This window comes from Streptomyces sp. NPDC102283, assembly GCF_044766265.1.
Classification (GTDB): Bacteria; Actinomycetota; Actinomycetes; order Streptomycetales; family Streptomycetaceae; genus Streptomyces.
Genome location: NZ_JBIWLQ010000011.1, coordinates 1 through 115343 on the forward strand (window position 1 = coordinate 1; position 115343 = coordinate 115343).

Here is a 115343-nt window from a genome sequence, read left to right on the forward strand (position 1 = left end):
CTCGGTGTCGTCACCGCACTGATGGCCCCGGTCCGGGCGGGAGCCGGCCCCCGCCCCCCCCCCCCCCCCCCCCCCCCCCCCCCCGCCCCCCCCCCGCCCCCCCGCCCCCCCCCCCCGGCCCCCCCCCCCCCCCCCCCCCCCCCCACGGCCATGCCACCGCCCGGCACAGCCGTACAGCCACCCGGCCGCCCCTACCGCCGCCCGCCCTTCCAGTTGGAGCCCCGCCGTGCCCGAGGGACACACCATCCGCCGCCTCGCCGACGACCACGCCGAACGGTTCGCGGGCGCGCCGGTACGGGTGAGCAGCCCGCAGGGCAAGTTCTCCGACAGCGCGGCCCTCCTCGACGGGCGGACCCTCACCGCCACCGACGCCCACGGCAAGCACCTCTTCCTCGGCTTCGGCGGCACCGGCTGGGTCCACATCCACCTCGGCCTCTTCGGCAAGCTCGGCTTCGGCGCCTCCCCACCCCCGCCGCCCACCGACACGGTCCGGCTCCGGCTGGTCAACGCCGGCCACCACGCGGATCTGCGCGGCCCCACCACCTGCGCCCTGATCACCGAGCCCGAGAAGCGCGCGATACACGAGCGCCTGGGCCCGGACCCGCTGCGCGGCGACGAGGACGGCGAGCGCGCCTGGCAGCGGATCTCCCGCAGCCGGACCACCGTCGCCGCCCTGCTGATGGACCAGAAGGTCATCGCGGGCGTCGGCAACGTCTACCGAGCCGAGGTCCTCTTCCGCCACGGCATCGACCCGTACCGCATGGGCAGGGACCTCGCCCGCGCCGAGTGGGACACGATCTGGGCGGACCTGGGGGAGCTGATGCGCGAGGGCGTGCGGAACAACAGGATCGACACCGTCCGCCCCGAACACCTCCCCGAGGCCATGGGCCGCCCGCCCCGCAAGGACGACCACGGGGGCGAGGTCTACGTCTACCGCCGCGCGAACCTCCCCTGCCACATCTGCCGTACGGAGATCCGCACCGCGGACCTGGTCTCCCGCAACCTCTTCTGGTGCCCCCGGTGCCAGCCCCCGGGACCCTCCGGCGACTGACGTCTTGGCCCCGCGAATCCGTGTCATCTGCCACGCGGCATCGGCTCCCGCCGTGCGGACGACCCCATTTCGAGCACATTGTCACCGGGGTCCCCCTGCACCGGAGGCGTTCGGGTGGATAAAGTCCCGGCAATGGCCCGTAGCGGAGGAGTAGACGACTTCTGGGCCCGGTGGCGCAGAAACCTGCACCGGGCCCGCATCGGCCTGCGCAAATCCGGGGTCGACTACTTCCGCGGCGACGGCTCCGACTGGATCGCCCTGGCCGGTCTGCTGCTGACGATCCCGGCCATCACCTGCGCCACCGTCGCGAGCCCGGTCTGGTTCGACCCGGCCGCCCTCGCCCTGCCCATCGTGGCGGGCGGCCTCCTGCTGCGCCCCGCCAGCCTGTTGGGCCTCTACGCGACGGCCGCCGGCGCCCTGATCATCGAGGCGCTCACCCTCGGCCCCTACCTGGACGGTCCCGCCAGGGTCACCCCTGGCACCGTGCTCGTCGTCGCCGCCTGCGGATTCTTCGGGCTGATCCTGGCCCAGTTCCGGGCCCGGGTCGGCGTGCCCTGGCGGCGCGGCGGCACGATGCTCTTCGACCTGCGCGAACGCATCCGGGTCCAGAGCTCCCTGCCCCGGCTGCCCCAGGGCTGGCACCGGGAGATGGCCCTGCGCCCGGCCGGCGGCCAGTCGTTCTCCGGGGACTTCGTCGTCGCGGCCCGCACCCACGGGGGCCGCACCCTGGAGGCCGTCCTCACCGACGTCTCCGGCAAGGGCATGGACGCGGGCTCCCGGGCCCTTCTGCTGTCCGGCGCCTTCGGCGGGCTGCTCGGCTCGCTGCCCCCGCACGCCTTCCTGCCCGCCGCCAACGGCTATCTGCTGCGGCAGGACTGGGACGAGGGCTTCGCCACCTCGATCCACCTGGTGCTGGACCTGGAATCGGGCGACTACGAGGTCTACTCCGCCGGCCATCCGCCCGCCCTCCAACTGCACGCGGGCAGTGGCCAGTGGGAGGAGAAGTCGGGGGAGGGCCCGCTGCTCGGCGTCTACGACGGGGCCGAGTTCGACGCGGTGAAGGGGTCGCTGGCGCCCGGCGACGTGCTGATGCTGTTCACCGACGGTCTCGTGGAGGCCTCCGACCGGGACATGTCCGAGGGCATCGACCGGCTGACGGGCGAGGCCGACCGCTATGTCTCCACCGGCTTCGAGGGCGCGGCCTGGCATCTGATCGAGGCCTGTGCCAAGGACGTCAACGACGACCGGGCCCTGCTGCTGCTCTCCCGCCGGGCCTGAGCGTCCTTCTGCCGGGACATGGGCACCGGACGGCGGAGCAGCCCCCGGCCGTGAACGGCGGAGAGGCGCCCGTCACCCGGAGACCGGGTATCGGGGCGCCTCTTCGCCGTTCGGCGCCGCTCAGACCGACACCGGTACGTTTTTCTGGTCCTGGTCGTCGTCCTTCTTGCGGCCGCCCGGCAGGATGCGGGTCAGCCAGTGCGAGCGTCCGGCGGCCAGAGGAGCGAGGACGGCGAGCAGCAGGACGTAGCCGGCGATGAACGGCGAGAGCCGCTCGTCCAGTCCGGCGGCCGCCGCCATCGTGGCCAGGATGAGCGCGAACTCACCGCGGGCGACCAGGGTGGTGGCGATGTTGGACGTGGCCTGCGCGCCGAAGGAGTACACCTTCGCCGCGGCGAGCCCGGCCGCGATGTTCATGGCGAGCGTCAGCACCACGGCGGCCAGCACCGGCCACAGCACGCTCGGGAGGTCGCCCGGGTCGATGGAGAGGCCGAAGGCGAAGAAGAAGATCGCGCCGAACGCGTCGCGGAGCGGGTGGACCAGCTTCAGGATGCGGTCGGCGGACGAGGTGGAGCCGAGCATCAGGCCGACCATGAACGCACCGATCGCGTCGGCCACGCCGAACATCTCGGAGACGCCGGCGACGAAGACGGCGACGCCCAGGAAGGAGATGACGAGCAGTTCGTCGTCCTTGGTGTTCATGAGCTTGCCGATGAGCTTCGTGCCGAACCGGGCCGCCAGGGCGAGCAGCAACAGGAAGCCGAAGGCCTTGCCGCCGTCGATCAGCGCGGCCGAGAGGCTGTCCGCACCGGACAGGATCGGCTGGAGCGCGGCGAGGTAGAGGGCGAGGAAGATGTCCTCGACGACGATGATGCCGAGGATCGGCCGGGTCTCCGGATTCCCGATGCGCCCGAGGTCCACCAGGATCTTGGTGACGATCGCGGACGAGGAGATGCCGAGGACACCGGCGAGGACCAGCGCCTCCGCCGTGCCCCAGCCCAGCGCGAAGCCGAAGGCGAGACCGGCGCCGACGTTCAGCAGGAGGTACGTCCCGCCGGCGATGGCCATCTTCCGGCCGCCCGTCTTGAGGTCGTCCATGTGGAACTCGAGCCCCAGGTAGAAGAGCAGGAGGACGAGTCCCAGCGCGGAGAGCATCTCCAGGTCGTGCGGGTTCTTCAGAAGCGTGTAGCCGGGGGTGTGCGGGCCCAGGAGGATCCCGGCCAGGATGAACAGGGGGATCGTCGGCAGCCCGATGCGGCCGCCGAGGCGGGCGAGGACGGCAGCGGCCAGGAAGGCGCCGCCCATGGCGAGGAGGGTGTCTGCGTGTCCGATGAGCCTGATCCTTCGGGTCGGTCAAGAGCTGGTCAAGGGGGCATCAAGAATCCATCAGTAATTAGTTTACCGAACGATTGACACTGCAAGTATCCTTCCGTCGGATTGTCAGTTTTTGTCTTTTTGATTCCGATAGGGGAATCGCCTGGCCGTGGCGTCAACGGCCCCACGAGCGAAGCGAGTTCGGCCGCGGTCCCGGATCCGGTCCCGATCGCGATCCGGGACCGCGGCCGTAGGGTCGGCGCATGACTGGACACGATCTGAGCGTCGCCGAGGTGGAGGCCATCGCCCGCGAGGCCCATGCCCGACAGACCGACAAGGCGGGCCGCCCGTACGTGGAACACCTGGCGGCGGTGGCGAGAGGCGTACGGGACCGGGGCGGCGACGACCGGCAGGTCGCGGCGGCCTGGCTGCACGACGCGATGGAGGACGCCGCGCTCCCCGCCGAGTGGTTGGCGGCCGCCGCCCTGCCGCAGGAGGTCAAGGACATGGTCCTGGCGGTGACCAAGCGGCCGGGCGAGGAGCTGTCCTCGTACGCCGCACGGATCCTGGCCACCCCGGGCGCGCTGCTCGTCAAGGAGGCGGACCTCGCCCACAACGCGGATCCCGCCCGCCTCGCGGTCCTGGACGCGCCGACGCGTACCCGACTGACGGCGAAGTATGCGCAGGTACGCGAGCTGTTGGGGCTGGCCGGCGACGAATCACCCCCGGACCGAAAGAATCCGGCCAACCCGGAGACGCGCTGATCCACCCGCGGCCGGGCCGACGGGTGGATCAGGGGAAATCCGTGGAGAGGGGCGGCCACCGGTCCGTGAACGGCCGATCCGCCCCGGGGCTCAACGGCCCGCGGGGTCCTTCCGGAACGCCCACTTCAGGTCCGGCTCGGTGGCCCACTTCAGGGCACGCCCCACCAACGGGGTGCACATGAGCGTCACGGCCACCGCCGCCGTGAGCGAGACGACGATCAGCCCGACCGGGTCGGAGAGCCAGGTGTAGCGGTCGAACAGGCCCGCGTACTCGGCCCCCTTGATCAGGAAGCCGTGCAGCAGATAGCCGCAGATCGTTCCGGCGCCGAGCGCCGTGAACCACCGGGCCCTGCCGGGTACCCAGGCCAGGAAGCCGACCGTCAGCGCGAGCGCGCAGCCGAACATCGCGAGGGTCATCACGGCGCCGGACCACCACGGCGCGTCCATCTCCTGCGCGCTGTTGGCGCGGTAGAGCCAGCCGAGCTGCATGCGCGGGGCGATCCAGTACGCGAAGAGCAGCGCGCCGGCGAACAGCGGCAGCGACAGCAGTCGCACCTCGCGCCGCCTGACCAGCTGGAAGTGTTCCGGTTTCATCAGCAGGCCGAGCACGAAGAACGGCAGGAACTGCAGCACCCGCTGGAGGTCGAGGTCGTCGCCGATCTCGGGGGAGACGGAGGCGAGCACGGCGATGGCGAGAGCCACCGGCAGCGGATGGCGCAGCGTGCGCCAGATCGGCGTGGTCACCCGCCAGATGAACAGGGCGATCAGGAACCAGGTCAGGAAGAACGGGTCGATCAGGCTGATCGCCATGTCGGGCGAGTCGTCCGCGTACCGCTTGAAGAGCGAATACGCCGTCTCGAACAGCACGTACGGCACCGCGACCGAGGTGATCAGCCGCTTCACCTTGGGCGGGGTCATGTCGAACGAGCGGGAGAAGTAGCCGGAGATGAGGATGAAGGCCGGCATGTGGAACGTGTACACGATCATGTACAGCGCCCGGGTGGCGCGGCTTCCGTCCATCACGGGTTCCCAGGCGTGTGCCACCGCGACGAGAACGATGGCCAGATACTTCACATTGTCGAAGTAGGGGTCGCGTTTCCTCGCCGTCGCGGGTACCGGAGCGGCGGCGCCCCGAGCGCCGGGCCCGGGGGCGGGGCGGGGTGCGGTGGCGGTGAGCGTCTGCTCGTGTCTGGGCTCCGGCTCCCGGGTCGCCGGGGGGAGCGGAGCCCTCTGAAATACGCTCGGAGCTTGGAACATCTCAGGCACCTTAGACCGGTCGATTGCCTCGCGTAAAACTGCGGGGAGATATCGCGTGTTCCCCTCTATTCGAATGCGAAACCGTCGAACACCGCCCGCTATGACACGCTTGATCCCGTTTAAATGGGGCATATCGTCAGCGGGTTGGGTGAAGTGAATTACGTCGCATCCATGCGGTCAATTGCCTGTGAATGAACTGTGGGGATGCGGAAACGATCTCTGTGGCGATATTCGGCCGCGCGGATTTCACAGCCGGTGCACAGGGGGCGCGAGGGTGGCGCGCCCGGGCCCGTTCGCCGCCCGGGTGCCGGGCGCGGCATGGGGCGGGCGCCACTCCGCGCCGCCCGCGGTGACGGCGCCGTGCCGTGCAGGATGGCGGGATCCCGTCAGTACGTTCCGTCACCCGGCAGCAACCACGGGGGAGTTGGTGGCACGATGGGGGTGACGGGGCGCGCGGTGTTGCACGCTTCCGGGCCGGCAAGGCGGACCGACCGAGGGTGTGATCAGACGTGGCTATTTCACTGTCTATGGTGCTGCTGTTCGCGGTCATCCTGGTGGTAATGATCCGTGGTGGCTCCATCAAGCCCGGTCCCGCGCTCGTCGCGGTGCTCTTCGGCTTCTTCCTGGCCTCGACCGGCATGGCGCCGTCGATCAACAGGTTCATGAACTCGATAGCCGACACCATCAACCAGATCAGCTTCTGAGGCCCGGACCGGCTCCGGAAGCGGCGATCGGCTTCGCAAACACCGCAACGCACGAGGGCCGGGCCGGAGGATCATCCTCCGGCCCGGCCCTCGACTGCGTGGAGCGGGCGACGGGAATCGAACCCGCGTAGCTAGTTTGGAAGACTAGGGCTCTACCATTGAGCTACGCCCGCAAGCGTCGCACCGCAGGTCCGTGGACCGCGGCACGAAGAGCATCGTAGCGGGTCGGCGGCGGTGCCCGCACACCCGTTGTGCCGGCCCACCTTGTCCGGACCCGGACCGGGCTCCTGACGCCGCTCCGTAAAGCGGCGGACCAACGGCTCCCGTGCATGTACCCTACGTGTCGCACCGACGGGGTGTGGCGCAGCTTGGTAGCGCGTCCGCTTTGGGAGCGGAAGGTCGTCGGTTCGAATCCGGCCACCCCGACCACCAGCAAGATCGCATTGTGGGAGTCATCCCCCTTGCCGTTACTATGCAAAATGCGTGCCCGTGTGTCTGATGTACCGGGCTCGGTCCGCGAAGCCGCCAATCGGCGGCCCAGCAGAACCCCAAGAAGTCAGCCACCAAGGAGACCGAACCGTGAAGAGCGCCGTGGAGACCCTGAACCCGACCCGGGTTCGGCTCAGCATTGAGGTGCCCTTCGAGGAGCTCAAGGACAGCCTCGACGCGGCGTACAAGAAGATCAACCAGCAGGTCACGGTGAAGGGCTTCCGCAAGGGCAAGATCCCCGCCCGGGTCATCGACCAGCGGTTCGGCCGCGGTGCGGTGCTGGAGGAGGCCGTCAACGACGCCCTTCCGAAGTTCTACACCGAGGCGGTCAGCGAGGGTGAGCTGAACGTCCTCGGCCAGCCCGAGGTCGACATCACCGAGCTGAAGGACGGCGAGCTGCTGGCCTTCACCGCCGAGGTTGACGTACGCCCCGAGATCGAGATCCCGGACTACTCCGGCATCGAGGTCACCGTCGACGCCCTTGAGGTCACCGACGAAGAGGTCGAGAAGGCCGTGGAGCAGCTCCGCGAGCGCTTCGCCGCCACCAACCCGGTCGAGCGCGCCGCCGCCGACGGTGACGTCGTCACCATCGACCTGGAGGCCAAGGTCGACGGCGAGATCCTGGAGGACGGCGTGGCCGACGGTGTCTCGTACACCATCGGTTCCGGCGAGCTTCTCGACGGCATCGACGAGGCCGTGACCGGCCTGGAGGCCGGTGGCGAGGCCACCTTCACCTCCGAGCTGAAGGGCGGCTCCGCCGAGGGCAAGGCCGCGGAGGTCACCGTCAAGGTCACCGCCGTCGCCGCCCGTGAGCTCCCCGAGCTGGACGACGACTTCGCCCAGATGGCCAGCGAGTTCGACACGCTGGAGGAGCTGAAGGCCGACAGCCGCAAGCGCCTGGAGACCACCAAGCAGTACGACCAGGCCACCCAGGCCCAGGAGCGCGTCCTGGAGGAGCTGCTGAAGCTCGCCGAGGTCCCGATCCCGGAGAAGCTGCTCGCGGACGAGGTCCAGACCCGCAAGCACAACCTGGAGCACCACCAGCTCGGTCAGATGGGTCTCGACCTGGAGAAGTACCTGGAGATCCAGGGCAAGACCCTGGAGGAGTTCGAGAACGAGACCTCCGAGCAGGCCATCAAGGGCATCAAGACCCAGTTCATCCTGGACGAGCTCGTCAACAAGGAGAAGCTGAACGTCAACCAGGAGGAGCTCACCGAGCACCTCATGCGGCGTGCTGCCTCCTCCGGCATGAGCCCCGACCAGTTCGCCCAGGCCGTCGTCGAGGGTGGCCAGGTGCCGATGCTCGTCGGCGAGGTCGCCCGCGGCAAGGCGCTCGCCGTCGTCGTCGAGGCCGCCAAGGTCGTCGACACCAACGGTGAGGTCGTCGACCTGGAGGACGAGGAAGAGGCCGCCGAGGCCACCGCCGAGACCACGGAGGCGCCCGCCGAGGCCGCCACCGAGGACAAGGCGGAGGACAAGGCCGAGGAGAAGAACGAGGCCTGAGCCTCGTCCCGATCCCCAGGACGGCCTTCGCGCCGACCGGCTCGACGGGCCCCGGACGCTCCACGCGTCCGGGGCCCGTCGCCGTATCGCGGCGTGGAGCGTCGTATCGCTGTGCGAGCCCCGGAACCCTTGTGCCCACTGCGGACCTTGCGCTCCCAGCGAACAGTTGCGGAAGCGGGATGGCGTTGTCCCACCTGCGCGTTAGGGTCCATGAAGAGGAAGGGTGGGGCAGTGACTTCACCCGCCCGGTACCAAGACGCTGAGACGGCCGGAGCCGTCAGAGACGAGCAGGTGGATACGTGACGAATCTGATGCCCTACGCCGCCGGAGAGCCGTCCCTCGGTGGAGGCCTCGGTGACCAGGTCTACAGCCGACTGCTCGGCGAGCGCATCATCTTCCTCGGTCAGCAGGTCGACGATGACATCGCCAACAAGATCACCGCACAGCTTCTCCTCCTTGCCGCAGAGCCCGACAAGGACATCTACCTCTACATCAACAGCCCCGGTGGTTCTGTGACGGCCGGCATGGCCGTCTACGACACCATGCAGTACATCCCGAACGACGTCATCACCATCGGCATGGGCATGGCCGCCTCCATGGGCCAGTTCCTGCTCACCGGCGGCACCGCGGGCAAGCGCTTCGCGCTCCCGAACACCGACATCCTCATGCACCAGGGTTCGGCCGGCATCGGCGGCACGGCCTCGGACATCAAGATCCAGGCGCAGTACCTGCTCCGCACCAAGACGCGGATGGCGGAGATCACCGCCCGCCACTCCGGCCAGACCGTCGAGACGATCATCCGCGACGGCGACCGCGACCGCTGGTACACGGCGGAGGAGGCCAAGGACTACGGCCTCATCGACGAGATCATCACGGTCGCGTCGGGCATCCCCGGCGGCGGCGGCACCGGTGCCTGATCCGGTTCCCACCGGACCGGCCGCACCACCTCCCGTACGCCTCTCGCACGCCGAGACCTCCAGCCCACAGAACGCCACCAGGATGGTGAACACCCACATGAACAACTTCTCCGGCGCCTCCGCGAGCGGCCTCTACACCGGCCCGCAGGTGGACAACCGCTACGTCGTCCCGCGCTTCGTGGAGCGCACCTCGCAGGGTGTGCGCGAGTACGACCCGTACGCGAAGCTCTTCGAGGAGCGCGTGATCTTCCTGGGCGTCCAGATCGACGACGCCTCGGCCAACGACGTCATGGCGCAGCTGCTGTGCCTGGAGTCGATGGACCCCGACCGCGACATCTCGATCTACATCAACAGCCCCGGCGGCTCGTTCACCGCGCTCACCGCGATCTACGACACGATGCAGTTCGTGAAGCCGGACATCCAGACGGTCTGCATGGGCCAGGCGGCCTCCGCCGCCGCGGTCCTGCTCGCCGCGGGCACCCCGGGCAAGCGCATGGCGCTCCCGCACGCCCGGGTGCTCATCCACCAGCCGTCCTCGCAGACGGGCCGCGAGCAGCTCTCCGACCTGGAGATCGCGGCCAACGAGATCCTCCGGATGCGCTCGCAGCTGGAGCAGATGCTGGCCCGGCACTCGACGACCCCGCTGGAGAAGATCAGCGAGGACATCGAGCGCGACAAGATCCTCACGGCCGAGGACGCCTTGGCGTACGGTCTGGTCGACCAGATCGTTTCCACCCGCAAGACCACCGCGGGCGCATCGCTCTGACGTCGGTCTTTCCCCTTGGCACATTCCGTTTGCACGGCCACGGCCGTGTGAACCGTGCCAAGGGGGGCCCGAACGGGGGCCCAGGCAAGGTACCGTCGGATAGAGGCACCAGGAGCCGCTGAACCAGGCGTCTCCCAGGCGAAGGGGATTCACCTCGTGGCACGCATCGGTGATGGCGGCGACCTGCTCAAGTGCTCGTTCTGCGGAAAGAGCCAGAAGCAGGTGAAGAAGCTCATCGCGGGACCCGGTGTGTACATCTGCGACGAGTGCATCGATCTCTGCAACGAGATCATCGAGGAGGAGCTCGCGGAGACGAGCGAGGTGCGCTGGGAAGAGCTTCCCAAGCCTCGTGAGATCTACGAGTTCCTGGAGGGGTACGTCGTCGGGCAGGAGCCCGCGAAGAAGGCCCTCTCGGTCGCGGTGTACAACCACTACAAGCGGGTCCAGGCCGGGGAGAACGGCGGCGCCGCCCATCGCGAGGACGCGATCGAGCTGGCCAAGTCGAACATCCTCCTGCTGGGCCCCACGGGTTCCGGTAAGACGCTGCTCGCGCAGACGCTGGCCCGCATGCTCAACGTCCCGTTCGCCATCGCGGACGCGACGGCGCTGACGGAGGCCGGCTATGTCGGCGAGGACGTCGAGAACATCCTGCTCAAGCTGATCCAGGCGGCCGACTACGACGTCAAGAAGGCCGAGACAGGGATCATCTACATCGACGAGATCGACAAGGTCGCCCGCAAGAGCGAGAACCCGTCGATCACCCGCGATGTCTCCGGCGAGGGTGTGCAGCAGGCGCTGCTGAAGATCCTGGAGGGCACCACCGCCTCCGTACCGCCGCAGGGCGGACGCAAGCACCCGCACCAGGAGTTCATCCAGATCGACACGACGAACGTGCTGTTCATCGTGGGCGGCGCGTTCTCCGGCCTGGAGAAGATCATCGAGTCCCGGGCCGGCGCCAAGGGCATCGGCTTCGGCGCCACGATCCGCTCCAAGCTGGAGATCCAGGCGAGCGACCAGTTCCAGGAGGTCATGCCGGAGGACCTGGTGAAGTTCGGGATGATCCCCGAGTTCATCGGCCGTCTCCCCGTGCTCACCTCGGTCCACAACCTGGACCGCGAGGCCCTGCTCCAGATCCTCATCGAGCCGCGCAACGCCCTGGTCAAGCAGTACCAGCGCCTGTTCGAACTCGACGGTGTGGAGCTGGACTTCGAGCGCGAGGCGCTGGAGGCCATCGCCGACCAGGCGATCCTGCGCCAGACCGGCGCACGCGGTCTGCGCGCGATCATGGAGGAAGTCCTCCAGTCCGTGATGTACGAGGTCCCGTCCCGCAAGGACGTCGCCCGCGTCGTCATCACTCCCGACGTCGTCCGCAACAACGTCAACCCGACACTGGTCCCGCGCGAGCCGCGCACGATCGGCAAGAACGACGGCGGCCGGCACGAGAAGTCGGCCTAGCCGCAGAGGACTTGCTCAACGCCGAAGGGGCGCCCACCGGATGAACCGGTGGGCGCCCCTTCGGCGTTGAGCGATCAGACCAGACCAGACCCGATCAGATCTTGGTGCGGGAGGTGTCGTAGAGCTTGGCGGCGAGCGCGGCCATGTCCTCCAGCGGCACGGACTTCTCCGTCAGCGCCGAGGCGACGTCGACACCGGCCACGATGCCGACGGTGCTGTAGTCGGCCCAGATGCAGACCGGCATGGCGAACTCCTTCGGCCCCTTCGTGGAGGCGGAGCTGCCCTGGCTGGTGTCCACCTTGAGTTCCTGGCACTTCATCAGCGCACCGTCGAAGCCGTCCGGCTTGAACTCCTTGGGGCTGCCCACCCAGGAAGCCTTGTTGCCGTCGCTGGTGGTGCCGCCGGCGTCGGCGTCTTTCGTCATGTTCTTCTCGGCCTTGGCGAACGCGCCGTCGAGCGTCTTCGCCGGGTCCGAGATCTCGCCCCAGACGCCCTCGAAGATGAGCACCTTCTGCGCCAGCGGATTGTCCTTGCTGCCGCTCTGGTACTGGGCGCCCGCCTTGTTGGCGTCCTTGACGCCCATGGCCTCGGCCTCGGCCTTGTCCTGACCGGTGGCCGGGCCGGATGCCGCGGGCTTGGAGGGATTCTTCGTGTAATCCTCCACGGATGCCGGGGGCGTGAGCTTGTACCCCTTCGTGGAGTCCGCCACGTCACCGCTGCCGCCGCCGGAGGTCAGCAAGTACACCCCGCCCGCGATGACCGCCAGGGCCACCACGGCCACGCCCACGATCAGGCCGGTCTTCTTCTTCGGCTGCTGCGGCTGCTGCCCGTCGTACCCCGGCTGCCCGCCGTACGGAGGCGCGGGCGGCTGCTGGCCGTAGGGGCCGGGCTGCTGGGCCTGCGGGTAGCCGTAACCCTGCTGCGGCTGCTGCGGCTGCGCGTACGGGTTCGGCTGCTGCGGGGTGACGCCCTGCGGGGCCTGCTGCGGGTAGCCGTAGCCGGGCTGGCCCTGCGGGGGGCCCTGGGGCGGCGGGGCTCCGTACGGGCCCGGCTGCTGCCCGTACGGTCCGGGCTGGCCCTGCGGCGGCTGCCCACCGTACGGGCCCGGCTGGTTGTAGCTCATTGCGGTGTCCCCTCCAGAATTCCTTATGCGTTGCGAACATCCTGACCGAAGCAGCCCTGACATGGGGGATCGGGTCGGACACCGTTACTGAACTAACCCGTTTCAGTGCAGACCTGTGACGGCCCTAAACTGTCTCCCGTGACCGAGAACACTCAGCAGCCAAGCGCCAGCAACCCCGAACTGCCGACCCAGTACGCGCCGGCCGATGTAGAGGGGAAGTTGTACGAGCGCTGGGTGGAGCGCGGGTACTTCGAAGCCGACGAGCACAGCGACAAGCCGCCGTACAGCATCGTCATCCCGCCGCCGAACGTCACCGGGTCCCTCCACCTGGGTCACGCCTTCGAGCACACCCTGATCGACGCCCTGGTCCGCCGGAAGCGGATGCAGGGTTACGAGGCGCTGTACCAGCCGGGCATGGACCACGCCGGCATCGCCACCCAGAACGTCGTCGAGCGGGAGCTCGGCAAGGAGGGCAAGTCCCGCCACGACCTGGGCCGGGAGGCCTTCGTCGAGCGCGTCTGGCAGTGGAAGGACGAGTCCGGCGGCCAGATCTCCGGCCAGATGCGCCGTCTCGGCGAGGGCGTCGCCTGGTCCCGTGAGCGCTTCACCATGGACGAGGGCCTGTCCAAGGCCGTCCAGACCGTCTTCAAGCAGATGTACGACGACGGGCTGATCTACCGCGCCGAGCGCATCATCAACTGGTGCCCCCGCTGTCTCACCGCGATCTCCGACATCGAGGTCGAGTACCAGGAGGACGACGGCGAGCTCGTCTCCATGACGTACGGGGACGGGGACGAGACCATCGTCGTCGCCACCACCCGCGCCGAGACGATGCTCGGTGACACCGCCGTCGCCGTCCACCCCGACGACGAGCGCTACAAGCACCTGGTCGGCAAGCAGATCAGCCTGCCGCTGACCGACCGGACCATCCCCGTCGTCGCCGACCACCACGTCGACCCGGAGTTCGGCACGGGCGCGGTCAAGGTGACGCCCGCCCACGACCCGAACGACTTCGAGATCGGCAAGCGCCACGACCTGCCGTTCCTCACGGTCCTGGACGAGCGCGCCGTCATCACCGTTCCCGGCCCCTTCCAGGGCCTGGACCGGCTGGAGGCCCGTTCCGCCATCGTCGCCGCCCTGCGAGCCGAGGGCCGGATCGTCGCCGAGAAGCGGCCCTACGTCCACTCCGTCGGGCACTGCTCGCGCTGCAAGACCACCATCGAGCCGCGTCTCTCGCTCCAGTGGTGGGTCAAGGTCGCCCCGCTCGCCAAGGCCGCCGGCGACGCGGTCCGCGACGGCAGCGTCAAGATCCACCCGCAGGAGATGGAGAAGCGCTACTTCGACTGGGTCGACAACCTCCACGACTGGACGATCTCGCGCCAGCTCTGGTGGGGCCACCGCATCCCCGTCTGGTACGGCCCGAACGGCGAGGTCGTCTGCGTCGGACCCGACGAGGCGGCGCCCACGGGCGAGGGCTGGACCCAGGACAGCGATGTCCTGGACACCTGGTTCTCCTCCGGCCTGTGGCCGTTCTCCACCCTCGGCTGGCCCGAACGGACCGACAGCCTCGCGAAGTTCTATCCGAACTCCGTCCTGGTCACCGGCTACGACATCCTCTTCTTCTGGGTCGCCCGGATGATGATGTTCGGCCTGTACGTCAACGACGGCGTCCCGCCGTTCTCCACCATCGTCCTGCACGGCATGGTCCGCGACGAGCACGGCAAGAAGATGTCGAAGTCCTTCGGCAACGTCGTCAACCCGCTGGACTGGATGGACAAGTACGGCTCCGACGCCCTGCGCTTCACCCTCGCGCGCGGCGCCAATCCGGGCACCGACGTCCCGATCGGCGAGGAGTGGGTCCAGGGCTCGGCGAAGTTCTCCAACAAGATCTGGAACGCCACCCGCTTCGCCCTGATGAACGGCGCCACGATCGAGGGCGAGCTGCCCCCGGTCGAGGAGATGTCGGTCACCGACCGCTGGATCCTGTCCCGTCTGAACAAGACGGTCGCGGACGTCGACGCGTTCTACGACGACTTCCAGTTCGCGAAGATCAGTGAGTCGCTGCGCCACTTCGCGTGGGACGAGGTCTTCGACTGGTACGTCGAGCTGTCCAAGACCACGTTCTTCGCGGGCGGCCGCCCGGCCGAGGTCTCGGGCCGGGTCCTCGGCGAGGTCCTGGACGTGATGCTGCGGCTGCTGCACCCGATCGTCCCGTTCGTCACGGAGGCGCTGTGGACCGCGCTCACCGGGCGCGAGTCGATCGTCATCGCCGAGTGGCCGGGCGACTCCGGCTTCCGCGACGACGCGGCCGAGAAGGAGATCGAGCTGGTCCAGCAGGTCGTCACCGAGGTCCGCCGCTTCCGCAACGACCAGGGACTCCAGCCCGGCCAGAAGGTCCCGGCCGAGCTGACCCTGACCGGCACGGAGCTCGCCCCGCACGAGGCGGCCATCCGCCAGCTCCTGCGGCTCCAGCCCGCCGGGGACGGCTTCCAGGCCACCGCGTCGCTCCCGGTCGCCGGGGCCACCGTCGCCCTGGACCTGTCCGGCACCATCGACGTCCCGGCCGAGCGCAAGCGCCTCACGAAGGACCTGGAGGCCGCGCGGAAGGAGAAGGCCCAGGCGGAGGGCAAGCTCGGCAACGAGGCCTTCCTGGCCAAGGCCCCGGACAACGTGGTCGACAAGATCCGCGGCCGGCTCTCCAAGGCCGAGGCCGACATCGAGCGGATCGGCGCCCAGCTGGCGGCCCTCCCGCAGAGCTGATGTGCTGAAGCCGAAGCCCCCGCACCCCGACCGACCGGGGACGCGGGGGCTTCGCCGTACGCCCTCCGTGGCCCGTCCGTCCCACTCCGCCGGGCGCTGCGCGCGATGTCGGCGCCCATCCGTAGACTGGGCCCCGTGAGTGAGCCCCGCCCTTCAGACCGGCACGACGCGCCCGATCCCGACGACACCTTCGAGGAGATCGTCGACGAGGCGACCCAGCGCGACCCCGACCTGGCGGTGATCGAGGCCGGGAGCCGCACACTGCGCGCCCACTCGGGCCAGCCCCAGGGCGAAGCGGTCCCGGCCCGCCCGGCCGACCCCGAGACCGACAAGGCGCTGCGCGCGGTGGAGCAGGAGCTCGCCGGACGCTGGGGCGAGACCAAGCTGGAGCCGTCCGTCACGCGCATCGCCGCGCTGATGGACGTCCTCGGCGAGCCGCAGCGCGCCTACCCCTCCATCCACATCACCGGCACCAACGGCAAGACCAGCACGGCCCGCATGATCGAGGCCCTGCTCAACGCCTTCGAGCTGCGCACCGGCCGCTACACCTCCCCGCACGTCCAGTCGATCACCGAGCGGATCAGCCTGGACGGCTCCCCGATCACACCCGAGCGGTTCATCGAGACGTACGAGGACGTCAAGCCGTACGTCGAGATGGTCGACGCCCAGCAGCCCTACCGGCTCTCCTTCTTCGAGGTCCTCACCGGCATGGCGTACGCGGCCTTCGCCGACGCGCCCGTCGACGTGGCGGTCGTCGAGGTCGGCATGGGCGGCACCTGGGACGCGACGAACGTCATCGACTCCACGGTCGCCGTCGTCACCCCCATCTCGCTGGACCACACCGACCGGCTCGGCACCACGCCCGCCGAGATCGCCGGCGAGAAGTCCGGCGTCATCAAGCAGGGCGCCACGGTCATCCTGGCGCAGCAGCCGGTGGACGCCGCGCAGGTGATGCTCAAGAAGGCCGTCGAGGTCGACGCCACCGTGGCCCGCGAGGGCATGGAGTTCGGCGTCACCTCGCGAGAGATCGCGGTCGGCGGACAGCTGCTGACGCTGCGCGGGCTGGGCGGAGAGTACACCGAGATCTTCCTTCCGCTGTACGGGGCCCACCAGGCGCACAACGCCGCGGTGGCGCTCTCCGCCGTCGAGGCGTTCTTCGGCATCGGCGCCGAGCAGGCCCGCTCCCTCGACATCGACGCGATCCGCAAGGCGTTCGCCTCCGTGCTCTCTCCCGGCCGCCTGGAGGTCGTGCGCTCCAGCCCGACCGTCGTGCTGGACGCCGCGCACAACCCGGCGGGAGCCAAGGCGGCGGTGGACGGCGTCTCCGAGGCGTTCAGCTTCTCCCGGCTGATCGGCGTGGTCGGCACGAGCGGCGACAAGGACGCCCGCGGGCTCCTGGAGGCCTTCGAGCCGATCTTCGCCGAGATCGTCGTCACGCAGAACTCCACCGCCCGCGCGATGGACGCGGACGAGCTGGCCGCGATCGCCGTCGAGGTCTTCGGCGACGACCGGGTCCAGGTCGAGCCGCGGCTCGACGACGCGCTGGAGGCGGCGATCACGCTGGCCGAGGAAGAAGACGAGTACGCGGGCGCCGGGGTGCTGGTGACCGGATCGGTGATCACGGTCGGCGAAGCCCGGCTGCTGCTGGGAAGGGGCTGAGAAGAGGAATGCGGACGCTCTGCGCCTCGACACTGATCGGTGAGTTCTTCGTGATCGGCTTCGCCGGTCTCGTCGCGATGAAGCTGGACGACGCCTCCATGGCCGTGGTCTGGACGGTGTGCGGCATCGGCATGGCCCTCTCCGTGCTGCTGTGCGGCATGATCACCCGGCCCGGCGGGGTCCAGCTGGGCTGGGCGCTCCAGGTCGCCCTGGTCCTGAGCGGGTTCGTGGTTCCGACGATGTTCATCCTGGGCCTGGCCTTCGGCGGTCTGTGGTGGGCCTCGATCCACTACGGCCGCAAGATCGACGAGGCCAAGGCCGACTGGGCCGCCCGACAGGAAGCCGAAGAGGCCACGGCCTGAGGCCTCGAAGCCCTTGAGGCCCTGAAGCCTGAGGCCCCGGTCCGGGCCCGCCGTCCGGATGCCCGGAGCGTGCCGGCCCCGCCCCCGCCCGACACGCTCGGCTCGCACCTTCGGCCCCCGGAAATCCGGGGCCCGAAGGTGACCCTGGGTGAACCCGGGCGCAGACCTGCCTCCGAACCCCTGTAATCTCGCCCTCACCGCACCCGTATGCCTGGCCTTGCAAGGAGCCGTACATGACTCAGCGCACTCTCGTCCTGCTCAAGCCCGACGCGGTCCGCCGTGGCCTGATCGGCGAGATCGTCGGCCGCATCGAGCGCAAGGCGGACTGGCGGATCACCGCGCTGGAGCTGCGCACCCTGGACCACGAGACGCTGGAGCAGCACTACGGCGAGCACAAGGGCCGCCCGTTCTACGAGCCGCTCATGGAGTTCATGCGGTCCGGCCCCGTCGTCGCCCTGGTGGCCGAAGGCGAGCGGGTCATCGAGGGTGTCCGCACCCTGGCCGGCCCCACCGACCCGATCGCCGCCGCGCCCGGGTCCATCCGTGGTGACTTCGGCACGATCACCCGCGAGAACCTCATCCACGCCTCGGACTCCGAGGAGTCCGCGGAGCGAGAACTGAAGCTTTTCTTTCCGGGACTTTCCTGACCCGATCGGCCAAACAGCGCTGTACGCCTGGGGCGACCGAAGTAATTCGGTCGCCCTTCGGCATAGGGTTTGGGATCGCGGGAACGCATCCCTCCGACGTAACGTCACCATGGGTAGAACGGGCACCCGTTCCGCTCACACTGGCGAAGGACCCTCGCGCTGTGTCCGTGCATACGGCACTACGATGGAAGCTTCCACGCCCGCAGCGCCAACCTCGCCTACCAGAACAAGCCATCTTCGCTACCTGGGAAGGCCCGACGCATCCTCATGGGGAACAAGGGGAACTCAATGTCGTTCATCGGCCGTGACATGGCTATCGACCTCGGGACTGCCAACACGCTGGTGTACGTCAGGGGGCGCGGCATCGTTCTGAACGAGCCGTCCGTCGTGGCCATCAACACCAACACCGGCGGAATTCTGGCGGTCGGCTCCGAGGCCAAGAAGATGATCGGGCGCACACCGGGCAACATCGTTGCCGTGCGGCCCCTGAAGGACGGCGTGATCGCCGACTTCGAGATCACCGAGCGCATGCTCCGCTACTTCATCCTCAAGATCCACAAGCGTCGCTACCTGGCCCGCCCCCGCGTCGTCGTCTGTGTGCCCTCCGGTATCACCGGGGTCGAGCGCCGCGCCGTCATCGAGGCGTCCACGCAGGCCGGCGCGCGCCAGGTGCACATCATCGAGGAGCCCATGGCCGCGGCCATCGGCTCCGGCCTGCCGGTCCACGAGGCCACCGGGAACATGGTCGTCGACATCGGCGGCGGTACCACCGAGGTCGCCGTGATCTCGCTCGGCGGCATCGTCACCGCCCAGTCGATCCGCACCGCCGGTGACGAGCTGGACAACGCGATCATCCAGCACATCAAGAAGGAGTACTCACTCCTCCTCGGTGAGCGGACCGCCGAACAGATCAAGATCACCATCGGTTCGGCGTTCGACCTGGAGAAGGACGAGCACACCGAGATCCGCGGCCGCGACCTGGTCTCCGGACTGCCCAAGACGGTCGTCATCTCGGCCGCCGAGGTCCGCAAGGCCATCGAGGAACCGGTCAACGCGATCGTCGACGCCGTGAAGACGACGCTCGACAAGTGCCCGCCCGAGCTGTCCGGCGACATCATGGACCGCGGCATCGTCCTCACCGGCGGCGGCGCGCTGCTGCGCGGACTGGACGAGCGGCTGCGCCACGAGACGGGCATGCCGATCCACATCGCCGAGGACCCGCTGGACTCGGTGGCGCTCGGCTCCGGCAAGTGCGTCGAGGAGTTCGAGGCGCTCCAGCAGGTGCTGGACGCCCAGCCCCGCCGCTAGAGCACTCAGGGAGGTGCCCCCTGCGGGGACACCACCCGATCCGGCGAGCGGACGCTGACGCTCCGCCCGCCGGATCGTTGATATAGATCGTTGCTGTAGATGTACGACGCGGAGACACATCGACGCGTACCCACCCACAGTGACGTACACACAGGCACGAACATTCCGACGAGGAAGGCACGGCCGCCGCACGTGAGGGACACACGAGAGAGCCGGCTGCTCCTGGTGCTGCTGATCGCCATCGCATTCGCCCTGATCACGGTGGATATCCGAGGCGGCGAGGAGTCACCGGTCGACGGCGCGCGGCAGGCCGCGGCCACCGTCTTCGGGCCGGTCGAGAACGGCGTGGCGGCAGCGGTCGACCCGGTGGGCAACGCCATAGGCGCGGTACGGGACTCCGGCAACCGGCACGACCGGATCTCCACGCTGGAGCAGGAGAACGCCGCGCTGAAGGCCAGACTCGGCAGCGACGACCGCACCAACAGCCGGGTCCGCCAGCTCGACGCCATGCTGAAGAACGCGGGCGCCGGACAGTACGGCATCAAGGGCGCCGAGGTCATCGCCATAGGAGCGGCCCAGGGCTTCTCCTGGACGGTCACCATCGACGCCGGGGCCAACGACGGCATCCGCCGCGACATGACCGTGCTCAACGGGGAGGGGCTGGTCGGCCGGGTCACCACCGTCGGCCCCGACACCGCGACGGTGCTGCTCGCCAACGACCCCGACTTCACCGTCGGCACCCGGATGGAGAAGACCGACGAGCTCGGCTTCGCCACCGGTCAGGGCTCGCGCCCGCTGTCCGTGCAGTTCCTCAACGGCAAGGCCACGGTGAAGGCCGGCGACCGGCTGGTCACCTTCGGCTCCAGCAAGGACAAGCCCTTCGTGCCCGGTGTGCCGGTCGGCGAGGTCGTCCGCGTCGACCCCTCCGGCGGCGCGCTGACCCGGACCGTCTACGTGAAGCCGTACGTCGGGTTCACCAAGCTCGACATCGTCGGCGTCGTCGTCCAGGCGCCCCGCGAGGACCCGCGCGACATGGTCCTGCCCAAGCAGCCCGTCAAGGCGAAGCCGAAGCCGACCCCCACGGTCACCGTCACGGTCCAGCCCAACGGGGACCTGGTGGACGGATCCGGCAAGGTCGTCGGCAACATCAACGAGCAGCCGGGCGGCGACGCCGCCGGTGACGCGGCAGGCGACCAGCAGGGCAACGCCCTACCCGACAACGCGGCCAACGACCAGGAGTAGAGCTGATCCCCATGCGCATCAACCGGACTCTGCTCTCGATCGTCCTGGTCGTCGTCGCCCTCGTCGTCCAGGTCTCCGTCCTCGCCCGCCTCCAGCTCCCCGGGGCCGTCCCCGACCTGCTGCTCCTCACCGTGCTCGGGCTCGCCTTCGTGTACGGGCCGGTCAGCGGCTCCCTCATCGGCTTCGGCGCGGGTCTCCTCGCGGACCTCGCCCCGCCCGCCGACCACGCCGCCGGGCGCTACGCCCTGGTGCTCTGCGTCATCGGCTACCTCGCGGGCCTGGCCCGGCCGGAGAACGGACAGCTGAAGTCGGCCTTCGCCCCGATGGCCGTGGTCGTCGCCGCCGCGATCGGCTCGACCCTGCTGTACGCGGGCGTCGGCGCGCTCGTCGGCGACACCGCCGCCCGCCATGTGGGCCTGGGCAGCCTGCTGTTCACCGCCGCGATCTACGACCTGCTGCTGGCGCCCTTCGTGGTGCCGCTCATCATGGCGCTGGCCAGACGCACCGAGAACGATCCGCTCGCCGAGTCCTCGTCCGGCGGCAACGACGTCGCCGCCGGCTGGCTCGCCTCGGGCACCGGTCTGCGGATCGGCAACCAGCGCGGCGGGCTGCGCGTCAAGGCCGCCCGTAGCCGGGCCGCCCGCGCGGGCAGGATCAAGGGGGTCAAGCGACTGTGAGGCCGTGTTTCCCGGGGGACGACCCCCGTACCCCCAGCAGGACCACCAACGGGGGCACCGCGTGAGCAACATTCCCGAGACCGGGCGGACCCAGCGGGTCCAGATCCGGCTCATCGTCATCCAGGTCCTCGTCTTCTCGCTGCTGCTCACCCTCGGCGGGCGCCTGTGGTACCTCCAGATCCGCAACGGCGACGAGTACACCGCCGAAGCCGCGGGCAACGGTGTGCAGCAGGTCGTCCAGCCCGCCGTGCGCGGCTCGATCCTCGACGCCCGCGGCGTGCCGCTCGCCGACAACGAGACCCGCCTCGTCGTCTCCGCGAGCCGCACCGAGCTGCTGAAGATGAAGGACGACGGCGTCGGCGTCCTCACCCGGCTCGCCGACGTCCTGGACATGAAGGCGAAGGACGTCCAGGACAAGGTCCGCCTCTGCGACTCCAAGACCCCCCAGCCCTGCTGGAACGGATCGCCGTACCAGCCGATCCCGGTCACCGACGAGGCCACCACCCAGCAGGCCCTCCAGATCCGCGAGCGCGCCGAGGACTTCCCCGGCATCACCGCCGAACCCACCGCCGTACGCCGCTACGCCGCACCCGGCAAGGCGAAGACCGCGCAGGTCCTCGGCTACCTCTCGCCCGTCACCGACGACGAGATCCAGAAGGCGCAGGACGGCCCGTCGCCCTACCTCCGCTCCGACCAGGTCGGCCGCTCCGGCCTGGAGCGCACGTACGACAAGGAACTGCGCGGCAAGGCGGGCGTCACCCGCTACGAGGTCGACAACCTCGGCCGCGTCATGGGCGAGGCGGAGAACGACCCGGCGGTCTCCGGCTCCACCCTCGTCACCAGTCTCGACGCCCGCGTCCAGGCGGTCGCCGAGTACGAGCTGGCCGCCGCGATGAAGCTGGTCCGCGGCGAGACCGACAAGATCACCGGCCGTAAGTACGAGGCCGACTCCGGCGCCGTCGTCGTGATGGAGTCGAAGACGGGCCGCATCGTGTCGATGGCCTCCCAGCCCGACTACGACCCCAACGACTGGGTCGGCGGCATCTCCGGCAAGCAGTACGCCAAGCTCACGAGCAAGAAGTCCAACTACCCGCTGCTCAACCGGGGCATCCAGGGCCAGGCCCCCGCCGGCTCGATCTTCAAGGTGGTCTCCGCCAGCGCCGCCGTGCGCGGCGGCCACGCCTTCAACGACCTCTACCAGTGCAGCAGCTCCTACAGCCTCGGCAACCAGACCTTCGCCAACTTCGAGTCCCAGGGGCACGGCCCCATCACCCTCGGCGACGCGCTCAAGTACTCCTGCAACACCGTCTTCTACCGCCTCGGCCACGAGGAGTGGGCGAAGGACGGCGGCATAAAGCCGAAGAAGGATGCCAAGGACTGGTTCTACCGCACCGCCCGCGACTTCGGGCTCGGCGCCGAGACCGGCATCGACCTGCCCAACGAGGTCAAGGGCCGCATTCCGGACCGCCAGTGGAAGCAGGACTTCTGGGAGGCCAACAAGGACTCCTGGTGCAAGGAGGGCAAGAAGGGCGGCACCTACGTCCAGCAGATCGCGTACGAGAGCTGCCTCGAAGGCAATCAGCTCAAGGCCTACGACAGCATCAACTACTCGATCGGCCAGGGTGACGTGCTGGTCACACCCATCCAGATGGCCACCGCCTACGCCGCCATCAGCAACGGCGGCACCCTCCACGAGCCCACCGTCGGCAAGGCCGTGATCAGCCCCGACGGCAAGACCGTGCGGGAGATCGAGCCCAAGGCCAGCGGCAAGCTGCCGGTCGACGCCCAGACCGTCAAGGACCTCGACAAGGGGCTGCGCTCGGTGGTCGAGCCCGGCGGCACCGCCGCCTGGCGGTTCGGCGGCTGGCCGCAGGACAAGATCCCGATGCGCGCCAAGACCGGTACCGCCCAGGTGTACGGCAAGCAGACCACCGGGTGGTTCGCGACCTACACCGACGACTACACGATCGTCATGACGATCTCCCAGGGCGGCACCGGCTCCGGCTCCGCCGGGCCCGCCGTCCGCAAGATCTACGACGCGCTCTACGGCCTCGACGCCGAGGGCAACCAGGACAAGAAGAAGGCCCTGCTGCCGAAGCCCCAGAAGGCGCTGCCGAAGATCCAGCCCGACGGCTCGATCTACGCCCCCAAGGTCAAGCCCTACGACCCGACCCCGGCCGCGCCCGAGGAGCAGCCGGGCGGACAGGAACCCCAGTTGCCCCTGCCGCCCGGAGGCCAGCCCGGACTCACCGGATCACCGGCGTCGAACGGGAGGCAGCCCTGATGGCAGGTGGATTCTCCGTCTCCCGCTACGGCCCCGACGAGGGCTCCTGGGCCAAGCTGACCGCCCGCGACTCCCTCGTACGTCGGCTGGACTGGCCGCTGCTCGGGGCCGCGCTCGCGCTCTCGTTCCTCGGCGCGCTGCTCGTGTGGTCCGCGACCCGCAACCGCGACCACCTCACCCAGGGAGACCCGTACTTCTTCCTCCTGAGGCACGCCCTCAACACCGGCATCGGCCTCGCCCTGATGATCGGCACGATCTGGCTCGGCCACCGCACGCTGCGCGGGGCCGTCCCGGTCCTCTACGGCATCTCGGTGCTGCTGGTCCTGGCGGTCCTCACCCCGCTCGGCACCACGGTCAACGGCGCCCACGCGTGGATCAAGCTCCCCGCGGGCTTCTCGATCCAGCCCTCCGAGTTCACCAAGATCACCATCATTCTCGTGATGGCGATGCTGCTGGCGGCCCGCGTCGACGCGGGAGACCAGGTCCACCCCGACCACCGGACCGTCGCCAAGGCGCTGGGCCTCGCGGCCATTCCCATGGCCATCGTCATGCTGATGCCGGACCTCGGCTCGGTGATGGTGATGGCCGTCATCGTCCTCGGCATCCTGCTGGCCTCCGGAGCCTCCAACCGCTGGGTCTTCGGCCTCCTCGGCGCGGGCGTGGCCGGAGCCGTCTCCATCTGGCAGCTCGGCCTGCTCGACGACTACCAGATCGCCCGCTTCGCCGCCTTCGCCAACCCCGCGCTCGACCCGGCGGGCGTCGGCTACAACACCAACCAGGCCCGCATCGCGATCGGCTCCGGCGGACTCACCGGCACCGGGCTCTTCGAAGGCACCCAGACCACCGGTCAGTTCGTGCCCGAGCAGCAGACCGACTTCGTCTTCACCGTCGCCGGCGAGGAGCTGGGCTTCCTCGGCGCGGGACTGATCATCGTGCTCCTGGGCGTCGTCCTGTGGCGCGCCTGCCGGATCGCCCGCGAGACCACCGAGCTGTACGGCACGGTCGTCGCCGCCGGGATCGTCGCCTGGTTCGCCTTCCAGTCCTTCGAGAACATCGGCATGACACTCGGCATCATGCCGGTCGCCGGGCTGCCGCTGCCCTTCGTCTCCTACGGAGGATCCTCGATGTTCGCCGTCTGGGTGGCGATCGGGCTGTTGCAGTCCATCAGGGTGCAACGGCCGATGTCCGCCTGAACCCGCCGCCCGCCGGGTAGGTGTCCGTACATGGCGGACACCAAGCGCGAGATCGAGCGGAAGTACGAAGCCACCGACGACACCCGGCTGCCCGACCTGACCCGGGCGGCCGGGGTCGACCGGACGGTCCACCGCGGCCCGACCGAGCTCGACGCCGTCTACTACGACACCGCCGACCTCCGCCTCGCCGCCGGCGCCCTCACCCTGCGCCGCAGGACCGGCGGGGCGGACGAGGGCTGGCACGCGAAGTTCCCCGTCGCCGTCGGCGTCCGGGACGAGATCCACGAGCCGCTCTCCGACGCGGTGCCGCCCTCGCTGGCGGCCCTGCTCCGCTCCCGGGTCCGCCACGCGGAGATCGCCCCCGTCGTCCGGCTGCTCTCCGCCCGCGACGTCCACCACCTGCTGGCCGCCGACGGGACCCTCCTCGCCGAGGTCAGCGTCGACAACGTGCTCGCGGAGCGCCTCGCGGGGGAGGGCAGCGGCGCCACCGCCACCTGGACCGAGATCGAGGTGGAGCTGGCCGACGACGGCGACCCCGCGATCCTGGACGCCGTCGAGAAGCGGCTGCGCAAGGCCGGGGTGCGCCCCGCGGAGTCCTCCTCGAAGCTCGCCAGGGCGCTGGCGGAGACGACACCCGTACAGGACGGGGAAGCGCGGGAGAAGGACGCGCCGCACACCGCGGGCGACCACGTCCTCGCCTACGTACGCAAGCAGATCTCCGCGATCGTCCGCCTCGACCCCGCCGTCCGCCGCGACCTGCCCGACTCCGTGCACAAGATGCGCGTCGCCACCCGCAGGCTGCGCAGCACCTTCAAGACCCACCGCAAGATCCTCGACCGCGAGGTCACCGACCCCCTCGGCGCGGAGCTCAAGTGGCTCGCCGCCGAGCTGGGCCTCGACCGTGACCAGGAGGTCCTGGACGAGCGCCTCGGCTCCCGCGTCGAGGCCCTGCCCGCCACCCTGACGCTGGGCCCGGTCCGCGGCCGCCTCCGCGCCTGGTCGGCCGCCCGCCGCACCGGATCGCGCCGCAGGATCGTCGACGTACTGGACGGAAAGCGGTATCTGGACCTGCTGGACGCCCTCGACGCGCTGAGCACCGACCCGCCCCTGCGCCCCGCCGCCGGCCGCGCGCCCGGCAAGGCACTGCCCCGGGCGGTGCTCAAGGACTACGAGCGCCTCGCCGCCCGCGTCGGCCACGCCTTCGGCCGGCCGCCCGGACCGGAGCGCGACGCGGCGCTGCACGAGGCCCGCAAGGCCGCCAAGCGTGCCCGGTACGCGGGCGAGGCGGCCCGCCCCGCGCTCGGCAAGCCCGCCAAGCGCTTCGCCAAGCGCGTGAAGGCCGTGCAGAGCGTCCTCGGCGACCACCAGGACAGCGTCGTCGCCCGCGAGACGCTGCGCGCGCTCGCGATCCAGGCGCACGCGGCGGGGGAGACCGCGTTCACCTGGGGTCTCCTGTACGGGCAGGAGGAGGCCGCCGCCGAGGCCCGGGAGCGGGAACTGCCCGATGTCTGGGCCCGCGCCAGTGCCCCCGGACCGCTCGCGGATCTGAGGCCTTGAGTACCGGGGTACGCTGGATGGTCACCCCTGCCGGCTCACGAAGGTTCGCGAGATGTCTGCCGCATCGGTCTTCCCACAGCTCGAAGCTCTGCTCCCGCATGTGCAGAAGCCCATCCAGTACGTCGGCGGTGAGCTGAACTCCACCGTCAAGGAGTGGGACAGCTGCGACGTCCGCTGGACCCTCATGTATCCCGACGCCTACGAGGTCGGACTCCCCAACCAGGGCGTCATGATCCTCTACGAGGTGCTCAACGAGCGCGAAGGCGTCCTCGCCGAGCGCACGTACAGCGTCTGGCCCGACCTCGAAGCGCTGATGCGCGAGCACGACGTGCCGCAGTTCACCGTGGACAGCCACCGCCCCGTCGGCGCGTTCGACGTCTTCGGGCTGAGCTTCTCCACCGAGCTGGGCTACACCAACATGCTCACCGCCCTGGACCTCGCGGGCATCCCGCTGGAGTCCAAGGACCGCACCGTCGATCACCCGATCGTCCTCGCGGGCGGCCACGCCGCGTTCAACCCCGAGCCGATCGCGGACTTCATCGACTGCGCGGTCGTCGGCGACGGCGAGCAGGCCGTCCTGGAGATCACCGAGATCATCCGCGCCTGGAAGGCCGAGGGCCGCCCCGGCGGCCGCGACGAGGTGCTCTTCCGGCTGTCGAAGACCGGCGGCGTCTACGTCCCGCGCTTCTACGACGTCGAGTACCTCCCCGACGGCCGCATCGGCCGCGTCGTGCCCAACCGGTCCGGTGTGCCGTGGCGGGTCTCCAAGCACACGGTGATGGACCTCGACGAGTGGCCCTACCCCAAGCAGCCGCTCGTCCCGCTCGCGGAGACCGTGCACGAGCGGATGTCCGTGGAGATCTTCCGAGGCTGCACCCGCGGCTGCCGCTTCTGCCAGGCCGGCATGATCACGCGCCCCGTGCGGGAGCGAAGCATCACCGGCATCGGCGAGATGGTCGAGAAGGGACTCAAGGCGACCGGCTTCGAGGAGGTCGGCCTGCTCTCGCTCTCCTCCGCCGACCACAGCGAGATCGGCGACATCGCCAAGGGCCTGGCCGACCGCTACACCGAGGACAAGGTCGGCCTCTCGCTGCCCTCGACCCGCGTCGACGCGTTCAACGTCGACCTGGCCAACGAGCTGACCCGCAACGGCCGCCGCTCCGGCCTCACCTTCGCCCCCGAGGGCGGCTCCGAGCGCATGCGCAAGGTCATCAACAAGATGGTCTCGGAGGAGGACCTGATCCGGACGGTCGCCACGGCCTACGGCAACGGCTGGCGTCAGGTGAAGCTGTACTTCATGTGCGGCCTGCCCACCGAGACCGACGAGGACGTCCTCCAGATCGGCGACATGGCGGTCAACGTCATCGCCAAGGGCCGCGAGGTCTCCGGCCAGAACGACATCCGCGCCACGGTCTCCATCGGCGGCTTCGTGCCCAAGCCGCACACGCCCTTCCAGTGGGCCCCGCAGCTCAGCGCCGAGGACACCGACGCCCGGCTGAAGAAGCTCCGCGACAAGATCCGCGGCGACAAGAAGTACGGCCGCTCCATCGGCTTCCGCTACCACGACGGCAAGCCCGGCATCGTCGAGGGCCTCCTCTCGCGCGGCGACCGCCGCGTCGGCTCCGTCATCCGCGCGGTCTACGAGTCCGGCGGCCGCTTCGACGGCTGGCGCGAGCACTTCAGCTACGACCTCTGGATGAACTGCGCCGACAAGACGCTGCCCGGGTTCGGGGTCGACGTCGACTGGTACACCACCCGCGAGCGCACCTACGAGGAGGTCCTGCCCTGGGACCACCTCGACTCCGGCCTGGACAAGGACTGGCTCTGGGAGGACTGGCAGGACGCGCTCGACGAGACCGAGGTCGAGGACTGCCGCTGGACCCCCTGCTTCGACTGCGGCGTCTGCCCGCAGCTCGACCTGGACATCCAGATCGGCCCGACCGGCAAGAAGCTCCTGCCGCTCAGCGTCGTGAACAAGTAACGCGCCCCCGATCGACCCGCAGGCCCGGTCCGGCAACCCCGGACCGGGCCTGACGCGTCCTTGAGGGCATGGACTACGGCAAGCACCGGGCCCCTCAGGGCTACGAGCCCGGCGAATCCATCCCGACCACCCTGATCAGGGTCCCGGTGCGGATCGTGGTCGTGGTGCTCGTCCTGCCCGTCCGCATGGTGGGGGACGCGCTCACCGCCCTCTGGCGCGCCGCCGACCGCGTCCTGCTGCGCCCGCTCGGCCGGGCCCTGGCGTGGCTCCTCGACACCCTCGTACTGACCCCGCTGACCTGGCTGTACAGCTGGGTCCTGACACCGCTCGGCAAGGCCGCCTCCTGGCTGGCCGTCGCCCTCCTCCTGTGGCCCTGGATCGGCCTGTGGCGGTACGTGCTCGTCCCCGTCGCCCGCTACGGGATCGCCGCGCCGGCGGCCTGGCTGTACCGGGCCGTCCTCACCCCGCTGGGCCACGGGCTGCGCTGGATCGGCACCGCCCTGCCGGCCCCGGCGGCACGCGGTCTCGGAACCGGCCTGGCCCGGCTGCTCGCCACCCTGCTCGTCCTGCCGGTCGCGGCGCTGTGGCGGTACGTGGTCGTCCCGGTGGTCCGCTACGGCCTGATCCTCCCGGTGGTGTGGCTGTACGGGACCGTCCTCACCCCCATCGGCCTCGGCACCGCCTGGGTCCTGGACAGGCTGTGGCAGGGCACGGCCTGGGTCCTCGGCCAACTCCGGCGGGGGATCGCGGCCATCGGACGCGGGCTGGCCATCGCCCTCGCCCGGCTGGTCATGACGCTGCTCGTGGCGCCCGTCTCCTGGGCGTACCGCCACGTCCTCGCCCCGGTCGGCCGGGAGATCGCCGCCGCGTTCGAGGTCGCCCGGCGGATCGCCGGGTACGTCTCCCGAGCCGTCGGCCGGGCCCTCGCCCGGCTGGTCATGGCGCTGCTCGTGGCGCCCGTCTCCTGGGCGTACCGCACCCTGTTCACCCCGGTCGGCCACGTCCTGCGCGACTCCGTGTGGGCCCCGGCCCGCCGCGCCGCCGCCGAGGCGGGCCGGGCCGCCCGCGCGGCCCTCGCGTCCGCCCGGGAAACCGTGCGCCGGGCCCGCCGCGACGCCTGGCGGGCACTGGCCGGCAGCGCGGGCGGCACCCGGTCCGGGGAACCGCTGGGGATGCCTGCGCGTACTCTGGGTAGTACAACGACTGTCCCCAGCGCGGCGCAGGCGCCCGAGACCCCTCTTCCCGGCGAGAAACTCGTCTGGCGGGGGTGAGCCGGAGCGGCACCCGGGGGTCACCCGAATCTCGTGGGCGGCGCGCCACCGCGCCCGCCCCGCACCGAGGAGAAGAACCACTGGGCAAGCGACAGCCCGAAGGCCCGCCGCCCGCACCGGCAGTGCAGCGCATCCGCCTGCGCTACACCAAGCGCGGCCGCCTCCGGTTCACCAGCCACCGAGACTTCCAGCGGGCCTTCGAGCGGGCACTGCGCCGCTCCGAGGTGCCGATGGCGTACTCGGCGGGCTTCACCCCCCACCCCAAGGTCTCCTACGCCAATGCCGCACCCACCGGCACGGGCAGTGAGGCGGAGTTCCTGGAGATCGCCCTCACCGAGACGCGGGACCCCGAGGTCCTGCGCGGACTGCTCGACGCGTCGATGCCGGACGGCCTCGACATCATCGACGCGGTGGAGGCCCGCACCTCGGGCCTGGCCGAGCGACTCACCGCGTCCGTCTGGGAGATGCGCCTGGACGGCGTCGACCCCGAGGACGTCCGCACGGCCGTGGCCGCGTTCAACGACGCCGAGGCCGTGGAGGTCCAGCGCAAGGCGAAGAACGGCATCCGGACGTTCGACGCCCGTGCCGCCGTCGCCGACCTGCGGGTCGTCGACGCTCCGGCCGATAGGCCGGGCGAGCGGCCCTGTGCGATACTGCGCCTGGTTGTTCGGCACGTGACACCTGCCGTGCGACCCGACGACGTCCTGTCCGGTCTCCGAGCTGTGGCCGACCTGGCGCCGCCCGTCCCCGCCGCGGTGACGAGGCTGGCGCAGGGGCTCTTCGACGAGGAGTCCGGCACGGTGACCGACCCGCTCGCGCCCGACCGCGAGGCCGCCCCGACCGCACATTCCGCGGTCGCCGGGGCAGCCGTCGCGACGGCGCCGGAAGGTGCAGGTTCCGCGTAAGGCGGTCGTTGTAGCGCAGCCCTCCGACTCGGGAGCCACCTGGGTCGGGCCGCGCACTGACCCATAAGACTTTCGCCAGGCCGTAGGCATACCGCATACGGAACCGGCGAGCCAGACATCAGTTCCCGTGCGGCGCCCGCGCCCCGGACGGCGGTATCGCACCACTGCGGACCGTGCCGGACCGGAATCAGACGCGGCGCCCGGGAGCACGACGGGAGAACCGCCCGCATGCCTCAGCCGAACGAACCCGGCACGACCGGGAACAACGAAGAGAACACCCCCGGGGACAAGCTGCCGCCGCGCCGCAGGCGCCGCGCCGCTTCCCGCCCGGCGGGCCCGCCCGGTGCGACCGCGGCCCCCGCCGAGGACGTCACGCCGGCCATACCGGCCGACGGGTCCGCCGCCCCGGCCGCGGACGACACGCCCGGGGAAACGGTCGCCGAGACCGCCCCGCCCGCCCGTGCGCGCCGTCGCGCCGTGCGTAAGGCCACCGCGCCCGCCGGAGCCCCGGAGCCGGTGGAGCACACCCAGCCCGCCCCGGTCGCCGAGGCCCCCGCGCCCGTCGCCGCCGAGGAGGAGCCCGGCGCACCCGCGCCGCGCACCCGCCGCCGTGCGGTGCGCAAGGCGACCGCCCCGGCCGGCGCGCCGGAGGCCGCCGAGACCGTGGCCCCGGTCGTCGAGACCCCGGCCGAGCCCGCCGATGAGGCCGAGCCCGAGGAAGAGGCCGAGGCCGTCGTCGAGGTCGTGGAGGAGCCCCCGGCGCCCCGCCGCCGTCGCGCCTCCCGCAAGGCCACCTCGCCCGCGGGCGCCCCGGCAGCGGCCGAGGCCGCCGTCGTGGTCGAGCCGGCCGTCGTCGCCGAGCCCGCCGTAGTTGCCGAGCCCGCCGTCGCCGAGCCGGAACCCGTCGAGGCCCCTCGCGGCCGTGCCCGCCGCCGTGCGTCGGCCCCGGCCGGTACGCCGGGCGTCGCCGGGCCCGCCGCCGCGACGGTGACCGAGCCGGCGCCCGTCGCCGCCGAGGCCCCCGCGGCCGAGGCCGGGGCCGTGGAGGAGACCCCGGCCCCGCGCGCCCGCCGCCGGGCGTCCCGCAAGGCGTCCGCGCCCGCCGGTACGCCGCAGTCGGCCGTCGAGACCCCCGCGGAGTCCGTCGAGGCCGGCGAGAGCCTGCCCGCCGCCGTCGCCGAGGAGCTCGCCGCCGAGGTGGAGGAGGTCGAGGAGGCCGCCCCGCGCGGACGCCAGCGCCGCCGGGCCACCGCCGCCGCCGGTCGCCCCGAGTTCACCGCCAAGACCGACGAGCCGACCCGCAAGGGCCGGCGCGCGACGCGCCCCGCCGTCGCCGTCTTCCAGGCCCCGGTCTTCGCCGAGCCGATGTTCCAGACCCCCGAGACCGCGGCCGCCGCCGCTGCCGCGGCCGGTTCCCCCTCGGCGCCCGACGAGGCCGACGAGGTCGAGGAGCAGCAGACCGTCGAGGTCGAGCAGAGCGCTCCGCCCGCCGAGGCCGCGCCGCAGGGCGGCTCGCGCCGCCGTCGCCGCCGTCGTGGCGAGGCCGACGCGACCGAGCAGGCCGCCGAGCCCGCCGCTCCCGTGGAGGCCCCCGCCGAGCAGCCCGCCGACGAGGCCCCCGAGACCGAGACGGACGAGCACGAGGGCGAGGACACCGACGAGTACGGCGACCGCCCCTCGCGCCGTCGCCGTCGTGGCGGCCGTCGCCGCCGTCGTGGCGAGGCCAACGACACGGACGACGAGCAGCACGGCGACGACGCGCCCGCACCGTCCCGCGCCGAGGAGCCCCGCTCCGAGGACGAGCAGGACCGGGGCCGGGGCCGGGGCCGGGGCCAGGCCGCGGACGCCGACGAGAACGACGAGGACGACGACGACTCCTCGGCCTCCGGGTCGAGCAGCAGCCGCCGTCGCCGCCGTCGCCGTCGCCGCAGCGGTGACGCCGCCGCCGAGGCCGACCACGGCACCACCGACGACCCGGAGCGCACGGTCGTCAAGGTCCGCGAGCCCCGCAAGAAGGAGGAGCGCGAGCCGGGCACCGGTTTCGACGAGGTCCAGTCCATCAAGGGCTCGACCCGTATGGAGGCCAAGAAGCAGCGCCGCCGCGAGGGGCGCGAGCAGGGCCGCCGCCGGGTCCCGATCATCACCGAGGCGGAGTTCCTCGCCCGCCGCGAGGCCGTCGAGCGGGTGATGGTCGTCCGCCAGAGCGGCGAGCGCACCCAGATCGGCGTCCTCGAGGACAACGTGCTCGTCGAGCACTACGTCAACAAGGAGCAGGCCACCAGCTACGTCGGCAACGTCTACCTGGGCAAGGTCCAGAACGTGCTGCCGTCCATGGAGGCCGCCTTCGTCGACATCGGCAAGGGCCGCAACGCCGTCCTGTACGCCGGTGAGGTCAACTTCGAGGCGCTCGGCATGGCCCACGGGCCGCGCCGCATCGAGACCGCGCTCAAGTCCGGCCAGTCCGTCCTGGTCCAGGTGACCAAGGACCCGATCGGCCACAAGGGCGCGCGTCTGACGAGCCAGGTCTCGCTGCCCGGCCGCTACCTCGTCTACGTGCCCGAGGGCTCGATGACCGGGATCAGCCGCAAGCTGCCCGACACCGAGCGCTCCCGCCTCAAGACCATCCTCAAGAAGATCGTCCCCGAGGACGCGGGCGTCATCGTGCGCACCGCCGCCGAGGGCGCGAGCGAGGACGAGCTGCGCCGTGACGTCGAGCGGCTCCAGGGGCAGTGGGAGGACATCCAGAAGAAGGCGAAGGGCACCAGCGGCTCCAACGCGCCGACGCTGCTCTACGGCGAGCCGGACATGACCGTCCGGGTCGTCCGCGACATCTTCAACGAGGACTTCTCCAAGGTCATCGTCAGCGGCGACGAGGCGTGGGAGACCATCCACGGCTATGTCTCGCACGTCGCACCCGACCTCACCGAGCGGCTCTCCCGCTGGACCTCCGAGGTCGACGTCTTCGCGACGTACCGCATCGACGAGCAGCTGATGAAGGCGCTGGACCGCAAGGTCTACCTGCCCAGCGGCGGTTCGCTGGTGATCGACAAGACCGAGGCGATGATCGTCGTCGACGTCAACACCGGCAAGTTCACCGGCCAGGGCGGCAACCTGGAGGAGACCGTCACCAGGAACAACCTGGAGGCGGCCGAGGAGATCGTGCGCCAGCTGCGGCTGCGCGACCTCGGCGGCATCGTCGTCGTCGACTTCATCGACATGGTGCTGGAGTCCAACCGGGACCTGGTGCTGCGCCGTCTCCTGGAGTGCCTGGGCCGCGACCGCACCAAGCACCAGGTCGCCGAGGTCACCTCGCTGGGCCTGGTCCAGATGACCCGCAAGCGGGTGGGCCAGGGTCTGCTGGAGTCCTTCTCCGAGACCTGCGTCCACTGCAACGGGCGCGGCGTCATCGTCCACATGGAGCAGCCGACGTCCGTCGGCGGCGGTGGCGGCGGCAAGAAGTCCAAGAAGCGCGGCCGCGGCGGCGCCGGCCAGGACCACGAGCACGGCCTGGACCACGAGCACGGTCACGACGAGCACGCGGCCGAGCCCGCCGAGACCGAGGCCGAGCTGGCCGCCGAGGTCGCCGCCCCGGTGGCCGTCGAGCCCGAGGTCACGGCCGACGAGGAGTTCTACAGCAGCCCCGCCGAGGCGGAGGCGGCCGCCACGCGCGGCCGTGGCCGCCGTCGGGCCTCCCGCAAGGCGTCGGCCCCGGCCGGCGCCCCGAGGGCCGAGGCTCCCGCCCCGGCCGTCGAGGCCCCCGTGGCAGAGCCCCGGCCCGAGCCGGTTCCCGACACGCCCGCCGAGGTCGCTGCCGAGGAGGCCGCCGAGGCCCCCGAGGCTCCGGTCGAGGCCGCGCCGCAGGGCCGCCCGCGCCGCCGGGCCACCCGTAAGGCGACCGCCCCGGCGGGTTCGCCGAAGCAGGCCGAGGCCGCGGAGCCGGTCCGGCCGGCCGAGCCCGCCACGGACCCGGTCGCGGTCGAGGACCCGGTCGTCGAGGCGCCCGCCGTCGACACGCCGGCGCCCGAGGCCCCGGAGGAGAAGGCCCCCGAGGAGAAGGCCCCCGAGGCCGAGGCTCCCGCGGCCGCCCCGCCGCGCGCCCGGCGCCGGGTGACCCGCAAGGTCACCGCACCGGCGGGCTCGCCCACCGGGTCGGACGACGCGGAGGTCGTCGTGGTCGCTCCGGCGCCCGAGGCGAAGGCCCCGGAATCCGACGGCCAGGTCGCCGAAGGAGTCACGGAATCCACCGGAACGGCGGAATCCGAATCCGCTGAGCCGGCCCCGGCGAAGAAGACGGCCCGCAAGGCCGCGGCCAAGAAGGCCCCGGCGAAGAAGACGGCCGCCAAGAAGACCGTCGCGAAGAAGACCGCCGCGAAGAAGACGACGGCCAAGACGGCCGCGAAGAAGACGACGAAGAAGACCGTCGCCGCTGAGCAGTCGTCGCCGTCCGTAACGGCTTCCGCGCCTTCCGTGGAAGGCGAGTCGTCGGCCGGCTGATGAATGCGTAACCGGTTGTTCATCTTCAGGTGTCCCGCTCCGAGCACATGGGGGCGGGACACCTGCTTTGTTTCAGAACTGATGCAAGGGTCGGTTAACGAGCCCGAAATGGGGCGAGAAATCCCTGATAATGTGACGGCGGTTGCCATGCGTGTGAGCGTTCTTCACGAAACTACGGTTGGTGACAAGGCCCGGCGAAGATACCGACCGGGCCGGATTCCTCGGCAGGGCGTCGGCATCGCGCCGGTGGGGTTTGCGCGCGACCTCGGTGAGACGTCCCGCACCTCGGAGCTCTGCCTGGTTACGAGCTCTTGCGGTGTTCAAGGAGGACGTTCATGACGAGCATCAACGAGCAGCCGATTCCTGCTGCCCGCCCGGTCATCGGGGAAGACGAGATCGAGGCCGCGGTGCGTGTGCTGCGCAGCGGTCGCGTCGTGCAGGGCCCGGAGGTCGCGGCCTTCGAGGAAGGCTTCTCCCGCCTGGTCGACGACCGGCACTGCGTCGCCGTCAACTCGGGGACCTCGGCCCTCCACCTGCTGCTGCTGGCCCTGGGCATCGGCCCCGGCGACGAGGTGATCGTCCCCTCCTTCTCCTTCGCCGCCTCCGCGAACGCGGTCCGCCTCGTCGGCGCCGACGTGGTGTTCGCCGACATCGAGCCGGGCAGCTTCGGCCTCGACCCGGCGGCGGTCGAAGCCGCGATCACGCCGCGCACCGCCGCCATCATGCCGGTGCACCTCTACGGCCACCCCGCCGCGATGGACAAGCTCATGCCCATCGCCGACAGGCACAAGCTCGCCGTCGTCGAGGACGCCTGTCAGGCCCACGCCGCGGCGCTGAACGGCACCCCGGTCGGCGCGTTCGGCGCGGGCGGCACCTTCAGCTTCTACCCGACCAAGAACATGCACTCCCTCGAAGGCGGCATGGTCACCACGGCCGACGCCGAGCTGGCCCGCACCCTGCGCCTGCTGCGCAACCAGGGCATGGAACAGCGGTACGCCAACGAGATCGTCGGCGCCAACATGCGGATGACCGACGTGTCCGCCGCCGTCGGCCGCGTACAGCTCGGCAAGGTGGAGGGGTGGACCGAGCAGCGCCGCGCCAACGCCGCGTACCTCGACGCCCGCATCACCGCCCCGGCCGTCACCACGCCGCCGGTGGCCGAGGGCGCCCGGCACGTCTACCACCAGTACACCGTGCGGATCAGCGGCGACCGGGACGCCGCGATGGCGAAGCTCACCGAGGCGGGCATCGGCAACGCCGTCTACTACCCGACGCCGATCCACCGGCTCAAGCCCTACTGGGAGCCGGACCAGAAGGCCGGCCGCACCTGGGACCTGCCCGAGACCGAGCGGGCCGCCGCCGAGGTCGTCTCGCTGCCCGTCCACCCCTCGCTCACCGAGGGTGACCTGGAGCGGATCGCCGCCGCCGTGAACTCGCTGGGGGAGAACCTGTGAGCGCCGTACTGAAGGCCGGACTCGTCGGCCTCGGCTCCATGGGCCGCCACCACGCCCGCGTCCTGGCGAGCCTGGAGGGCGTCGAACTGGTCGGCGTCGTCGACCCGATGGGCGACAAGAACGGCTGGGCCCAGGGCGCTCCCGTCCTGTCCACCGTCGAGGAGCTCCTCGCCCTCGGCATCGACTACGCCGTCGTGGCCTGCCCGACCGCGCTGCACGAGGAGGTCGGCCTCCAGCTCGCCGACGCCGGTGTCAGCGCCCTCGTCGAGAAGCCGCTCGCCGACACCGTCGAGGGCGCCCGCCGCCTCGTCGAGGCGTTCGAGTCGCGCGGCCTGGTGGCCGGCGTCGGCCACATCGAACGCTGCAACCCGGCCCTGCTCTCGCTCCGCGCCCGCCTGGAGGCGGGCGAGCTGGGCGACGTCTACCAGGTCGTCACCCGCCGCCAGGGCCCCTTCCCGCACCGGATCGCCGACGTCGGCGTGGTCAAGGACCTGGCCACCCACGACATCGACCTGACGGGCTGGGTCACCGGACAGACCTACACCTCGATCGCCGCCCACACCGTCTCCAAGTCCGGCCGCCCGCACGAGGACATGGTCTCCGCCGTGGGGCAGCTGTCCGACGGCACGATGGTCAACCACCTGGTCAACTGGCTGAGCCCGCTCAAGGAACGCTTCACCTCGGTCACCGGTGAGCGCGGCTGCTTCATCGCCGACACCCTCACCGCAGACCTCACCTTCCACTCCAACGCCGCGGTCACCACCGAGTGGGAGGCGCTGCGCGCCTTCCGCGGGGTCTCCGAGGGCGACATGATCCGCTACGCCATCCCCAAGCGCGAGCCGCTGCTCGTCGAGCACGAGCTGTTCCGCGACGCCGTACAGGGCAAGCCCGCCGACATCTGCACGCTGCGCCAGGGGCTCCGTACGGTCGAGGTCGCGGCCTCCGTGCTGGAGTCCGCCACCAACGGCGCCACGGTGCTGCTCGCGGGGGACCGGGAGCGGAACCAGGGGTCGAGTAGGTGACCTCACCCGATGTCACGGTGATCGTAGCCGTCTACAACACGATGCCGTATCTCACCGAGTGCCTGAACTCGCTGGTGGGTCAGAGCATCGGCCATGAGCGACTCCAGGTCGTGGCGGTCGACGACGGTTCGACCGACGACAGCGGTAAGGAGCTCGACCGCTTCGCGCAGCGGTACCCGGACGTCTTCACCGTCGTCCACCAGCCCAACTCGGGTGGCCCGGCCGCTCCGAGCAACCGCGCCCTCGACCTGGCGACCGGCCGGTTCGTCTACTTCATCGGCTCGGACGACCACCTCGGCGAGGAGGCGCTGGAGCGGATGGTCGCCTGCGCCGACGCCAATGGGTCCGACGTGGTCGTCGGCAAGATGGTCGGCACCAACGGGCGTTATGTCCACCAGAAGCTCTACACGGGCAACCGCGACGTCACGCTCGACGACGCCGAGCTGCCCTTCACCCTGGCCAACACCAAGCTGTTCCGCCGCGAACTGGTGGAGAAGCACGGGCTCCGCTTCCCCGAGGACATGCCGGTCGGCAGCGACCAGCCGTTCACGATCGAGGCGTGCGTCCGGGCCCGGAAGATCTCCGTGATCTCCGACTACACCTGCTACTACGCGGTCAAGCGCGGTGACGCGAGCAACATCACCTACCGGGCGGACCATCTGGCGAGGCTCCGCTGCGTCGAACGGATCATGCAGCACACCGCCGCGCTGATCCCCGCCGGCCCGCGGCGTGACGCCGTGTTCAAGCGGCACTTCGCCTGGGAGCTGACCAAACTCCTGCAGAGGGACTTCCCCACGCTCGACGCCGACACCCGCCGCCAGGTGTGCGAGGGCGTGGGCGCGCTGGTCGACGCCTACTTCACCGACGCTCTGCGCGACGCCACCGGCGTCAAGCGCCGGGTGCGCTTCGGTCTCGCCCGCAGCGGCGCCGTCGAGGAGCTCACCCGCGCCATCGCGGAGGAGACCGAGCACGGAGCGCCTCCGTTCGTGCTGGACGGCGACCGGGCCTTCGCGTCCTACCCCGGATTCCGGGACGCCGCGGTCGGCCTGGACGACCGGTACTACGAGGTGCGGGAGACGGTGGCCGGCCGCCTCTCCACCGGTACGCGACTGGAGAAGGCCGACTGGGAGCAGCACGGCACGGAGCTGTCCTGCGTCGTGAGGCTGCGTGTCGGCATCACCGGTGACACGTCCTCGGCCGTCATCGCCCTAGCCCAGGGCGCCATGCCGCAGAGCGCGGACAAGCCCGGCGCGCGCAAGCTCCCGAAGGACGCCCCGCGCCCGAAGCGCAGCGGCACGCTCACCGCCGACGCGGCCGAGGACGGCGGCACCCTGCTGACCGCCCGTATCCCGCTCGCACCCGGGCGGGCCAAGAAGGGCGTCCGCCTCTACGTGGAGGTGGCGGGCTCCCGGTACGAGATCCCGGTCCGCACCGAGGGGCGGCCGATGCCGCTGGCGCGGCGCTGGGGGAGCACCGACCCCCACCGGGTGGCGGCGAACACCAACACCAAGGGCCGGCTCGTGATCACGACGGCCCCGCTGCGGGAACCGAAGTCCGGCGTGGGCGCACGGCTGCGCCGAACGCTTTCCAGGTCGAAGAGGAAGTAACCCGATGAATATCTGTGTAGTCGCGCTCGGCAAGATCGGACTTCCGCTCGCCGTGCAGTTCGCCGCCAAGGGCCACAAGGTCATCGGCGCGGACGTCAACGAGAAGGTCGTCGAACTCGTCAACGCGGCCACCGAGCCGTTCCCCGGTGAGCACGACCTCGACCGTCTGCTCAAGGAGACCGTGGGCGCCGGCCTGCTCTCCGCCACGACGGACACCACGGCCGCGGTCGCCGCGTCCGACGCCGTCGTGGTCGTCGTCCCGCTCTTCGTGGACGCCGAGGGCACCCCCGACTTCGGCTGGATGGACTCCGCCACCAAGGCCATCGCGGCGGGCCTGAAGCCGGGCACCCTGGTCAGCTACGAGACCACGCTGCCGGTCGGCACGACCCGTACCCGCTGGGCGCCGATGCTGGCCGAGGGCTCGGGCCTGACCCCCGGCGAGGACTTCCACCTGGTCTTCTCCCCGGAGCGGGTGCTCACCGGCCGGGTCTTCGCCGACCTGCGCCGCTACCCCAAGCTCGTCGGCGGCATCGACGAGGCGTCCGCGGAGCGCGGCGTCGCCTTCTACGAGGCCGTCCTCGACTTCGACGAGCGCGAGGACCTGCCCCGCCCCAACGGCGTCTGGGACCTCGGCACGGCGGAGGCCTCCGAGCTGGCGAAGCTCGCCGAGACCACCTACCGCGACGTCAACATCGGCCTGGCCAACCAGTTCGCCCGGTTCGCCGACCGGAACGACATCGACGTCAAGAAGGTCATCGAGGCCTGCAACAGCCAGCCCTACAGCCACATCCACCAGCCCGGCATCGCCGTCGGCGGCCACTGCATCCCGATCTACCCGCGGATGTACCTGTGGAACGACCCGGAGGCCACGGTCGTGCGCTCGGCCCGCGAGGCCAACGCCGCGATGCCCGCGTACGCCGTCGACCTGCTGGCCGCCGCCTACGGCGACCTGGAGGGCGTCGGGGTCCTGGTGCTGGGCGCGGCCTACCGCGGCGGCGTCAAGGAGACCGCGTTCTCCGGCGTCTTCGGCGTCGTCGAGGCCCTCAAGGCGCGTGGCGCGGTGCCGTTCGTCTCGGACCCGATGTACACGCCCGAGGAGCTGACCGCCCTCGGCCTCGTCCCGCACGATGCCCACCAGGCCGTCACCGCCGCGATCCTCCAGGCCGACCACGCCGAATACCGCGAGCTGTCCGCCGCCGACCTCCCGGACGTCCGCGTGCTGGTCGACGGCCGCCGCACCACGGACCCCGCGAACTGGGCGGGCGTACGCCGCGTGGTCATCGGTGGCTGAACACCCACCCGCAGAGAAGATGGAAGACATGCCACAAGGACGCCCCGGACGAGTCGTGATGCTCGTCGACAACACCATCGACGGTGACTCGCGCGTTCAGAAGAGCGCGCGGGCCATGGCGGAAGCGGGCTGGGAGGTCCACCTCATCGGTCGGGCTCCCTCGTCCGGCCCCGACAGCTACCAGCTCGGCGACGCCTGGATCCACCGGCTGGCGCTGAGGCGACTGCCGCCGCGCAAGACGCTCAGGCGGCGCCTGTCCCGACTCCGCTACCCCCTGGCCTACCAGAACCAGGACAAGGCGATGCTCAAGACCCGGAGCATCAAGGTCATCTGGGCCGAACTGGAGATGACCAAGGCCGCGGCCGACGCGCGCACCGGCATCTCCCGGGAGCCCAGGACCAAGCAGCTGCCGATACTCGCCCAGCGGACGGCCGGGAAGCTGCGGCGCACCACGATCAAGGTGCGGGCCCAGCAGACGAAGGCGCGCGCCGGTAACTGGGGCGACCAGGACGGTGCCTGGGAAGAGGTGGAGCGCCGCTTCTGGAGCACCGCCATGGGGGACCGGGCCTGGCGACGGCTCGACCCGCTGCCGCTCCGCTACGAGCTCAGCTACCGGGAAAAGATCGAGGAGCTTCAGCCCGATCTGATCCACGCGCACGACTTCCGCATGATCGGTGTCGGCGCCCGTGCGGCGGTCCGCGCCCGCCAGTCGGGCCGGGACGTCAAGGTCGTCTACGACGCCCACGAGTTCGTACCGGGCCTCGCCCAGGCCAAGCGCTCGCGGAAGTGGCTGGCCTCACAGGTCGCCTACGAGCGCGAGCACATCGGATTCGCGGACGCGATCGTGACGGTCTCTCCCGCCCTGGCGGAGATGCTGGAGACCGCGCACGGCCTCGCCGAGCGTCCGGTGGTGACCCTCAACGCACCGCCCAAGCTGGTGCCGGACGAGGTGGGCGGCGAAGAGGCGTGGACCACGACCGAAGGCGCACGGGACGTTCGTGAGGCGTGCGGGCTGGGTCCGGACGTGCCCCTGGTGGTCTACTGCGGAGGGGCCGCGCCCCAGCGGTGCCTGCACACCATCGTGGAATCGCTGCAGTACGCGCCCGACGTGCACGCCGCGTTCATGATCAACAATCTCGACGGCGACTACGTGAACTCCCTCCGCGCGCTCGCCGCCGAGCTCGGGGTCACGGACCGGATCCACCTCATGCCGTACGTTCCGTACGACGTGCTGGTGCGGTTCCTGTCCACCGCGGACGTCGGCATCCACCCGCTGCGCAAGGGACCCGTCAATCACGAGGTCGCGCTGAGCACGAAGTTCTTCGAGTTCATGCAGGCGCGGCTGCCCGTGGTGGTGAGCGACGTCAAGGCGATGTCGGACGAGGTCACCCGCGTCGGCAACGGCGAGGTCTTCCGTTCCGAGGACAGCAAGGACCTCGCGCGCGCGGTCGGCATGATCCTCAACGACCGGGACCGCTACACCGCCGCGTACGACCGGCCCGGCATGCTCGACGAGTGGAGCTGGGAAGCGCAGGCGGAGAAGTACGTGGTCCTGTACGAGCGGCTGCTGAAGGATCTCGCCTGATCACGGCCGGCTGTGGTCCCGGCCGGCCGGAACCACAGCCGGCCGGGACGGCGAAGGGCTCACCCGCAGGTGCGGGTGAGCCCTTCGCCGGTTCTCGGGTCAGCCGCGGCGGGTGGCCTGCTCCATGAGCTGGACGACGCGCTGGGCGGCCGTGCCGTCGCCGTACGGGGCGCCGCGCGGGGCCTCGGGGACGGGGCGGGTGGCGAGGGCGCTCCACTCGGCCGGAGCCATCGTGTGCGGGTCGGGGACGAGGTGGTTCCAACCGTCCTCAAGGGTCTCGACCCACTCGGTCTCCGGCCGGATGGTCGTGCAGACGCGATCCAGCAGGAACGCCTCCTTCTGGAGCCCGCCGGAGTCCGTCACCACACCGGACGAGGCGAGAACGGCCGCGACGAGCCCGGCGTACGGCAGCGGTCGGCCCACGTGGACCGAGCCCTGCGACAAGTCGATGCCGTGCTGCGTGGCGCGGGCCGTGAGCCGGGGGTGAGCCAGGAGTGCCACCGGCACCGGCAGCGAGGCCAGCGCCCCGATGATGGCGGACAGCCGCTCGGGATCGTCCGTGTTGTCCGGGCGGTGCAGGGTCGCGAGCAGGAACGGCTCGGCGGGGTCGATGCCCTCGGGCAGCGCCGGAGCCGGGTGCTCGCCCGCGAGGACGGCGTCCCGGATCCGCAGACAGATGTCGACCATCACGTCGCCGGCCAGCGCCGACCGCTCCGCGAGGCCCTCGGCGGCGAGGTGGCGCATGGCCTCCTCGGTCGGCGCCAGCAGCAGGTCGGCGCAGTGGTCCGTCAGCACCCGGTTGTGCTCCTCGGGCATCCGGCGGTTGAACGACCGGAGGCCGGCTTCGAGGTGCGCGACGGGAAGGTGCTGCTTGACCGCCGAAAGGGCCCCGGCGATCGTGGAGTTGGTGTCGCCGTACACCAGGACCCAGTCGGGCTGTTCGGCTTCCAGCACCGGGTCCAGGGCGGAGAGCACCGACCCGGTCTGCACCCCGTGGCTTCCGGAGCCGACGCCGAGGTGCACATCCGGATCCGGGATGCCGAGGCCGGAGAAGAAGACATCCGAGAGGTCCGCGTCGTAGTGCTGTCCGGTGTGGACGATGACGTGTTGGTGATCCGTCTGAGCGAACGCCGCCGCGACAGGAGCCAGCTTCACCAACTGGGGGCGGGCACCTACGATGCTGATGACTTTCATTGCACGCTCTTCTTCTCGGTTGTTCGACGTGGAGGTACGGGCAACGCCGCTGCGTTCACGAACGCGGCGGGACCTGTCCGGGACCTGCACTCACGGATTGCTCCGCGCGCGGGCGGCGGGCCGACCCGCCAGGACCCCGGCTGCGGAGCAGACGTTCGAGTGGATGTTCCAGGCAATGGTAAGCAAAGGCGGCCAGGGCCAGGCTCAGTACGAGGGTCGCGACCCAGATGCCGACGATCTCGGGTCCTCCCACCGGGGTGCCGAACGCTCCCACCAGAGCTCTGAGCACGATCTCGTGGAACAGGTACCAGGCGAACGACCACTGCCCGAGCCTCACCATGCCGGGCCCGGCGAACGGAGTCCGCCGCCGCTCGACGTCGGCCGTCGCCGCCGCCGCGACCAGGAGGGCGAAGAACGGCGCGGACAACAGGTGGGAGGCGCTGTACGGGCTGTACCAGACGCTGTCGGGCACCGCGTCGGACCAGGGGATCAGCACCAGGTGCCAGGCGATGACCAACGCGACGGCCGCGCCGAGCCCGCACGGGGGACGCCAACCGCGCTTGACGGCCAGCCCGGCGGCCACGCCGAGGGCGAACTGGAGCGTCCGGGTCGGCGGGAAGTAGTCGAGCGCCCACAGCCGCACCAGCGAGTCGGTGAACAGGGCCCCGCTCAGCCAGACGCCCACCGAGCCGGCGCACACGGCGACGGCGATCACCGCACGGCCACGTGGGCTCCGCATCAGGGGGAGCGTCAGCAGCACCGGGAAGAGCAGGTAGAACCACGCCTCGTCGCTGAGGGACCAGGCCGCCGGGTTCCCTCCCACCAGATAGGAGCGCTCGGGAACCCAGGAGTTCACCAGGGCCAGTGTGGCCGCGACCCCGCGCAGGGACACGTCGGTGCCCAGCGCCCGCCACACGGCGACGGAAGCCACGGTCGACACCGCCAGCAGCGGCCAGATCCGGGCGAACCTGCGCCAGAGGAAGACGCCCGCGGGCACGGTCTTGCCGTCGTACGTCCAGGCCAGTACGAACCCCGACAGGATGAAGAAGAAGGTCACCCCGCTCCGTCCGTACCAGGCGAGATCGCTGATGCTGGGCAGCTCCCCGGCCTGCCGGGAGAGGTGATAGAGCACCACGGCCAGGGCTGCCCAGAAACGTAGTCCGGTCAGCGAATCCAGCCGGGCACGGCCTGTGGCCTCCGGCTTGAGGTCCCTCGCCATGAGCGTCGCTTTCTTCTAGGGGTGGAAGTGCCGAGGGCCCTCGGTGAGGCCGCCCGCTCCGGCCCGCGGACCCGCGGGGGCACACGTCGGCTGCCCTCCGCGAGGGAAGCGGGCGGTGCCCGGCTCAGACCCGCACTTCTTCGAGAGCCCCGTCCTTCTCCTCGTACGCCGCCCCGCTCTGCGGGCACTCCCACACCCCCGGCTCGCCCTCGCGTGCGACCAGGCGGACACCGCTGCGGCCGACCCAGCCGATCCGCCGGGCCGGCACGCCGACGACCAGAGCGAAGTCCGGGACGTCCTTGGTCACCACGGCACCCGCCGCGACCATGGACCACCGGCCGATCCGCACCGGCGCGACACAGACCGAGCGCGCGCCCAGCGAGGCGCCCTCGGCGACCTTGACGCCCACGGCCTCCCAGTCACCGCCGCGCTTCTGCTTGCCGTCCGGGTCGACCGAGCGCGGGTTGTGGTCGTTGGTGAGGACCACCGCCGGGCCGACGAAGACGCCGTCGCCGAGCTCGGCGGGCTCGTACACGAGGGCGTAGTTCTGGAGCTTGACGTTGTTGCCGATGCGCACACCCGTGCCGACGTAGGCGCCCCGCCCGACGACGCAGCCCTCCCCGAGCTTCGCTCCCTCACGGATCTGCGCCAGCTCCCAGACGCTGCTGCCCGCCCCGATCTCGGCGGTCTCGTCGACCTGGGCGGTGGGCTGGACCCTGTAGTTCACGGCATGCCTTTCGGAGAGCTGGTGAGCCCCGAAAGCATAAGGCGGGCGGTGCGCGGCCTCCCCGGCCGGAGGCCCGGCCCCGGCCCCGCGCCCCGGTTTGACCCCCACACCCCCGCCCCGTAACCTTGACCCTCGGTGTGTTTCCTTAATACGCCTACCCCTGAGCACATCCCTCCCGGTAACGGTCGGTGTTCGCGCCGTCCGCCAGGAGAGGCCGCTCATCCTTCCGGATCGTCCCGGGCCCCGGCCCGTGCGAGCGGCTGGCATCAGGGGATCCGTTCCGAGCGAGAGAGAGATCCGCGTGTACGCCATCGTGCGCAGCGGTGGTCGCCAGCACAAGGTAGCTGTCGGCGACATCGTTGAGGTTGACAAGATTTCCACTGCCAAGGTTGGCGACACGGTCGAGCTCTCGACCCTGCTCGTTGTCGACGGTGACGCGGTCACCAGCGACCCGTGGGTGCTGGACGGCATCAAGGTCACGGCCGAGATCGTGGACCACCACAAGGGCGCGAAGATCGACATCCTTCGCTACAAGAACAAGACCGGCTACCGCCGTCGCCAGGGTCACCGCCAGCAGTACACGGCGATCAAGGTCACCGGTATCCCCGCGGCTGCGAAGTAAGGGACTGAGAACACATGGCACACAAGAAGGGCGCATCTTCCACTCGGAACGGGCGCGATTCCAATGCTCAGCGGCTCGGCGTGAAGCGCTTCGGCGGTCAGGCCGTCAACGCCGGTGAGATCCTGGTCCGCCAGCGCGGCACCCACTTCCACCCGGGCACGGGCGTCGGCCGTGGCGGCGACGACACGCTGTTCGCGCTGGCCGCCGGTGCGGTGGAGTTCGGTACGCACCGTGGCCGCAAGGTCGTGAACATCGTTCCGCTCGCCGTCTGATCCTTCTCAGCGCGCGCAGAACGACACACAGCACCTTCCGAGGGCGGATCTCAGCTTTCCCGGCGAACGGGGAAGCGGGTCCGCCCTCGGCGTGTTACGACAGAGACAATTCCGTATTTTCCTGCTGTACCTGGAGGCACCAACCATGACCACCTTCGTGGACCGCGTCGAGCTGCATGCCGCCGCGGGTAACGGAGGCCACGGCTGCGCCTCCGTCCACCGTGAGAAGTTCAAGCCGCTGGGAGGCCCCGACGGGGGCAACGGCGGACGCGGCGGCGATGTGATCCTCGTCGTCGAGCAGTCCGTGACCACGCTGCTGGACTACCACCACAGCCCCCACCGCAAGGCCACCAACGGCCAGCCCGGCGCCGGCGACAACCGCTCCGGCAAGGACGGCCAGGACATGGTCCTGCCGGTCCCCGACGGCACCGTGGTGCTCGACAAGGCCGGGAACGTGCTCGCCGACCTCGTCGGCCAGGGCACCACCTTCGTGGCCGGTCAGGGCGGCCGCGGCGGCCTCGGCAACGCGGCGCTGGCCTCGGCCCGCCGCAAGGCCCCGGGCTTCGCGCTGCTCGGCGAGCCGGGGGAGAGCCGGGACATCGTCCTGGAGCTCAAGACCGTCGCCGACGTGGCCCTCGTGGGCTACCCGAGCGCGGGCAAGTCCTCGCTGATCTCGGTGCTCTCCGCGGCCAAGCCGAAGATCGCGGACTACCCGTTCACCACCCTCGTGCCGAACCTCGGCGTCGTCACCGCCGGCTCGACCGTCTACACCATCGCGGACGTCCCCGGGCTCATCCCCGGCGCCAGCCAGGGCAAGGGCCTCGGCCTGGAGTTCCTGCGGCACGTCGAGCGCTGCTCGGTGCTCGTGCACGTCCTGGACACCGCGACCCTGGAGTCCGACCGCGACCCCGTCTCCGACCTCGACATGATCGAGGAGGAGCTGCGACTCTACGGCGGCCTGGAGAACCGGCCCCGCATCGTCGCCCTCAACAAGGTCGACATCCCGGACGGCCAGGACCTCGCCGACATGATCCGCCCCGACCTGGAGGCCCGCGGCTACCGCGTCTTCGAGGTCTCCGCGATCGCGCACAAGGGTCTCAAGGAGCTCTCGTTCGCGCTCGCCGGGATCATCGCCGAGGCGCGCGCCACCAAGCCGAAGGAGGAGGCGACCCGCATCGTCATCCGCCCCAAGGCCGTCGACGACGCGGGCTTCACGGTCACCGCGGAGGGCGAGGACCTCTACCGGGTGCGCGGCGAGAAGCCCGAGCGCTGGGTGCGCCAGACCGACTTCAACAACGACGAGGCCGTCGGCTACCTCGCCGACCGGCTCAACCGCCTCGGCGTCGAGGCCGCCCTGATGAAGGCGGGCGCCCGGGCCGGCGACGGCGTCGCGATCGGCCCCGAGGAGAACGCGGTCGTCTTCGACTGGGAGCCGACCGTGACCGCCGGCGCCGAGATGCTCGGCCGCCGCGGCGAGGACCACCGCCTGGAGGAGCCGCGCCCCGCCGCGCAGCGCCGCCGGGACCGCGACTCCGAGCGCGACGACGCGGAGAAGGAATACGACGAGTTCGACCCCTTCTAAAGAGGCGTCCCGAAAGGGCTCCCCGAAAGTGCTCCCCGGGAGGGCGCCCGTGGGGGAGCCCCTGGTCGTGGCCGACGGCCCGTCTCTCCGGAGACGGGCCGTCCGGTAGCCTCGGGGCCGGGCGCCTGCGGTTTTCGCCGGTCACGCCGGGTGCACGTGCCGCGGATGTGCGGATTGAGCAACACATCTGTGGAGTCGGTCACCCCGCGCGACCGCCCCGAAGCGCCCAACCTCCCTGGCCAGAGGGTGAACTGCGGGTATCCGCAGGACGATCGGCGGACGACGTCCACCTTGCGAGACGGTCACGGAGAGTGCGACCATCACACTGTTCCCCCGTCATAGCAAGGTAGGTCGTCTGTGTCTGTGCCGCACGAAGCCAAGCCCCGGACCACAGCGGTCGTGCTCGCCGGTGGGACCGGCCAGCGCGTGGGCCTGTCGATCCCCAAGCAGTTGCTGAAGATCGCCGGCAAGGCTGTCATCGAGCACACGCTGACCATCTTCGAGAACGCCGAGGGCATCGACGACGTCATCGTGCTGATGGCGCCCGGTTTCGTGCCCGACGTCGAGAAGATCGTCGCGAAGGCCGGACTGACCAAGGTCACCCGGATCATCGAAGGCGGCAGCACCCGCAACGAGACCACCGAGCGTGCCATCGAGGCCCTCGGCGAGGGCCTCGCCGAGGGCGAGGACCGCAACGTCCTCTTCCATGACGCGGTGCGCCCCCTGTTGTCACAGCGCGTGATCACGGACTGCGTCGACGCGCTGGACCGCTACCAGGCCGTCGACGTCGCCATCCCGTCAGCGGACACGATCATCGTGACCCGCACGCACGGTGAGGACGGCGAGTTCATCACCGAGGTGCCCGACCGCTCCCGGCTGCGCCGCGGCCAGACGCCGCAGGCCTTCAAGCTCTCCACGGTCCGCAGGGCGTACGAGGTCGCGGCGGGCGACCCCAACTTCCAGGCCACCGACGACTGTTCGGTGGTCCTCAAGTACCTCCCCGACGTGCCGATCTACGTGGTCGCGGGCGACGAGTACAACATGAAGGTGACCCAGCCGGTCGACGTCTTCATCACCGACAAGCTCTTCCAGCTGGCCTCCACCGCCGCCCCGCGCCAGGCCGACGAGGCCGCCTACCGGGAGCTCCTCACGGGCAAGACCCTCGTGGTCTTCGGCGGTTCGTACGGCATCGGTGCCGACATCGCCTCCCTGGCGGAGAACTACGGCGCGAAGGTCTACGCGCTGGGCCGCTCCACCACCGGCACGCACGTGGAGAACCCGGAGCACATCGACGACGCGCTCTCCAAGGCGTACGGCGAGACCGGGCGTATCGACTACGTCATCAACACCGCGGGCGTGCTGCGGATCGGCAAGCTGGCCGAGACCGACAACACGACGATCCAGGAAGCCTTGAGCGTCAACTACCTGGCGCCCGTCCAGATCGCCCGCGCCTCGTACAAGTACCTCGCCGAGACCCAGGGCCAGTTGCTGCTCTACACCTCCAGCAGCTACACCCGGGGCCGTGCCGAGTACAGCCTCTACTCCTCCACCAAGGCCGCCATGGTCAACCTCACCCAGGCGCTCGCCGACGAGTGGGCGGGCGAGGGCATCCGGGTCAACTGCGTGAACCCGGAGCGCACCGCGACCCCGATGCGCACCAAGGCGTTCGGCCAGGAGCCGGAGGGCTCGCTGCTCTCCTCGGAGGCCGTGGCCCGCACCTCGCTGGACGTCCTGCTCTCCGCCCTGACCGGTCACGTCATCGACGTACGGCAGCAGGACCCGACGGCGGGAGCCGCCGAGTCCTCCGGCTTCGAGCAGGCCCTGGCCTCCGTGCTGGACCGTCAAGCAGATGTGTAATAATTCTTGACAAATGTGTTTTTCCGGGCCTCTGTTGTCGCTTAGTGCGATGGCAGAGGCCCGAATGCGTGAAGCCTCACCTTCACATTTCCGCCAATACGTGAATCAACCGGCACCCCCTGGAGCAGGTTCTTCGTGATCTCGACAGCCATTCGCCTGGCCCGTGTGGGCAGCAGGTCGGAACTGGCGGCAGCGTTGTTGATGGGGCTGGGATATCCCTGCGTCATGCTCGCCGCGCTCATTCCCCACATCTGGTTCTTCGCGGCGGCCACCGCTGTCACGTATGCCGCCGACTGGTATCTGCACCAGAAGGGGAGTTATCTGGTCAACCGGCTGGGCAAGGTGCGCGCCGGGTTGTCGATCCGCTTCCTGCTGCGGCAGTTGATGGTCATCCTGCTGCTGGCCCGTCTGGATCTCGCCGAATCGCCGCTGTTCTACTCGGCGGTGGCCTGCTTCCTGCTCTTCTACGGGCTCCAGGCGCCGCACGGCGCCCTGACGACCCTGATCCGGCTCCGCCGCACCATGCCGGTCGTCACCCGCAACGTGGATCTGCACGCGGTCCGTATCCCCGACGCCCCGCCCGGCGCGCTGCTGCGACGCTCCGCCGAGAAGATGCTGCACCTCGACATTCCGGCCGTGCTGGGCATCCTGATCGCCGCCGGCACCGGTGAGGACGCCATCGGCTACGCGGGCATCGGCCTGACGCTGCTGCTGGCCCTGCTCTACCTCGGGATGCTCGTCCCGTATGTGCGCCGCGGCCGGCTGGCGCCTCCTGCCCCCGCCGTGCTCAAGGCCGTCGACGGCTGGCTGCGCGATTACCAGCCGACCGTGGTGCTCTACTTCTCCGGCTCCAACGAGTCCGCCTACCAGGGCAACATGTGGCTGGAGACGATGGCCCGGATCGAGGGCCGACCGCTGATCATCATGCGGGAGCGCGGCCTGGTCCCGCAGCTGGCCGAGACCTCCGTCCCGGTCATCTGCGTCCCGGCGGGCACCCACCTGATGAACCTGGACCTCTCGACCGTCCGGGTCTGCCTGTATCCCGCCAACGTCGGCAAGAACATCCACATCCTGCGGGTCCCGACGATGAAGCACGTCTTCATCGGTCACGGCGACAGCGACAAGCTCGCCAGCGTCAACCCGTACTCCAAGGTCTACGACGAGGTCTGGACCGCGGGGCGGGCCGGCCGCGACCGTTACGCACTGGCCGACGTGGGCGTCCTCGACCAGGACATCGTCGAGGTCGGGCGTCCGCAGCTGGAGCCCATCAGGAGTTGGACGGGCGCCGTCAAGAACCCCGTCCCGACCGTGCTGTACGCGCCCACCTGGGAGGGCTGGGACGACAACCCGGGCAACACCTCCCTGCTGCTGGCGGGCGAGAACATCGTGCGCCGACTGCTGAACGCCGCCGAGCCGGTCCGGATCATCTACAAACCGCACCCCTTCACGGGCATCCGCAGCGGCAGGGCCAAGGCCGTCAACGTCCGGATCCGGGCGATGCTGGAGCAGGCCGCGACCGAGCGCGCCGCCGAGCCCCGCTGGGCGAAGGAGGCATCGTCGGCCGCCGCCGGGCAGAGCGCAGCCAAGGCCGAGCTGGCCCGGATCGAGGCGCGGCTCGCGCAGCTGGCGGCCACCGGCCGCTCGGGCGGCGACGACGCGGAGGAGTCGCGGCTCTCGCTCGCCGACCCCGACCGCGAGGCGGAGACCGCCCGGCTGCGGGCCGAGTGGAACGACGCCTACTGGCGCTCCTTCGGCTGGTGGGAGCACCGTACGGTGACCGGCGCGCAGCCCAAGCTGTACGACTGCTTCAACGAGTCCGACGCCATGGTTTCGGACATCTCCAGCGTGGTCTCCGACTTCATCGCGAGCGGCAAGCCGTACGCGGTCACCGACTCCGCGTCGCTCGGGGCCGAGGAGTTCAAGCGGCAGAACACCGCGGTGCGCGCCGCGGTCATCCTGTCCAACGGCGCGGAGGAGCTCGACGCGCTGCTGGCCGCGGTGGCCGACCCGGCGGCGGACACGCTGGCGGACGCCCGCGGCGAGCTGAAGACCTATCTCCTGGGGCCGGACGAGCCGACCTCCATGGAGCAGTTCAACGCGGCCGTACGGGCGCTCGCCGCCAAGGCCGAGGCCCGCAACCTGGGCGTCGCCCAGCGGCTCGGCGACCAGGCCGTGTCGGTGCCGGACGAGGAGGCCGCCACCAGCGGCGTCGGCACCGGCGATCCGCAGGCGGTGGCCGAGGCCGACGCCACGGCGGACCCGGACGCGCCGGAGGTGGACGCGGAGGCGGACACCGCCCTCGCCGAGGGGTCCTCGTCCGTGCGCTGAGCGACGCGCAGCCGAGAGGGTCACGTACAGCCGAGCGGGCTACGTACTGGCGAGCGCCGTACATCCGATCGAACTGACTGAAAAGCAGGCAACCCCGATCACGACCCGTACGTCTCTCCTGGGGGAGGGATGTACGGGTCGTTCGGCATGCGAATGCACAAAAGGTGCAGAGTCGGGCAATCTGCCTTCTTTCGTGATCAAATCGACAGGTGCACATGGCCGACATGCCCAGGAAGAACGACGAGCCCGATGTCAGTGTGATCATCGGAGCTTATGACGCGATGCCCTACCTGGTCCGGTGCCTGGAGTCCGTCGAGGCACAGACCATCGGCGCGGACCGCATGGAGATCGTCGCGATCGACGACGGCTCCACCGACGGCACCGGCGCCTGCCTGGAGGAGTTCGCCGCCCGGACCGCGATTCCCATGAAAGTCGTCCGGCAGGAGAATTCCGGCGGACCCAGCGGCCCGCGCAATCGGGGGCTCGGTCTCGCCCGCGGCCGGTACGTCTTCTTTCTCGACGCGGACGACTATTTCGGCGAGGAAGCCCTGGAGCGCATGGTCGCCATGGGCGACCGGGCGGGCACGGACGTGGTGCTCGGGAAGATCGTCGGCGTCAATCGCGGTGCCGCGAAATCGATGTGGAAAGAGACCGTCGAGCGCGCCGACCTGTATGCGTCCAACGTCAAATTCACGTTGAGCGCGCAGAAGTTGTTCCGGCGCGACCTCCTCGTACGACTCGGCATGGCCTTCGACGAGACGCTCAAGACGGGCGAGGACGCCCTGTTCACGATGGAGGCGTACATCCGCGGCAACGGGATCTCCGTCGTCGCCGACTACACCTGCTACTACCTGGTGGGCCGTGAGGACCGCAACCAGATGACCAAGAAGGGCGGCTACAAGCGCCGCTTCGACTCGGCCCGCGCCCTCATGGGGCTCATCGCCGAACACGTGCCCCCCGGCCCCCGGCGCGACGTCCTGATGGTGCGGCCCTTCGTCATCACGCTGCTGCCCCAGTTCGGCCCCGGACTGGTGAAGCAGAAGGGCGAGGTCCGCGAGCGGAAGATGGCGCTCGCCGCACCCCTGATGAGGACGTACTGGACGCCGGAGCTCGGCCGCAACCTCAAGGTGAACGAACGGCTGCGGCTGATGTGCCTCGCCGAGGGCCGGCTCGACCTGCTCCTGGACATCGCGGCCTTCCTGCGCGACAAGAAGGAGCCCGAACCCGTCCGCCGGGGGAACCCGCCCCGTCTCCACCTCGCCTACCCGCACTTCGGTGAGAGCTCCGTGCTCCCCGACCGGGCCTTCGAGGTGACCGTCACCGAATGGATCGGCGGACGGCGGATCGAGGCGCCGCACGCCAAGCCCCGTCTCTCCCTCGCCAGGCGCGTCGTCCGCAAGGCCCGCCGGACGGTGCTCAGCGCCCTGCGCACCCCCCGCGCCCACCGCGTCTGACCGACGCCCGGAGGGGGGCCGGAGAAGACCCGGACCTCCCTCTGCCCACCCCGGCGGCTACCGGGGCGGGTTCGTCCTGTGAGAGGTGTCACGTCATACTGTGGGGCAACCATGAGACCGTTGGAGACGTCTCATTAACGCCCCGTCCTCCTGGGGTTCATCATCTGCACGTCCCCCCGGAAAGGCCCTCCACCCGTGGCGTCCCTCGAAGCGATCCCCGACGAGCTCAGCCGGCTCATGAAGTACTTCCCGGAGACTCCGGTCGAGGAGCGCCCCGCATTCCATCGAGCGGCCAAGGACTTCCTGGCCCGGGCCGCCCCCAAGGTCGTGCGGCAGTTCTCCCCGATGGCCCGGGTCAAGTGGCACCTGGCGGCCAACGGCCGCGGTGACGAGCTGGTGGACCTGCTGCACTACGAGCGCGAGAACCCGGGCGCCTTCTCCGTCCGCGGCCTGCGGCGCGCCCGCATCGAGCTGCCCGGCGTCGAGAGCTCCTCGCTCCCCTCCTCGGTGCGCAACTTCAACCGCAGCGAACTCCCCGTACGCGGCAAACTCCTGGACCTCGGCTGGGAGGACGGCAAACTCCTCGTCAAGGGTTACGCCTACATCCCCAACGTCTCCTCGGCCACCGGCAAGCGCTCGCTGCGCGTCGCCGTGCTGCGCCGCCAGGGCAGCCGCTCCACCCTCCCGCTGCGGATGCGCACCGTCCTGGAACCCCGCGCCACCGCCGAGGCCAAGGGCGCCCTGCACCACTACGACTGGTCCGGTTTCGAGATCGGCATCGACCCGTCCAGGCTGCGCGTACGCGGTCAGTGGCAGCCCGGCACCTGGCGCCTGGGCATCGGCATCCCGCGCCCCGGCGGCATGTCCGTGGGCAGCATCACCAAGAACAACTCGGGCGCGTCCGGCCACAGCTACACCCGGGTCCTGGACGACGGCGTCCGCCTCGTCGCCGGCTTCGACCGCAACCGGCTCAAGCTCTCCGTGGACGTCGTCCCCGCCGAGATCATCGCCCAGGAAGCCGACGGCGAGACCCTCACCGTCACCCTGCGCTCCCGCGTCACCACCCCCGCGGGCAAGTACCCCACCGCCCTGCGCATCGACCACGAGCCCAGCGGTTTCGCCACCGACCTCCCGCTCCAGCAGGGCGAGACCGGCACCGACGGCTGGCTCCGCCACACCGCCCGCCTCGACCTCGCGGACCTCCCCGTCAACGGCGTACGCCCCGGCAAGGCCGTCAAGTACCGCGCGCTGATCGTCTTCGCCGACGGCACCACCCGCCGTGCCACGGGCGGCGCGCAGCCCGTCACCGGAGTCCACCCGCTGCCCGAAGGACGCGAGCTCGCGATCCTCACCGACGGCGCGGGGAACTTCACCCCGCAGCTCCGCACGGTCCAGCCCGTCGTCGACAGCGTCGAGTGGGCCGCCGGGGGCGAGCTGGTCCTCTCCGGCGTCTACACCGGTCCCGCCGAGCAGATGAAGATGGTCCTGCGCCACACCGGCCGCAACGAGGACCGCCCGCTGCCCGTCGAGTTCGCCGAGGGCCGCTTCACCGCCCGGCTGCGCCCGGACACCATGCCCACCTACGAGGGCACCGTGCCGCTGCGCGCCGGCCGCTGGATGCCCCGCCTGCGCCTGCGCACCGAGTGGGACCACACCCGCGATCTCCCCGTCACGATCCGCCCCGACCTCGTGGACACGCTGCCGCTGGCCCACCGGGGCGAGCACCGCACGTACACCGTCGAGCGGCTCGACTTCGACCGGATCTTCGTGGAGTCCGGGCCGGTCCTCGACCCGGAGCTGCGCGGCGCCTACCGCCAGCGGCTGATGCGCGACGTCTACACCCCCGAGCAGCGCAAGCTGCCGCTGCGCGAGGCCGTGCTCTACAACAGCTTCGGCGGCAAGCAGTTCTCCGACTCGCCCCGCGCGGTCTACGAGGAGCTCAAGCGCCGCGGCACCGAGGTCGAGCACATCGCGATGGTCCACGACCAGCAGGTCGTCCTGCCGCCCGGTGTCCGCGGCGTCGAGTGGGGCAGCAAGGAGTGGTACGAGGCACTGGCCCGCAGCCGGTACGTCGTCACCAACGGCGGCATCCGCGAGTGGTTCGTCCGCCGCGAGGGCCAGGTCGTCGTCCAGACCTGGCACGGCACCCCGCTCAAGCGCATCGGCGCCGACCTGCTCGGCACCCCCAAGGCGAACCTGGCCTACATCGCGAGCCTCCCGCAGCGCTCGCGCCAGTACAGCCTGTTCATCACGCCGAACTCCTTCACCACCCCGATCATGACCAACTCCTTCCGCCTCCAGTGCGAGGTCCTGGAAGCGGGCTACCCGCGCAACGACGTCTTCCACGCCCCCGACCGCGTCAAGCGCGCCGCGGCCGTACGGGAGAAGCTCGGCATCCCCGCGGGCAAGAAGGTCGTCCTGTACGCCCCCACCTGGCGCGACGACCAGCGCTACGGCGGCCGCCGCTTCAAGCTGGACAACCAGATCGACGTCGAGGCCGCGAAGCGCGAGCTCGGCGAGGACCACGTGCTGCTCTACCGCAAGCACCACAAGGTCCTCGACTCCATCCCCGGCGCCGGACAGGGCTTCGTCTACGACGTCACGTACTACCCGGACATCGCCGACCTCTACCTGATCGCCGACGTGCTGATCACGGACTACTCCTCGGTGCTGTTCGACTTCGCGCACTCCGGGCGGCCGATGCTCTTCTTCACGTACGACCTGGAGCACTACCGCGACACCCTGCGCGGCTTCTACTTCGACTTCACCTCCCGCGCCCCCGGGCCGCTGATCAAGACCTCCGAGGACCTGGTCTCCGCGATCCGGAACATCGACGAGGTGAGCGAGGAGTACAAGGAGAAGTACGCCCAGTTCCGGGTCGACTTCTGCGAGCCCTCCGACGGCCGCGCCGCCGCCCGGGTCGTGGACCGGATGCTCGCCGTCAAGGACGAGCAGCAGGGCTGAGCCCGCCGCGGCCGCCCCCGCCGCCCGCCCGCGCCCCGCTCACCGGCCGCCCTTCGGCCGTCCACCGAGCGGAACGGGCAGGCGGCGGGGGCGGCCGCTCGCGTACTGTGCTGTGCCGGGGCGGCAGGAAGGCCCCGCATCGGACACCGGGGCGATCCAGAGCGGGGAAGCACGTGGCAGAGCAGAGGCCGTCGGGCCGCGAGCCGGCGGTGACCGGCGCCCGCAGGGTCGTCGTCAAGGTCGGCTCCTCCTCGCTCACCACGGCGTCCGGCGGCCTCGACGCCGACCGGGTCGACGCCCTCGTCGACGTCCTGGCCAAGGTCAGGGACGGCGGCGAACGCGAGGTCGTCCTCGTCTCCAGCGGAGCCATCGCCGCCGGACTCGCCCCCCTCGGCCTCGTGCGCAGGCCCAAGGACCTGGCCCGCCAGCAGGCCGCCGCCAGCGTCGGCCAGGGACTCCTCGTGGCCCGCTACACCGCCTCGTTCGCACGCTACGGCGTCCGCGTCGGACAAGTGCTCCTCACCGCCGACGACACCAGCCGCCGCGGCCACTACCGCAACGCCTACAGCACCCTGGACAAGCTCCTGGAGATGGGCGCCGTCCCCGTCGTCAACGAGAACGACACCGTCGCCACCGACGAGATCCGCTTCGGCGACAACGACCGGCTCGCCGCGCTCGTCGCCCACCTCGTCCACGCCGACCTGCTCGTCCTGCTCTCCGACGTGGACGGCCTCCACGACGGACCGCCCGGCACCCCCGGCGCCTCCCGGATCGCCGAGGTCACCGGCCCCGAGGACCTGGCGGGCGTCACCATCGGCAGCGCCGGGAAGGCGGGCGTGGGCACCGGCGGCATGGTCACCAAGGTCGAGGCCGCCCGCATCGCCACCGCCGCCGGCATTCCCGTCGTCCTCACCTCCGCCAGCCGGGCCGCCGACGCGCTCGCGGGCCGCGACACCGGCACGTACTTCCACCCCACCGGACGCCGCTCCGCCGACCGGCTCCTGTGGCTGGCCCACGCCTCCACCCCGCAGGGCGCGCTCACCCTCGACGACGGTGCCGTACGGGCCGTGGTGGAGCGGCGCACCTCCCTGCTGCCCGCCGGAATCTCCGCCGTCGAGGGCGAGTTCAGCGCCGGCGACCCGGTCGAACTGCGCGACCCGCACGGCACCCCGGTCGCCCGCGGGCTCGTCAACTTCGACGCGAAGGAGATCCCCCAGCTACTCGGCCGCTCCACCCGGGACCTCGCCCGCGAACTGGGGCCCGCCTACGAACGCGAGGTCGTACACAGGGACGATCTGGTCCTCCTCGCGCCGCGCCTCACTCCCTGAAACGGCTGAAAGTCCCGCCATCCAGCGGGGACCTTCCCCAAAACCACCCCACGCCCGGCTGTGGACTGGTCCACTTTGTAGTGGGGAAACAGGGGTACCGCACAGCAACACATCACAGGAGGCCGCCGGTGAGACGAGTGCGCCCGGGGGCGCCGCCCCGAGGCACGGCCAACCGCGCCCTGACGAGTGTCGGAGCGGGGGCGGATTTCGACCGGCCGCTCCCGACGGACGCCGTCGAACGGGAGCCGGTCACGACGGCGAAGGAGGAGTCCTCGCAGTCCAAGCTCTGGCACATCACGCTCAGCGTGTCGGGCGCCGAGACTCCGCTGGGGGAGGTCAGACGCGGCCTGGAACAGCTCGCGCACGACCATCCCTTCCTGCTGACCAGCCGCTACGCGAGCGATCACGCGGAGATCCGCTACTGGGAAGAGGCCCGCGACCTGCACGACGCGGCCGCGGTAGCGCTGCGGCTGTGGGGCGAGCACCGCTCCAGCGCCCAGCTCCCGCCCTGGGAGATCGTCGGCCTCGAAGTCATCGACCGCGAGACCTACCACCTGCGGATCGCCGAGGGCTACGGACCGCCGCCCGCGGCCCCCGTGGGCGTGCATCCCTACTGACCTAGGGCGATCCATGGGCGAAGCGGGGCGATCCGGACCGGCCCCGGTGTGCTCCGTGGGCGGACCGGGACGCGTCCGTCTCCCGGTTCGACCGTCTCGCATCACGGGATACGTGACGGATGCCCGCAGAGTGCGCATTACTCTGCGGGCATGACCACGCTCTCGCCCTACGACAACCTCTCCCCGGTCGCGCAGACCGCTTACCGGGCCCGTGCCGCCGCCGCAGACATCGCGCCACTTCCGCGCGCGGCCAAGGACGACGCGCTGCTGGCCATCGCCGACGCCCTCGAAGTGCGCACGAGCGAGATCGTCGAGGCCAACGCGAAGGACGTCGAGCGCGCCCGCGAGGCCGGGACGAGCGAAGGCATCATCGACCGCCTCACCCTCACCCCGGAACGCATCCGCGCCATCGCCGCCGACGTACGGGACGTCGCCGCGCTGCCCGACCCGGTCGGTGAGGTGGTGCGCGGCTCGACCCTGCCCAACGGCATCGACCTCCGGCAGGTGCGGGTCCCGCTCGGCGTGGTCGGCATCATCTACGAGGCCCGGCCCAACGTCACCGTCGACGCGGCCGCGCTCTGCCTGAAGTCCGGCAACGCGGTCCTGCTGCGCGGCTCCTCCTCCGCCTACGCCTCCAACACCGCCCTCGTGCGGGTCCTGCGCGACGCGGTCGGCGGCTCCGGCCTGCCGGCCGACGCGGTGCAGCTCGTCCCGGGCGAGAGCCGTGACTCCGTGCGCGAACTGATGCGGGCCCGCGGCCTGGTCGACGTCCTCATCCCGCGCGGCGGCGCCTCGCTGATCCGCACGGTCGTCGAGGAGTCCACCGTGCCCGTCATCGAGACGGGCACCGGCAACTGCCACGTCTACGTCGACGCGCAGACGGACCTGGCCATGGCCGTCGACATCCTGATCAACTCCAAGGCCCAGCGTCCCAGCGTCTGCAACGCGGCCGAGACCCTGCTCGTCCACAAGGACGTGGCGGACGCCTTCCTGCCGCTCGCCCTGGACGCGCTGGCCGAGGCCGGAGTCACCGTCCACGGCGACGAGCACGTCCTCGCCCGCGCCGAGGGATCCAGGGCCACCGTGGTCGCGGCGACGGCCGAGGACTGGGAGACCGAATACCTTTCGTACGACATCGCGGCGGCGGTCGTCGACTCCCTGGACGCGGCGGTCGCCCACATCCGGCTCTGGTCCTCCGGACACACCGAGGCGATCGTCACCACTTCGCAGGCCGCCGCCCGCCGGTTCACCCAGTTGGTCGATTCGACCACGGTCGCCGTGAACGCCTCCACCCGCTTCACGGACGGCGGACAGTTCGGCTTCGGCGCCGAGATCGGCATCTCCACGCAGAAGCTGCACGCCCGCGGTCCGATGGGCCTGCCCGAGCTGACCTCGACGAAGTACATCGTCACGGGGGACGGGCACACCCGCTAGACCTCCTTCCCGGCCCTACCGGTCGGCCCCTTCCACCAGGAGGGGCCGACCGCGTGTTCCCCGTGCCGATCCGGGGGAGTTCGCGGGGTCCCTGCCCAAAAGGTCCCGTCCGGGCTACGCTGAATCCGTGCCGGACGACGTGGGGGGCAAGCCGTTTCCTGACGGCTGGGAGCCCGACGACGACCGCGGGGGCGCGGACGAGGACTTCGCCTCCGTGGTGTTCGACGAGGATTTCGTCCGGTCGGCGCCCGTCCACGAGCCCACCGCCGTGGAGCGCCTGCTCGCCGCCGCCGAGGCCCGCGCCGAGGCCGACGCCGCCCGCGCCCGACGGATCCGTCGCTCGGACGACGACGCATACGGCCCCTACGGCGGCCCCCGGGGCTACCACGACCCCCAGGACCTCGATTACGACCCGGACCACGGCATCGGGGACGACGACCACGCCCCGGGGCCCTACGGCCGCCACGGCGGCTCCCTGCGCCCCTACCGCAACTCCGCCCGCTGGCACCGCCCGGTCGCCTGGCTGCTCGCCCTGGTGATGGGCGTCGGCCTGGTCTCCCTCGCCTTCACCGCCGTCTACCGGGGCGCCTCGAACAACCGCCAGGACCAGGTGCCGCCCCCCGTCACCAGCGGCGTCGACAAGCCCGGGGCCGCCCCGTCCGCCTCCGCGGACTACTCCCGCCCCACGGTCTCCGCGGAGCCCCGGGTGCCCTGAACACGCCCCTTCCGTCACCCGTTCGCCGTCGGCCGTCCCGGACGCCCCGCAGTTCCCGGCCGTCTCCGCGTTTACGCGGGCCGTAATCGACCTACCCTCAAGATGTGACCCCTCGTTCCCAGGGGGGCTTCTCGCTGTGGACGCCGCCCGGCCGAAGCAGACCGTTGCGCACCGAACCGACCGGTGTGGAGATCGGGAGAGAAGTCATGACAGGCCGCTCAGAACCACCGGACGGTGCGCCCGAGAACCCCGCGGGCGGCGAGGACGAGTACCGCTCGCTCGTCTTCGACGAATCGTTCGTCCGGGCTGCGCGTATGCAGGAGTTCTCGGCGCAGGAACGGATGGGCGAGCACGCCCGCGCCGTCCGTGCGCTGCCCGAGGCGCATGTCTCCATCCGCAGCGGCGGCGGCTCCCGGGCCGTCATAGCCCTGGTCGTCCTCATCGCCCTGGCCTTCGCGGTGGCCGTCTACATCGGATTCCGGAGCCCGTACCCCCAACCGGCCGCCCGGCGCGCCGAACCCCTGCGGACCACCGTCGTCCCCCTGGCCCCCCGCGGCGCCGTACCGGGCGGGTCACCCGAGCGGCTGTACCGGGCCGAGCCGGTCTCCGCGCACCGCACGGGCGCGGCAGGCATCAACTCCCCCGCCGTGGAGCGCACCCAGAACTTCTCCGACAGCCAGATCACCGCCGCTCTCGCCACGGCCAAGGACTACCTGGTGGAGTCGTCCCTGAACCCCGACGTCCTCACCGGCTCCGTACGCCGGCCCGTCGAGCACCTCCTCGACCCGGACCAGCGCCCCCAGTTCGAACAGAGCCTGAGCGGCCCGGCGGACGACGGGAGCGGAGCCACCACCGGCTGGCTGGTGCGCTTCGACCCGGAGCAGGTGGAGCTCGCGGACCCGCGGATCCGGGTCCACGGCACCCTTCGCTACGAGGAGGAGGCCCCGGGCATCCTCGGCGTCGTCTCGGACCACACGTTCACCTACGCCCTGCGTCCGGCGGACGGGCCCCACCGGGACGACGACGCCTCCCTGTTCACCGTGCGGCGCGAGCTGCACTTCCGCTTCGACCGGGAGGACCTGCGACTGCACCGCCTGGAGGTGCGCACGGCCCATGTCCAGGCCGGGCCGCAGTCCTGCTCGGCCGACGCGACCGCGATGCTCCGCCCGCTCCTCGCCGGGGAACGGGCGGACCCCCGCGGACCCGCCGGCACCGACCCGTACGCCACGGGCCGGCCCACGGCGGCGCTGTGCGGGGCCCTGGAGGCCGTCAGCTCCCCGACGGCCCCGACGATGTCCCCGGGTTCCCCTCCTCAGGGTCCTGAGGCCGGCCGGACGTCCCGTCCCCGTCCGTAGCGGAGCCGTCGGACGGGCCCTGCGCCCCGCCCTTCGCGCCCGCTGTTCCGGTGAACCGGTCGCGCAGCTTGCCGCCCAGGTCTCCCGCGCCGCCGGCGATGTCGCCCACAAGCTTCATCAGCGGGTCCTTGCTGGTGCGCACCGTGTCCGCGTAGTGCGAGGCGGACTCCCGGAACGAGTCGGTCACCGAGGTGTCCTTGTCCTCGTCGCGCCGCGGGTAGTGGCCGTCCATGATCCGCTGGAAGTCGCGGGTCTCCGCCCACTTCTTCAGCTCGGCGGCCCGGACGGTGGTGAACGGGTGCGTGCGGGGCAGCACATTGAGGATCTTGAGGACGGAGTCCCGGAGGTCGCCACCCTTCTCGTACTCGTCGGCCTGGGCGAGGAAGGCGTCCACGTTCATCTCGTGGAGGTGATTGCCGCCCGCGATCTTCATCAGACCGCGCATGGAGGCCGTGATGTCCTGGCCGACCAGCAGCCCGGCCCGGTCCGCGGACAGCTCCGACTTGCGGAACCACTCGCGCAGCGCCGTCACTATCGCCATGATCGCCACATTGCCCAGCGGGATCCAGGCGACCTTCACGGCGAGGTTGGTCAGGAAGAGCAGTATGGTCCGGTACACCGAGTGACCGGAGAGCGCGTGGCCCACCTCGTGGCCCACCACCGCCCGCATCTCCTCCTCGTCGAGCAGCTCGACCAGGCCGGTGGTGACCACGATGATCGGCTCGTCCAGCCCGATGCACATGGCGTTGGGCTGCGGGTCCTGCTTCACGTACATCGGCGGGACCTTCTCCAGGTCCAGGATGTAACACGCGTCCCGCAGCATGTCGTTGAGATGGGCGAACTGCGCGTCGCTCACCCGGACGGAGTCGGAGAGGAAGAGCAACCGCAGACTGCGCTCCGGGAGCAGCCCGCTGAGCGCCTTGAACACGGTGTCGAACCCGGTCAGCTTGCGCAGGGCCACCAGGGCCGAGCGGTCGGCGGGGTGCTCGTAGGCCCGGGAGGAGATCCCGGGGAATCGCCGACGCTGCCTGCTCGGCACGTTCTCGTGACTGTTGTCGGTCATGGATGGCCCCCTGTTCGTACGAGACGTTGCTCGTCCCCCGGACAAAACCCAGCGTATGCGCTGGCGCTACGGTGTGCGGGGGGCTGTGGATAACTTTGAGGAGCGCCCGAAATGCCGCACACCGCCGTACTGCTCGCCGCCGCGTCCGAGGAGCAGGGGCCGGGTGACACCCTCCGGATCGTGCTGCTCGTCTCGATCCTCGGAGCGGTGCTGCTCGCCTGGTTCCTGCTGCGCGGATACCGCAACGACGACAACAACGACTGAGTCGCCGTGAGCGTGCCCGAGGGTCCCGCATACGATGGGGCCGACGTCTTCCTTCCGATTCACGATCGATAGGTCCTGCCGAAGATGAGCCTCACGAGCACCGCACACCAGCTTGCCACTCTTGCCTCCGGGGGCGGCGAGGGCGGCGGCAACCACGAAAGCCTCAACCCCTACTTCGTCGGCGCCGGGGCCTTTGTCGCGCTGATGCTGCTTCTGTGGATCACCATCAGCTTCAACCGCGACCGCTGAGCCGGGGCGTACAGCTGTGCCAGTAGGCTCTGCACGCATGGGAGAGCAGGAAGTGCCTACCGGCCCCGGCAAACGCCGTATCGGCGTGATGGGCGGGACATTCGACCCGATCCACCATGGACACCTGGTGGCGGCCAGTGAAGTGGCCGCCCAGTTCCATCTCGACGAGGTCGTCTTCGTCCCGACCGGGCAGCCGTGGCAGAAGAGCCACAAGAACGTCTCCCCGGCCGAGGACCGCTATCTGATGACGGTCATCGCCACCGCGTCCAACCCGCAGTTCTCCGTCAGCCGCAGTGACATCGACCGTGGCGGACCGACGTACACCATCGATACGCTGCGGGATCTGCGCGAGGTCCACGGCGAGGCGGACCTCTTCTTCATCACCGGCGCCGACGCGTTGTCCCAGATCCTCACCTGGCGCGACGCGGAGGAGCTGTTCTCACTCTCCCACTTCATCGGTGTGACCCGTCCGGGTCACGTGCTCACGGACGACGGACTGCCCGAGGGCGGTGTCTCCCTCGTGGAGGTGCCCGCGCTCGCGATCTCGTCCACGGACTGTCGTGAGAGGGTCGCGCAGGGGGAGCCGGTCTGGTACCTGGTGCCGGACGGCGTGGTCCGCTACATCGACAAGCGCCAGCTGTACCGCGGCGAATGAGCCACGGAGAGGGGCACCGGTGAACGACCGACAGAACCCGTACGACCCGTACTACCAGGAGCCGCAGATCGTCGGCTACGACGCGTACGGGCAGCCGGTCTACCAGCAGCAGGGCCACGAGCAGGGCCACCAGCAGCACGACCAGCAGGGTCAGCAGGGTCAGGTCTACGACCCCTACGCCGCCCAGCCGGGTCAGGGGCACCAGACCCAGGACGCCGGCTACGGCTATGACGCGTACGGCAACCCTCCGCAGCAGCCCCAGAGTTACGACCCCTACGCCGGCCAGTACCCGGGCCAGCAGCCCCAGTCGCCCCGGCCGCAACAGGGGCAGGGCGCCGACCAGGGGTACGGCTACGGCGCCTACACCGACTACGGCTACACGGCCGGGCAGCAGCCCGCCGCGGTCGACACCGGCCGGCACTGGAGCGTGCCGCAGCAGGGCGTGGCCCCCGCACCGGAACAGTCCCCGCAGCAGGCTCCCGCACCGCAGCCCCAGCACCCCCAGCAGCACCAGTCGCCGGGAGCGGCGGAGGCAGAGGCGGAGCCCGCGCTTCCGGGGCAGCGCGAGCCCGCCCCCGACTACCGCACCGAGCAGTTCTCGTTCATCGAGGAGCCCGACGAGGACTCCGAAGACGTCATCGACTGGCTGAAGTTCACCGAGAGTCGCAGCGAGCGGCGCGAGGAGGCGCGGCGCAAGGGCCGCAACCGGATGGTCGCCCTGATAGTCGTCGCCGTTCTCGTCGTCGTCGGCGGGGCCGGCTATCTCTGGTCCGCCGACATGATCCCGGGCCTGTCCGGATCGGACGAGAAGAAGGCCGTGGCCGCCGGCGCGCAGCAGCGCGACATGATGGTGGTGCACCTGCACGACACGAAGAGGGGCGGCACCTCGACGGCGCTGCTCGTCGACAACGCCACCACCGAGCAGGGCACCACCGTCCTGCTGCCCAACTCCCTCGCCGTCGCGGGCGACGACGGGACCACCACCACGCTCGGCAAGTCCGTCGAGGACGACGGCAGGACCGGCACCCGTGAGGCGATCGACACCATTCTGGGCACGCGGATCACCGGCACCTGGCGGCTGGACACCCCGTACCTGGAGAACCTCGTCGAGCTCGTCGGCAACATCGAGGTCGACACCGACACGGCTGTGCCCGGCGCGAAGAAGGGCGAATCGCCCCTGGTGAACAAGGGTGAGGGCCAGACGCTCAGCGGCCCGATGGCCGTCGCCTACGCCACGTACCGTGCGCCGGGGGAGCCCGAGGCCAAGCAGCTGACGCGGTTCGGCGAGGTCATGCGGGCCACGCTGCGAAAGGTCTCCGAGGACCCCAAGGCAGCGACCGTCACCATCGAGACGCTGCTCCAGGTGCTGGACCCGTCGCTGCCCGAGAAGGACCTCGGGGCCTCGCTCGCCAAGCTGGCCTCGCGTGCCAAGGTCGGCGACTACAAGACGGCCCTGCTGCCGGTCCAGGAGGACGGCACGCTCACCGAGGCCGACACCCGCGGCGTCGTCAAGGACATCCTCGGCGGCACGGTGAAGGCTCCCGAGGCGGGCGCTCCGCTCCGGGTCGCCGTCCGCGACGTCACCGGGAAGCAGAAGGCCGCGGAGGCCGCCCGGGTCCAGCTGGTCAACGGCGGTTACGCCTTCGTGGACAGCGGCAAGGCGGGGGCCGAGGCGTCGTCCGTCGTGCTCTATCGGTCCGCCGAGGACAAGGAGAAGGCCGTCGAGGTGGCCAAGACCCTGGGCCTTTCCGCAGCCGACGTGAAGAAGGGCGAGCCGGCCGCCAACGCCGACGTGTCCGCGGTCCTCGGTCAGGACTACGAGATCCCGTAGCCCGCCCGGGATCACCGGCCGACGCTCCGGCGTCGCCCGGTGATCCCGATCCGGCCGACGAGTGTCGTGGAAGCGGGCCGGTGTCCGCCGTCGGGCCGGGCCGGATCCGGGTCCGAAGCCCGGCCGTGAAACGCAGTAAGGCTCTGTCGGCGGTCCGTGAGACCCTAGAGGTTGCATCCGACCGCCGACGAAAGCCTGCATGTGACCGCCACGGACCGCTCCATCGAGCTCATCAACGCCGCCGCTCAGGCGGCCGCCGACCGGCTCGCGCACGACATCATCGCCTACGACGTCAGCGACGTGCTGTCGATCACCGACGCCTTCCTGCTCGCCTCGGCCCCCAACGACCGCCAGGTCAAGTCGATCGTCGACGAGATCGAGGAGCGGCTCCAGAAGGAGCTCGGCGTCAAGCCGGTGCGCCGCGAGGGCGACCGCGACGCCCGCTGGATCCTCCTCGACTACGTCGACATCGTCATCCACGTCCAGCACAGCGAGGAGCGCGTCTTCTACGCGCTGGAGCGCCTGTGGAAGGACTGCCCGGAGATCGCCCTCCCCGAGGACGCGATCAAGACCCGTGGCAAGGCCGAGGAGCACGCACAGCTCAACGGCGGCACGGAAGGTGACCAGAGCTGAACGGCAGCGGCAGCGGCACGGGCCGCAGGATCGTCCTCTGGAGGCACGGCCAGACGGCGTGGAACCTGGAGCGCCGTTTCCAGGGTTCCACGGACATCGAGCTGACCGAGGTCGGCGTCGGGCAGGCCCGCCGTGCCGCCCGGCTGCTCGCCTCGCTCAAGCCGGACGCCATCGTGGCCTCCGACCTGCGACGGGCGGCGGCCACCGCCGCCGAGCTCTCCGCCGTCAGCGGCCTCACCGTCGCACACGACGCCGCACTCCGTGAGACGTACGCGGGCGCCTGGCAGGGGCTGACCCACCAGGAGATCGTCGAGCGCTTCGGCGACCAGTACGCGGCCTGGAAGCGCGGCGAGCCGGTACGCCGGGGCGGCGGCGAGCTGGAGACCGAGGTCGCCGACCGGGCGGCGCCGGTCGTTCTGGAGCACGCGGAGAAGCTTCCGGAGAACGGCACGCTCGTCGTGGTCAGCCACGGCGGCACGATCAGGACGACGATCGGCCGGCTGCTCGGTCTGGAGGCCCACCACTGGGAGGGGCTCGGCGGGCTGTCCAACTGCTGCTGGTCCGTCCTCGGCGAGGGCGCGCGCGGCTGGCGTCTGCTGGAACACAACGCCGGCACGCTCCCGGAGCCGGTCCTCGGCGACGACGACTAGACCCTGCCGGGAGGCAGTTGAGAGGCCGTTCGCGGGCCGTCCTCGGGCGGCCCGGGCCGGATTTCACTTTCCGGCCGGTCGCAGGCTAAAGTTCTTCTTGTTCGCAGCGCGGAAACGCAGGGAATCAACAGCGAACAGCGGGGCTATAGCTCAGTTGGTAGAGCGCCTGCATGGCATGCAGGAGGTCAGGAGTTCAATTCTCCTTAGCTCCACAATCAGGATCCCGTCCCCACCAGGGGGCGGGATCTTCTGTATAGGGGGCACCGAGCGGGCTGACCCCCTTGCGGGGCCATGGCAGAATCGGAACGCCGGAGGGGGCGACGTACCGATCGGGAGGGAGCGCGATGCCTGCGAGTCGCGAACACGTCCCCGACCAGCCTCTTGTCTCCGGCCCCGTACCGTTCGAAGATCGATCCCGTCTCGGCTGTCCGTCCTGCGGTTCGTCCCATGTGGCCCAGGTTCTGGGTGACAACGGAGGGGTCTCCTACGTGTGCACGGCCTGCGGCCACAGCTGGAGCTGACTGATGGGTGCACACAGGCGTAAGTGCGACTGGTGCGGCAGCGGTACGCCCATCGTCAGGGACATGGACCCGGTCAACGCGGAGTACCAGTACTGGTGCGAGGAATGCGCGCGGGCGCTGATCATAAAAGGCGATCCCATCGAGACCTATCGGGAGCTGGAGGGGGAGCCGATCTACGGGCGGCTCCTGGAGGAGCACTGCACTCTCAAGCGCTTCTACTCCTTCGCGACCGCCTGACCTGCGGTTGACGATCCACCGTTCGGGATGATTCGGGCATATCGGTGCGGACTGGAAACGATTTGGTGAAGCACCGGGGGGACCGTGTAATGTTCTCGATGTCGCCAAGGGAAGCCGGGCGGCAAGCAGCGAGGGGCTATAGCTCAGTTGGTAGAGCGCCTGCATGGCATGCAGGAGGTCAGGAGTTCAATTCTCCTTAGCTCCACAAGATCGACAGTGAAGAAGCGGGCCACCCGGATCGGGTGGCCCGTTTCTTTTGTCCGGCCGGGTCCGGCCGGTGGGTCTGTCTGTCCGGTCGCGTCTGTCCGGTCGCCTCTGTCCGGATCAGGCCCGTCCGGACGGGCTTCGCTCCGGATCGGCTTCGTCCTGGATCAGCCGCGCCCACTGCCCAGCACTCGTCGGTCCGAGGCCGGCAGGGTGGGCCCGCCGTTCGCCGCCCGGATCCCCGTGCGCGCGATGTCCGCCCCCTGGTTACTCCCCGCTCCCATCCGGGCCCGTGCGGTACTCTGACGCCATGCGTGCCGTACGCCTTCTGCTTAGCGAGCCGCGCTGAACAGTCCCGACCGGTGAGAACGCCTGGTCGGAGTCAGCGCGGCGTCCCCTCCTGTGCGAGGGGATTTTTTGTTTCCCGGCAGATGACGATCGATGGAGCTTTGAGGATCATGAGCGAGACGAATTCCGCAGCCGAGACGGTCGCGCCGCACCGCTACACGGCGGCCATGGCCGCCGACATCGAGGCACGCTGGCAGGACTTCTGGGACGCCGAGGGGACGTACGAGGCCCCGAACCCCACCGGGGACCTGGCGGGCGACCCGGAGCTGGCCGCCAGGCCGAAGAAGTTCATCATGGACATGTTCCCGTACCCCTCGGGTGCGGGCCTGCACGTCGGACACCCGCTGGGCTACATCGCCACCGATGTCTACGCCCGCCACCAGCGGATGACCGGCCACAACGTGCTGCACACCCTGGGCTTCGACGCCTTCGGCCTGCCCGCCGAGCAGTACGCCGTGCAGACGGGCACCCACCCCCGGGTCTCCACCGAGGCCAACATGGAGAACATGAGGGCCCAGCTGCGCCGACTGGGTCTGGGCCACGACAACCGCCGCTCCTTCGCGACGATCGAGGCCGAGTACTACAAGTGGACGCAGTGGATCTTCCTGCAGATCTTCAACTCCTGGTACGACTCCCAGGCCGACCGGGCCCGCCCGATCGCCGAGCTGGTGGAGCAGTTCGAGAGTGGCACCCGTGCCACCCCCGACGGCCGTGAGTGGAGCGCGCTGAGCGCCACCGAGCGCGCCGACCTGCTGAGCGAGTACCGCCTGGCGTACGCCTCCGACGCCCCCGTGAACTGGTCGCCCGGCCTGGGCACCGTCCTGGCCAACGAGGAGGTCACCGCCGACGGCCGCTCCGAGCGCGGCAACTTCCCCGTCTTCAAGGCCAAGCTGCGCCAGTGGAACATGCGCATCACCTCCTACGCCGACCGGCTGCTGAACGACCTGGACGGGCTGGACTGGCCCGAGGCCATCAAGCTGCAGCAGCGCAACTGGATCGGCCGCTCCGAGGGCGCCCGGATCGAGTTCCCGGTGGACACCGCCGGTGGCATCACCGTCTTCACCACCCGCCAGGACACGCTGTTCGGCGCGACGTACATGGTGCTGGCGCCCGAGCACGACATGGTCGAGCGGATCATCCCGGCCGCCTGGCCCGAGGGCACCCACCCGGTGTGGACCGGCGGCCACGCGAGCCCGGCCGAGGCCGTCACCGCGTACCGCAAGCAGGCCGCCGCCAAGTCCGACGTCGAGCGGCAGGCGGAGGCCAAGGACAAGACCGGCGTCTTCACCGGCGCGTACGCGACCAACCCGGTCAGCGGCGAGAAGGTCCCCGTCTTCATCGCCGACTACGTCCTGATGGGCTACGGCACCGGCGCGATCATGGCCGTGCCGGCGCACGACGCGCGCGACTTCGCCTTCGCGCGCGCCTTCGAGCTGCCGATGCGCTGCGTCGTCCAGCCCTCCGACGATCGCGGAACCGACCCCTCCACGTGGGACGACGCCTTCGTCTCGTACGACGCGAAGCTGGTCGACTCCGCGAACGAGGAGATCTCGCTGGACGGCCTGGGCGTCGTCGAGGCCAAGGTGAGGATCACCGACTGGCTGAAGGAGCACGGTGCCGGCGAGGGCACCGTCAACTTCCGCCTGCGCGACTGGCTCTTCAGCCGACAGCGCTACTGGGGCGAGCCGTTCCCGATCGTGTACGACGAGGACGGCATCGCCCACCCGCTGCCCGAGTCGATGCTGCCGCTGGAGCTGCCCGAGGTCGAGGACTACTCCCCGCGCACCTTCGACCCGGAGGACGCGACCGCCCAGCCCGAGACTCCGCTGTCGCGCAACGCCGACTGGGTCAACGTCACGCTGGACCTGGGCGACGGCGCCGGTCCGCGGAAGTACCGCCGCGAGACCAACACCATGCCCAACTGGGCAGGCTCCTGCTGGTACGAGCTGCGCTACCTGGACCCGAACAACGACCGGCAGCTGGTCGACCCGGCGATCGAGCAGTATTGGATGGGCCCGCGCGACGGTCAGCCCACCGGCGGTGTCGACCTGTACGTCGGCGGCGCAGAGCACGCCGTGCTGCACCTGCTGTACGCGCGCTTCTGGTCCAAGGTGCTGCACGACCTGGGCCACATCTCCTCCGCCGAGCCGTTCCACAAGCTGTACAACCAGGGCATGATCCAGGCCTTCGTCTACCGCGACAGCCGGGGCATCGCCGTCCCCGCCGCCGAGGTGGAGGAGCGCGACGGCGCGTTCTTCCACGAGGGCGAGAAGGTCAGCCGCGTCCTGGGCAAGATGGGCAAGTCCCTGAAGAACGCGGTCACGCCGGACGAGATCTGCGCCGAGTACGGTGCGGACACCCTGCGCCTGTACGAGATGGCGATGGGCCCCCTGGACGTATCGCGACCCTGGGACACCCGGGCCGTGGTCGGCCAGTACCGGCTGCTGCAGCGCCTGTGGCGCAATGTGGTCGACGAGGAGACCGGTGGGATCACCGTCGTCGACACGGAGCCCGGCGAGGACACGCTGCGCGCCCTGCACAAGGCCATCGACGGGGTCGGCCAAGACATGGCGGGGATGCGGTTCAACACCGCCATCGCCAAGGTCACCGAGCTGAACAACCACCTGACGAAGGCCGGCGGCCCGCTGTCGCGCTCCGTCGCCGAGCGGCTGGTCCTGCTGATCGCCCCGCTGGCCCCGCACATCGCGGAGGAGCTGTGGCGGCGCCTGGGCCACACCGGTTCGGTCGTGCACCAGGACTTCCCGGTGGCGGACCCGGCGTACGTCGTGGACGAGACCGTCACCTGCGTCGTCCAGATCAAGGGCAAGGTCAGGGCCCGCCTGGAGGTCTCGCCCGCCATCGCGGACGAGGAGCTGGAGGCGCTGGCCCTGGCCGACGAGGCGGTCGTCGCGGCGCTGGGCGGGGCCGGAATCCGCAAGGTGATCGTGCGCGCGCCGAAGCTGGTGAACATCGTTCCCGCGTGACGGTCCCGTTTTCGCCCGACGGCCGTCCGTCGACGGCTGCGGTGCATGGTCAGGGCCATCCCCTACGGGCAGGTTGGGGGTTCCGAAGGAACCCTCGGCCTGCCCGTTCCGTTTACGGTGGAGGGGCGACCGGTATCGGCGGCCGCATCGAGATATCGAGGGGCATTCATGGAAGCCGCGATCACGATCCTGGCGTTGCTCTTGGTCGCGTTCGTCGCGCTGGGTGTCTACGCGACCGTGAAGGCGGTCGGCGCGGCCAAGCGCGGCGTGGACCGCACGATCACACAGGCCCGGCGCACCGTGGAGGACACCACGCTCCGGGCCAAGAGCTTCGGGCAGACGGGTGTCGCCGGCGAGCTGGCGCAGCTCCGGCTCGCCCTGCGCACCTCGATGCGGGCCACGCAGGACGCCCTGCACGCCGGCGTCGCCGAGGACGCGTCCCTGACCGAGTCGGTGGCGCTGTTCCGGCGGCTGAGCGAGCACGGCCTCGAACTGGACGACGAGCTGAAGCGGCTGGAGCGCGAGCCGGACCGGGCGACGGTCGCGGGCCTGCTGCCCAAGCTGAAGGAACGCACGCAGCGGATCACGCACTCGGCGGAGTCGCTGCGCTGGGCGGCGCGGGATCGGGCGCGGCAGTTCGCCGACGACGACCTGGACGCGCTGAACGCGCAGATCGACATCGAGGCCGGCGCGCTGCGGCACTGGACCGTCGAGGAGCCGTCGCAGGCATCCGGCGCGAGGGCCTCCGCCTCGACACCGGGCCACGGTCCCGGGACGGACTGGCCCGAGCCGGCCGCCTCGGCGGGCCCGTCGGCCGGGAACAGCAGCACGGCCGACCAGGCGTGGTCCGGACCCGCCCGCGCGGAGGGTCCGCAGGCGATCACCGCACCGGACCCACGGCTGCGCACGACCTACCCCTGGCAGAAGTCCACCCGGCCGGAAACGACGAACTGACGCACACCCGACCGTGCGACCCCTCCTGAGTGCATACGACCCGGCTGGATACGCTCCGAAGCAGCCATGAACGATCAGAGGGCCGGGGCCGGGCCGCCGCACTCCCACCACGCCAGGTAACCTCCGGCTCATGTCCCGCCATGTCGCTATCGTCACCGATTCCACGGCCTACCTGCCGCCCCCGACGATGGAACGGCACGGCATCACCGCAGTGCCGTTGACCGTCGTCCTCGGCGACCGGGCGCTGGAGGAGGGCACGGAGATCTCGGCCCGCTCGCTCGCCCTGGCTCTGCAGAAACGCCACTCCGTGACCACGTCCCGCCCCAGCCCCGAGGTCTTCGCCGCGGCCTACCGGGCGGCGGCCGAGGACGGGGCCGACGCGGTGGTGTCCCTGCACCTGTCGTCGGAGTTCTCGGGCACGTACGACGCGGCGCTGCTCGCGGCGAAGGACGCCCCCGTTCCGGTACGGGTGGTGGACACCGGCATGGTCGCCATGGCCCTGGGATTCTGCGCTCTGGCGGCGGCGGAGAGCGCCGAGGCGGGCGGCGGCCCGGACGATGCGGTGTCGGCGGCGGAGAAGCGGGCCGCCGGCACCTCGGCGTATTTCTATGTCGACACGCTCGACTATCTGCGCCGGGGCGGACGCATCGGCACGGCGCAGGCCCTGCTGGGATCCGCGCTGGCGGTGAAGCCGATCCTGGAGCTCGACGCGGGACGGATCGAGATGCTGGAGAAGGTGCGGACGGCGTCCAAGGCCATCGCCCGTCTGGAGGAGATCGTCGCCGAGCGGGCGGGGACGGCCCCGGTGGACATCGCGGTCCACCACCTGGCCGCCCCGGAGCGCGCGGAGCGCCTGGCCGAGCGGCTGCGCGAGCGCGTTCCAGGCCTGGTCGATCTTCACGTCAGCGAGGTCGGCGCGGTGATCGGGGCCCATACGGGGCCGGGGCTGCTCGGTGCGGTGATCTCGCTGCGGTGAACGCGTTGCGGTGAATGACCAGGGGAGACGTGCTGCGGAGCTTCACCCCGGGGAGTGGCCGAGTTGTCCACAACTGCCGGACCGTCCACAGAAATCGTGGCTGCTCAGCGCGTTCGGGCGGATGTGCCTAACGTCGTGAGGCATGGCCCTTCGATCTCCTCGGGCGTCGGCTCCCGACGCTCTGCACACCGCTGCCCCGTCGTCCGATTCCGCGTCCTCCTCCACCCTCACCTCCATCTCCACCCGCACTTCCTCGTCCACCCACCCTTCCTCGTTCCTGCCTCCGCCCGACCTGTTGTCCGGTCGGAGGCCCGCACGGGTGCGGCATGGATCCGGCACTCGCCCGGGCGGCCGGGCGGGAGCGGGCCCCGGCGCTCGTGCCGGGGCCCGCCACGGTGGGCGGCGGGCCGTGCGAGGGCGTTCCGTCCTTGCGGCGGCGGCCGCGCGTCGCCGGGCGGATGCGCTGATGGCGGGCGCCTCCGGGCTGGGGAGTGATGCCGCACCCCCACCGGTACACGAGTCGGCAGCCGCATCTGTACAGGCACCGGCACCTGTACAGGCACCGGCACCTGATACCGAACCTGAACCTGTACCGGTCCCGGTCCCGGTACGTGAGACCCGACCTGTCCCTGTGCCCGTACCGGTGTCCGATACCGCGGGGGAGGAGCCCGGTGGCATGCCTAAGGTGCGCCGTCTCGTGTCGGCCGTCCGGGAGCGGCTGCCGCTGTGGGTGCGGCTCCGGTGCGGGATGGCGCCGCGCACGCCGATGGTGCTCGGGCTGGTGCTGCTCGCCGCCGTGGGTGTCGCCGCGTTTCACTTCTGGTCCGTACGCCCCCAGGCCGTGCGTGCGCCGGAACCGGTCGCGGACGAAGCGGCAGCGCCCGTGCTGCCACCGGATCCGTTACGGTCCGGCGTCCCCGGTCCGGCTTCCCGTCCGGCCGCGGGGGAGCCGCCGGGCGCGGGCGGGAGCGGGCAGATCGTCGTCGATGTGAGCGGGAAGGTGCGTCGGCCGGGGGTCCGCCGGCTTCCGGCGGGCTCGCGGGTGACGGACGCGCTCGACGCGGCGGGCGGTGTGCGCGCCGGCACGGATGTGACGGGGCTCAATCGGGCGCGGGTCCTGATGGACGGTGAGCAGGTCGTCGTGGGTCCACCGCCGGGCCCGCCGGTCTCCGGGGCGGTGGCCGGTAGCGGGCCCGCCGAGGCCGGCGCGCCGGGCGGGCCCGGCCCCTCGGCACCGCTGAGCCTGAACACGGCGACCGCGGAGCAGCTCGAAACGCTGCCCGGGGTCGGGCCCGTGCTGGCCCAACACATGATCGACTACCGCACGGAGAACAACGGATTCCGGTCCGTCGACGAACTCCGGGAGGTCAACGGGATCGGCGACCGCCGCTTCGCCGAACTCCAGCCGCTCGTACGGCCATGAGCAGCCGTGAGGCGCGAGCGGATGGGCCCGCGGATCTGCGGCTGGTTCCGCCCGCCCTGGCGGTCTGGGCGGCCGCGGCGTCGACGCTGGGGCTGCCGGGGCGGTGGGTGGCCGCCGTGACCGCCGCCTGTCTTCTTCCGGCGGTCGTCCTGCTGCTGTTGGCCTCGCGCACCTCGCGGGAGGGGAGGTCCGCCGGACGGTCCCGGGCCGTCGCCGCCGGGGGAGCCGTCCTGCTGTGCGCGGCGGCGGGCGCGGCCGTGGCCGGATTCCATGGGGCCGATGTGCGGCGCGGTCCCGTCCCCGGGCTGGCAGCGGAGTACGCGCGCATCGACGCCGACGTCCGGGTGACCTCGGACCCCCGGACGACCCGCCCGGCGGTCCGGGGCAACCACAGCGCCCCGGCCCTTCTCCTGATCGACGCCGAGGTCATGGAGGTGCGGACGCCGGACGGCCCGAGTACCCGGGTCAGGACACCGGTGCTGCTCATGGTCGCGCCGGGTGGCCATCGGGCGGACTGGCAGAAGCTGCTGCCGTCCACCCGGCTCCGGCTCGGTGGCAGGCTCTCGCCCCCCGCACACGAGGGCGAACGCCTGGCGGCGGTCCTGCGGGTGGACGACGGGGGAGCGCCCCGGATCACCGGGCCTCCGACGTGGATCCAGCGCACGGCCGGGGAACTGCGCGCCGGGTTGCGGGAGGCGACGGACGGTCTGGACGCGGACGCGCGTGCGCTGTTACCGGGGTTGGTGGTCGGGGACACGTCCAGGGTCTCGTCCGAACTCCACGACGCCTTCAAGGCAACTGATCTGACACACCTTTTGAGCGTGTCCGGAGCAAACCTATCGATTCTGCTCTTTCTCCTCGTCGGGCCGCCGGGGTCGGCGTTGAGCGCGGAACGACGCGGACTGGCACCCCTGTTGGGCCTTTCGCTGCGGGGCACCGCGTTGATCGGCGGTGGGCTGACGCTCGCCTTCATCGTCGTGTGCCGTCCGGAACCGAGCGTGCTCCGCGCGGCAGCCTGCGGTCTCATCACGCTCCTCGCGATCGGAACGGGCCGCCGGAGATCCCTGATTCCCGCGCTGGCGGGGGCTGTCGTCCTCCTGGTGCTCTACGATCCCTGGCTCGCCCGGAGCTACGGTTTCCTGCTGTCGGTGCTGGCCACCGGCGCGCTGCTGACCCTCGCGCCACGGTGGAGCGTCGCCCTGCGGGCGCGTCGCGTGCCGGGCAGATTCGCCGAGGTTCTGGCCGCAGCGGCGGCCGCGCAGGCGGTGTGCGCGCCCGTGGTGGTCGTCCTGGCCTCGCGGGTCAGCCTGGTGGCGGTCCCGTGCAATCTGCTGGCGGAGTTCGCGGTGGCGCCGGCGACGGTGCTCGGGTTCGCGGCCCTCGCCGTCGCCCCCGTCGCCCCGCCGGTGGCCGAGCTGCTGGCCACGATCGCGAGTTGGCCGGTCGGGTGGATCGCCACGGTAGCCCGCACGGGGGCGGGCCTTCCCGGGGCGGAGGCCCAGTGGCCCGGAGGGTGGTCCGGAGCGGCGCTGCTCGCCGGCCTCACGGTGCTGGCCGTGCTCCTGGCGCCGAGGCTGGCGCGCCGCCCCTGGATCTGCGCGGCCGCCGGGCTGCTTCTCGTGCTTGCGGTGCTGAGACCGGTTCCGCTGACCCGGATCATGACCGGATGGCCGCCGCCCGACTGGGCGTTCGCGCTCTGCGACGTGGGGCAGGGCGATGCGATGGTGCTCATGGCGGGGGAGGGCACGGGCGTGGTCGTCGACGCCGGACCCGACCCCGGTGCGGTCGACCGGTGCCTGCGCGACCTCGCGGTGACCCGCGTCCCGCTCGTGGTCCTCACCCACTTCCACGCCGACCATGTGCGCGGGCTGCCGGGCGTGCTCCGGGGCAGGGCGGTGGGCGCGATCCAGACGACGAGCCTCGAAGAGCCGCCGGAGCAAGCCGCGTTCGTGCGGCGGACAGCGGCTGCGGCGCGGGTCCCGACGATGCGTGCCGTGGCCGGTGAGCACCGCCGGGCGGGCCCGGTCGACTGGCGTGTCCTCTGGCCGCGCCAAGGGCCCGGGGGCGCGGGGGCGATGGCGCGGGAGCCGAACGACTCCAGTGTCACCCTGCGCGTACGGGCGGCCGGCGGGCTGACACTGCTGCTCCTGGGCGACCTCGAACCCCTGGCCCAGCGGGAGTTGCTGCGCGGTCAGGAGGCGTCGGGGCCGGTGGACGTCCTCAAGGTGGCCCACCACGGCTCGGCCTTCCAGGACGCCGGGCTGCTCCGCAGCGTACGGCCGAGGCTGGCGCTCATCTCGTGCGGCGCGGACAACCCGTACGGCCACCCCTCGGCCCGCACGGTGGGCGCCCTCAGGGCGGCCGGGGCCCGGGTTTTGCGCACCGACACCGACGGCCCGATCGCGGTGACGGGCACCGGGAAGGAGCTGCGGGCGGTGGGCCGGTCATGACACCACGCGGGTCAGACCAGCCACGTTCCGGCGAGCATCAGGTCGCGGTCGGCCAGTTCGTTCACCTCGCGCCAGGCACGCACGGTGTGGGGGGTGATCTGCAGAAACACCCAGACGGGGATGCGCGGGTCCCATCGCAGCTTCGCGGCGAAGGCCTCCCTCGTCGGGGTGGGAAGGTCGGCTCCCTCCAGGATCCTCGCCCCGCCCTCGATCAGCACCACGTCGCGCGTGTGGCCGAGGGTGATGCGGATCGGGCCGCCGGGGGTCACGTTGACGGCGGTGGGATTGGTCCGTCGGGTGGCCATGACCAGGGTGCCGGTGTCGTCCTCCCAGAGGAACGACAGCGGGACCAGCGTGGGAACGCCGTCCGGGGAGGCGGTCGCCACCCACGCGTCGTCGTCCTCTCGCAGACGGTCCAGGGTGTCCTGCTTGCGCTGCTCCCGGCTGCGTGCGGGATCGGGCTCGCTCATGGCCGCCACGCTAGACCGCGATCACCGTGCCACGCCTCGGGCAAGGGGCCTCGGCCAGTAGTCCTAGGACCCGCCGTGGGACCCCGCCGTGGGACCCCGCCGTGGGACCCGCCGTGGGACCCGCCGTGGGACCGGTGGTCCGCGGGGCGGGAGCGGGAGCGGACTGGGCCGATGGCCGTCGAAGCGCTGCGTGACCTGCGGCACCGGCATCTGCTCGCCGTTCCGTTCGAGAACCTCTCGGTCCATCTGGGCGAGGACATCGTGCTGGAGGAACGGGCGCTCATGGCCAAGGTGGCCGGCGGTCGCGGCGGCTTCTGCCACGAACTGAACGGTGCGTTCGGGGCGTTGCTGCGCGCCCTCGCCTTCCGTGTGACCCTGCTCCAGGCCCGGGTCTTCGGCGACGGCGGCCGTCTGGGCATTCCGTACGACCACCTGGCGCTGCGGGTGGAGACCGAGGACGGCACGGGGCCCTGGCTGGCGGACGTCGGGTTCGGCGACAACGCGCTGTGGCCGCTGGCGCTCGACGGCCGGGCGGATCAGGAGGACCCCCGGGGCGTGTTCCGGCTCCGCCCGGCGCCGCAGGGGGACCTGGATCTGCTGCGCGGAGGGTCACGGCAGTTCCGGCTCGACCTGAGGCCGCGGACGCTGCCGGAGTTCCGGGGCGGGGCCTGGTATCACCGCACCTCGCCCGACTCGCACTTCACCCGGTCGCTGGTGTGCTCCCGGTACACGGAGACCGGGCGGGTGACGTTGAGCGGACGGACCCTGGTCACCACGGTCGGCGGGGATCAGCACCGTACGGAACTGGCCACGGACGAGGAGGTGCTCGCCGCCTACCGGGACCGCTTCGGGGTGCGGCTCTCCCGGGTTCCGCAAGAGGCGGAACCAGAGATTCGGACCTCCGGTAACACGTGCGTACAGCCCGTCACCGATCGGCGCGGCTCGCCACACATGCGCACGCCCCATTACACCTTGTGGTGGCTCAGTACAACCCCTTCCAAGTTTCTCCGTTTGCCTCGAACGCCACATTAGTGATCGAATGCATGCTCGTCGGCGGGCCGCTGATCCGACGAAGACGTCCACCTGTCAGGGGCCCGAACCACGAAGCGCCCCTGGGGGTACGTAGAGATGTTCGGCCGTTGGCTGGGAAACAGAGGCCAGGCGGGTGGGCGTGGTGGGGCCCTCGCCGGATTCCAGGTGCCCCGTACCGCGGGCGTGCTGAACTGCCGGGTGCTGGATCCGGTCAACGAACCGGTACGGCAGGCCGAGTACGTCGTGACCGACAGCGTCGGCCGCAAGGTGACAGGCGGCGAGACGGACCCCTTCGGCAGTGTTCTCGCCACGGTCCCGGCGGGCGACTACCGGCTGGCGGTCACGGCCGAGGGCTTCACCCCGTTCCACGGGGCGGTGACGGTGGCCGAGGGGGCGCACGCCACCCTGGGCGATGTGACCCTCCAGGTGGCGCAGCCTCCGCAGCTGCCCGACCCCGGCGACTGGGACGTCGAGCCGAACCATTCGCAGATCGGCTTCACCGCCCGGCACATCGGGCTGGCGCGCATCCACGGCAGGTTCAACAACTTCGCCGGGGCGGTCCGGATCGCCGATCGCATGGAGGACTCCGCCATGCACGTGATCATCGACGCCGCCTCGATCGACACCAATGTGCAGATGCGCGACGATCACCTGCGCTCCGGTGACTTCCTCGACGTCGGCCGCTATCCGACGTTGGAGTTCTACAGCGAGCGCTTCGTCCACCGGGGCGGCAGCCGCTGGGGTGTCACCGGTGCGCTGACCCTGCACGGCGTCAGCCGTACGGTGACGCTGGACACCCAGTACCTCGGTATCGGCAACGGCCTGGAGGGCGAGACGCGCGCCGCCTGCCGGGCCACCACCGAACTGCACCGCGAGGACTTCACCCTCACCTGGCAGACCATGGTGGCGCGCGGGATCGCCGTGGTGGGGCCGAGCATCGTCATCGACCTGGACATCCAGATCGTTCCCAAGGGCTGAGCCGCCCGGTTCGTGCCCGAGGCCGAGCCGGCACGGTTCGTTCCCAAGGCCGAGCCGGCCGGCGTCACGGCTTCTCCAGCCAGCCTTCGTACTCCTCCGCGAACGCGTCGAGCGCGACCGGGTCCAGGCGCCCGGCCGTATCCTCCACGACCACCAGCCACTGAGCGTCCTCGGCGTCGTCCTCGCCGGCCAGCGCGTCCCGTACGAGCTGAGGCTCCTCGGCGACCCCGAAGCGGTCCGCCAGCTCCTCGGCCACCTCCTCCGCGGCGTCGCGGTCGGGCAGCACCAGTACATGTCTCACATCGCTCACCCGGTCATTCTCCGGTACGGGCGTCCGTGCTTCGTGCCCAGGGCCGCCCGGACGTCGGGCCCGTCGAGGCCGTCCGGGCCGTCCGGGCTGTCAGTGGGGCGTGGGATGCTGGATCGCGATGGCCACCAGGAAGAATTCCACCGACGATCCGCTCGCACCCCTCACCCTCGCCGTGGGCCAGGAGGACCTCCTCCTGGACCGTGCGGTGCAGCAGGTGGTGGCGGCCGCCCGTGCTGCCGACGCCGACACGGACGTACGCGATCTGGCGTCCGACCAGTTGCAGCCCGGCACGCTCGCCGAGCTCACCAGTCCCTCGCTCTTCGCCGAGCGCAAGGTCGTGATCGTGCGCAACGCGCAGGACCTCTCGGCCGACACGATCAAGGACGTCAAGCGGTATCTCGGCGCGCCGGTCGAGGAGATCACCCTCGTCCTGCTGCACGCGGGCGGCGCCAAGGGCAAGGGGCTGCTGGACGCGGCGCGCAAGGCCGGGGCACGGGAGGTCGCCTGCCCGAAGACCACCAAGCCCGCCGAGCGGCTCTCCTTCGTACGGTCGGAGTTCCGGACGCACGGGCGGGCCGCGACGCCGGAGGCCTGCCAGGCGCTGGTCGACTCCATCGGCAGCGATCTGCGGGAGCTGGCGAGTGCGGTGTCCCAGCTGATCGCGGACGTCGAGGGCACGATCGACGAGGCGGTCGTCGGGCGCTATTACACCGGGCGGGCGGAAGCCTCGTCGTTCACCGTCGCCGACCGGGCGGTCGAGGGGCGCGCTGCGGAGGCGCTGGAGGCGCTGCGGTGGTCGCTGTCGACCGGGGTCCCGCCCGTCCTGATCACCAGTGCGCTGGCGCAGGGTGTGCGGGCGATCGGGAAGCTGTCCTCGGCCCGGGGCGGCCGGCCGGCCGATCTGGCCCGGGAGCTGGGTATGCCGCCGTGGAAGATCGACCGGGTGCGGCAGCAGATGCGCGGGTGGACGCCGGACGGGGTCGCGGTGGCCCTGCGGGCGGTGGCGGCGGCGGACGCGGGGGTGAAGGGCGGAGGGGACGATCCCGAGTACGCCCTGGAGAAGGCCGTCGTCGTCGTCGCCCGGGCCGCGAGGGCGGGGCGGTAGGCCTCTCGGGGCGGGTGGGCGGTTCGCCGGGGCGTGCGGGGTCTTGTGAGCCCCGGTCCGTCCTCGAGCGCCGGACGGGCTGGGTGGGTGTGCTCCTCACGCGCGGAAGCCCCGGTCCTCGATCTGGGGAGATCGGGGCCGGGGCTTCCGGGTCACACTCTGGGTGCGCCGCACCCGCGTGGCGAACGCAGGTTCGGTGTGCGGCGCGGGGTGCCGGTCAGGGGCGGGAGAGAGGGCCCGTCTGGTCCGTTCCGGCGGTCACATCAGTGAGCTTCGGGAAGAAGCTCAGGCCTGCAGGGCGGCAACCTTGGACGCCAGCGCCGACTTCTTGTTGGCGGCGGCGTTCTTGTGGATGACACCCTTCGAGACAGCCTTGTCGAGCTGACGGGAAGCGTCGCGGACGGCCGTGGTGGCCTTCTCGACGTCACCGGCAACGGCGGCCTCGCGGGCCTTGCGGATCGCGGTCTTGAGCGACGACTTGACGGCCTTGTTGCGCAGGCGCGCCTTCTCGTTGGTCTTGTTCCGCTTGATCTGGGACTTGATGTTCGCCACGAAAGAGCCTTTTCAGGTTCGTTGGATCTTCTAGGTGAGCCCCGCCGCTCATGAGAGCCACGAGGCACAGCTGTCCACGGTAGCAGTCACCCTCCGACCGGCCCAAACCGGTCGCTGCCCCGCAGGCGTGGGACGATGGAGCCTACGTATCGATCCGACCGACCCGACATCGACCCGAGACACGGCGTTCGGCGTCTCAAGAATCAGGACCCTGCGTGCCCGCGACTCCTTCCAACGTGCCCGAGCCGAGCCGTACCGACCCGGCGCTGATCCGCAATTTCTGCATCATCGCGCACATCGACCACGGCAAGTCGACCCTCGCCGACCGGATGCTTCAGCTGACCGGAGTGGTCGACCAGCGGCAGATGCGTGCTCAGTACCTCGACCGGATGGACATCGAGCGCGAGCGCGGCATCACCATCAAGTCCCAGGCGGTCCGGCTGCCCTGGGCCCCCAACACGGGTGAGGACACGGGCACCACCCACATCCTCAACATGATCGACACCCCGGGCCACGTGGACTTCACCTACGAGGTCTCCCGTTCGCTCGCGGCCTGCGAGGGCACGGTCCTGCTGGTCGACGCCGCGCAGGGGATCGAGGCCCAGACGCTGGCCAACCTCTATCTCGCGATGGAGAACGACCTCACCATCGTCCCGGTGCTCAACAAGATCGACCTTCCGGCCGCGCAGCCGGAGAAGTTCTCCGAGGAGCTGGCCAACCTCATCGGCTGCCAGCCCGAGGACGTGCTCAAGGTCTCCGCCAAGACCGGCGTCGGCGTGGACGCGCTGCTCGACCGGGTCGTGCGGGACGTGCCGGCCCCGGTCGGCGTCGCGGACGCCGCCGCCCGCGCGATGATCTTCGACTCGGTCTACGACGCGTACCGCGGTGTCGTCACCTACGTCCGTGTCATCGACGGCCAGCTCAACAAGCGCGAGCGCATCCGGATGATGTCGACCGGGGCCACCCACGAGCTGCTGGAGATCGGGGTGTCGTCCCCGGAGATGACCCCGGCCGACGGCATCGGCGTGGGCGAGGTCGGCTACATCATCACCGGCGTGAAGGACGTGCGGCAGTCCAAGGTGGGTGACACCATCACCTCGCTGCACAACGGGGCGACCGAGGCGCTGGGCGGCTACAAGGAGCCCAAGCCGATGGTGTTCTCCGGGCTGTATCCGCTGGACGGCTCGGACTACCCGGACCTGCGCGAGGCGCTGGACAAGCTCCAGCTCAACGACGCCGCCCTGGTCTACGAGCCGGAGACCTCCGCCGCGCTCGGCTTCGGCTTCCGCGTCGGCTTCCTCGGCCTGCTCCACCTGGACGTGGTCCGTGAGCGGCTGGAGCGCGAGTTCGGCCTCGACCTGATCGCCACCGCCCCCAACGTGGTCTACCGCGTCGAGATGGAGGACGGCACCGAGCACGTCGTCACCAACCCGAGCGAGTTCCCCGAGGGCAAGATCGACAAGGTGCACGAGCCGGTCGTCCGCGCCACGGTGCTGGCCCCGAGCGAGTTCATCGGCGCGATCATGGAGCTGTGCCAGAACCGGCGCGGCACCCTCCTCGGCATGGACTACCTCTCCGAGGACCGGGTCGAGATCCGCTACACCCTGCCGCTCGCGGAGATCGTCTTCGACTTCTTCGACCAGCTGAAGTCCAAGACACGGGGTTACGCCTCCCTCGACTACGAGCCCACCGGCGAGCAGTCGGCCCAGCTCGTCAAGGTCGACATCCTGCTGCACGGCGACAAGGTGGACGCGTTCTCGGCGGTCACCCACAAGGACAAGGCGTACGCGTACGGCGTACGGCTCGTCGCCAAGCTGCAGAAGCTCATCCCCCGGCAGAACTTCGAGGTGCCGATCCAGGCGGCCATCGGCGCCCGGGTCATCGCCCGTGAGACCGTCCGCGCCATCCGCAAGGACGTCCTCGCCAAGTGCTACGGCGGTGACATCTCCCGTAAGCGGAAGCTGCTGGAGAAGCAGAAGGAGGGCAAGAAGCGGATGAAGATGGTCGGCAACGTGGAGGTTCCGCAGGACGCCTTCATCTCCGTCCTGTCGACCGACGAGTCCGCGGGTGAGAGCAAGGGCAAGAAGTAGTCCGCTCTCCATCCGCTCTTCAGGGGCCCCCACGCGGCAGTACCGGCGTGGGGGCCCTTTCGTTATGAAAGCCGCGGTCCGTTGCCTCTTACGTGGCGGACACGGGCGCTCTACTCTGATCACGACTCGATGGTTACTGGTCAGTTAAACAAGCCCGGACAAGCAGGGTGCGCAGCAGCACGGGAGCAGTAGGCGGTAGGCAGTAGGACCACAGCAGCCAGTCGCCGTATCAAAGAAGCCGGTCGTAGCAATGCCGCAGGCCCGGAGGACGTCGTGAGCGACACACAGACCTTGATCGATAACCGGCCGCCCTCCGTGGCGGCCCTCTTCATCGACCGCGTGGCGGCGACCCCGGACGGGGAGGCGTACCGCTATCCGGTGCCGTCGGCCTCGGGCGCGGGTCCCGACGACTGGAAGTCGCTGAGCTGGGGCCAGGCCTCGGAGCGGGTCTACGCGATCGCCGCCGGGCTGATCGCGCTCGGCGTGCGGCCCGAGGAGAGGGTCGCGCTCTGCTCGGCCACCCGGGTGGAATGGATTCTCCTCGACCTCGGGGTGATGTGCGCGGGCGCCGCGACCACCACGATCTACCCCTCCACGAACGCCGAGGAGTCCGCCTTCATCCTGGCCGACTCCGAGAGCCGGATCCTCATCGCGGAGAACGCCGAGCAGCTGGCCAAGGCCCGGGAGACCCGCGCCGGCCTGCCGGACCTCGCCCATGTCGTGGTCATCGACCCGGCCGGTGTCGAGCCCGCCGACGACGACCCCGAGGGCTGGCTCATCACCCTCGCCGAGTTGGAGGCCCAGGGCGCCGAGCTCCTCGCCAAGACCCCGGACGCGGTCACCGAGCGGGTCGCCGCGATCACCGCCGACCAGCTCGCCACCCTCATCTACACCTCGGGCACCACCGGCCGCCCCAAGGGCGTACGGCTGCCGCACGACAACTGGTCGTACATGGCCAAGGCCACCGTCGCGACCGGGCTGATCAACGCCGACGACGTGCAGTACCTCTGGCTGCCGCTCGCCCACGTCTTCGGCAAGGTCCTCACCTCCGGGCAGATCGAGGTCGGCCACGTCACCGCCGTCGACGGCCGCATCGACAAGATCATCGAGAACCTGCCGGTCGTCCAGCCGACCTACATGGCCGCAGTGCCCCGGATCTTCGAGAAGGTCTACAACGGGGTCGCCTCCAAGGCCCGCGCGGGCGGCGGCGCCAAGTACAAGATCTTCCAGTGGGCCGCCGGAGTCGCCCGCGAGTACGCCAAGGTCTCCCAGGACAACTTCCGCCGCACCGGCAAGGCGTCCGTCCCCTTCGCGCTCGGCGCCAAGCACAAGGTCGCCGACGCCCTCGTCTTCTCCAAGATCCGTGAGGCCTTCGGCGGCCGGCTGCGTGCCTGCGTCTCCGGCTCCGCCGCCCTCGCCCCGGACATCGGCTACTTCTTCGCGGGCGCCGGCGTCCACATCCTGGAGGGCTACGGTCTCACCGAGACCAGCGCCGCCTCCTTCGTCAACCCGGGCGAGGCCTACCGCACCGGCACCGTCGGCAAGCCGCTCCCCGGCACCGAGGTGCGCATCGCCGACGACGGCGAGATCCTGCTGCGCGGCCCCGGCGTCATGGAGGGCTACCACAAGCTGCCCGACAAGACCGAGGAGGTCCTGGAGTCGGACGGCTGGATCCACACCGGGGACATCGGTGAGCTGTCGGCCGACGGATACCTGCGCATCACCGACCGCAAGAAGGACCTGATCAAGACGTCCGGCGGGAAGTACGTCGCCCCGGCGGAGGTCGAGGGCCAGTTCAAGGCGGTCTGCCCGTTCGTCTCCAACATCCTGGTGCACGGCGCGGACCGTAACTTCTGCACCGCGCTCATCGCGCTCGACGGCCCCACCCTCCTCGGCTGGGCCGCCGAGAACGGCATGGAGGGCAAGTCGTACGCGGAGGTCGTCGCCGCCCCGCGGACCGTCGAGCTGATCGACGGGTACGTCAAGCGCCTCAACGAGGGCCTCCAGCGCTGGCAGACCATCAAGAAGTTCCGGCTCCTGCCGCGTGACCTGGACGTCGAGCACGGCGAGCTGACCCCCAGCCTCAAGCTGAAGCGGCCGGTCGTCGAGCGGGAGTACCGCGGGCTCATCGACGAGATGTACGCGGGCTCGCGCGAGGCCTGAGCCACGCGGCCGTCGCGAGGCGCGGGCCGCTCACGGCGGTCGGCCGGGGGCTCGGCCCCGGACGGGCGCCGACGGGGCGGCCGGACACCCAGGTGTCCGGCCGCCCCGTTCCCGCCGGCCGGCCCGGCCGCTGCGAACGACCGGCGCGACCGCACCCGACCACCGCTGTGAATGTGGTCGAGTGCGGTCGCGCCGACCTCAGTCGGATCGGCCTCGCAGGACCCTGGCGAGGACCACCACCAGCAGACCGGCGCAGGGGATCACCAGCAAGCCGGTGCGCAGGCTGGTCGCGTCGGCGACGTATCCGACGACCGGCGGCGACAGCAGGAAACCCAGGCGCATGAGCCAGGAGACGATCGTCAGGCCCGATCCGGGCTTGAGGCCGGGCAGGGTGTCGGCTTCGTGCATCGCCGCGGGCACCAGCGTCGCCACCCCGAATCCGGCCAGGGCGAAACCCAGGATGGTTCCGGGCAGCGTCGGCACAGCCAGGGCGAGTCCCATACCGGCCGCGGTGATCAGGCCGCCGGTCCTGGCCACGGCACGCTGACCGAAGCGGTCGAAGAGGCGGTCCCCGATGATGCGCCCGATGAACTGGGCGCCCACCAGGGCGATGAAGCCCCAGGCGGCGAGCGCCGCGGAGGTGTGCAGGGAGTCCGTCAGGTAGAGGGCGGCCCAGGAGTTTCCCGCGTCCTCGACGAGCGTGCCGGCCGTGGCGATCAGGACGAGCGCCGCCAGCACGTATCCGACGCGCGAGGCGCCGACCGCTCCCTCGGTGCTCCGCCGTTCCGGGCCGGCCTCCTCCGGTTCGTTGTCCGGGCCGGGCAGGCAGAAGCGCCACGCGGTCGCGGCGGCGAGAACGAGGACGATCGCCGAGATCGTGAGGTGGACGCCGAGCGACAGGCCCAGCGACATCGCTCCGGCGGCCATCAGCCCTCCGGTGACGGCGCCGATGGACCAGATCGCGTGGAACGAGTTCAGGATGGAGCGGCCGTAGAGCCGCTGCACCCGTAGACCGTGCGCGTTCTGCGCGACATCCGTCAGCGCGTCCATGGCTCCGGCCAGGAACAACGCGCCCGCGAACAGCACAGCCGACGGGGCGAGGCCGGCGGCCAGGAGCCCCATCGCCGTCAGCAGGGTGCCGACGACCGCGACCTGCGCCGAGCCGACGCGGCGGATGAGCACCCCAGCCGCGAGTCCGGCCGCGATGGCGCCCGCCGGGAACGCGGCGACCGCCAGTCCGTAGGCGCCGTTGCTGATCGCCAGATCCTCCTTGATCTGCGGATACCTCGGCAGCAGGTTGGCGAACAGGGCCCCGTTGGTGAAGAACAGAACGGCTACGGCGGTCCGCGCGTTCCGCCCGGCGCGGAGAGGCTGTGCCTCGGTGTCGACGGTCATGCGGAGGACCCTAACCCCCGAGCGTACGAACGTACACTCCCGCTGGCGGTAAATTCCGACCGAGTGGTAAGTATTCCGTCCGGCGGCCGACGACCACCGCCCCGCGTCCGCCGGGTGAGCATTCGGTTAGGCTGGCCTTCCTTGGCGGGGGCCGGGGCGTCCGGGCCCGGGTTCCGGCGCGCGCCGCGGGTGAAGACCCGGCGGACCGGACGGACGCGCAGGGCGCAGGTGAGAGGCGGCGACCGGACGCGCGCGCGTCGTGCGCCCGGCGGGCGGGACCGCTCACGAGGATGACGGAGAACGCGGGTTTCGGGCCTGCGCGCGAGGTGGGGCACTGTGGATGGGATCGCGCTCGCGGCCGGGACCCTGTACGTCATCGTCCTGCTCCGCGCCGGAGGGACGTTCGCCGTCGGGTGGCTCGCGGGAGCCGGTGTCCGGCGCGGCAGGTTCGCGGGGGCGGCCTCTTCGGCCAAGTTCCGGCGCGCCGAGCGCGCCATCCAGCGGTGGGGCGCGCCGGTGGTGGCCGTCTCCTTCCTGACGATCGGCTTCCAGACCGCCGTCAACTTCCTCGCGGGCAGCATGCGCATGCCGTTGTCGCGCTACCTGCCCGCGCTGTTCGTGGGCGGAGCGGCCTGGGCGCTGATCTACGCGACCGCGGGGCTCGGCGTGCTGGAGGTCCTGGGCAGGCTCTTCGCCGAGCGGACGGTCTTCGGGGTGTCCGCCGTGGCGGTGCTCCTGCTGGCGGTGTGCGGGGTGGTGGTTCACCGCAGAAGAAAGGTTCACCGCGGAGGAAAGGCGGCTCCGTCCTCCGGCGACACCGCTGCCGACGCGTCGTGAATCCGGCCGGCGGAGGTCTTCCCCACCTTCGATCCGGCTCTGGCCCTTGCGATGGCCCGTTTTCCGAAGCGTTGCGTTCGAATCTGCTCGATTTTCTGCCCACTTCGGTAACTCGGTGCTTATGGATGCGGCCGGTCTGTCACTCTGTCGGTGTCGTCGGACCGTAGGAGCCGCACCGTGGCGCCCATTCCCTTGCAGCGGGACCTCGTGCAGCGTCCCGGCACCATCCGTGCCGGGCACGCGCACGGCCCGCGCCCGGCCAGCCGCACCAGCCTGCCCGGCATCCCGCTCGCCCCGTCCGCCGCCCGCCGGTTCGTGCGCGCCGCGCTCGCCGAGTGGACCGGGATCGGGGTGCCCGCGGCCGTGGGCTTCAGCGACCGGCTGGCCGACGACGCCGTGACCGTCACCAACGAGCTGGTCACCAACGCCGTGGTGCACGCCGGGACCACCGTCGACCTGGTCCTCAGGCTGGAGGAGGAGGGCGGCGACGAGCCGTCCGCCGCCCTCGTCCTGGAGGTCACCGACCACCACCCGGCCCGCCCGGTGAGCGGCGACGAGCCCGGCGCGGGCCCCGGACCGGCCGGGACGCGTCCGGGGGAGCTGCCCGACCCCGCCGAGTACGGCCGGGGCCTCCAGCTCGTCGCCACCCTCGCCGACTCCTGGGGCATCACCTACCGCACCGGCCTCAAGACCGTCTGGGCCCGCCTCCCCGTCGACGACTGGAGCGCCCCGCCCGCCCCGCCCGACGGGGAGGCCCTCAGACGCGGCCTGCGCGCGGCCGAGATCCTCGCCCCCGCGGCCAGGCGCGCCGAGCGCGACGACGCGGTCTGGGACAGCCGGGGCGCCCCGGCCTTCCTCGCCGAGGCCTCCGACCTGCTCGCCGGGCAGCTCGACGAGGACCTGGTGGCCGCCATAGCGGGCCAGCTCCTGGTGCCCCGGCTGGCCGACTGGTGCGCGATCTGGCTGGAGGCCGAGGGCGGGGGACCGGCCGCCGAACCCCGGCTCGCCCGGGTCTGGCACAGCGACGAGACCGGCACCGAGCCCCTGCGCGCCGTCCTGGAGCGGGAGCCCCTCCGCCTCCCGGCAGGCATCGGCTCCGGGCCTGTCCCCGTCCCCGTGCCCTGGCCCGCCCACCTCGCCGAGAAGGACCGGGCGGACACCCCCGCGCCGCCTCCGCACCCCGGCGGCCGGGACGGGGCCGCGCTCGCCTTCCGCATCACCGCGGGCGGCCGGGCGCTCGGCACCGTCCTCGTCGGCCGCGAGGGCGTCGCCCAGGTGCCGGAGGCCGTCGCGTCGCTCATCGAGGACTTCGTCCGCCGCCTCGGCCTCGCCGTCGGCGCCGCCCGCGCCTACACCCGGCAGGCCACCATCAGCCGGATCCTCCAGCGCGGCCTGCTCCCCAGCAAGGTCGCCGAGATTCCCGGTGTCACCAGCGCCCTCGTCTACGAACCCAGCGACGACGGGGTGGTCGGCGGTGACTTCTACGACATCTTCCCGTGCCCCGGCGACCGCTGGTGCTTCGTTCTCGGCGACGTCCAGGGCAGCGGCCCCGAGGCCGCCGTCGTCACCGGCCTCGCCCGCCCCTGGCTGCGGCTGCTCTCCCGCGAGGGCTTCGGCGTCGGGGAGGTCCTGGACCGGCTGAACCGGCTGCTCCTCGACGACGCCATGGAGGCCGCCGAGGCCGCCGCCCTCATGGTCGCCGCCGCCGGGGGCCAGCAGCTCCACGACGGCACCCAGTCGCGGTTCCTCTCCCTGCTGTACGGGGAGGTCGTGCCGCTCCCCGACGGCGGGGTCCGCTGCACGGTGGCCAGCGCCGGGCACCCGCTGCCGCTGCTGCTGCGCCCCGACGGCTCCGTACGCCCGGCCGCCGAGCCCCAGGTGCTGCTCGGGGTCGTCGAGGATGTGGCGTACGAGAGCCAGGTCTTCGACCTCGCGCCCGGTGACACGCTGCTCTGCGTCACGGACGGGGTGACCGAGCGCCGGTCGGGCCCGCTGATGTTCGACGACGGGGACGGGCTGGCCCGGGTGCTGGCCGGGTGCGCCGGGCTGCCCGCCGAGGCGACGGCCGAGCACATCCGGCGGGCCGTCCACGAGTTCGCCGAGCAGCCCCCCGACGACGATGTGGCCCTGCTGGTGCTGCACGCGGACTGAACGGCCCGGCGGGCGAGCAGCCACCCGGTCCGGGAAGCTCCCGCGGCGAGCGACAATGGTCGGTATGCCTTCCGTACTGCCCGATGGTGAGCCCGTGCCCGACGACGGGGCGCTGCCCCGCCACGCCCTGGAAGGCGCAGCCGACCGCCCGCTCGGCTTCTACCTGCACGTCCCCTACTGCGCCACCCGCTGCGGCTACTGCGACTTCAACACCTACACCGCCACCGAGCTGCGCGGCTCCGGCGGGGCGCTGGCCTCCCGCGACAACTACGCCGCCCATCTGATCGAGGAGGTCCGCCAGGCCCGCAAGGTCCTCGGCGACGACCCCCGCCCCGTGCGCACGGTCTTCGTCGGGGGCGGCACGCCCACCCTGCTGCCCGCCGCCGACCTGGTGCGCATGCTGGCGGCGATCAGGGAGGAGTTCGGGCTCGCGGACGACGCGGAGATCACCACCGAGGCCAATCCGGAGTCCGTCGACCCGGCCTACCTCGCCGCGCTCCGCGAGGGCGGTTTCAACCGGGTCTCCTTCGGCATGCAGAGCGCCCGCCAGCACGTCCTGAAGATCCTGGACCGCACGCACACCCCCGGCCGTCCCGAGGCCTGTGTCGCCGAGGCCCGTGCGGCGGGCTTCGACCACGTCAACCTCGACCTGATCTACGGCACCCCCGGCGAGTCCGACGACGACTGGCGGGCCACCCTGGACGCCGCGATCGGCGCGGGCCCCGACCACGTCTCCGCGTACGCCCTGATCGTCGAGGAGGGCACCCAGCTCGCCCGCCGCATCCGGCGCGGCGAGATCCCGATGACCGACGACGACGCGCACGCCGACCGCTACCTCATCGCGGACGAGGCGTTCGCCGCCGCCGGCTTCGACTGGTACGAGGTCTCCAACTGGGCCACCACCGAGGCGGGCCGCTGCCTGCACAACGAGCTGTACTGGCGCGGCGCCGACTGGTGGGGTGCGGGCCCCGGCGCCCACAGCCACGTCGGCGGGGTCCGCTGGTGGAACGTGAAGCACCCCGGCGCGTACGCCCAGGCGCTCTCCGAGGGCCGTTCACCCGGCGCGGGCCGCGAGATCCTCGGCCAGGAGGACCGCCGGGTCGAGCGCATCCTGCTGGAGCTGCGGCTGCGCGAGGGCTGCCCGCTCTCCCTCCTGAAGCCCGAGGGCCTCGCCGCCTCCCGCCGCGCCCTGACCGACGGGCTGCTGGACCCGGAGCCGTACGGGAAGGGCCGCGCGGTCCTCACCCTGCGCGGGCGGCTCCTGGCCGACGCCGTCGTCCGCGACCTGGTCGACTGACCCGGACAGGGGGCCTCACGGCTTGCAGTCCTTCGCTGTCAGGGGTCGCGCGACCCCGGCGGGCTTGCCGCAGACCACGGTCCGATCGGCCTCCGGTTTGGGACGGACCACCTTGACGATGTTGAGGCCGTGCACGTTGTCGGAGACCGAGGACCTCGTCCGGCTGAACGAGATCGTCCCCGTCGGCATGTTGTTGAGGTCCACCGTGTGCAGCGTCGCCCAGGTCTCCGCCGCGCTCCGGCGCTTGTCGCCGCGTGCCGCCGCGTCGTACAGGGCGGCCGTCGCGCTGTAGGCGATGACGGTCTGCCCGCTGGCGAACAGGCCGTCCTCGTACGCGGCCCGCCCCGACGCCAGCGCGGTGACCTCCCCCTCGGGGTGCAGCGCCCGCAGGGTGCGGTACGCGTCCGCGTAGAAGCCGAGGTTCGTTCCCCGGTCCAGCGGGGCGAGCGAGCTGTGGTAGAGCGTGACATTGGCCGCGATCGACGTGCTGTCGTCGAACGTCCCCTTCGTCAGGTCGTCCCCGGTGAACACCGTCATCTGACGGTCCGAGCACCCGGTGGTCACCGACAGACCCCCCATCAGCGTCGGTACGTCCTCGACCCGCCCGGCGAAATACAGCGCGTCCGGTACCCGCTCGGCCTGGCAGATGGTCGTCAGCGGAGCGTTCAGGCTCGCCGCGCCCGCCAGGTCGTACGTCACGTCCTTGCCCGGCTCGAAGCCCGCGTCCGCCAGCATCTTCCGGCCCGCGTCCCGCTGCTCGGCGGTGTACCGGTCCAGATCCCCGTTGACATCCTCGCGCGACAGCACGATCGCGTGCGGGTTGTCGAGGCGCTTCGCGATCTGCCGGGCGACCAGCCCCAGCACATGCGTCTGCTCCTCGTCCGTCGCCGCGAGGCCGAAGTAGTTGGGGAACTCCCGGGGCAGGTCGCTGCTGGAGTTCGTCGTGTTCACCACCGGCAGCCCGGCCTCGCGCAGCAGCTTCACCGCCTTCTCGCTCTCCTGGGTGTTGCGGCCGAGGCCGACCACTCCGACCACCGTCGGATCCCGCCGGGCCACCTCGACGATCTTCCGCACGGCGGTGAGCTGCCGCAGCATGTCCTCGCCGCCGTTCGCGGTCAGCACCCGCAGCTTCACCGACCGGCGCACGGTCTTGTTCAGCTCCCGCTGCTGGAGATAGACGCCGGTCAGCTCCTCCAGGCCCTTGCGGGTCGCCTCCGGGTCTTTGCCCGTGGCGGTGAGCGGACCCGCGTACACGACCGTCACGTACGTGTCGCCCGGCTCGATGTCGTCGTTCTCGTTCCGGATCGCCTGCTCGATCCGCTCGAAGGTGATGCCCTCCCCGGCCCCGGCCAGATCCAGGTCGTTGCCCCGCGCGAAGCGCACCTCGGGGGCGGTCGCCACCCCCACGCACTCCCGGTCGTCCCCCTCGCCGTCCCAGATCGCGTCCGTGTTGCGGTCGGTCAGCGGCCCGTGGCAGTACGTGTCGCGCCAGTGCCCGGCCCACAGGAACGCCCCCAGCAGACTGCCCACGACGAGCACGGCGATGCTCGCCCGCGACATCACCCACCACGCCCAGGTCCGCCGCACCCGGTGGGTGACGAGCTGCGCGTGCGCGTGCTCGTGGGTCAGCTTCTCGGTGGACAGCGGCAGCAGGAGAACCCACGCCAGGGTCGCCGCCGCCACCGGCGACTGGCCCAGACTCAGATCGTCGACCCAGCGCTCGTAGCGGGCCCGCGCCCCGGAGGAACCGGTCGCCGCACCGGGACCCGGCCGCTCCGGGGGCAGCGGCGGGGTGTGCCGCATGATCTCGGGGGCCTGGAGCGAGGCGAGCAGCAGCAGCGGATCCACCTCGCTGCGCCGCGACCGTACGCTGTTGATCGCGTTGATCAGCAGGATGCCGCCGTTGTCCTGCGTGGCCCGGGGCAGGAACACCACCGGCGGGACCGTGCGCTTGCTGCGCCGCCAGTCCAGGGAGTGCGGGCGGTAGTTGTGCCGCAGGTCCTCCAGCAGCGCCTGCACCCGCAGTTCCAGATGGAACTGGCGCGCGTGCTCGTCTCCCGCCCCCGCGTCCGCCACCCGCTCCGCGACCGCCGCCGCCCGCGCCCGGATCACCCGCCACGAACCGCTCGGCGACAGCCACGACCAGCCGTCCGACGGATAGCCGGTGCTGGACGCGGCCAGGGACGAGGTGGTGGCGAACCACCGGCTGGCCCGGCGCAGCCACAGCAGCGGCGGCGCGGCCCGGCTCGCCAGCCCCACCACGGCGAGCCCGATCAGCGCGACCGCCGCCACCAGGGCCGTCAGCAGCCAGTCGATCTCCCCGAGCAACACGCTGAGCAGGGCGATGAAGAGCGCGCCGACGAACGTCTCGGGCCGCACCGACTGCCGCAGCGAGGTCCACCGGGTGCCCCCGCGCGGCCGGCCGGACCGCCAGCGCAGCCTGCTCAGCTGCTCCAGAATCCCTTCCTCGCGCACCTCGGAGGTGTTCCCGTCGGACTGCTCGACCACCGTCGCGGTGGCCTGCTCGATCGCCCCGAGCAGCCGGGAGCGGGGGAAGGCGAAGGTCTTGTACTGGGTGTTCTCGCGGGTCTCCCACGGCTTCTCGGAGAGCGTGCGCACCATGTCGAGCGCCGCCTCGTACGGTGTCGCCCCCTCGCCGTCCAGCAGCCGTACCGGCACCCGGCGCAACTCGTTGGCCCGGTGCACCTGATGCACGAGCTGCTCCACCCGCGCGTCGATCTCCGGCCCGGCCCCGGCGTCCGCCGCCTGGACCACCACGAGCGGCATCACCGGCCGGTTGACCCGGTAACGGTCGATCAGTTGCTGTATCAGGTGGAAGACGGCCGAGGCCGCCTCGTTGTCCGCACTGTCCCGCCAGACCTCGCGTGCCATCGGACCCAGTCCTTCCCCCGTGAGCCGTTCGGCTCGTGAACCGCCTGCTCGTTCTTCCCCTTCACTATCCGATGGTGCGTGTGGGGCGCAGGCATTCATAGGGATCGGTACGAGATCCTCTTCGACAGTCCCGCAACAGGCCGGTACCAGACCGGAGTCAGGCCCCGGACATCAGTCCGGAAGGGTGACGAAGTCGATCAATTCCTCTACTCTGCCCAGCAGTTGGGGTTCGAGGTCCTTGTAGCTGCGGACCTTGGACAGGATGTGCTGCCAGGCCGCCCCCGTGTTCTCCGGCCACCCCAGCGCGCGGCACACGCCCGTCTTCCAGTCCTGCCCCCTCGGCACCACCGGCCAGGCGTCGATCCCCACCGAGGACGGCTTCACCGCCTCCCACACGTCGATGTACGGGTGACCCACCACCAGCACATGCGCGCCGGTCACCCGCTCGGCGATCCGGGACTCCTTGGAGCCGGGCACCAGATGGTCCACCAGCACCCCCAGCCGGGCGTCGGGCCCCGGCGCGAACTCGCCGACGATCGCCGGAAGGTCGTCCACGCCCTCCAGGTACTCCACGACCACGCCCTCGATACGCAGGTCGTCGCCCCACACCCGCTCCACCAGCTCCGCGTCGTGCCGGCCCTCCACATAGATCCGCCCGGCCCGCGCCACCCTGGCCCGCGCCCCGGGCACCGCCACCGAACCGGAGGCCGTACGGGTGGGACGCACCGGGCCGCCGGGGCCCGGGCGCACCAGCGTGACGACCTTGCCCTCCAGCAGGAAGCCGCGCGGCTCCATCGGGAACACCCGGTGCTTGCCGAAGCGGTCCTCCAGGGTCACCGTCGGCCCCTGGGCCGTCTTCTCGCAGCGGATCACCGCCCCGCAGAAGCCGGAGGAGACCTCCTCCACGACCAGATCGGGCTCGGCGGGCACCTCGGGCACGGGGGCGGACCTCTTCCACGGCGGGGTCAGGTCCGGCTGGTAGCTGCGCATGGCACGACGATATTCGCCGTACCGGCGTCAGGGCTCATCCCACGTCGAGTCCAGCGTCGAGGGCCACGTCGGGCCCCCCGTCGCGTACCGCGCCGGGTGCCGCGTCGAGGTCCACCGCGAAGCGCTCCGCCAGCGACGCCCGCTGCGCCCGGACGAACGCCGCGTCCACCACCGCGCCGTGCCCCGGTACGTAACGAGCGCTCTCGCCGCCCAGCGCCAGCAGCCTCTCCAGCGCGGCCGGCCAGCGCGAGGTGATCGCGTCCCGGCCCGCCTGCGGCTCGCCCGACTCCTCGACCAGGTCGCCGCAGAACACCACCGGAGGCTCGCCCTCCGTGCCCGGCACCAGCGCCGCGAGGTCATGGCCGCTGTGCCCGGGGCCCACGTTCGCCAGCAGCACCTGACGGCCGCCGCCCAGGTCGAGCGTCCAGTCGCCGCACACCTCGTGGTGCGGGACCACCAGCGTGTCCGCCGACCGGGCCGCCTCGCCCTCCGGCACCCCGTGGCGCACCGCCGACGCGCACAGGCTCTCCGCCCCGCCGCGCAGCAGGGCCACGACGCCGACGGCCCCGTACACCTGGGCCCCGGCGAACGCGGCGGTGCCCAGCACATGGTCGAAGTGCGGATGGCTCAGTGCGATATGCGTCACCCTCCGCCCGAGCAGCGCCTCGGCCTGCCGTCGCAGCTCGACGCCCTCGCGCAGCGTGGAGCCGGTGTCGTACAGCAACGCGCCGTCCTCCCCGGCGACCAGCGCGGCGGTGGCGTCCCAGCCCGGGAGGCGCCGCCTGCCGATACCGTTGCCCAACCGCTCCCAGCCGAAGTCTTCCCAAGCGACGTCCATACCACGACGCTATCGGCAACGACCTGCGCGGTCTCGTGGAGGCGTGGCCGGCCGCCCTTGCCCCCGCCCCACCTCACCCCCGTACACTGACTGCGGGGATTGCTGGCACTCGAACGCACCGAGTGCCAGACAGACACCGGGAAACACAGCTGGAGGTGTGCGCGATGCTCAGCGAACGCAGACTCGAAGTGCTGCGCGCCATCGTCCAGGACTATGTCGGCACCGAGGAGCCCGTCGGCTCCAAGGCGCTGACCGAGCGGCACCGGCTGGGGGTTTCCCCGGCCACCGTCCGCAACGACATGGCGGTGCTGGAGGACGAGGGCTTCATCGCCCAGCCGCACACGAGCGCGGGACGCATCCCGACCGACAAGGGCTACCGCCTCTTCGTCGACAAGCTCGCCGGCGTCAAGCCGCTGTCCTCGCCCGAGCGCCGGGCCATCCAGAACTTTCTCGACGGCGCGGTCGACCTCGACGACGTGGTCGGCCGGACGGTGCGGCTGCTCGCGCAGCTGACCCGGCAGGTCGCCGTCGTGCAGTACCCCTCGCTGACCCGCTCGACGGTGCGGCACGTGGAACTGCTGGCGCTCGCCCCCGCCCGGCTGATGCTCGTCCTGATCACGGACACCGGCCGGGTGGAACAGCGTATGATCGACTGCCCTGCGCCGTTCGGCGAGGCATCGCTCGCGGATCTGCGGGCCCGGCTCAACAGCCGGGTCGTCGGACGCCGCTTCGCGGATGTCCCGCAGTTGGTGCAGGAGCTGCCGGAATCCTTCGACAGCGAGGACCGAGGGACGGTTTCCACGGTCCTTTCCACCCTCCTCGAAACACTGGTCGAGGAGACGGAGGAGCGGCTGATGATCGGCGGCACCTCCAACCTCACCCGCTTCGGACACGACTTCCCGGTGATGATCCGGCCGGTGCTGGAAGCACTGGAAGAACAGGTCGTCCTGCTGAAGCTGCTCGGTGAGGCCACGGACTCCGGCATGACCGTACGGATCGGGCACGAGAACGCCCACGAGGGGCTCAACTCCACGTCCGTCGTCGCGGTCGGCTACGGTTCGGGCGACGAGGCAGTCGCCAAACTCGGCGTGGTCGGACCGACCCGCATGGACTACCCCGGAACGATGGGAGCGGTACGCGCAGTGGCACGTTACGTCGGACAGATCCTGGCGGAGTCGTAAGTGGCCACGGACTACTACGCCGTACTCGGCGTGCGCCGCGACGCATCTCAGGACGAGATCAAGAAGGCATTCCGTCGGCTCGCCCGCGAGCTGCACCCGGATGTCAACCCGGACCCGAAGACCCAGGAGCGGTTCAAGGAGATCAACGCCGCTTACGAGGTGCTCTCGGACCCGCAGAAGAAGCAGGTCTACGACCTCGGCGGCGACCCCCTCTCCGCCAGTGGCGGCGGCGGTGGCGCGGGCGGATTCGGAGCCGGCGGCTTCGGCAACTTCTCCGACATCATGGACGCGTTCTTCGGCAACGCCGGGCAGCGCGGGCCTCGTTCGCGGACCCGGCGGGGCCAGGACGCCATGATCCGGCTGGAGATCGACCTCAACGAGGCGGCCTTCGGCACCACCAAGGACATCCAGGTCGACACGGCCGTCGTCTGCAACACCTGCAGCGGCGAGGGCGCGGCCCCCGGCACGTCCGCCCAGACCTGTGACATGTGCCGCGGCCGCGGCGAGGTCTCGCAGGTCACCCGGTCCTTCCTGGGCCAGGTCATGACCTCGCGGCCCTGCCCGCAGTGCCAGGGGTTCGGCACGGTCGTGCCCACCCCGTGCCCGGAGTGCGCCGGCGACGGCCGCATCCGATCGCGGCGCACCCTGACCGTGAAGATCCCCGCGGGCGTCGACAACGGCACCCGTATCCAGCTCGCCGGCGAGGGCGAGGTCGGCCCCGGCGGCGGCCCGCCCGGCGATCTGTACGTGGAGATCCACGAGCTGCCGCACGCCGTGTTCCAGCGGCGCGGCGACGACCTGCACTGCACGGTCACCGTCCCCATGACGGCCGCGGCCCTCGGCACCAAGTGTCCGCTGGAGACGCTGGACGGCCTGGAGGACATCGACATCCGGCCCGGCACCCAGTCCGGCCAGTCCGTGCCCCTGCACGGGCGCGGCATCACCCATCTGCGAGGTGGCGGCCGGGGCGACCTGATCGTGCACGTCGAGGTGATGACCCCCTCCAAGCTCGACGCCGAACAGGAACGGCTGCTGCGGGAGCTGTCCAAGCTGCGCGGCGAGGAGCGTCCCCTGGGCCAGTTTCAGCCAGGTCAGCAGGGGCTCTTCTCCCGGTTGAAGGATGCTTTCAACGGCCGCTGAACCCGCTTTCCGCCTTTCACCGCACCGCCCGCCGGTTCCGAACCGGCGGGCGGTGCGGCGTACGGCGGCAGAACCGGTCACGGCATCGGCTGGCTGATTCGGCCCCGTTGGGCGGGACGTGGCACGATGCGGTCATGTCCTCCGAGTTGACCGATCTCTGCCGGTATCCGATCGTGCAGGCCCCCATGGCGGGCGGCGCGTCCGGACCTCAGCTCGCCGGGGCCGTCGCCGAAGCGGGCGGGCTCGGATTCCTGGCCGCCGGCTACAAGACGGCGGACGGGATGTACAACGAGATCAAACAGCTGCGCCGGCTCACCGGCCGGCCGTTCGGCGTCAACCTCTTCATGCCGCAGCCCGCGCTCGGCGACCCCAGCGCCGTCGAGGTCTACCGCCACCAGCTCGCCGGCGAGGCCGCCTGGTACGAGACCCCGCTCGGCGACCCGGACAGCAGCGGCGACGACGGCTACGAGGCGAAGGTCGCGATCCTGCTGGAGGACCCGGTTCCGGTGGTCTCCTTCACCTTCGGCTGCCCCACCCGCGACACCCTGGACGCCTTCGCCAGGGCCGGGACGCACACCATCGTCACGGTCACCTCCGCCGAGGAGGCCCAGAGCGCCCAGTGGGCGGGCGCCGACACCGTCTGCGTCCAGGGCGTCGAGGCGGGCGGCCACCAGTCCACCCACCGCGACGACCCGCAGCTCGACCAGACCGGCACCGGACTGCTCTCCCTCATCACCCAGGTCCGCGAGACCGTGCAGATCCCGATCGTCGCGGCCGGCGGCCTGATGCGCGGCGCGCAGATCGCCGCCGTCCTCGCGGCGGGCGCGGACGCCGCCCAGCTCGGCACCGCCTTCCTGGTCTGCCCCGAGTCCGGGGCGGACCTGCTGCACAAGCAGGCCCTGACCAACCCGCTGTTCGTCCGCACCGAACTGACCCGCGCCTTCTCCGGGCGCCCCGCCCGCGGCCTGGTCAACCGCTTCGTCCGCGAACACGGCCCCTACGCCCCCGCCGCCTACCCCCAGGTGCACTACGTCACCAGCGGGCTGCGCCGCGCCGCCGCCAAGGCCGGGGACGCCCAGGGCATGGCCCTGTGGGCCGGACAGGGCCACCGGATGGCCCGGGAACTGCCCGCGGGCGAGCTGATCGAGCTGCTCGCCGCCGAACTGGAGGCCGCCCGGTCGGCCCTGAGCATGAGGAGCCCCCGGTGACCGCACCGGTCTTCGTCGTCGATCGGATGCCCGCCGGGCCGGAGTTCGTCCTGGAGGGGCCCGAGGGGCGGCACGCCGTCTCCGTGAAGCGGCTCGACCCCGGCGAGGACGTCGTCCTCACCGACGGGCTCGGCCACTGGGCGGAGGGAGTCGTGCGGGCCACCGAGGGCAAGGACCGGCTCACGGTCACCGGCCTGAGCAGCATCCACGAGGAGCCCGCGCCCACCCCGCGGATCACCGTCGTCCAGGCACTCCCCAAGGGCGACCGCGGCGAGCTGGCCGTCGAGACGATGACCGAGACCGGCGTCGACGCGATCGTGCCCTGGCAGGCGGCCCGTTGCATCACCCAGTGGAAGGGCGAGCGCGGAGCCAAGGCGCTGTCGAAGTGGCGCGTCACGGCGCGGGAGGCGGGCAAGCAGTCCCGCCGGGTCCGCTTCCCCGAGGTGGCCGAGGCCATGACGACCAAGCAGGTCGCCGGCCTGCTCGCCGCCGCCGATTTCGCCGCCGTCCTCCACGAGGACCGCGACCACGACAGCACTCCCCTCGCCACCGCCGAACTCCCCGCCGAGGGCACGATCGTGCTCGTCGTCGGACCGGAGGGCGGCGTCTCCCCGCAGGAGCTGGCCGCCTTCGCCGAGGCGGGCGCCCGCCCCTACCGGCTCGGCCGCAGCGTGCTGCGCACCTCCACCGCCGGGACGGCCGCGACCGCGCTGCTGCTGGGACGCACCGGCCGCTGGGGCTGAGCCGGCCCGACGCGGGCGTCGGGCCGGCTCAGCCCGGTCGGGAGGAAGAGCGCCCGCGAGTGAACCCGGGCGGTCTGTTGTCAGTGACGTTACGTAGAGTGAAGTCATGTCCACCGAGTCGCCTTTGATCATGAGCCTGCGCACCGCCGTCGACGCGGCGCCCGCGGACGTGCCTCTGCGACTGCACCTGGCGGAGCTGCTGCTCGACGAGGGGCAGGCCGAAGCCGCCGTGGCCCAGGCCGCGGTGGCGCTCCAGCACGCGCCGGGGGACGCGGCGGCACGGGGACTCATGATGCGGGCGATGGGCCTGCCGAGGCCGGCCCGCGCTCCCGGGGCCCCGGGCGAGGACGCCGCCGCGCCCGAAAGCCCCACCCCGGCAAGCGGGTTCGACTGGCGGTCCGCCGAGGACGAGATCAAGGACGTGGTCCCGCCCCGCTTCGTGTCCGCGCCGCCCCGGCCGCCCGCCCAGGCACCGTCCCGGCCGCCCGCCCAGGCACCGTCCCGGCCGCCCGCCCAGGCACCGTCCCGGCTGCCCGCCCAGGCACCGTCCCGGCCGTCCGCCCAGGCACCGCCGCCCGGCGCCGCCCCCGAGGCGCTGACCGTGGACGGCAGCGGCGATCCCGGGGACGCCGCGGCGTGGGAGACCGAGGCGCCCACGCTGCGCCTCGCCGACGTCGGCGGGATGCACGAGGTCAAGGAGCGCCTCGAAGCGGCCTTCCTGGCCCCCATGCGCAACCCCGAACTGCGCAGGCTCTTCGGCAAGAGCCTGCGCGGCGGACTCCTCCTCTACGGGCCGCCCGGCTGCGGCAAGACGTTCATCGCCCGCGCCGTCGCCGGCGAGCTGGGCGCCCGCTTCCTCTCCGTCTCGGTCAACGATGTCCTCGACATGTGGATCGGCAACTCCGAGCGCAACATGCACGAGGTCTTCGAGACCGCCCGCCGACTGGCCCCCTGTGTGGTGTTCCTCGACGAGCTGGACGCACTCGGCGCCAAGCGCAGCCGTACGGCCACCAGCGGCATGCGCAACACCGTCAATCAACTCCTCACCGAACTCGACGGCGTCGACGGAGCCAACGAGGGCGTCTTCGTGCTCGCCGCCACCAACATCCCCTGGGACGTGGACATCGCGCTGCGCCGCCCCGGCCGCCTGGACCGCACCCTGCTCGTGCTGCCGCCCGACGCCGCCGCGCGGGAGGCGATCCTCCGCTACCACCTGCGTGAGCGGCCCATCGAATCCGTCGACCTCGGCAAGCTCGTCAAGGTCACCGAGGACTTCTCCGGCGCCGATCTCGCCCACCTCTGCGAGTCCGCGTCCGAGACGGCCCTCCTCGACTCGGCCCGCACCGGCACCGTCCGGATGATCAACATGAAGGACCTGCTGGCCGCCGCCAAGGCGGTACGGCCCTCGACCGAACCCTGGTTCGCCACCGCCCGCAACGTCGCCATGTTCGCCAACGACGGTGGGTCCTACGACGATCTGCTCGCCTACCTCAAGAAGAAGCGACGCCTGTGACGACTCAGCACCCGCTCACCGAACAGGCCGAGGCCCTGCACGCCCTGGGCCGCGACGACGAAGCCAAGGACCTGCTGGCCCGCCGGCTCGCGGAGGACGGCGAGGACGGCGCGGCCTGGGTCCAGCTCGCACGCTGCCACCTCGCGTCGCGCGAGTTCGACGAGGTGATCCGCACGACCGCCGAGGCCCTGAGGATCGCCCCCGACGACTGGGACGCGCTGGTGGTGCGGACGTACGGGCTGCGGCGCACCGGCCGCAGGGACGAGGCGCTCGCCGCCGCGTTGGAAGCCGTCCGGCTGGCCCCCCAGTCCGCGATGGCCCATGTCGCCCTGTCCGAGGCGCTCATGGCCTGGCCGGAGCGGATGCTCGACTCGGTCGCGGCGGCCGAGCAGGCGGTCCGCCTCAACCCCGAGTACGGCGGGGCCTATTACGCGCTGTGGAAGTCGGCGACCTTCTCGGGGCGGCCCGATGCCGGCGAGATCCGGGAGTTCGCCGTGAGGCAGGCCCTCCGCCTGGACCCGGAGGACGCCTGGGCGGTGGAGGAGTACGCCGGGATGCGGGCCGCCGCCCCCGGAGCGCGTCTTCCGGCGAAGGCCTCGGCGTACGCGGACGCCCTCGCCGCCTCCCCCGACTCCACCAGCATGCGCGCCCGACTGGACCAGACCGTCTTCCGCATGCTCCGCGGGACCCGCTGGCTCGCGGTGCTGAGCCTCTGTATCGCGGGGGTCTGCGTCGACCTCTTCCCCACCGAGGGTGAGACCCCCAAGGAACTGCCGCTGCCGCTCGGCATGCGCCTCTACGCGCTGTTCCTGATGGCGGTGGCCTGGGGCCTCGGCGCGCTGCTGCGCTACCGCAGTCTTCGCCAAGGGGTCCGGCTCTCCCTCCAGTCCTTGCTGAGGAGGATGTTCTGGGCGCGCCTGGTGCTGGCCCAAGCGGTCTGGGGGACGCTGTTCGCCGTGGTGATCGCCCTGGTCCCGTGGAGCGGACGCGGCCTACCGCAGGTGCTGTTCTGGACCGGGCTCGTACCGGTCCTGCTGACCATCTGGTTCGACCGCCCGCGCAGGCGCTGACCCGCGCCGGCCGTCCGGACCGCCCACCTCGCCCGCAGCGGCCCCGATAGCATGCCCGTGTACCGATCTTCGGAGAACCGAAGCGACCACCAGCGACGAGGAGGCCCGGCCATGGCGGGAGAGCCGCAGTCCGACTGCCTGTTCTGCAAGATCGTCTCGGGAGAGATCCCGGCGACCATCGTCCGCGAGAGCGAGACCACCGTCGCCTTCCGCGACATCAACCCGCAGGCCCCGACCCACGTCCTGGTCATCCCGAAGGTCCACTACCCGGACGCCGCCTCCCTCGCCGCCGCCGAACCGCTCATCGCGGCGGACGTCCTGCGCGAGGCCGGAGAGGTCGCCGCCGAGGAGAAGGTCGACGGCAGCGGATACCGGATCATCCTCAACACGGGCTCCGGCGCCGGCCAGACCGTCTTCCACGCCCACGCACACGTCCTGGGCGGCCGCGGCCTCCAGTGGCCCCCCGGATAACGGAGCGCCCCGACCATGTCCGTACGCGAGCTGGTGGTGCTCGGCACCGCCAGCCAGGTCCCCACCCGGCACCGCAACCACAACGGCTATCTGCTGCGCTGGGACGGCGAGGGCATCCTCCTCGACCCCGGCGAGGGCACCCAGCGCCAGATGCTGCGGGCCGGGGTCGCCGCGCACGACATCCACCGGATCTGCGTCACCCACTTCCACGGCGACCACTCCCTCGGGCTCGCCGGGGTCATCCAGCGGATCAACCTCGACCGGGTGCCGCACCCGGTGACCGCGCACTACCCGGCGAGCGGGCAGCACTTCTTCGACCGGCTGCGGTACGCCACCGCCTACCGCGAGACCGTCCAGCTGAACCAGGCCCCGGTCGCCGGAGCCGGCGGAGTCCTCGCCACCACTCCGGCGTACACCCTGGACAGCAGGAAGCTCTCGCACCCGGTCGAGTCGTACGGCTACCGCCTCACCGAGCCCGACACCCGGCGCATGCTGCCCGCCCTGCTGAAGGAGCACGGCATCGCCGGACCGGACGTGGGCCGTCTCCAGCGCGACGGCGTCCTCGGCGGCGTCACGCTGGAGCAGGTCTCCGAGGAGCGGCGCGGCCAGCGGTTCGCGTTCGTCATGGACACCCGGCTCTGCGACGGGGTGTACGCGCTCGCCGAGGGCTGCGACCTGCTCGTCATCGAGTCGACCTTCCTCGACGAGGACGAGAAGCTGGCCGTCGACCACGGGCACCTGACCGCCGGGCAGGCCGCCCGGGTGGCGAAGGAGTCGGGCGTCCGCCACCTCGTGCTCACCCACTTCTCCCAGCGCTACGGCGACCCGGAGCTCTTCGAGACCCAGGCACGCGCCGCCGGCTTCGACGGGGAACTCACCGTCGCCCAGGACCTGATCCGGGTCCCGGTCCCCACCCGGCACCACTGAACCGACCCCGTCCTCCCCGTTTTTCCCCATCAGCACCACCGTTTGCGAGACACCGTGCCCCTCCCCAAGGCAGAACTCCACCTCCACATCGAAGGCACCCTCGAACCCGAGCTGGCCTTCGCCCTCGCGGAGCGCAACGGCATGGCCCTGCCCTACGCCACCACCGACGAACTGCGCGCCGCCTACCGGTTCGAGGACCTCCAGTCCTTCCTCGACCTGTACTACGCGCTGATGGCAGTCCTGCGCACCGAGGACGACTTCGCCGAACTCGTCGACGCCTACCTCGCCCGCGCCGCCGCCCAGGGCGTCCGGCACGCCGAGATCTTCTTCGACCCGCAGGCGCACACCGCCCGGGGCGTCCCGATCGGCACCGTCATCGAGGGGATCGGCCGGGCGCTGGAGCGCAGCGAGGAGAAGCACGGCGTCTCCACCCAGCTGATCATGTGCTTCCTGCGCGACCTCTCCGCCGAATCGGCCCTCGGCACCCTGGACGCCGCGAAGCCGTATCTGCACCGGATCAGCGCGATCGGCCTGGACTCCGCCGAGGTCGGCCACCCGCCCGCCAAGTTCCGCGAGGTGTACGAGGCGGCCACCGCCCTCGGCCTGCGCAAGGTGGCCCACGCGGGCGAGGAGGGCCCGCCGGAGTACATCAGGGAGGCCCTGGACGTCCTCGGCGTCGAACGCATCGACCACGGGCTGCGCTGCATGGAGGACCCGGAGCTGGTGGAGCGGCTGGTCGCCGACCGGGTGCCGCTCACGCTCTGCCCGCTGTCGAACGTGAGGCTGCGCACGGTCGACAAGCTCGCGGACCACCCGCTGCCGGCGATGCTGGCCGCCGGACTCCACTGCACGGTGAACTCCGACGACCCCGCCTACTTCGGCGGATACGCCGGAGACAACTTCGACGCCGTCCGCGACGCGCTCGCCCTGGAGCCGGAGCACCTGCGCACCCTCGCCCGCAACTCCTTCGAGGCGGCCTTCCTCGACCACGACGAGGAGCGCCGGGCGCGCTACCTGTCCGAGGTCGAGGCGTACGCGTTCGACTGACCGGAATCGCCGTCCGGACCGGCCGTCCGGATCGCGCTGCGCACCAGCCGCCTGCGCCGCAGGGCCGGGACCCGCAGCTCCGTGACGGCCTGCTCCGGTGAGCCGAGCTTCGGCACCGCACCGGGCAGGCTCCCGGTGGTGGCGGCGAGCAGGGCGGCCGGGGCGCCACCGCGACGGCGCACCGAACCGGGCACCAGCGGACGGCCGCCGGCGTGCAGCGCCACGGCGGTCACCGGGGCGGCGACCAGCAGGGTGGCCGCCCCCAGGATCAGCCCCATCGTGGGATAGCCGGCCTCCGCGGAGAGCACGCTGCCCAGCAGCGGACCGCAGGCCACCCCCACGGAGGAGGCCGAGCCCGCCAGCACCGCCCAGCGGCCGCGCACGTCCAGGGAGGCGGCAAGACCGATGAGGTAGGAGAGGACCACCGGGTAGAAGGTGTTCCACATGATCTCCCCGGTCGCGAACGATCCGAGGTCCCGGGCCGATGAGCTGAGCACGATGCTCGCCGCGATCACCACGGTCCCCAGCCCGATCGGCACCGCCCGGCCGAGCCGGGCGCCGAGCAGCCCCGCGCCCGTCACACCGAGCAGCCCCGCTCCGAGCGCGGCGGCGAACACCGCGCCGACGGTGACCTCGGACAGCCCCACCTGCACCGCGCCGATGCGGCTGCTCACGCCCCACAGCGCGTTCTGCGCCATGGACCAGACGAGCATGCCGCCCGCCAGGACGAGCCCGGAGCGGCGGTGCGGAAGCCGGCCGGTGATCGGCGGGACGGTCTCCTCGGCCGTCGTCACACCGCCGAGCCGGGCGGTCGCGGGCCAGACGAGCAGGGCGACCAGGGCGATCGCCGCGAACGGAAGCCGGTGGCCGCCGCCCAGGTGGGGGATCGTCAGATAGAGGACGCCCGCGGTGGCGGACACGGTGAGCAGCCCGAGCGAGGACGTCCGGTGCGGGTCGCGCCGGGCGGCGATCCCGGCCGCGGCGACCGCCGTCGCCGTGCCGGAGCCGAAGCCGCCGACCACCACGCCGAGCACCACCAGCGGCACGGACCCGGCGAGCGCGGCGGACCCGTAACCGATGGCGGCCAGCAGAAGCCCGACGCGGGCGGGGGTGCGTGCCCCGTACCGCTCGACCCGGCCGGCCAGGGAGAAGCCGGCGCCGGCCGAGCTGAGGAGCAGGGCGCTGCCGACCAGGCCCGCCTGGGCGGGACTCAGCCCCAGCTGGGCGCTGAGCCGGCCGACGAGCGTGGGGAGCAGATAGGAGGCGAGGTAACCGGCGGTGAACACGGCCACCAGGGGCCACGCGGCACCAGGGCGCGAGGACATGGGCGTTCCTGAAGACATGCCTGAGCAGGCAGGGGGAGGGGGGAGGGGGAGTGGAGCGGGGGTGGAGCGGGGCACAGCGAAGCGAACGGAGGCATGCGAAGGCATGCGGGTACGACAAGGGTCTGCGGCGGATTGCTGGGATATGCGGCTCTCGTCGGAGAAGACCCCAGAAGGTGCTCGCGGGGCAATTTGTATCAAGCGCTTCCGGCCCGCCGAAAGCCGCCTCGCTGTGATCTGGGCCACTTATGCGTTTATGCAGGAAAACACAGGGTATTAGCGCATGTTTATGCAGGTCAGGCGTGCTGCGAACACATGGCCGCAGTCGCTGCGTTCCCCCGGGCGTATCGGGCAGACTGGCCGCACCTCACACGGTCCGGATCCCGCCGAGATCCGCCGCACGACCCCGGGAGCGCACGGTGAGCACAGACACTCCGGGCATCGACCCGCTACAGGCGCTGCGCGCCCCCCGGGATCCCGCCTGCGACGTCTTCCTGACGGGCCCGGTCTTCCTGGACATCATCTTCACCGGCCTGGACAGCGCCCCCGTGCGCGGGACCGAGTCCTGGGCGCGGGGCATGGGTTCCAGCCCCGGCGGCGTCGCCAACATGGCCACCGCCCTCGCCCGCCTCGGCCTGCACACCTCCCTCGCCGCCGCCTTCGGTGACGACCACTACGGGGAGTACTGCTGGGACGCCCTCGAACAGGGCGAGGGAATCGACCTGTCGATGTCGCACACCGTCCCCGGCTGGCACTCCCCGGTCACCGTCTCCATGGCGTACGAGGGCGAGCGCACGATGGTCTCGCACGGCCACGAGGCACCCGCGCCCCCCGGCACCGCAACGCCACACCCACCCTCCGCGCCCCCCGGCACCGCAGCACCACCCATCGGGACCCCGGTCTCCAGCGGAGCCGCGGTCCCTGCTGCGGCCCCCGCCGCAGCCCCCGCCTTCCCGCACTGCCCGCCGCGCGCCCGCGCCGCCATCGCCTCGCTCGCCCCGGGCCGGAGCGAGCCCTGGGTGGCCACCGCCGCCAGGAACGGAGCGCTGATCTTCGCCGACGTCGGCTGGGACGAGACCGGCCGCTGGGACCTGGACGCCCTGCCCGACCTGGCGCACTGCGAGGCGTTCCTGCCCAACGCCGAGGAGGCGATGCGCTACACCCGCACCGACTGCCCGCGCGCCGCCGCCCACGCGCTCGCCGAGCGGGTCCCGCTCGCCGTGGTCACCCTGGGCGCCGAGGGCGCGTACGCGGTGGACGGCCGCACCGGAGCCGCCGCGGCCGTGCCCGCCATCGAGGTGGAGGCGCTCGACCCCACGGGCGCCGGGGACGTCTTCGTCGCCGGCTTCGTGACCGGCACCCTCGCCGACTGGCCGCTCGCCGACCGCCTCGCCTTCGCCGGGCTCACCGCCGCCCTCTCGGTCCAGGAGTTCGGCGGCTCGCTCTCCGCTCCCGGCTGGGCCGAGGTCGCCGCCTGGTGGCAGCTGATCCGCACCTGCGCGAGCCAGGACCCCGCCGCCCTGGAGCGCTACGCCTTCCTGGACGACCTCCTGCCCGCCTCGGCCCGCGCCTGGCCGCTGCGGCGCGCGGTGCCCACGATCGGCTTCCGGCAGTGAGCGGCCGCCGGCCCGAGTCGCACACACGGGCGGTAAAAGGACTCCGCGTTGTCACCGCCAGGTCGTAGGCTTGGATGTCCAGAGGTTGTCGAGCAGCGAGAACCCTGCAACGGGAGGTATGCGCAGGCCCGAGGGCCGGCCCATGACTCAGACACCCACACAGCCGCAGGCGCGTGCCCAGATCAGGATCCCGGCCGCACACCCCATGGTGATGCTCCTGGGATCGGGTGACTCGCTGTTGCGCGTGATCGAAGAGGCTTTCCCGGCGGCCGACATCCATGTCCGGGGCAACGAGATCAGTGCCACGGGCGAGGCTGCCGACGTCGCCCTCATCCAACGCCTGTTCGACGAGATGATGCTCGTGCTCCGCACCGGAGCGCCGATGACGGAGGACGCAGTGGAACGGTCGATCGCCATGCTCAGGGCGGCCGGCAACGGGCAGGGAGACCCCCAGGGCGAGACGCCCGCCGAGGTGCTCACGCAGAACATCCTCTCCAACCGCGGCCGCACCATCCGCCCCAAGACGCTCAACCAGAAGCGGTACGTGGACGCGATCGACCAGCACACGATCGTGTTCGGCATCGGTCCCGCCGGTACGGGCAAGACCTACCTCGCCATGGCCAAGGCCGTGCAGGCCCTCCAGTCGAAGCAGGTCAGCCGGATCATCCTGACCCGGCCCGCGGTCGAGGCGGGGGAGCGGCTCGGCTTCCTGCCGGGCACCCTGTTCGACAAGATCGACCCGTATCTGCGCCCGCTCTACGACGCCCTGCACGACATGCTCGACCCCGACTCGATCCCGCGGCTGATGGCGGCGGGCACGATCGAGGTCGCGCCACTGGCGTACATGCGTGGCCGTACGCTCAACGACGCGTTCATCATCCTCGACGAGGCGCAGAACACCAGCGCCGAGCAGATGAAGATGTTCCTCACCCGCCTCGGCTTCGACTCCAAGATCGTCATCACCGGTGACGTCACCCAGGTCGACCTGCCGAGCGGCACCAAGAGCGGGCTGCGGCAGGTCCAGGACATCCTGGAGGGCCTGGACGACGTGCACTTCTCCCGGCTCACCTCCCAGGATGTCGTCCGGCACAAGCTCGTCGGCCGTATCGTCGACGCGTACGAGAAGTACGACAGCCGAAACGGTCAGCAGGACGGTCAGGCGGAAGGCCGCGAAGACGGCCGACGCGACCGCCGAAAAGGGAAGTAGTCGCAGCGCACCATGTCGATCGACGTCAACAACGAGTCCGGAACCGAGGTCGACGAGCAGGCGATCCTCGACATCGCCCGCTACGCACTGGCCCGGATGCGGATCCACCCGCTGTCCGAGCTCTCGGTGATCGTGGTGGACACCGACGCCATGGAGCAACTGCACATCCAGTGGATGGACCTCCCCGGTCCGACCGATGTCATGTCCTTCCCGATGGACGAGCTCCGTCCGCCGGCCAAGGACGACGAGGAGCCCCCGCAGGGACTCCTCGGTGACATCGTGCTCTGCCCGGAGGTCGCGAAGAGGCAGGGCGAAGAGGCCCCGACGCAGCACTCCATGGACGAGGAGCTCCAACTCCTGACCGTCCACGGAGTGCTGCACCTGCTGGGGTACGACCACGAGGAGCCGGACGAGAAGGCCGAGATGTTCGGTCTCCAGGCCGCCATCGTGGACGGCTGGCGCGGAGAGCACGGGCTCACCGGCGCGTCCCCCGCCCCCACCGTCTCGTGAGCACGCCCTTGATCATCGGGGCCGTGCTGCTGGTCGTCGTCGGCTGGCTGGCCGCCTGCGCGGAGGCCGGCATCGCCCGCACCTCCAGCTTCCGGGCGGACGAGGCGGTCCGGTCAGGCCGGCGCGGCAGCGCGAAGCTGGCGCAGATCGCGGCCGACCCGACCCGCTATCTCAACGTCGCCCTGCTGGTGCGGGTCGCCTGCGAGATGTCGGCCGGGGTCCTCGTCACCTACGCCTGTCTCCAGGAACTGCCCGAGACCTGGGAGGCGCTGGCCGTCGCGATGGGCGTGATGGTGCTCGTCAGCTACGTCGCCATCGGCGTCTCCCCGCGCACCATCGGCCGCCAGCACCCGCTGAACACGGCCACGGCCTCCGCGTACGTCCTGGTGCCGCTGGCCAGGATCATGGGGCCGATCCCGCAGCTGCTGATCCTCGTCGGCAACGCGCTGACCCCGGGCAAGGGGTTCCGCAAGGGCCCGTTCGCCAGCGAGGCCGAGCTGCGCGCCATGGTCGACCTCGCCGAGGCGGAATCGCTCATCGAGGACGACGAGCGCCGCATGGTGCACTCGGTCTTCGAGCTGGGCGACACCCTGGTCCGCGAGGTCATGGTGCCGCGCACCGATCTGGTCTCCATCGAGCGCTACAAGACGATCCGGCAGGCCCTCACCCTCGCCCTGCGCTCCGGCTTCTCCCGGATCCCGGTCACCGGCGAGAACGAGGACGACGTCGTCGGGATCGTCTATCTGAAGGACCTGGTCCGCAAGACGCACATCAACCGCGAGTCCGAGGCCGACCCCGTCTCCACCGCGATGCGCCCCGCCGCCTTCGTCCCCGACACCAAGAACGCCGGGGACCTGCTGCGCGAGATGCAGCAGGACCGCAGCCATGTCGCGGTCGTCATCGACGAGTACGGCGGCACCGCGGGCATCGTCACCATCGAGGACATCCTGGAGGAGATCGTCGGCGAGATCACCGACGAGTACGACCGGGAGCTGCCGCCCGTCCAGGAGCTGGAACACGGCTGCTACCGGGTCACCGCCCGGCTCGACATCGGGGACCTCGGCGACCTCTTCGACCTCGACGAATACGACGACGAGGACGTGGAGACCGTCGGCGGCCTGCTCGCCAAGGCGCTCGGCCGGGTCCCGATCGCCGGTGCGTCCGCGCCCGTCGAGCTGCCCGACGGCCGTAGGCTCCGGCTCACCGCGGAATCCCCCGCGGGCCGCCGGAACAAGATCGTCACGGTGCTCGTCGAGCCGGAGCACAAGGAGACCGAGGAGACCGGGGAGAAGGAAGCGGAATGACGCCGGAGCGGCTGCGGGCCTTCTGCCTGGAGTTCAACGCGAGCGTGGAGGAGTTCCCGTTCGGACCGGAGACCTCCGTCTTCAAGGTGCTGGGCAAGATGTTCGCCCTCACCGCGCTGGACGGTCGGCCGCTGACCGTCAACCTCAAGTGCGATCCCGACGAGGCGATCCGGCTGCGCGGGACGCACCCCGCGATCGTGCCCGGCTGGCACATGAACAAGCGCCACTGGAACACGGTCACCGTCTCCGGCGTCCCGGACCGGCTGCTGCGCGAGCTGGTCGAGGACTCCTACGACCTGGTGGTCGCCGGACTCCCGAAGGCGGAGCGGCTGCGGCTGGACCGCCCGTAGAGGAGTGCGTACGAGAACGGGCCCGCCTCCTCCCGGGCGGGCCCGTCCTCGTGCTCGGCTCAGCTCCGCCGCAGTCCGGCCGCCACCGCCGCGCCCGCCGCCAGCAGAACGGCCCCCGCGACCGCGACCACCGTCCGTACGCCGTCGAACAGCGTGTCCTGCGTCGTGGCCAGCACGCCCAGCAGCGGGATGCCGACCGTGAGGCCGACCTGCTGGGTCGTGGTGACCAGACCGGTCGCCAGGCCCTGCTCCTCGTCCGGGACGCCGGACGTCACGGTCAGCCCGTACGAGATGATCGCGCCCAGGTGGAACATGCTGGACAGCGACACCGCGGCCGTAGCCAGCAGCACCCCCGTATCCGGCCCCAGGCCCAGCAGTGCGCCGATGAACAACCCCTGGCCGAGCAGCGACAGCGCCAGGGTCCGGCGGGCGCCGATCCGGCCGATCAGCTTCGGCGCGTACATTCCCGCCACCACCGACAGCACGCCCTGCACTCCGAAGACCAGACCGGTGGAGAACGGTGAGAGGTCCAGGACCTCCTGGAGGTACAGGGTCAGGACGAAGACGACGGTGCTCATCATCGAGAAGGTCACCAGGCCGCCCAGGTTGCCGAACGCCACCGTCCGCCGCCGCAGCATCGGCAGCGACACCAGCGGGGCCGCCGAGCGGGACTCCACCACGGCGAACGCCGAGAGCAGCGCGACGCCGAGGAACAGGGTGACCAGCACGTCCACGCCGCCGAAGCCGCGCTCCGCCGCCGTGGACAGTGCGTAGATCAGCGCCAGCAGACCGCCGGTGACGCTCACCGCGCCCGGCACGTCCAGCCTGGGCCGGTCCTTCGTGCGCGACTCGGCCAGGATCCTCGGGGCCGGCACCAGCACCACGACCGAGGCCACCGCCAGCAGGCCCATCGTGGAGCGCCAGCCCAGCGTCTCGGTCAGCGCACCGCCCGCGACCATGCCCACCGTGAAGCCGAGCGACATCAGCGTTCCGCTGATCCCGAGCGCCCGGTCGCGCAACGGCCCCTCGGGGAACGTGGTGGTCAGCAGGGACATCCCGGTCGGCACGATGACCGCCGCCCCCAGGCCCTGGAGCGCCCGCCCGGCGAGGAAGGAGGCCGGGTCCCAGGCCAGTGCCGCCAGCAGGGACGAGGCGCCGAAGAGGGTGAGCCCGATGAGGAACAGCCTGCGTCGCCCGTACAGATCGGCGATCCTCCCGAAGAGCAGCAGGAAGCCCCCGGACGGCAGCGCGAACGCGGTGACGGCCCACTGGAGGCCCGTGGTGCTCAGCCCGAGGTCCTTGCCGAGCACCGGCAGCGCCACGTTCAGCACGGAGAAGTCCAGGGCCACCATGAACTGGGCGGCGCACAGCACGAAGAGGACCAGCCGGGCCCGGCCGGAGAGCCGGGGCGGTGCGGAAACCGGAGCGGAGGACGCAGCGGCGGGAGGGGAGGTGGGAGGGGATTCGATCGCCATGCCTCCCACCCTGCGGCGGCCGGAATAACCGTGGGGAGCGGGAACTTATCCTGTTGCCCGCACCACCAGGCAGGCGCACACACGGACACCAGGGGGAGTACGTGGCCACAGTGGCCCAGCAGGCGGCGGACGACACGAAAGCCCATCGCCTCGCCGAACTGCGTGCCTTCCTCAGGAGCCGCCGGGCCCGCGTCACCCCGGACGAGGCCGGGCTGCCCGGGGGAGCCCGCCGCCGCACCCCGGGGCTGCGTCGCGAGGAGGTCGCCGTCCTCGCCGGGGTGGGCGTCTCCTGGTACCAGTGGCTGGAGCAGGGCCGCGACATCACCGTCTCCCCGCAGGTGCTGGACTCCGTCGCCCGGGTGCTGCGCCTGAGCAGCGCGGAGCGCCGTCATCTGTACGCGCTGGCCGGGCTGAACCCGCCCCCGCCCGAGGTCGATCCGGCCGACGCCGACATGTGCGAGGGGCTGACCAGGCTCATCGACGCCTGGATGCCCTACCCGGCCCACATCATGGACCGGTACTGGAACACCGTCCTGTACAACGAGGCCGCCGCCTCGGTGCTCGGCATGCGCCCGGGCATCCGGCAGAACTGCCTCATCGCCTTCTTCACCGACCCCGTCTACCGCAACCGCACCGGGGCGAGTTGGGACGCGCTGGCCCCCCAGGTGGTGGCGCAGTTCCGGGCGGCCTGCTCGGAGGCGCCCGAGGACGACGGTTTCCGGGCCGTGGCCGAGGAGGCGAAGGCGGCCAGCCCCCTCTTCGCCGAGCTGTACGAGCGGCGCGACATCGCCCCCGCGGGACAGAACCGCAAGGAGGTCGAGCACCCGGTGGTCGGCCGCCTGTCCCTGGAGTCCACCCAGCTGCGGGTGCCCGCCCGGCCGGACCTGGCGATCGTCCTCCACACTCCGCTGCCCGGCACCGGCTGCGAGGCCAGGCTCCAGTGGCTCGCCTCGGCGGAGGGGCGGCGCGGCTCGTTGTACCCGGTGCCGGGGTGACCGGTTCCGGACGGCCGGAGACTTCCGGTACTCCCGGTGCCGGGGTGACCTGCGCGGGCCCGCCGCCCGCTTCGTATGCTCGTGCCATGACCGACACCACGGAGCTCGACGCCGAGGACCGCAAGATCGTCACCCTGGCGCGCAGCGCCCGTGCCCGCAACGGGGTGCCCGAGGGCGCCGCCGTACGCGACGAGACGGGACGCACGTATGTCGCGGGCACGGTGGCGCTGGAGTCGCTGAAGCTCAGCGCCCTGCAGACCGCCGTCGCCATGGCGGTGGCCAGCGGCGCCGGCTCGCTGGAGGCGGCCGCGGTCGTCTCCGCCGCCGGGACGCTCTCGGACGACGACCGGGCCGCGGTGCGGGACCTCGGCGGACCGGACACCCCGGTGCTGCTCGCGGGCCCGGACGGCACGCTGCGGGGCCGCGTGACGGCGGGCTGAGCGGGGCGCGTGACGGCGGGCTGATCCGGCGTGTGAAGGCGGGCCGAACGCGCCCGCCCGGCGGTCGGCCGAAGGGGCAACCCCGCCCGGCCGCCGATCATGCCATCATCTGATGGGCCATCAGTCACCGCATTTCGTCTGCATTGACTTCTTTTTCGCCCGGGTCATCAATGGCCCCCTGCCGGTACGGAAGAGCCGCCGTACCGCTTTCCGCAGGAGGGCACCGAATTCATGCGACCGACCATGCGAAGATCCACCGAACCGCGGCGCCGCTGGGCCGCCGCCCTGGGCATCACCGCACTCGTCGTCACCGGGGGAGGGCTGCTCGGGGGTCCGGCGCAGGCCGCCGCGACGGCCTCCGTCGAGGTGGACTTCCCCACCCACTGCATCCCGCCGCCCATCGCGGGCATCCCGCCCATCGACGGCACCACGACCGCGCAGATCACCGTCGACGACGCGACCCCGCAGGTCGGCGACACCGTCGCCGTGACCTACACCGTGGTCGTGCCCGCCGCCAGCAACCCGGTCGACCTGGCCCTGCCCGCCGACATCATGACGCCGACCGGGAAGGTCACCCTCGGCGGTGCGCAGAGCGGCGACGTCACCGTCGCGGGGCCGAAGAAGAACCCCCCGGTCCCCGGCAAGGGCGCCTTCCCGTCGTTCGCCATGACGGGCACGTTCACCGTCACCGCAC

At 71.3% G+C, this 115343-nt stretch carries 92 protein-coding genes, 4 tRNA genes and 1 pseudogene (1 of these 97 running past the window's edge); 80 read left to right on the plus strand and 17 right to left on the minus strand.

Annotated elements, in window-relative coordinates:
- Positions 1-226 precede the first annotated feature (226 nt).
- Both ACIRJT_RS21960 and ACIRJT_RS21965 read left to right on the plus strand, forming a co-directional pair.
- On the plus strand, positions 227-1051 hold the full coding sequence (locus ACIRJT_RS21960; protein WP_403911574.1) for an Fpg/Nei family DNA glycosylase: 825 nt from the start codon (positions 227-229) through the stop codon (positions 1049-1051).
- A 132-nt stretch (positions 1052-1183) separates the two neighbouring features.
- Complete coding sequence (locus ACIRJT_RS21965; RefSeq protein WP_403911575.1) at positions 1184-2329, plus strand: PP2C family protein-serine/threonine phosphatase; 1146 nt, start codon at positions 1184-1186, stop codon at positions 2327-2329.
- Between the two features lie 120 nt (positions 2330-2449).
- Here the strand turns inward: ACIRJT_RS21965 and ACIRJT_RS21970 are convergent, their stop codons facing one another.
- Entirely contained in the window at positions 2450-3634 is a 1185-nt protein-coding gene (locus tag ACIRJT_RS21970) for a cation:proton antiporter (protein ID WP_403911577.1), read from the minus strand.
- 272 nt (positions 3635-3906) lie between these two features.
- Here ACIRJT_RS21970 and ACIRJT_RS21975 point away from each other — a divergent pair, with 272 nt between their 5' ends.
- Complete coding sequence (locus ACIRJT_RS21975; RefSeq protein ID WP_403911579.1) at positions 3907-4407, plus strand: HD domain-containing protein; 501 nt, start codon at positions 3907-3909, stop codon at positions 4405-4407.
- A 90-nt stretch (positions 4408-4497) separates the two neighbouring features.
- On the opposite strand, the gene ACIRJT_RS21980 is transcribed toward ACIRJT_RS21975, so the two are convergent.
- Positions 4498-5664 carry an acyltransferase family protein gene (locus tag ACIRJT_RS21980; RefSeq protein WP_403911580.1) on the minus strand — a complete coding sequence of 389 codons (1167 nt, stop codon included), beginning with the start codon at positions 5662-5664 and terminating at the stop codon, positions 4498-4500.
- 509 nt (positions 5665-6173) lie between these two features.
- On the opposite strand from ACIRJT_RS21980, the gene ACIRJT_RS21985 reads away from it, so the two are divergent.
- Positions 6174-6368: a hypothetical protein gene (locus ACIRJT_RS21985; RefSeq protein WP_371623416.1), complete on the plus strand. Its 195-nt coding sequence runs from the start codon at positions 6174-6176 to the stop codon at positions 6366-6368.
- Positions 6369-6467: 99 nt separating this feature from the next.
- Here the strand turns inward: ACIRJT_RS21985 and ACIRJT_RS21990 are convergent.
- Positions 6468-6541, minus strand: a tRNA-Gly gene (locus tag ACIRJT_RS21990).
- Positions 6542-6720: 179 nt separating this feature from the next.
- On the opposite strand from ACIRJT_RS21990, the gene ACIRJT_RS21995 reads away from it, so the two are divergent.
- The 5 genes from ACIRJT_RS21995 to clpX all read left to right on the plus strand — a co-directional run bounded on the left by ACIRJT_RS21995 (position 6721) and on the right by clpX (position 11498).
- Positions 6721-6797, plus strand: a tRNA-Pro gene (locus ACIRJT_RS21995).
- Between the two features lie 150 nt (positions 6798-6947).
- Positions 6948-8360: a trigger factor gene (gene tig, locus ACIRJT_RS22000; RefSeq protein ID WP_403911583.1), complete on the plus strand. Its 1413-nt coding sequence runs from the start codon at positions 6948-6950 to the stop codon at positions 8358-8360.
- A 311-nt stretch (positions 8361-8671) separates the two neighbouring features.
- Positions 8672-9277: an ATP-dependent Clp protease proteolytic subunit gene (locus ACIRJT_RS22005; RefSeq protein WP_361868721.1), complete on the plus strand. Its 606-nt coding sequence runs from the start codon at positions 8672-8674 to the stop codon at positions 9275-9277.
- A gap of 82 nt (positions 9278-9359) precedes the next feature.
- Positions 9360-10043, plus strand: coding sequence for an ATP-dependent Clp protease proteolytic subunit (locus ACIRJT_RS22010; RefSeq protein ID WP_361868380.1), 684 nt, complete (start codon positions 9360-9362; stop codon positions 10041-10043).
- A gap of 156 nt (positions 10044-10199) precedes the next feature.
- Positions 10200-11498 (plus strand): ATP-dependent Clp protease ATP-binding subunit ClpX, encoded by a 1299-nt coding sequence (gene clpX / locus ACIRJT_RS22015; protein ID WP_403911584.1) that lies wholly within the window; start codon positions 10200-10202, stop codon positions 11496-11498.
- 94 nt (positions 11499-11592) lie between these two features.
- Here the strand turns inward: clpX and ACIRJT_RS22020 are convergent, their stop codons facing one another.
- Positions 11593-12621, minus strand: coding sequence for a hypothetical protein (locus ACIRJT_RS22020; protein ID WP_403911585.1), 1029 nt, complete (start codon positions 12619-12621; stop codon positions 11593-11595).
- A 138-nt stretch (positions 12622-12759) separates the two neighbouring features.
- Here ACIRJT_RS22020 and ACIRJT_RS22025 point away from each other — a divergent pair, with 138 nt between their 5' ends.
- The 19 genes from ACIRJT_RS22025 (at position 12760) to ACIRJT_RS22115 (ending at position 41920) form a co-directional block, all read left to right on the plus strand.
- Positions 12760-15381 (plus strand): valine--tRNA ligase, encoded by a 2622-nt coding sequence (locus ACIRJT_RS22025; protein WP_403911587.1) that lies wholly within the window; start codon positions 12760-12762, stop codon positions 15379-15381.
- 135 nt (positions 15382-15516) lie between these two features.
- A complete protein-coding gene (locus ACIRJT_RS22030; protein ID WP_403911589.1) occupies positions 15517-17040 on the plus strand; it encodes a bifunctional folylpolyglutamate synthase/dihydrofolate synthase in 1524 nt (507 codons plus the stop codon).
- A gap of 8 nt (positions 17041-17048) precedes the next feature.
- Positions 17049-17402: a DUF4233 domain-containing protein gene (locus ACIRJT_RS22035; RefSeq protein ID WP_397928112.1), complete on the plus strand. Its 354-nt coding sequence runs from the start codon at positions 17049-17051 to the stop codon at positions 17400-17402.
- 233 nt (positions 17403-17635) lie between these two features.
- On the plus strand, positions 17636-18049 hold the full coding sequence (ndk, locus tag ACIRJT_RS22040) for a nucleoside-diphosphate kinase (RefSeq protein WP_018959188.1): 414 nt from the start codon (positions 17636-17638) through the stop codon (positions 18047-18049).
- 288 nt (positions 18050-18337) lie between these two features.
- Complete coding sequence (locus tag ACIRJT_RS22045; protein WP_015608503.1) at positions 18338-19357, plus strand: rod shape-determining protein; 1020 nt, start codon at positions 18338-18340, stop codon at positions 19355-19357.
- 192 nt (positions 19358-19549) lie between these two features.
- A complete protein-coding gene (mreC, locus tag ACIRJT_RS22050; protein WP_403911592.1) occupies positions 19550-20599 on the plus strand; it encodes a rod shape-determining protein MreC in 1050 nt (349 codons plus the stop codon).
- Positions 20600-20610: 11 nt separating this feature from the next.
- Positions 20611-21276 (plus strand): rod shape-determining protein MreD, encoded by a 666-nt coding sequence (gene mreD / locus ACIRJT_RS22055; RefSeq protein WP_403911594.1) that lies wholly within the window; start codon positions 20611-20613, stop codon positions 21274-21276.
- A gap of 61 nt (positions 21277-21337) precedes the next feature.
- Complete coding sequence (mrdA, locus tag ACIRJT_RS22060) at positions 21338-23560, plus strand: penicillin-binding protein 2 (protein ID WP_403911596.1); 2223 nt, start codon at positions 21338-21340, stop codon at positions 23558-23560.
- Positions 23560-24753: a rod shape-determining protein RodA gene (rodA, locus tag ACIRJT_RS22065; RefSeq protein ID WP_403911598.1), complete on the plus strand. Its 1194-nt coding sequence runs from the start codon at positions 23560-23562 to the stop codon at positions 24751-24753. Before mrdA ends, rodA begins: the two co-directional genes overlap by 1 nt.
- A 30-nt stretch (positions 24754-24783) precedes the next feature.
- Positions 24784-26310 (plus strand): CHAD domain-containing protein, encoded by a 1527-nt coding sequence (locus ACIRJT_RS22070; protein WP_403911600.1) that lies wholly within the window; start codon positions 24784-24786, stop codon positions 26308-26310.
- Between the two features lie 52 nt (positions 26311-26362).
- Entirely contained in the window at positions 26363-28291 is a 1929-nt protein-coding gene (locus tag ACIRJT_RS22075) for a TIGR03960 family B12-binding radical SAM protein (protein WP_403911602.1), read from the plus strand.
- A 68-nt stretch (positions 28292-28359) separates the two neighbouring features.
- Positions 28360-29562 (plus strand): hypothetical protein, encoded by a 1203-nt coding sequence (locus ACIRJT_RS22080; protein WP_403911604.1) that lies wholly within the window; start codon positions 28360-28362, stop codon positions 29560-29562.
- Positions 29563-29684: 122 nt separating this feature from the next.
- On the plus strand, positions 29685-30467 hold the full coding sequence (locus ACIRJT_RS22085) for a TIGR03936 family radical SAM-associated protein (protein ID WP_382241347.1): 783 nt from the start codon (positions 29685-29687) through the stop codon (positions 30465-30467).
- Between the two features lie 228 nt (positions 30468-30695).
- Positions 30696-34961 carry a ribonuclease E/G gene (locus tag ACIRJT_RS22090; protein ID WP_403911606.1) on the plus strand — a complete coding sequence of 1422 codons (4266 nt, stop codon included), beginning with the start codon at positions 30696-30698 and terminating at the stop codon, positions 34959-34961.
- A 335-nt stretch (positions 34962-35296) separates the two neighbouring features.
- A complete protein-coding gene (locus ACIRJT_RS22095) occupies positions 35297-36415 on the plus strand; it encodes a DegT/DnrJ/EryC1/StrS family aminotransferase (protein ID WP_403911608.1) in 1119 nt (372 codons plus the stop codon).
- The gene (locus tag ACIRJT_RS22100; protein WP_403911609.1) at positions 36412-37437 is read left to right on the plus strand and encodes a Gfo/Idh/MocA family protein; all 1026 of its coding nucleotides are present in this window, start codon (positions 36412-36414) and stop codon (positions 37435-37437) included. Before ACIRJT_RS22095 ends, ACIRJT_RS22100 begins: the two co-directional genes overlap by 4 nt.
- Positions 37434-39044, plus strand: coding sequence for a glycosyltransferase family 2 protein (locus ACIRJT_RS22105; RefSeq protein ID WP_403911611.1), 1611 nt, complete (start codon positions 37434-37436; stop codon positions 39042-39044). Before ACIRJT_RS22100 ends, ACIRJT_RS22105 begins: the two co-directional genes overlap by 4 nt.
- 4 nt (positions 39045-39048) lie before the next feature.
- Positions 39049-40335: a nucleotide sugar dehydrogenase gene (locus tag ACIRJT_RS22110; protein WP_403911613.1), complete on the plus strand. Its 1287-nt coding sequence runs from the start codon at positions 39049-39051 to the stop codon at positions 40333-40335.
- A 28-nt stretch (positions 40336-40363) separates the two neighbouring features.
- Complete coding sequence (locus tag ACIRJT_RS22115) at positions 40364-41920, plus strand: glycosyltransferase family 4 protein (protein WP_403911615.1); 1557 nt, start codon at positions 40364-40366, stop codon at positions 41918-41920.
- Positions 41921-42019: 99 nt separating this feature from the next.
- Here ACIRJT_RS22115 and wecB read toward each other — a convergent pair whose 3' ends face one another.
- From wecB to ACIRJT_RS22130, 3 genes are all read right to left on the minus strand, one after another.
- Complete coding sequence (wecB, locus tag ACIRJT_RS22120) at positions 42020-43114, minus strand: non-hydrolyzing UDP-N-acetylglucosamine 2-epimerase (protein WP_403911617.1); 1095 nt, start codon at positions 43112-43114, stop codon at positions 42020-42022.
- A gap of 55 nt (positions 43115-43169) precedes the next feature.
- On the minus strand, positions 43170-44333 hold the full coding sequence (locus ACIRJT_RS22125) for an acyltransferase family protein (RefSeq protein WP_403911619.1): 1164 nt from the start codon (positions 44331-44333) through the stop codon (positions 43170-43172).
- Between the two features lie 124 nt (positions 44334-44457).
- Positions 44458-45060: an acyltransferase gene (locus ACIRJT_RS22130; RefSeq protein ID WP_403911621.1), complete on the minus strand. Its 603-nt coding sequence runs from the start codon at positions 45058-45060 to the stop codon at positions 44458-44460.
- Positions 45061-45361: 301 nt separating this feature from the next.
- Here ACIRJT_RS22130 and rplU point away from each other — a divergent pair, with 301 nt between their 5' ends.
- The 12 genes from rplU (at position 45362) to ACIRJT_RS22190 (ending at position 61588) form a co-directional block, all read left to right on the plus strand.
- Positions 45362-45682 (plus strand): 50S ribosomal protein L21, encoded by a 321-nt coding sequence (gene rplU / locus ACIRJT_RS22135; protein WP_003969204.1) that lies wholly within the window; start codon positions 45362-45364, stop codon positions 45680-45682.
- A 14-nt stretch (positions 45683-45696) separates the two neighbouring features.
- Positions 45697-45954 (plus strand): 50S ribosomal protein L27, encoded by a 258-nt coding sequence (gene rpmA / locus ACIRJT_RS22140; protein WP_026291105.1) that lies wholly within the window; start codon positions 45697-45699, stop codon positions 45952-45954.
- A 145-nt stretch (positions 45955-46099) separates the two neighbouring features.
- Positions 46100-47536, plus strand: coding sequence for a GTPase ObgE (obgE, locus tag ACIRJT_RS22145; protein ID WP_007449691.1), 1437 nt, complete (start codon positions 46100-46102; stop codon positions 47534-47536).
- Positions 47537-47893: 357 nt separating this feature from the next.
- On the plus strand, positions 47894-49393 hold the full coding sequence (locus ACIRJT_RS22150; protein WP_403911623.1) for an SDR family NAD(P)-dependent oxidoreductase: 1500 nt from the start codon (positions 47894-47896) through the stop codon (positions 49391-49393).
- 135 nt (positions 49394-49528) lie between these two features.
- Positions 49529-51721 (plus strand): hypothetical protein, encoded by a 2193-nt coding sequence (locus ACIRJT_RS22155; protein WP_403911625.1) that lies wholly within the window; start codon positions 49529-49531, stop codon positions 51719-51721.
- 215 nt (positions 51722-51936) lie between these two features.
- Positions 51937-53175: a glycosyltransferase family 2 protein gene (locus tag ACIRJT_RS22160; RefSeq protein ID WP_403911627.1), complete on the plus strand. Its 1239-nt coding sequence runs from the start codon at positions 51937-51939 to the stop codon at positions 53173-53175.
- 195 nt (positions 53176-53370) lie between these two features.
- Positions 53371-56139: a CDP-glycerol glycerophosphotransferase family protein gene (locus ACIRJT_RS22165; protein ID WP_403911629.1), complete on the plus strand. Its 2769-nt coding sequence runs from the start codon at positions 53371-53373 to the stop codon at positions 56137-56139.
- Between the two features lie 173 nt (positions 56140-56312).
- Positions 56313-57467: a glutamate 5-kinase gene (gene proB, locus ACIRJT_RS22170; protein ID WP_403911631.1), complete on the plus strand. Its 1155-nt coding sequence runs from the start codon at positions 56313-56315 to the stop codon at positions 57465-57467.
- A gap of 128 nt (positions 57468-57595) precedes the next feature.
- Complete coding sequence (locus ACIRJT_RS22175; protein ID WP_403911633.1) at positions 57596-58084, plus strand: hypothetical protein; 489 nt, start codon at positions 57596-57598, stop codon at positions 58082-58084.
- A gap of 150 nt (positions 58085-58234) precedes the next feature.
- Positions 58235-59518, plus strand: a complete 1284-nt coding sequence (locus tag ACIRJT_RS22180) for a glutamate-5-semialdehyde dehydrogenase (protein ID WP_403911635.1) — start codon at positions 58235-58237, stop codon at positions 59516-59518.
- Positions 59519-59645: 127 nt separating this feature from the next.
- Entirely contained in the window at positions 59646-60233 is a 588-nt protein-coding gene (locus ACIRJT_RS22185) for a hypothetical protein (protein WP_403911637.1), read from the plus strand.
- Between the two features lie 206 nt (positions 60234-60439).
- Positions 60440-61588 (plus strand): hypothetical protein, encoded by a 1149-nt coding sequence (locus ACIRJT_RS22190; RefSeq protein ID WP_403911639.1) that lies wholly within the window; start codon positions 60440-60442, stop codon positions 61586-61588.
- Here ACIRJT_RS22190 and ACIRJT_RS22195 read toward each other — a convergent pair.
- Positions 61503-62651 carry a M48 family metallopeptidase gene (locus ACIRJT_RS22195; protein WP_403911641.1) on the minus strand — a complete coding sequence of 383 codons (1149 nt, stop codon included), beginning with the start codon at positions 62649-62651 and terminating at the stop codon, positions 61503-61505. The genes ACIRJT_RS22190 and ACIRJT_RS22195 overlap by 86 nt on opposite strands.
- Before the next feature lie 111 nt (positions 62652-62762).
- Between ACIRJT_RS22195 and ACIRJT_RS22200 the strand changes: the two genes are divergently transcribed.
- The 15 genes from ACIRJT_RS22200 (at position 62763) to ACIRJT_RS22270 (ending at position 77030) form a co-directional block, all read left to right on the plus strand.
- Positions 62763-62915 (plus strand): hypothetical protein, encoded by a 153-nt coding sequence (locus ACIRJT_RS22200; RefSeq protein WP_003969217.1) that lies wholly within the window; start codon positions 62763-62765, stop codon positions 62913-62915.
- Positions 62916-62999: 84 nt separating this feature from the next.
- Positions 63000-63164 carry a hypothetical protein gene (locus tag ACIRJT_RS22205; RefSeq protein ID WP_371623385.1) on the plus strand — a complete coding sequence of 55 codons (165 nt, stop codon included), beginning with the start codon at positions 63000-63002 and terminating at the stop codon, positions 63162-63164.
- 37 nt (positions 63165-63201) lie between these two features.
- Positions 63202-63819, plus strand: a complete 618-nt coding sequence (gene nadD, locus ACIRJT_RS22210; RefSeq protein ID WP_402011242.1) for a nicotinate-nucleotide adenylyltransferase — start codon at positions 63202-63204, stop codon at positions 63817-63819.
- Between the two features lie 19 nt (positions 63820-63838).
- Positions 63839-65650 (plus strand): LCP family protein, encoded by a 1812-nt coding sequence (locus tag ACIRJT_RS22215; RefSeq protein WP_403911644.1) that lies wholly within the window; start codon positions 63839-63841, stop codon positions 65648-65650.
- Positions 65651-65851: 201 nt separating this feature from the next.
- Positions 65852-66283, plus strand: coding sequence for a ribosome silencing factor (gene rsfS / locus ACIRJT_RS22220; protein WP_007449662.1), 432 nt, complete (start codon positions 65852-65854; stop codon positions 66281-66283).
- Positions 66280-66933: a histidine phosphatase family protein gene (locus tag ACIRJT_RS22225; RefSeq protein WP_403912031.1), complete on the plus strand. Its 654-nt coding sequence runs from the start codon at positions 66280-66282 to the stop codon at positions 66931-66933. The genes rsfS and ACIRJT_RS22225 overlap by 4 nt, the downstream gene beginning before the upstream one ends.
- Positions 66934-67072: 139 nt before the next feature.
- Positions 67073-67145: transfer RNA gene (locus tag ACIRJT_RS22230), tRNA-Ala, on the plus strand.
- Between the two features lie 312 nt (positions 67146-67457).
- A complete protein-coding gene (locus ACIRJT_RS22235; RefSeq protein WP_003969224.1) occupies positions 67458-67691 on the plus strand; it encodes a hypothetical protein in 234 nt (77 codons plus the stop codon).
- Positions 67692-67823: 132 nt separating this feature from the next.
- Positions 67824-67896: transfer RNA gene (locus ACIRJT_RS22240), tRNA-Ala, on the plus strand.
- A 457-nt stretch (positions 67897-68353) separates the two neighbouring features.
- Entirely contained in the window at positions 68354-71227 is a 2874-nt protein-coding gene (gene leuS, locus ACIRJT_RS22245; protein ID WP_403911646.1) for a leucine--tRNA ligase, read from the plus strand.
- Between the two features lie 168 nt (positions 71228-71395).
- Complete coding sequence (locus ACIRJT_RS22250) at positions 71396-72181, plus strand: hypothetical protein (protein WP_403911648.1); 786 nt, start codon at positions 71396-71398, stop codon at positions 72179-72181.
- Between the two features lie 130 nt (positions 72182-72311).
- A complete protein-coding gene (locus tag ACIRJT_RS22255) occupies positions 72312-73157 on the plus strand; it encodes a DegV family protein (RefSeq protein ID WP_403911650.1) in 846 nt (281 codons plus the stop codon).
- A gap of 326 nt (positions 73158-73483) precedes the next feature.
- Positions 73484-73624, plus strand: coding sequence for a hypothetical protein (locus ACIRJT_RS22260; protein WP_403911652.1), 141 nt, complete (start codon positions 73484-73486; stop codon positions 73622-73624).
- Positions 73625-73833: 209 nt separating this feature from the next.
- On the plus strand, positions 73834-74580 hold the full coding sequence (locus ACIRJT_RS22265) for a helix-hairpin-helix domain-containing protein (RefSeq protein WP_403911654.1): 747 nt from the start codon (positions 73834-73836) through the stop codon (positions 74578-74580).
- Positions 74577-77030, plus strand: coding sequence for a ComEC/Rec2 family competence protein (locus tag ACIRJT_RS22270; RefSeq protein ID WP_403911655.1), 2454 nt, complete (start codon positions 74577-74579; stop codon positions 77028-77030). Before ACIRJT_RS22265 ends, ACIRJT_RS22270 begins: the two co-directional genes overlap by 4 nt.
- A gap of 11 nt (positions 77031-77041) precedes the next feature.
- Here the strand turns inward: ACIRJT_RS22270 and ACIRJT_RS22275 are convergent, their stop codons facing one another.
- On the minus strand, positions 77042-77500 hold the full coding sequence (locus ACIRJT_RS22275) for a pyridoxamine 5'-phosphate oxidase family protein (protein ID WP_403911657.1): 459 nt from the start codon (positions 77498-77500) through the stop codon (positions 77042-77044).
- Positions 77501-77671: 171 nt separating this feature from the next.
- Here ACIRJT_RS22275 and ACIRJT_RS22280 point away from each other — a divergent pair.
- Both ACIRJT_RS22280 and ACIRJT_RS22285 read left to right on the plus strand, forming a co-directional pair.
- A pseudogene (locus tag ACIRJT_RS22280) lies at positions 77672-78385 on the plus strand (arylamine N-acetyltransferase); the annotation flags it as partial.
- Between the two features lie 243 nt (positions 78386-78628).
- The gene (locus tag ACIRJT_RS22285) at positions 78629-79510 is read left to right on the plus strand and encodes a YceI family protein (protein WP_403911659.1); all 882 of its coding nucleotides are present in this window, start codon (positions 78629-78631) and stop codon (positions 79508-79510) included.
- 64 nt (positions 79511-79574) lie between these two features.
- On the opposite strand, the gene ACIRJT_RS22290 is transcribed toward ACIRJT_RS22285, so the two are convergent.
- Entirely contained in the window at positions 79575-79820 is a 246-nt protein-coding gene (locus tag ACIRJT_RS22290; protein WP_403911661.1) for a hypothetical protein, read from the minus strand.
- 118 nt (positions 79821-79938) lie between these two features.
- On the opposite strand from ACIRJT_RS22290, the gene holA reads away from it, so the two are divergent.
- Positions 79939-80925, plus strand: a complete 987-nt coding sequence (holA, locus tag ACIRJT_RS22295) for a DNA polymerase III subunit delta (protein ID WP_403911663.1) — start codon at positions 79939-79941, stop codon at positions 80923-80925.
- 285 nt (positions 80926-81210) lie between these two features.
- Here the strand turns inward: holA and rpsT are convergent, their stop codons facing one another.
- Positions 81211-81477 carry a 30S ribosomal protein S20 gene (gene rpsT / locus ACIRJT_RS22300; protein WP_018961227.1) on the minus strand — a complete coding sequence of 89 codons (267 nt, stop codon included), beginning with the start codon at positions 81475-81477 and terminating at the stop codon, positions 81211-81213.
- Between the two features lie 215 nt (positions 81478-81692).
- Here rpsT and lepA point away from each other — a divergent pair, with 215 nt between their 5' ends.
- Positions 81693-83567, plus strand: a complete 1875-nt coding sequence (gene lepA, locus ACIRJT_RS22305; RefSeq protein ID WP_403911665.1) for a translation elongation factor 4 — start codon at positions 81693-81695, stop codon at positions 83565-83567.
- Positions 83568-83840: 273 nt separating this feature from the next.
- Positions 83841-85730 carry an AMP-dependent synthetase/ligase gene (locus ACIRJT_RS22310; RefSeq protein ID WP_403911667.1) on the plus strand — a complete coding sequence of 630 codons (1890 nt, stop codon included), beginning with the start codon at positions 83841-83843 and terminating at the stop codon, positions 85728-85730.
- A 198-nt stretch (positions 85731-85928) separates the two neighbouring features.
- On the opposite strand, the gene ACIRJT_RS22315 is transcribed toward ACIRJT_RS22310, so the two are convergent.
- Entirely contained in the window at positions 85929-87125 is a 1197-nt protein-coding gene (locus ACIRJT_RS22315) for an MFS transporter (RefSeq protein WP_403911669.1), read from the minus strand.
- Positions 87126-87461: 336 nt separating this feature from the next.
- On the opposite strand from ACIRJT_RS22315, the gene ACIRJT_RS22320 reads away from it, so the two are divergent.
- The 3 genes from ACIRJT_RS22320 to hemW all read left to right on the plus strand — a co-directional run bounded on the left by ACIRJT_RS22320 (position 87462) and on the right by hemW (position 91410).
- Positions 87462-87962: a DedA family protein gene (locus ACIRJT_RS22320; protein WP_403911670.1), complete on the plus strand. Its 501-nt coding sequence runs from the start codon at positions 87462-87464 to the stop codon at positions 87960-87962.
- A 177-nt stretch (positions 87963-88139) separates the two neighbouring features.
- Positions 88140-90113 carry a SpoIIE family protein phosphatase gene (locus ACIRJT_RS22325; protein ID WP_403911672.1) on the plus strand — a complete coding sequence of 658 codons (1974 nt, stop codon included), beginning with the start codon at positions 88140-88142 and terminating at the stop codon, positions 90111-90113.
- A gap of 55 nt (positions 90114-90168) precedes the next feature.
- Positions 90169-91410, plus strand: coding sequence for a radical SAM family heme chaperone HemW (hemW, locus tag ACIRJT_RS22330; RefSeq protein ID WP_403911674.1), 1242 nt, complete (start codon positions 90169-90171; stop codon positions 91408-91410).
- Between the two features lie 15 nt (positions 91411-91425).
- Here hemW and ACIRJT_RS22335 read toward each other — a convergent pair whose 3' ends face one another.
- From ACIRJT_RS22335 to ACIRJT_RS22345, 3 genes are all read right to left on the minus strand, one after another.
- On the minus strand, positions 91426-94302 hold the full coding sequence (locus ACIRJT_RS22335) for an ABC transporter substrate-binding protein (protein ID WP_403911676.1): 2877 nt from the start codon (positions 94300-94302) through the stop codon (positions 91426-91428).
- A gap of 171 nt (positions 94303-94473) precedes the next feature.
- On the minus strand, positions 94474-95292 hold the full coding sequence (locus tag ACIRJT_RS22340) for a DUF3097 domain-containing protein (protein WP_403911678.1): 819 nt from the start codon (positions 95290-95292) through the stop codon (positions 94474-94476).
- 34 nt (positions 95293-95326) lie between these two features.
- Positions 95327-96130, minus strand: a complete 804-nt coding sequence (locus ACIRJT_RS22345; RefSeq protein ID WP_403911680.1) for an MBL fold metallo-hydrolase — start codon at positions 96128-96130, stop codon at positions 95327-95329.
- A 164-nt stretch (positions 96131-96294) separates the two neighbouring features.
- Here ACIRJT_RS22345 and hrcA point away from each other — a divergent pair, with 164 nt between their 5' ends.
- The 9 genes from hrcA (at position 96295) to ACIRJT_RS22390 (ending at position 105430) form a co-directional block, all read left to right on the plus strand.
- Positions 96295-97311, plus strand: coding sequence for a heat-inducible transcriptional repressor HrcA (gene hrcA, locus ACIRJT_RS22350; protein ID WP_018961217.1), 1017 nt, complete (start codon positions 96295-96297; stop codon positions 97309-97311).
- Positions 97312-98451, plus strand: a complete 1140-nt coding sequence (gene dnaJ, locus ACIRJT_RS22355) for a molecular chaperone DnaJ (RefSeq protein ID WP_403911682.1) — start codon at positions 97312-97314, stop codon at positions 98449-98451.
- Positions 98452-98585: 134 nt separating this feature from the next.
- Positions 98586-99659, plus strand: coding sequence for a nitronate monooxygenase (locus ACIRJT_RS22360; RefSeq protein WP_403911684.1), 1074 nt, complete (start codon positions 98586-98588; stop codon positions 99657-99659).
- Positions 99656-100402: a 16S rRNA (uracil(1498)-N(3))-methyltransferase gene (locus ACIRJT_RS22365; RefSeq protein WP_403911686.1), complete on the plus strand. Its 747-nt coding sequence runs from the start codon at positions 99656-99658 to the stop codon at positions 100400-100402. Before ACIRJT_RS22360 ends, ACIRJT_RS22365 begins: the two co-directional genes overlap by 4 nt.
- A gap of 106 nt (positions 100403-100508) precedes the next feature.
- Positions 100509-101915, plus strand: a complete 1407-nt coding sequence (locus ACIRJT_RS22370; RefSeq protein WP_403911688.1) for an ATP-binding protein — start codon at positions 100509-100511, stop codon at positions 101913-101915.
- Positions 101912-102985 (plus strand): tetratricopeptide repeat protein, encoded by a 1074-nt coding sequence (locus ACIRJT_RS22375; protein ID WP_403911690.1) that lies wholly within the window; start codon positions 101912-101914, stop codon positions 102983-102985. Before ACIRJT_RS22370 ends, ACIRJT_RS22375 begins: the two co-directional genes overlap by 4 nt.
- Before the next feature lie 111 nt (positions 102986-103096).
- On the plus strand, positions 103097-103456 hold the full coding sequence (locus tag ACIRJT_RS22380) for a histidine triad nucleotide-binding protein (protein WP_403911692.1): 360 nt from the start codon (positions 103097-103099) through the stop codon (positions 103454-103456).
- Positions 103457-103471: 15 nt separating this feature from the next.
- Complete coding sequence (locus ACIRJT_RS22385; protein ID WP_403911694.1) at positions 103472-104383, plus strand: ribonuclease Z; 912 nt, start codon at positions 103472-103474, stop codon at positions 104381-104383.
- 54 nt (positions 104384-104437) lie between these two features.
- On the plus strand, positions 104438-105430 hold the full coding sequence (locus ACIRJT_RS22390) for an adenosine deaminase (RefSeq protein WP_403911696.1): 993 nt from the start codon (positions 104438-104440) through the stop codon (positions 105428-105430).
- Here ACIRJT_RS22390 and ACIRJT_RS22395 read toward each other — a convergent pair.
- On the minus strand, positions 105394-106755 hold the full coding sequence (locus ACIRJT_RS22395) for an MFS transporter (protein WP_403911697.1): 1362 nt from the start codon (positions 106753-106755) through the stop codon (positions 105394-105396). The two genes, ACIRJT_RS22390 and ACIRJT_RS22395, sit on opposite strands and share 37 nt — an antisense overlap.
- A gap of 416 nt (positions 106756-107171) precedes the next feature.
- Between ACIRJT_RS22395 and ACIRJT_RS22400 the strand changes: the two genes are divergently transcribed.
- The 5 genes from ACIRJT_RS22400 to ACIRJT_RS22420 all read left to right on the plus strand — a co-directional run bounded on the left by ACIRJT_RS22400 (position 107172) and on the right by ACIRJT_RS22420 (position 111739).
- Positions 107172-108368, plus strand: a complete 1197-nt coding sequence (locus tag ACIRJT_RS22400) for a carbohydrate kinase family protein (RefSeq protein ID WP_403911699.1) — start codon at positions 107172-107174, stop codon at positions 108366-108368.
- A 142-nt stretch (positions 108369-108510) separates the two neighbouring features.
- Entirely contained in the window at positions 108511-109575 is a 1065-nt protein-coding gene (locus ACIRJT_RS22405) for a PhoH family protein (RefSeq protein WP_371623356.1), read from the plus strand.
- 12 nt (positions 109576-109587) lie between these two features.
- The gene (ybeY, locus tag ACIRJT_RS22410) at positions 109588-110085 is read left to right on the plus strand and encodes an rRNA maturation RNase YbeY (RefSeq protein WP_352241441.1); all 498 of its coding nucleotides are present in this window, start codon (positions 109588-109590) and stop codon (positions 110083-110085) included.
- A complete protein-coding gene (locus ACIRJT_RS22415) occupies positions 110082-111389 on the plus strand; it encodes a hemolysin family protein (protein WP_403911702.1) in 1308 nt (435 codons plus the stop codon). The genes ybeY and ACIRJT_RS22415 overlap by 4 nt, the downstream gene beginning before the upstream one ends.
- Positions 111386-111739: an MmcQ/YjbR family DNA-binding protein gene (locus tag ACIRJT_RS22420; RefSeq protein ID WP_103533602.1), complete on the plus strand. Its 354-nt coding sequence runs from the start codon at positions 111386-111388 to the stop codon at positions 111737-111739. Before ACIRJT_RS22415 ends, ACIRJT_RS22420 begins: the two co-directional genes overlap by 4 nt.
- 59 nt (positions 111740-111798) lie before the next feature.
- Here the strand turns inward: ACIRJT_RS22420 and ACIRJT_RS22425 are convergent, their stop codons facing one another.
- Complete coding sequence (locus ACIRJT_RS22425; RefSeq protein WP_403911704.1) at positions 111799-113214, minus strand: MFS transporter; 1416 nt, start codon at positions 113212-113214, stop codon at positions 111799-111801.
- 101 nt (positions 113215-113315) lie between these two features.
- Here ACIRJT_RS22425 and ACIRJT_RS22430 point away from each other — a divergent pair, with 101 nt between their 5' ends.
- The 3 genes from ACIRJT_RS22430 to ACIRJT_RS22440 form a co-directional block, all read left to right on the plus strand.
- Positions 113316-114209: a helix-turn-helix transcriptional regulator gene (locus ACIRJT_RS22430; protein WP_403911705.1), complete on the plus strand. Its 894-nt coding sequence runs from the start codon at positions 113316-113318 to the stop codon at positions 114207-114209.
- A gap of 86 nt (positions 114210-114295) precedes the next feature.
- Positions 114296-114649 carry a cytidine deaminase gene (locus tag ACIRJT_RS22435; protein WP_403911707.1) on the plus strand — a complete coding sequence of 118 codons (354 nt, stop codon included), beginning with the start codon at positions 114296-114298 and terminating at the stop codon, positions 114647-114649.
- 243 nt (positions 114650-114892) lie between these two features.
- A protein-coding gene (locus ACIRJT_RS22440; RefSeq protein ID WP_403911709.1) for a beta-xylosidase crosses the window boundary here: on the plus strand, positions 114893-115343 show its beginning. The gene runs 884 nt beyond the window's last position; the window shows 451 of its 1335 coding nt (coding positions 1-451); the start codon lies at positions 114893-114895; the stop codon falls past the right edge of the window.

What these genes read in the sequence shown, in the direction of transcription:
- ACIRJT_RS22265 (WP_403911654.1), top strand. Translation starts at nt 73,834, where the DNA reads ATGCCTAAGGTGCGCCGTCTCGTGTCGGCCGTCCGGGAGCGGCTGCCG.
- ACIRJT_RS22250 (WP_403911648.1), top strand. Translation starts at nt 71,396, where the DNA reads ATGGAAGCCGCGATCACGATCCTGGCGTTGCTCTTGGTCGCGTTCGTC.
- ACIRJT_RS21965 (WP_403911575.1), top strand. Translation starts at nt 1,184, where the DNA reads ATGGCCCGTAGCGGAGGAGTAGACGACTTCTGGGCCCGGTGGCGCAGA.
- ybeY (WP_352241441.1), top strand. Translation starts at nt 109,588, where the DNA reads ATGTCGATCGACGTCAACAACGAGTCCGGAACCGAGGTCGACGAGCAG.
- ACIRJT_RS22435 (WP_403911707.1), top strand. Translation starts at nt 114,296, where the DNA reads ATGACCGACACCACGGAGCTCGACGCCGAGGACCGCAAGATCGTCACC.
- ACIRJT_RS22115 (WP_403911615.1), top strand. Translation starts at nt 40,364, where the DNA reads ATGCCACAAGGACGCCCCGGACGAGTCGTGATGCTCGTCGACAACACC.
- ACIRJT_RS22080 (WP_403911604.1), top strand. Translation starts at nt 28,360, where the DNA reads ATGGACTACGGCAAGCACCGGGCCCCTCAGGGCTACGAGCCCGGCGAA.
- ACIRJT_RS22275 (WP_403911657.1), bottom strand. Translation starts at nt 77,500, where the DNA reads ATGAGCGAGCCCGATCCCGCACGCAGCCGGGAGCAGCGCAAGCAGGAC.
- ACIRJT_RS22020 (WP_403911585.1), bottom strand. Translation starts at nt 12,621, where the DNA reads ATGAGCTACAACCAGCCGGGCCCGTACGGTGGGCAGCCGCCGCAGGGC.
- ACIRJT_RS22180 (WP_403911635.1), top strand. Translation starts at nt 58,235, where the DNA reads ATGACCACGCTCTCGCCCTACGACAACCTCTCCCCGGTCGCGCAGACC.
- ACIRJT_RS22200 (WP_003969217.1), top strand. Translation starts at nt 62,763, where the DNA reads ATGCCGCACACCGCCGTACTGCTCGCCGCCGCGTCCGAGGAGCAGGGG.
- ACIRJT_RS22255 (WP_403911650.1), top strand. Translation starts at nt 72,312, where the DNA reads ATGTCCCGCCATGTCGCTATCGTCACCGATTCCACGGCCTACCTGCCG.
- hemW (WP_403911674.1), top strand. Translation starts at nt 90,169, where the DNA reads ATGGTCGGTATGCCTTCCGTACTGCCCGATGGTGAGCCCGTGCCCGAC.
- ACIRJT_RS22125 (WP_403911619.1), bottom strand. Translation starts at nt 44,333, where the DNA reads ATGGCGAGGGACCTCAAGCCGGAGGCCACAGGCCGTGCCCGGCTGGAT.
- leuS (WP_403911646.1), top strand. Translation starts at nt 68,354, where the DNA reads ATGAGCGAGACGAATTCCGCAGCCGAGACGGTCGCGCCGCACCGCTAC.
- ACIRJT_RS22075 (WP_403911602.1), top strand. Translation starts at nt 26,363, where the DNA reads ATGTCTGCCGCATCGGTCTTCCCACAGCTCGAAGCTCTGCTCCCGCAT.
- wecB (WP_403911617.1), bottom strand. Translation starts at nt 43,114, where the DNA reads ATGAAAGTCATCAGCATCGTAGGTGCCCGCCCCCAGTTGGTGAAGCTG.
- ACIRJT_RS22395 (WP_403911697.1), bottom strand. Translation starts at nt 106,755, where the DNA reads ATGTCCTCGCGCCCTGGTGCCGCGTGGCCCCTGGTGGCCGTGTTCACC.
- nadD (WP_402011242.1), top strand. Translation starts at nt 63,202, where the DNA reads ATGGGAGAGCAGGAAGTGCCTACCGGCCCCGGCAAACGCCGTATCGGC.
- ndk (WP_018959188.1), top strand. Translation starts at nt 17,636, where the DNA reads ATGACTCAGCGCACTCTCGTCCTGCTCAAGCCCGACGCGGTCCGCCGT.
- ACIRJT_RS22035 (WP_397928112.1), top strand. Translation starts at nt 17,049, where the DNA reads ATGCGGACGCTCTGCGCCTCGACACTGATCGGTGAGTTCTTCGTGATC.
- ACIRJT_RS22335 (WP_403911676.1), bottom strand. Translation starts at nt 94,302, where the DNA reads ATGGCACGCGAGGTCTGGCGGGACAGTGCGGACAACGAGGCGGCCTCG.
- ACIRJT_RS22405 (WP_371623356.1), top strand. Translation starts at nt 108,511, where the DNA reads ATGACTCAGACACCCACACAGCCGCAGGCGCGTGCCCAGATCAGGATC.
- ACIRJT_RS22315 (WP_403911669.1), bottom strand. Translation starts at nt 87,125, where the DNA reads ATGACCGTCGACACCGAGGCACAGCCTCTCCGCGCCGGGCGGAACGCG.
- ACIRJT_RS22010 (WP_361868380.1), top strand. Translation starts at nt 9,360, where the DNA reads ATGGTGAACACCCACATGAACAACTTCTCCGGCGCCTCCGCGAGCGGC.
- ACIRJT_RS22260 (WP_403911652.1), top strand. Translation starts at nt 73,484, where the DNA reads ATGGATCCGGCACTCGCCCGGGCGGCCGGGCGGGAGCGGGCCCCGGCG.
- ACIRJT_RS22340 (WP_403911678.1), bottom strand. Translation starts at nt 95,292, where the DNA reads ATGCGCAGCTACCAGCCGGACCTGACCCCGCCGTGGAAGAGGTCCGCC.
- ACIRJT_RS22380 (WP_403911692.1), top strand. Translation starts at nt 103,097, where the DNA reads ATGGCGGGAGAGCCGCAGTCCGACTGCCTGTTCTGCAAGATCGTCTCG.
- ACIRJT_RS22420 (WP_103533602.1), top strand. Translation starts at nt 111,386, where the DNA reads ATGACGCCGGAGCGGCTGCGGGCCTTCTGCCTGGAGTTCAACGCGAGC.
- ACIRJT_RS22090 (WP_403911606.1), top strand. Translation starts at nt 30,696, where the DNA reads ATGCCTCAGCCGAACGAACCCGGCACGACCGGGAACAACGAAGAGAAC.
- ACIRJT_RS22195 (WP_403911641.1), bottom strand. Translation starts at nt 62,651, where the DNA reads ATGACCGACAACAGTCACGAGAACGTGCCGAGCAGGCAGCGTCGGCGA.
- ACIRJT_RS22345 (WP_403911680.1), bottom strand. Translation starts at nt 96,130, where the DNA reads ATGGACGTCGCTTGGGAAGACTTCGGCTGGGAGCGGTTGGGCAACGGT.
- rpmA (WP_026291105.1), top strand. Translation starts at nt 45,697, where the DNA reads ATGGCACACAAGAAGGGCGCATCTTCCACTCGGAACGGGCGCGATTCC.
- ACIRJT_RS22005 (WP_361868721.1), top strand. Translation starts at nt 8,672, where the DNA reads ATGCCCTACGCCGCCGGAGAGCCGTCCCTCGGTGGAGGCCTCGGTGAC.
- obgE (WP_007449691.1), top strand. Translation starts at nt 46,100, where the DNA reads ATGACCACCTTCGTGGACCGCGTCGAGCTGCATGCCGCCGCGGGTAAC.
- rodA (WP_403911598.1), top strand. Translation starts at nt 23,560, where the DNA reads ATGGCAGGTGGATTCTCCGTCTCCCGCTACGGCCCCGACGAGGGCTCC.
- ACIRJT_RS22235 (WP_003969224.1), top strand. Translation starts at nt 67,458, where the DNA reads ATGGGTGCACACAGGCGTAAGTGCGACTGGTGCGGCAGCGGTACGCCC.
- ACIRJT_RS21975 (WP_403911579.1), top strand. Translation starts at nt 3,907, where the DNA reads ATGACTGGACACGATCTGAGCGTCGCCGAGGTGGAGGCCATCGCCCGC.
- ACIRJT_RS22270 (WP_403911655.1), top strand. Translation starts at nt 74,577, where the DNA reads ATGAGCAGCCGTGAGGCGCGAGCGGATGGGCCCGCGGATCTGCGGCTG.
- ACIRJT_RS22425 (WP_403911704.1), bottom strand. Translation starts at nt 113,214, where the DNA reads ATGGCGATCGAATCCCCTCCCACCTCCCCTCCCGCCGCTGCGTCCTCC.
- ACIRJT_RS22160 (WP_403911627.1), top strand. Translation starts at nt 51,937, where the DNA reads ATGGCCGACATGCCCAGGAAGAACGACGAGCCCGATGTCAGTGTGATC.
- ACIRJT_RS22190 (WP_403911639.1), top strand. Translation starts at nt 60,440, where the DNA reads ATGACAGGCCGCTCAGAACCACCGGACGGTGCGCCCGAGAACCCCGCG.
- ACIRJT_RS22385 (WP_403911694.1), top strand. Translation starts at nt 103,472, where the DNA reads ATGTCCGTACGCGAGCTGGTGGTGCTCGGCACCGCCAGCCAGGTCCCC.
- ACIRJT_RS22205 (WP_371623385.1), top strand. Translation starts at nt 63,000, where the DNA reads ATGAGCCTCACGAGCACCGCACACCAGCTTGCCACTCTTGCCTCCGGG.
- ACIRJT_RS21970 (WP_403911577.1), bottom strand. Translation starts at nt 3,634, where the DNA reads ATGGGCGGCGCCTTCCTGGCCGCTGCCGTCCTCGCCCGCCTCGGCGGC.
- ACIRJT_RS21980 (WP_403911580.1), bottom strand. Translation starts at nt 5,664, where the DNA reads ATGTTCCAAGCTCCGAGCGTATTTCAGAGGGCTCCGCTCCCCCCGGCG.
- ACIRJT_RS22070 (WP_403911600.1), top strand. Translation starts at nt 24,784, where the DNA reads ATGGCGGACACCAAGCGCGAGATCGAGCGGAAGTACGAAGCCACCGAC.
- mreD (WP_403911594.1), top strand. Translation starts at nt 20,611, where the DNA reads ATGCGCATCAACCGGACTCTGCTCTCGATCGTCCTGGTCGTCGTCGCC.
- ACIRJT_RS22110 (WP_403911613.1), top strand. Translation starts at nt 39,049, where the DNA reads ATGAATATCTGTGTAGTCGCGCTCGGCAAGATCGGACTTCCGCTCGCC.
- ACIRJT_RS22285 (WP_403911659.1), top strand. Translation starts at nt 78,629, where the DNA reads ATGTTCGGCCGTTGGCTGGGAAACAGAGGCCAGGCGGGTGGGCGTGGT.
- ACIRJT_RS22095 (WP_403911608.1), top strand. Translation starts at nt 35,297, where the DNA reads ATGACGAGCATCAACGAGCAGCCGATTCCTGCTGCCCGCCCGGTCATC.
- ACIRJT_RS22370 (WP_403911688.1), top strand. Translation starts at nt 100,509, where the DNA reads ATGTCCACCGAGTCGCCTTTGATCATGAGCCTGCGCACCGCCGTCGAC.
- holA (WP_403911663.1), top strand. Translation starts at nt 79,939, where the DNA reads ATGGCCACCAGGAAGAATTCCACCGACGATCCGCTCGCACCCCTCACC.
- hrcA (WP_018961217.1), top strand. Translation starts at nt 96,295, where the DNA reads ATGCTCAGCGAACGCAGACTCGAAGTGCTGCGCGCCATCGTCCAGGAC.
- ACIRJT_RS22360 (WP_403911684.1), top strand. Translation starts at nt 98,586, where the DNA reads ATGTCCTCCGAGTTGACCGATCTCTGCCGGTATCCGATCGTGCAGGCC.
- ACIRJT_RS22045 (WP_015608503.1), top strand. Translation starts at nt 18,338, where the DNA reads ATGTCGTTCATCGGCCGTGACATGGCTATCGACCTCGGGACTGCCAAC.